Origin of the sequence: Sulfuracidifex tepidarius (assembly GCF_008326425.1) — an archaeon.
Lineage (GTDB): Archaea > Thermoproteota > Thermoprotei_A > Sulfolobales > Sulfolobaceae > Sulfuracidifex > Sulfuracidifex tepidarius.
Map to the genome: position 1 here is coordinate 461,374 of NZ_AP018929.1, position 115,343 is coordinate 576,716.

At 44.8% G+C, this 115,343-nt stretch carries 100 protein-coding genes, 5 pseudogenes and 3 CRISPR repeat arrays (1 of these 108 running past the window's edge); of the genes and pseudogenes, 60 read left to right on the top strand and 45 right to left on the bottom strand.

Features of this window, described 5'->3' with window-relative positions; all coding sequences use genetic code 11:
- Positions 1-876, top strand: the 3' portion of a protein-coding gene (locus IC007_RS02190; protein ID WP_054846446.1) for an MFS transporter. The gene continues 261 nt to the left of window position 1, outside the view; 876 of the gene's 1,137 nt are visible here — the last part of the coding sequence; its start codon lies beyond the left edge, outside the window; it ends in the stop codon at positions 874-876.
- Here IC007_RS02190 and IC007_RS02195 read toward each other — a convergent pair.
- Both IC007_RS02195 and IC007_RS02200 read right to left on the bottom strand, forming a co-directional pair.
- Positions 862-1,899 (bottom strand): lipoate--protein ligase, encoded by a 1,038-nt coding sequence (locus IC007_RS02195; protein ID WP_054846445.1) that lies wholly within the window; start codon positions 1,897-1,899, stop codon positions 862-864. The genes IC007_RS02190 and IC007_RS02195 overlap by 15 nt on opposite strands.
- Before the next feature lie 974 nt (positions 1,900-2,873).
- On the bottom strand, positions 2,874-3,869 hold the full coding sequence (locus tag IC007_RS02200) for an alcohol dehydrogenase catalytic domain-containing protein (RefSeq protein ID WP_054846444.1): 996 nt from the start codon (positions 3,867-3,869) through the stop codon (positions 2,874-2,876).
- 120 nt (positions 3,870-3,989) lie between these two features.
- On the opposite strand from IC007_RS02200, the gene IC007_RS02205 reads away from it, so the two are divergent.
- A complete protein-coding gene (locus IC007_RS02205; protein WP_232048977.1) occupies positions 3,990-4,535 on the top strand; it encodes a metallophosphoesterase family protein in 546 nt (181 codons plus the stop codon).
- 130 nt (positions 4,536-4,665) lie between these two features.
- Here the strand turns inward: IC007_RS02205 and IC007_RS13150 are convergent, their stop codons facing one another.
- The 9 genes from IC007_RS13150 to IC007_RS02240 all read right to left on the bottom strand — a co-directional run bounded on the left by IC007_RS13150 (position 4,666) and on the right by IC007_RS02240 (position 13,251).
- Complete coding sequence (locus IC007_RS13150) at positions 4,666-4,821, bottom strand: hypothetical protein (RefSeq protein ID WP_156303823.1); 156 nt, start codon at positions 4,819-4,821, stop codon at positions 4,666-4,668.
- A 459-nt stretch (positions 4,822-5,280) separates the two neighbouring features.
- Positions 5,281-6,684, bottom strand: coding sequence for an MFS transporter (locus tag IC007_RS02210; protein ID WP_054846443.1), 1,404 nt, complete (start codon positions 6,682-6,684; stop codon positions 5,281-5,283).
- 743 nt (positions 6,685-7,427) lie between these two features.
- Positions 7,428-7,955 carry a hypothetical protein gene (locus IC007_RS02215; protein WP_149528281.1) on the bottom strand — a complete coding sequence of 176 codons (528 nt, stop codon included), beginning with the start codon at positions 7,953-7,955 and terminating at the stop codon, positions 7,428-7,430.
- Positions 7,956-8,110: 155 nt separating this feature from the next.
- A complete protein-coding gene (locus tag IC007_RS02220; protein WP_162302161.1) occupies positions 8,111-9,157 on the bottom strand; it encodes a molybdopterin-dependent oxidoreductase in 1,047 nt (348 codons plus the stop codon).
- Positions 9,158-9,222: 65 nt separating this feature from the next.
- Positions 9,223-9,453, bottom strand: a complete 231-nt coding sequence (locus IC007_RS13155; protein ID WP_162205010.1) for a hypothetical protein — start codon at positions 9,451-9,453, stop codon at positions 9,223-9,225.
- A gap of 524 nt (positions 9,454-9,977) precedes the next feature.
- Complete coding sequence (locus tag IC007_RS02225) at positions 9,978-10,769, bottom strand: hypothetical protein (protein ID WP_054846441.1); 792 nt, start codon at positions 10,767-10,769, stop codon at positions 9,978-9,980.
- Positions 10,770-11,504: 735 nt separating this feature from the next.
- The gene (locus tag IC007_RS02230) at positions 11,505-11,759 is read right to left on the bottom strand and encodes a DUF973 family protein (RefSeq protein WP_306344641.1); all 255 of its coding nucleotides are present in this window, start codon (positions 11,757-11,759) and stop codon (positions 11,505-11,507) included.
- A 6-nt stretch (positions 11,760-11,765) separates the two neighbouring features.
- Entirely contained in the window at positions 11,766-12,416 is a 651-nt protein-coding gene (locus IC007_RS02235; RefSeq protein WP_084739855.1) for a DUF973 family protein, read from the bottom strand.
- Between the two features lie 307 nt (positions 12,417-12,723).
- Complete coding sequence (locus tag IC007_RS02240) at positions 12,724-13,251, bottom strand: hypothetical protein (RefSeq protein ID WP_054846438.1); 528 nt, start codon at positions 13,249-13,251, stop codon at positions 12,724-12,726.
- Between the two features lie 611 nt (positions 13,252-13,862).
- Here IC007_RS02240 and IC007_RS02245 point away from each other — a divergent pair.
- The 3 genes from IC007_RS02245 to IC007_RS02255 all read left to right on the top strand — a co-directional run bounded on the left by IC007_RS02245 (position 13,863) and on the right by IC007_RS02255 (position 15,949).
- Positions 13,863-14,555 carry a hypothetical protein gene (locus IC007_RS02245; RefSeq protein ID WP_054846437.1) on the top strand — a complete coding sequence of 231 codons (693 nt, stop codon included), beginning with the start codon at positions 13,863-13,865 and terminating at the stop codon, positions 14,553-14,555.
- A gap of 90 nt (positions 14,556-14,645) precedes the next feature.
- Complete coding sequence (locus tag IC007_RS02250; protein ID WP_054846436.1) at positions 14,646-14,963, top strand: hypothetical protein; 318 nt, start codon at positions 14,646-14,648, stop codon at positions 14,961-14,963.
- A gap of 554 nt (positions 14,964-15,517) precedes the next feature.
- A complete protein-coding gene (locus tag IC007_RS02255) occupies positions 15,518-15,949 on the top strand; it encodes a hypothetical protein (RefSeq protein ID WP_054846435.1) in 432 nt (143 codons plus the stop codon).
- A 149-nt stretch (positions 15,950-16,098) separates the two neighbouring features.
- Here IC007_RS02255 and IC007_RS13160 read toward each other — a convergent pair whose 3' ends face one another.
- A complete protein-coding gene (locus tag IC007_RS13160) occupies positions 16,099-16,242 on the bottom strand; it encodes a hypothetical protein (protein WP_156303820.1) in 144 nt (47 codons plus the stop codon).
- A 90-nt stretch (positions 16,243-16,332) separates the two neighbouring features.
- Between IC007_RS13160 and IC007_RS02260 the strand changes: the two genes are divergently transcribed.
- A complete protein-coding gene (locus IC007_RS02260; protein WP_149528282.1) occupies positions 16,333-16,683 on the top strand; it encodes a hypothetical protein in 351 nt (116 codons plus the stop codon).
- Positions 16,684-16,893: 210 nt separating this feature from the next.
- Here IC007_RS02260 and IC007_RS02265 read toward each other — a convergent pair whose 3' ends face one another.
- Positions 16,894-17,802 (bottom strand): zinc ribbon domain-containing protein, encoded by a 909-nt coding sequence (locus IC007_RS02265; protein WP_149528283.1) that lies wholly within the window; start codon positions 17,800-17,802, stop codon positions 16,894-16,896.
- Between the two features lie 688 nt (positions 17,803-18,490).
- On the opposite strand from IC007_RS02265, the gene IC007_RS02270 reads away from it, so the two are divergent.
- The 4 genes from IC007_RS02270 to IC007_RS02285 all read left to right on the top strand — a co-directional run bounded on the left by IC007_RS02270 (position 18,491) and on the right by IC007_RS02285 (position 25,346).
- Positions 18,491-19,189: a zinc ribbon domain-containing protein gene (locus IC007_RS02270; protein ID WP_149528284.1), complete on the top strand. Its 699-nt coding sequence runs from the start codon at positions 18,491-18,493 to the stop codon at positions 19,187-19,189.
- Between the two features lie 783 nt (positions 19,190-19,972).
- Complete coding sequence (locus IC007_RS02275) at positions 19,973-22,105, top strand: hypothetical protein (protein WP_149528285.1); 2,133 nt, start codon at positions 19,973-19,975, stop codon at positions 22,103-22,105.
- 515 nt (positions 22,106-22,620) lie between these two features.
- A complete protein-coding gene (locus tag IC007_RS02280) occupies positions 22,621-24,099 on the top strand; it encodes a hypothetical protein (RefSeq protein WP_149528286.1) in 1,479 nt (492 codons plus the stop codon).
- 491 nt (positions 24,100-24,590) lie between these two features.
- Positions 24,591-25,346 carry a hypothetical protein gene (locus IC007_RS02285; protein WP_054846427.1) on the top strand — a complete coding sequence of 252 codons (756 nt, stop codon included), beginning with the start codon at positions 24,591-24,593 and terminating at the stop codon, positions 25,344-25,346.
- On the opposite strand, the gene IC007_RS02290 is transcribed toward IC007_RS02285, so the two are convergent.
- A complete protein-coding gene (locus IC007_RS02290) occupies positions 25,307-25,816 on the bottom strand; it encodes a hypothetical protein (RefSeq protein WP_149528287.1) in 510 nt (169 codons plus the stop codon). The two genes, IC007_RS02285 and IC007_RS02290, sit on opposite strands and share 40 nt — an antisense overlap.
- 551 nt (positions 25,817-26,367) lie before the next feature.
- Complete coding sequence (locus tag IC007_RS02295; RefSeq protein WP_054846425.1) at positions 26,368-27,111, bottom strand: hypothetical protein; 744 nt, start codon at positions 27,109-27,111, stop codon at positions 26,368-26,370.
- A 345-nt stretch (positions 27,112-27,456) separates the two neighbouring features.
- Between IC007_RS02295 and IC007_RS02300 the strand changes: the two genes are divergently transcribed.
- Positions 27,457-29,742, top strand: coding sequence for a DUF4352 domain-containing protein (locus tag IC007_RS02300; protein ID WP_054846424.1), 2,286 nt, complete (start codon positions 27,457-27,459; stop codon positions 29,740-29,742).
- Here IC007_RS02300 and IC007_RS02305 read toward each other — a convergent pair.
- The 3 genes from IC007_RS02305 to IC007_RS02315 form a co-directional block, all read right to left on the bottom strand.
- Entirely contained in the window at positions 29,739-30,152 is a 414-nt protein-coding gene (locus tag IC007_RS02305; protein ID WP_054846423.1) for a hypothetical protein, read from the bottom strand. The two genes, IC007_RS02300 and IC007_RS02305, sit on opposite strands and share 4 nt — an antisense overlap.
- 414 nt (positions 30,153-30,566) lie before the next feature.
- Positions 30,567-31,652, bottom strand: a complete 1,086-nt coding sequence (locus IC007_RS02310; RefSeq protein WP_054846422.1) for a hypothetical protein — start codon at positions 31,650-31,652, stop codon at positions 30,567-30,569.
- 345 nt (positions 31,653-31,997) lie between these two features.
- Entirely contained in the window at positions 31,998-33,719 is a 1,722-nt protein-coding gene (locus IC007_RS02315; protein ID WP_054846421.1) for an APC family permease, read from the bottom strand.
- A gap of 256 nt (positions 33,720-33,975) precedes the next feature.
- Between IC007_RS02315 and IC007_RS02320 the strand changes: the two genes are divergently transcribed.
- From IC007_RS02320 to IC007_RS14290, 3 genes are all read left to right on the top strand, one after another.
- Positions 33,976-35,067 carry a hypothetical protein gene (locus IC007_RS02320; protein WP_054846420.1) on the top strand — a complete coding sequence of 364 codons (1,092 nt, stop codon included), beginning with the start codon at positions 33,976-33,978 and terminating at the stop codon, positions 35,065-35,067.
- Between the two features lie 906 nt (positions 35,068-35,973).
- The gene (locus tag IC007_RS02330; protein WP_149528289.1) at positions 35,974-36,447 is read left to right on the top strand and encodes a YncE family protein; all 474 of its coding nucleotides are present in this window, start codon (positions 35,974-35,976) and stop codon (positions 36,445-36,447) included.
- Positions 36,425-37,246 carry a YncE family protein gene (locus IC007_RS14290; protein ID WP_149528290.1) on the top strand — a complete coding sequence of 274 codons (822 nt, stop codon included), beginning with the start codon at positions 36,425-36,427 and terminating at the stop codon, positions 37,244-37,246. Before IC007_RS02330 ends, IC007_RS14290 begins: the two co-directional genes overlap by 23 nt.
- A gap of 18 nt (positions 37,247-37,264) precedes the next feature.
- On the opposite strand, the gene IC007_RS02340 is transcribed toward IC007_RS14290, so the two are convergent.
- The 4 genes from IC007_RS02340 to IC007_RS02355 all read right to left on the bottom strand — a co-directional run bounded on the left by IC007_RS02340 (position 37,265) and on the right by IC007_RS02355 (position 40,953).
- Complete coding sequence (locus tag IC007_RS02340) at positions 37,265-37,723, bottom strand: hypothetical protein (protein WP_149528291.1); 459 nt, start codon at positions 37,721-37,723, stop codon at positions 37,265-37,267.
- A gap of 2 nt (positions 37,724-37,725) precedes the next feature.
- Positions 37,726-39,429, bottom strand: coding sequence for a hypothetical protein (locus IC007_RS02345; RefSeq protein ID WP_054846823.1), 1,704 nt, complete (start codon positions 39,427-39,429; stop codon positions 37,726-37,728).
- A 464-nt stretch (positions 39,430-39,893) separates the two neighbouring features.
- Complete coding sequence (locus IC007_RS02350) at positions 39,894-40,430, bottom strand: TQO small subunit DoxD (RefSeq protein ID WP_370685801.1); 537 nt, start codon at positions 40,428-40,430, stop codon at positions 39,894-39,896.
- Positions 40,423-40,953: a hypothetical protein gene (locus IC007_RS02355; RefSeq protein WP_054846824.1), complete on the bottom strand. Its 531-nt coding sequence runs from the start codon at positions 40,951-40,953 to the stop codon at positions 40,423-40,425. The genes IC007_RS02350 and IC007_RS02355 overlap by 8 nt, the downstream gene beginning before the upstream one ends.
- 644 nt (positions 40,954-41,597) lie before the next feature.
- Between IC007_RS02355 and IC007_RS02360 the strand changes: the two genes are divergently transcribed.
- The 3 genes from IC007_RS02360 to IC007_RS13165 all read left to right on the top strand — a co-directional run bounded on the left by IC007_RS02360 (position 41,598) and on the right by IC007_RS13165 (position 43,938).
- Complete coding sequence (locus IC007_RS02360; protein WP_084739926.1) at positions 41,598-42,695, top strand: zinc ribbon domain-containing protein; 1,098 nt, start codon at positions 41,598-41,600, stop codon at positions 42,693-42,695.
- A gap of 883 nt (positions 42,696-43,578) precedes the next feature.
- Positions 43,579-43,764: a hypothetical protein gene (locus IC007_RS02365; protein WP_054846826.1), complete on the top strand. Its 186-nt coding sequence runs from the start codon at positions 43,579-43,581 to the stop codon at positions 43,762-43,764.
- A 30-nt stretch (positions 43,765-43,794) separates the two neighbouring features.
- Complete coding sequence (locus tag IC007_RS13165; RefSeq protein WP_156303865.1) at positions 43,795-43,938, top strand: hypothetical protein; 144 nt, start codon at positions 43,795-43,797, stop codon at positions 43,936-43,938.
- Positions 43,939-44,093: 155 nt separating this feature from the next.
- Here the strand turns inward: IC007_RS13165 and IC007_RS02370 are convergent, their stop codons facing one another.
- Positions 44,094-45,008, bottom strand: a complete 915-nt coding sequence (locus tag IC007_RS02370) for a tetratricopeptide repeat protein (protein WP_149528292.1) — start codon at positions 45,006-45,008, stop codon at positions 44,094-44,096.
- A gap of 485 nt (positions 45,009-45,493) precedes the next feature.
- On the opposite strand from IC007_RS02370, the gene IC007_RS14255 reads away from it, so the two are divergent.
- The 9 genes and pseudogenes from IC007_RS14255 to IC007_RS02405 all read left to right on the top strand — a co-directional run bounded on the left by IC007_RS14255 (position 45,494) and on the right by IC007_RS02405 (position 57,821).
- Entirely contained in the window at positions 45,494-45,742 is a 249-nt protein-coding gene (locus IC007_RS14255) for a hypothetical protein (protein ID WP_442267888.1), read from the top strand.
- Positions 45,743-45,916: 174 nt separating this feature from the next.
- Positions 45,917-46,123 carry a hypothetical protein gene (locus IC007_RS14260; RefSeq protein ID WP_442267889.1) on the top strand — a complete coding sequence of 69 codons (207 nt, stop codon included), beginning with the start codon at positions 45,917-45,919 and terminating at the stop codon, positions 46,121-46,123.
- Positions 46,124-46,161: 38 nt separating this feature from the next.
- Positions 46,162-46,574: pseudogene (locus IC007_RS14265) on the top strand (zinc ribbon domain-containing protein).
- 352 nt (positions 46,575-46,926) lie between these two features.
- Positions 46,927-48,390: a sugar porter family MFS transporter gene (locus IC007_RS02380; RefSeq protein WP_054846860.1), complete on the top strand. Its 1,464-nt coding sequence runs from the start codon at positions 46,927-46,929 to the stop codon at positions 48,388-48,390.
- Positions 48,391-48,980: 590 nt separating this feature from the next.
- Positions 48,981-49,760, top strand: a complete 780-nt coding sequence (locus tag IC007_RS02385) for a zinc ribbon domain-containing protein (protein ID WP_054846859.1) — start codon at positions 48,981-48,983, stop codon at positions 49,758-49,760.
- Between the two features lie 1,052 nt (positions 49,761-50,812).
- A complete protein-coding gene (locus IC007_RS02390; RefSeq protein ID WP_054846858.1) occupies positions 50,813-51,214 on the top strand; it encodes a hypothetical protein in 402 nt (133 codons plus the stop codon).
- Positions 51,190-51,498: a hypothetical protein gene (locus IC007_RS02395; RefSeq protein ID WP_149528294.1), complete on the top strand. Its 309-nt coding sequence runs from the start codon at positions 51,190-51,192 to the stop codon at positions 51,496-51,498. Before IC007_RS02390 ends, IC007_RS02395 begins: the two co-directional genes overlap by 25 nt.
- Positions 51,499-51,504: 6 nt before the next feature.
- On the top strand, positions 51,505-52,509 hold the full coding sequence (locus IC007_RS02400; protein WP_054846856.1) for a protein kinase domain-containing protein: 1,005 nt from the start codon (positions 51,505-51,507) through the stop codon (positions 52,507-52,509).
- Between the two features lie 1,293 nt (positions 52,510-53,802).
- Positions 53,803-57,115: a CRISPR direct-repeat array (repeat unit 30 nt; unit sequence GTTTCAAACCCTCTAAGGATCACTACAAAC).
- 211 nt (positions 57,116-57,326) lie between these two features.
- Entirely contained in the window at positions 57,327-57,821 is a 495-nt protein-coding gene (locus tag IC007_RS02405) for a CRISPR-associated protein Cas4 (RefSeq protein ID WP_054846923.1), read from the top strand.
- Between the two features lie 355 nt (positions 57,822-58,176).
- Here the strand turns inward: IC007_RS02405 and IC007_RS13170 are convergent, their stop codons facing one another.
- Positions 58,177-58,338, bottom strand: coding sequence for a hypothetical protein (locus IC007_RS13170; protein WP_162302163.1), 162 nt, complete (start codon positions 58,336-58,338; stop codon positions 58,177-58,179).
- 839 nt (positions 58,339-59,177) lie between these two features.
- On the opposite strand from IC007_RS13170, the gene cas1b reads away from it, so the two are divergent.
- The 7 genes from cas1b (at position 59,178) to cas3 (ending at position 70,063) form a co-directional block, all read left to right on the top strand.
- Entirely contained in the window at positions 59,178-60,128 is a 951-nt protein-coding gene (gene cas1b, locus IC007_RS02410) for a type I-B CRISPR-associated endonuclease Cas1b (protein WP_197736431.1), read from the top strand.
- 1,128 nt (positions 60,129-61,256) lie between these two features.
- Positions 61,257-63,035, top strand: coding sequence for a TM1802 family CRISPR-associated protein (locus IC007_RS02415; RefSeq protein ID WP_054846066.1), 1,779 nt, complete (start codon positions 61,257-61,259; stop codon positions 63,033-63,035).
- The gene (gene cas7b, locus IC007_RS02420) at positions 63,028-63,903 is read left to right on the top strand and encodes a type I-B CRISPR-associated protein Cas7/Csh2 (protein ID WP_149528296.1); all 876 of its coding nucleotides are present in this window, start codon (positions 63,028-63,030) and stop codon (positions 63,901-63,903) included. Before IC007_RS02415 ends, cas7b begins: the two co-directional genes overlap by 8 nt.
- Positions 63,903-64,589, top strand: a complete 687-nt coding sequence (gene cas5, locus IC007_RS02425) for a CRISPR-associated protein Cas5 (protein WP_149528297.1) — start codon at positions 63,903-63,905, stop codon at positions 64,587-64,589. Before cas7b ends, cas5 begins: the two co-directional genes overlap by 1 nt.
- Positions 64,590-64,743: 154 nt before the next feature.
- Positions 64,744-65,004, top strand: coding sequence for a CRISPR-associated endonuclease Cas2 (gene cas2 / locus IC007_RS02430; RefSeq protein ID WP_149528298.1), 261 nt, complete (start codon positions 64,744-64,746; stop codon positions 65,002-65,004).
- Positions 65,005-65,508: 504 nt separating this feature from the next.
- A complete protein-coding gene (locus IC007_RS02435; protein WP_149528299.1) occupies positions 65,509-67,413 on the top strand; it encodes a protein kinase domain-containing protein in 1,905 nt (634 codons plus the stop codon).
- Positions 67,414-67,921: 508 nt separating this feature from the next.
- Positions 67,922-70,063 (top strand): CRISPR-associated helicase Cas3', encoded by a 2,142-nt coding sequence (gene cas3, locus IC007_RS02440; protein ID WP_149528300.1) that lies wholly within the window; start codon positions 67,922-67,924, stop codon positions 70,061-70,063.
- Between the two features lie 232 nt (positions 70,064-70,295).
- Here the strand turns inward: cas3 and IC007_RS02445 are convergent.
- Together IC007_RS02445 and IC007_RS02450 are read right to left on the bottom strand one after the other, a co-directional pair.
- Positions 70,296-70,640 (bottom strand): annotated as a pseudogene (locus tag IC007_RS02445) (PIN domain-containing protein); the annotation flags it as partial.
- Between the two features lie 54 nt (positions 70,641-70,694).
- On the bottom strand, positions 70,695-70,862 hold the full coding sequence (locus IC007_RS02450) for a hypothetical protein (protein ID WP_054846058.1): 168 nt from the start codon (positions 70,860-70,862) through the stop codon (positions 70,695-70,697).
- 192 nt (positions 70,863-71,054) lie between these two features.
- Between IC007_RS02450 and IC007_RS02455 the strand changes: the two genes are divergently transcribed.
- Together IC007_RS02455 and IC007_RS02460 are read left to right on the top strand one after the other, a co-directional pair.
- Positions 71,055-71,234 (top strand): hypothetical protein, encoded by a 180-nt coding sequence (locus IC007_RS02455; protein WP_149528301.1) that lies wholly within the window; start codon positions 71,055-71,057, stop codon positions 71,232-71,234.
- A gap of 198 nt (positions 71,235-71,432) precedes the next feature.
- A complete protein-coding gene (locus IC007_RS02460; RefSeq protein WP_054846057.1) occupies positions 71,433-72,365 on the top strand; it encodes a hypothetical protein in 933 nt (310 codons plus the stop codon).
- Between the two features lie 372 nt (positions 72,366-72,737).
- Here IC007_RS02460 and IC007_RS02465 read toward each other — a convergent pair whose 3' ends face one another.
- The 4 genes from IC007_RS02465 to IC007_RS02480 all read right to left on the bottom strand — a co-directional run bounded on the left by IC007_RS02465 (position 72,738) and on the right by IC007_RS02480 (position 75,944).
- Positions 72,738-73,457 carry an AIM24 family protein gene (locus IC007_RS02465; protein ID WP_149528302.1) on the bottom strand — a complete coding sequence of 240 codons (720 nt, stop codon included), beginning with the start codon at positions 73,455-73,457 and terminating at the stop codon, positions 72,738-72,740.
- 4 nt (positions 73,458-73,461) lie between these two features.
- Positions 73,462-73,755: a double zinc ribbon domain-containing protein gene (locus IC007_RS02470; protein ID WP_084739780.1), complete on the bottom strand. Its 294-nt coding sequence runs from the start codon at positions 73,753-73,755 to the stop codon at positions 73,462-73,464.
- Between the two features lie 320 nt (positions 73,756-74,075).
- A complete protein-coding gene (locus tag IC007_RS02475; RefSeq protein WP_232048980.1) occupies positions 74,076-75,137 on the bottom strand; it encodes a zinc-binding dehydrogenase in 1,062 nt (353 codons plus the stop codon).
- 75 nt (positions 75,138-75,212) lie between these two features.
- Positions 75,213-75,944 carry an HAD family hydrolase gene (locus IC007_RS02480; protein WP_054846055.1) on the bottom strand — a complete coding sequence of 244 codons (732 nt, stop codon included), beginning with the start codon at positions 75,942-75,944 and terminating at the stop codon, positions 75,213-75,215.
- A gap of 523 nt (positions 75,945-76,467) precedes the next feature.
- Between IC007_RS02480 and IC007_RS02485 the strand changes: the two genes are divergently transcribed.
- Entirely contained in the window at positions 76,468-77,934 is a 1,467-nt protein-coding gene (locus IC007_RS02485; protein WP_162302164.1) for an MFS transporter, read from the top strand.
- A gap of 335 nt (positions 77,935-78,269) precedes the next feature.
- On the opposite strand, the gene IC007_RS14015 is transcribed toward IC007_RS02485, so the two are convergent.
- Positions 78,270-78,398, bottom strand: a complete 129-nt coding sequence (locus IC007_RS14015) for a hypothetical protein (protein WP_256202599.1) — start codon at positions 78,396-78,398, stop codon at positions 78,270-78,272.
- 548 nt (positions 78,399-78,946) lie between these two features.
- On the opposite strand from IC007_RS14015, the gene IC007_RS02490 reads away from it, so the two are divergent.
- The 5 genes from IC007_RS02490 to IC007_RS02510 all read left to right on the top strand — a co-directional run bounded on the left by IC007_RS02490 (position 78,947) and on the right by IC007_RS02510 (position 86,958).
- Positions 78,947-79,957 carry an SLAC1 family transporter gene (locus IC007_RS02490; RefSeq protein WP_149528304.1) on the top strand — a complete coding sequence of 337 codons (1,011 nt, stop codon included), beginning with the start codon at positions 78,947-78,949 and terminating at the stop codon, positions 79,955-79,957.
- A 246-nt stretch (positions 79,958-80,203) separates the two neighbouring features.
- Positions 80,204-80,713 (top strand): LapA family protein, encoded by a 510-nt coding sequence (locus IC007_RS02495; protein WP_054846052.1) that lies wholly within the window; start codon positions 80,204-80,206, stop codon positions 80,711-80,713.
- Between the two features lie 235 nt (positions 80,714-80,948).
- A complete protein-coding gene (locus IC007_RS02500) occupies positions 80,949-82,733 on the top strand; it encodes a glycoside hydrolase family 15 protein (protein ID WP_232048981.1) in 1,785 nt (594 codons plus the stop codon).
- A 352-nt stretch (positions 82,734-83,085) separates the two neighbouring features.
- Entirely contained in the window at positions 83,086-83,760 is a 675-nt protein-coding gene (locus tag IC007_RS02505) for a DNA/RNA nuclease SfsA (RefSeq protein WP_054846051.1), read from the top strand.
- 1,387 nt (positions 83,761-85,147) lie between these two features.
- A CRISPR array of direct repeats spans positions 85,148-86,007; the repeat unit is 25 nt; unit sequence GTTGAACCCATAAAGGGATTGAAAG.
- Positions 86,008-86,361: 354 nt separating this feature from the next.
- Positions 86,362-86,958 carry a hypothetical protein gene (locus tag IC007_RS02510; protein ID WP_149528306.1) on the top strand — a complete coding sequence of 199 codons (597 nt, stop codon included), beginning with the start codon at positions 86,362-86,364 and terminating at the stop codon, positions 86,956-86,958.
- 977 nt (positions 86,959-87,935) lie between these two features.
- Here the strand turns inward: IC007_RS02510 and IC007_RS13175 are convergent.
- Positions 87,936-88,076, bottom strand: coding sequence for a hypothetical protein (locus tag IC007_RS13175; protein ID WP_156303773.1), 141 nt, complete (start codon positions 88,074-88,076; stop codon positions 87,936-87,938).
- Positions 88,077-88,436: 360 nt separating this feature from the next.
- Between IC007_RS13175 and IC007_RS02515 the strand changes: the two genes are divergently transcribed.
- Positions 88,437-89,096, top strand: a complete 660-nt coding sequence (locus IC007_RS02515) for an HAD family hydrolase (RefSeq protein ID WP_054846049.1) — start codon at positions 88,437-88,439, stop codon at positions 89,094-89,096.
- 457 nt (positions 89,097-89,553) lie between these two features.
- Here IC007_RS02515 and IC007_RS02520 read toward each other — a convergent pair whose 3' ends face one another.
- From IC007_RS02520 to IC007_RS02530, 3 genes and pseudogenes are all read right to left on the bottom strand, one after another.
- A complete protein-coding gene (locus IC007_RS02520; protein ID WP_054846048.1) occupies positions 89,554-89,940 on the bottom strand; it encodes a type II toxin-antitoxin system VapC family toxin in 387 nt (128 codons plus the stop codon).
- Positions 89,937-90,179 (bottom strand): hypothetical protein, encoded by a 243-nt coding sequence (locus IC007_RS02525; protein ID WP_054846047.1) that lies wholly within the window; start codon positions 90,177-90,179, stop codon positions 89,937-89,939. Before IC007_RS02525 ends, IC007_RS02520 begins: the two co-directional genes overlap by 4 nt.
- A gap of 97 nt (positions 90,180-90,276) precedes the next feature.
- Positions 90,277-91,182 (bottom strand): annotated as a pseudogene (locus IC007_RS02530) (IS1 family transposase).
- A gap of 71 nt (positions 91,183-91,253) precedes the next feature.
- Between IC007_RS02530 and IC007_RS13180 the strand changes: the two are divergent.
- From IC007_RS13180 to IC007_RS02545, 4 genes are all read left to right on the top strand, one after another.
- On the top strand, positions 91,254-91,403 hold the full coding sequence (locus tag IC007_RS13180; RefSeq protein WP_156303772.1) for a hypothetical protein: 150 nt from the start codon (positions 91,254-91,256) through the stop codon (positions 91,401-91,403).
- Between the two features lie 185 nt (positions 91,404-91,588).
- A complete protein-coding gene (locus tag IC007_RS02535) occupies positions 91,589-91,777 on the top strand; it encodes a hypothetical protein (RefSeq protein WP_149528307.1) in 189 nt (62 codons plus the stop codon).
- Positions 91,778-91,811: 34 nt separating this feature from the next.
- On the top strand, positions 91,812-92,009 hold the full coding sequence (locus IC007_RS02540; protein ID WP_054846045.1) for a hypothetical protein: 198 nt from the start codon (positions 91,812-91,814) through the stop codon (positions 92,007-92,009).
- 406 nt (positions 92,010-92,415) lie between these two features.
- Positions 92,416-93,429 carry a thermopsin gene (locus tag IC007_RS02545; protein WP_054846044.1) on the top strand — a complete coding sequence of 338 codons (1,014 nt, stop codon included), beginning with the start codon at positions 92,416-92,418 and terminating at the stop codon, positions 93,427-93,429.
- 837 nt (positions 93,430-94,266) lie between these two features.
- Here IC007_RS02545 and IC007_RS02550 read toward each other — a convergent pair.
- Both IC007_RS02550 and IC007_RS13185 read right to left on the bottom strand, forming a co-directional pair.
- A complete protein-coding gene (locus IC007_RS02550; RefSeq protein WP_054846043.1) occupies positions 94,267-95,877 on the bottom strand; it encodes a thiamine pyrophosphate-requiring protein in 1,611 nt (536 codons plus the stop codon).
- 95 nt (positions 95,878-95,972) lie between these two features.
- Complete coding sequence (locus IC007_RS13185) at positions 95,973-96,113, bottom strand: hypothetical protein (protein WP_156303771.1); 141 nt, start codon at positions 96,111-96,113, stop codon at positions 95,973-95,975.
- Between the two features lie 110 nt (positions 96,114-96,223).
- Here IC007_RS13185 and IC007_RS02555 point away from each other — a divergent pair, with 110 nt between their 5' ends.
- A complete protein-coding gene (locus tag IC007_RS02555) occupies positions 96,224-96,811 on the top strand; it encodes a hypothetical protein (protein ID WP_054846042.1) in 588 nt (195 codons plus the stop codon).
- A gap of 256 nt (positions 96,812-97,067) precedes the next feature.
- Here IC007_RS02555 and IC007_RS13190 read toward each other — a convergent pair whose 3' ends face one another.
- The gene (locus IC007_RS13190) at positions 97,068-97,232 is read right to left on the bottom strand and encodes a hypothetical protein (protein WP_156303770.1); all 165 of its coding nucleotides are present in this window, start codon (positions 97,230-97,232) and stop codon (positions 97,068-97,070) included.
- 313 nt (positions 97,233-97,545) lie between these two features.
- A CRISPR array of direct repeats spans positions 97,546-99,292; the repeat unit is 25 nt; unit sequence CTTTCAATCCCTTTATGGGTTCAAC.
- 955 nt (positions 99,293-100,247) lie between these two features.
- Here IC007_RS13190 and IC007_RS02560 point away from each other — a divergent pair.
- The 7 genes and pseudogenes from IC007_RS02560 to IC007_RS02590 all read left to right on the top strand — a co-directional run.
- Positions 100,248-100,613, top strand: a pseudogene (locus IC007_RS02560) (MFS transporter); the annotation flags it as partial.
- Between the two features lie 9 nt (positions 100,614-100,622).
- The gene (locus IC007_RS02565; protein ID WP_054846038.1) at positions 100,623-101,135 is read left to right on the top strand and encodes an MFS transporter; all 513 of its coding nucleotides are present in this window, start codon (positions 100,623-100,625) and stop codon (positions 101,133-101,135) included.
- Positions 101,136-101,527: 392 nt separating this feature from the next.
- A complete protein-coding gene (locus IC007_RS02570) occupies positions 101,528-101,896 on the top strand; it encodes a HEPN domain-containing protein (RefSeq protein WP_054846037.1) in 369 nt (122 codons plus the stop codon).
- A gap of 31 nt (positions 101,897-101,927) precedes the next feature.
- Positions 101,928-102,221: a nucleotidyltransferase domain-containing protein gene (locus IC007_RS02575; RefSeq protein WP_232049038.1), complete on the top strand. Its 294-nt coding sequence runs from the start codon at positions 101,928-101,930 to the stop codon at positions 102,219-102,221.
- Between the two features lie 701 nt (positions 102,222-102,922).
- A complete protein-coding gene (locus IC007_RS02580) occupies positions 102,923-103,165 on the top strand; it encodes a hypothetical protein (protein WP_054846070.1) in 243 nt (80 codons plus the stop codon).
- Positions 103,155-103,547, top strand: a complete 393-nt coding sequence (locus IC007_RS02585; RefSeq protein ID WP_054846035.1) for a type II toxin-antitoxin system VapC family toxin — start codon at positions 103,155-103,157, stop codon at positions 103,545-103,547. Before IC007_RS02580 ends, IC007_RS02585 begins: the two co-directional genes overlap by 11 nt.
- A 94-nt stretch (positions 103,548-103,641) precedes the next feature.
- Positions 103,642-103,833: a hypothetical protein gene (locus IC007_RS02590; protein ID WP_149528309.1), complete on the top strand. Its 192-nt coding sequence runs from the start codon at positions 103,642-103,644 to the stop codon at positions 103,831-103,833.
- Positions 103,834-104,135: 302 nt separating this feature from the next.
- Here IC007_RS02590 and IC007_RS02595 read toward each other — a convergent pair whose 3' ends face one another.
- Positions 104,136-104,549, bottom strand: a complete 414-nt coding sequence (locus IC007_RS02595; RefSeq protein WP_054846034.1) for a PIN domain-containing protein — start codon at positions 104,547-104,549, stop codon at positions 104,136-104,138.
- Positions 104,521-104,769, bottom strand: coding sequence for a hypothetical protein (locus IC007_RS02600; protein ID WP_054846033.1), 249 nt, complete (start codon positions 104,767-104,769; stop codon positions 104,521-104,523). The genes IC007_RS02595 and IC007_RS02600 overlap by 29 nt, the downstream gene beginning before the upstream one ends.
- Before the next feature lie 97 nt (positions 104,770-104,866).
- Between IC007_RS02600 and IC007_RS13645 the strand changes: the two are divergent.
- From IC007_RS13645 to IC007_RS02610, 3 genes and pseudogenes are all read left to right on the top strand, one after another.
- A pseudogene (locus IC007_RS13645) lies at positions 104,867-104,986 on the top strand (IS5/IS1182 family transposase); the annotation flags it as partial.
- Positions 104,987-105,580: 594 nt separating this feature from the next.
- Positions 105,581-105,814, top strand: coding sequence for an AbrB/MazE/SpoVT family DNA-binding domain-containing protein (locus IC007_RS02605; RefSeq protein WP_054846032.1), 234 nt, complete (start codon positions 105,581-105,583; stop codon positions 105,812-105,814).
- Positions 105,795-106,172, top strand: coding sequence for a type II toxin-antitoxin system VapC family toxin (locus IC007_RS02610; protein WP_232048982.1), 378 nt, complete (start codon positions 105,795-105,797; stop codon positions 106,170-106,172). The genes IC007_RS02605 and IC007_RS02610 overlap by 20 nt, the downstream gene beginning before the upstream one ends.
- A gap of 458 nt (positions 106,173-106,630) precedes the next feature.
- Here IC007_RS02610 and IC007_RS14020 read toward each other — a convergent pair whose 3' ends face one another.
- Positions 106,631-106,753, bottom strand: coding sequence for a hypothetical protein (locus IC007_RS14020; protein ID WP_269472355.1), 123 nt, complete (start codon positions 106,751-106,753; stop codon positions 106,631-106,633).
- Positions 106,754-107,038: 285 nt separating this feature from the next.
- Here IC007_RS14020 and IC007_RS02615 point away from each other — a divergent pair, with 285 nt between their 5' ends.
- A complete protein-coding gene (locus IC007_RS02615) occupies positions 107,039-107,218 on the top strand; it encodes a hypothetical protein (protein ID WP_054846030.1) in 180 nt (59 codons plus the stop codon).
- A 562-nt stretch (positions 107,219-107,780) separates the two neighbouring features.
- Here the strand turns inward: IC007_RS02615 and IC007_RS02620 are convergent.
- Positions 107,781-108,092 carry a type II toxin-antitoxin system VapC family toxin gene (locus IC007_RS02620; protein WP_256202595.1) on the bottom strand — a complete coding sequence of 104 codons (312 nt, stop codon included), beginning with the start codon at positions 108,090-108,092 and terminating at the stop codon, positions 107,781-107,783.
- Between the two features lie 1,095 nt (positions 108,093-109,187).
- Positions 109,188-109,331, bottom strand: coding sequence for a hypothetical protein (locus IC007_RS13205; protein ID WP_156303766.1), 144 nt, complete (start codon positions 109,329-109,331; stop codon positions 109,188-109,190).
- A 70-nt stretch (positions 109,332-109,401) separates the two neighbouring features.
- Between IC007_RS13205 and IC007_RS02625 the strand changes: the two genes are divergently transcribed.
- A complete protein-coding gene (locus IC007_RS02625) occupies positions 109,402-111,288 on the top strand; it encodes a thermopsin family protease (RefSeq protein WP_084739771.1) in 1,887 nt (628 codons plus the stop codon).
- 1,700 nt (positions 111,289-112,988) lie between these two features.
- Here IC007_RS02625 and IC007_RS02630 read toward each other — a convergent pair.
- Together IC007_RS02630 and IC007_RS02635 are read right to left on the bottom strand one after the other, a co-directional pair.
- Positions 112,989-113,288 carry a hypothetical protein gene (locus tag IC007_RS02630; protein ID WP_232048984.1) on the bottom strand — a complete coding sequence of 100 codons (300 nt, stop codon included), beginning with the start codon at positions 113,286-113,288 and terminating at the stop codon, positions 112,989-112,991.
- 1 nt (position 113,289) lies between these two features.
- Positions 113,290-113,922 carry a sulfocyanin-like copper-binding protein gene (locus IC007_RS02635; RefSeq protein ID WP_149528310.1) on the bottom strand — a complete coding sequence of 211 codons (633 nt, stop codon included), beginning with the start codon at positions 113,920-113,922 and terminating at the stop codon, positions 113,290-113,292.
- Between the two features lie 143 nt (positions 113,923-114,065).
- Here IC007_RS02635 and IC007_RS02640 point away from each other — a divergent pair, with 143 nt between their 5' ends.
- Positions 114,066-114,953 (top strand): coiled-coil domain-containing protein, encoded by an 888-nt coding sequence (locus IC007_RS02640; RefSeq protein ID WP_054846024.1) that lies wholly within the window; start codon positions 114,066-114,068, stop codon positions 114,951-114,953.
- The last annotated feature ends 390 nt before the right edge of the window (positions 114,954-115,343 follow it).

A 115,343-nucleotide genomic window follows, 5' to 3' on the forward strand; every position in this document is an offset into this window, starting at 1 on the left:
ACTTCTTTCATTCCTCCATTTAAGGTAATAGGCATGGCTTCAATGGTTCTCTTTGTACTGATTAGAATAGGTATTGGGGTCTTCACTGGAGGGGAGTACGCCAACGGTTACGTGTTCGTGGAGGAATGGAGTAAGGAAAAGGGAATAGCTGGAGCTTTCGTCCAAAGCGGTTTCGGCTTCGGCTCACTAATGGCCACGTTACTGATCGTAATATTCTCTTCTATTCATGGATTTTATACTTATACATGGAAATATTTATTCTACATTGGGGGTTCTCTCGCTGTTATTGCTATGTGGATAAGGTTAGGGATAGGTGAAACTCCTACCTTTAAGAGGATTCAAAGCGATGGGAGACAAGTGGGGGGTATACTCACGGCTATGAGGCAGAGGGTTATTTTGAGACTGCTTTTCTGGTTTTTAGGGATGATGGCTCTAGCCTTATCTTTTTTCCAATTCGTCCCCTTGATCCTAGGACCTGAGGGGAGAATATATTACGTGCTAGCAATGATGTTTACTCTTCCCTCACTTCTGGTCCTGGGTAAATTTCATAGCAAGAAATTGTTATCAATGTGGGGTGTAGCGGTAGCTGTTTCTTCAATTCCGCTTTTCTATGCGATGTCGAGCTTTTACGCGGTAGCTATTGCAGTAGGAATAATAACACAAGCACCTTGGGGTGCAATGCCTTCGCTGGTGACAAGTTATTTCAAGCCTTGTATAAGGTCCACGTCAGTGGGACTTTCAGTGTCCCTTGGTATGGCGCTGAGTATATGGTACACGCTGGCGGTCTCACTCTCACATATGCCCCTATGGCTATCATCTTCTGTATTCCTCACTGTAGGCGGTTTACTTATGACGATATCTTCATTGTTGCTGTAGATATTTCTTATTTATGTCATCAAAAACCGAGATTAGTTCTTCTTTAGTGAAACCAAATATTTCCCCCCTTAAAAACTCGTTTATGACCCACCTGACTTCGTCCATGGTCTTGCCCTTTAGTGCCTCTTCTAACACGTTGATCGCGTTCCTTGGGTTGACAAAGTAGTCCCCAGAAATTATAGCGTCGTCTATCCTCCCATCCACAATTCTGACCGTTACGCTCACCAACTTCCTGAACTTCTTCTCCTCGTTACAGAGGAACACCTTCGACGTAACTTTGAAACACCTGTCAACATGAGATAGGTAGTTTTGAGAATCTGGTTCTGGTTCAGAAACTTCGTCCCAATAGCTCAAGTCCTCCTCTTTTAAGTCGTATACCTTCGCGTTATATTTCTCTACGAGTACCTTCGTTAACTTCTCACGGATTTCAACGGGTTTAACTTCCCTTCCTATTTCCTCGGACAGACCGGTGACCCATTCCTCCATGCTTTTAGCTATTTTGTCCCTAAATTTCTCCGATGAAATCTTAAGATACTTTGATAACACGGTAATGTCATTCTTTATTATTATGCTACCTGTAATGCATGTGATGTTATCGTAAGTTACGGAGCCATTTCCACTTATTTTCTTGCCGTTCAATAGCAAGTCCTGACCCCTAAGCTGAGGATTACCGTACTCTCTCAATGTATCAATTACTGGAGAAAGATAAATTGAATAAATTTTCTCTATCTTGCCTGGTGCTTTGTCCTTTATACCTATCCTGTACCCTTGTTGATTTCCCGTAATGATTACAGTACCTCCTCCGGTGTCCCTTCTTATGACTTCAATGCCATCTCTCTTTGCGAGCTCTAGATCAACTACTCTAGGCGTCTCTTGATGATATCCTACACTTATGAACGGAACCCTAGTAGGAGTCATCAGTGCGAAGACGTTTTCGTTCAGTTTCCCTGTTAGCATAGCTATAAGCTTGGTCGCATACACCATGTGGTAAGAATCTGCCTCAGGTAATTGCACCAGCCACATTTTAAATTAATAAATGAATACTGTCTTTAAGGTTATCTTAATCTGTCCCGCCCTGAAAGTTTCCAGAGCGGTTTAGTTTCGACCACCTCCGTTTGCGTCTCTCTGGCTAACACACAGAGATAACTCTCATGAAGGAGAGTTTCATTGACACCTCTATCTCCCTGGAAAGGTAGAAAAATACTAACTAGCTCGTGTCTCTAAATAGAATGCGGTCTTCCAGTCAAAGAAAGGCTTTTCCTTGATTTCCTATTTCTGATGTCTCTCCCCGTAAGGGTTCCCTATCAGGATGGTTCGTCTTTTTCCAACCACCAATTCGAGTTTGATGTGGTCTGAGACAAGGAACTCCCCACATGGAAAGTTGGGGCTTTCGTTTAACGAGTAACCCTCAAGGGGAAATGAAGGTGATTATCCCCTCCGCAGCCCCATTGAGCCCCCAATCTGGCTGGGAAGGGATATCGGTAGCACTAAGGAATGTTAAGAAAGAGAGATTTATTTAAAATATAAGAGGCTGTCCGTTCGCACCTCAGAGGTGCGGGGCTTTCACCTTCCTCTCTATATAATCCTTCTGATTTTCTCCCCTGAACGGTAGACCCAAAACCGTTTTAGTCGAGTATAACAATGATTCGCTAATAAATCAGTGCTACCTTATACATGGTAAATGTCCTGAAGGAGAGTGATTCTACCTAAATTTTCTTGAAATTAAGGGTTTCTTACCCATTATGAGCCTAGAGAAAAAAGAGGAGATCCCATGAATTATAATACTCTCTGCGAACAGAGTTTTGATCTGGAAAATACTCCAAAACTTTTTTAATAATATTCTAGAAATCATAATTATTATTGTAACCATGTTTATTGTAATCTTTTTATTGTAATCTTTAAGCGCACAGGCAGTGTTGGGAATCTTTTCTGTTTACGTTTTCGCTTGCGTGTATCAACTGTGGACATACGTCAAGCCTTTTCTCCCGATCTCCCTCTCACTCCACCTCTATCATAACCCTCCCGTCCCTCTCCCCTGAGCCAATGGACCTCAATGCAGACACTCCTTCCTCCAGAGGAAACTTCTTCCAGACCTTCACCTTGCAGTCCTTGCACAAGTCCAAGAGCTCCACGAAGTCCGACCTGTTCCCCCTATTGACGCCCATAATGCTCACGTGCTTCGAATAGAGCTGGTACAAGTTCACCGTTGCTTCGCTACCCAAGAGCGTCCCGAAGGTGACCACTTTACCCCTTACACCAACCACCTTCATACCCTTCTCCCAGAACGCCTTCCCCAAGGAGTTCACGACCACGTCTCCCATCCTCCCGTGGGTGAACTCACCCACTTTCTCTTCTACCTCGTCGTAGCTCACGGATAGGTCTGCCCCCATCTCTCCGAGCCAACTTTTGGTGGTCACAGCTATTACCTTTGCCCCGAACTTCTTTCCAAGCTGTACGAGGAACATCCCTGTGTTCCCCGAAGCTCCGAAGACTACCAGCGTCTGCCCGGGCTTCAGCGCAGCCTCCTTCAAGGCGTGGTACGCGGTGAGGGCTGATATGGAGAGAGAGGAGGCTAGTTCCCACCCGTAACCTTCGGGTAGCTTGTGCACGTACTTCTCGTCTATTGCGACGTACTCAGCGTAACCCCCGTTGGTGTCTATTCCCACCCTCCCTCCGTTCCTACACACAGTCTCGTACCCCGCCATACACATGTCACACGTCCCGTCATAGATCTTACCGTACACCGTGACCTTGTCTCCAGGAGTGAAGTCCCTTACCTGATCACCTACCTTTTCCACCTCGCCGGCGAACTCAGTCCCAGGTATATGGGGGATGGGTTTAACCTTCAGGCTGTTCACGGTCATGAGGTCTACTGGGTCTACTCCGGCCATCCTCACCTTCACTAGAACCTCGTGTTTCCCCAGTTGAGGGTCGTCGTAGTAAGTGTACCTTAAGTTCTCAATACCGCTCTTCTGAAAGACGAGTGCCTTCATGGAGTAAACTCACGTTTATAAATAAAGAATTTAGCGGAGTACTCTGGACTCGAAGTTCTTGAAGGAATCCTTTCGTATTTTACGAGAAAGAATTTTTAATCCACTGCTAACAACTCATCTGTGAAAATCAAGGAAGTGATTGAGGAAGGTAAAGTCCTCGTGATCTCAGACCTTCATTACCCTTACTGTGACGTCGAAGAGGTGAGGGGAGTGGTGAGGAGAGAGTCGCCCTCACTGGTGGTGATGTTAGGAGACGCTGTAGAGGACTCCAGGGGTTTCGATACCCTCAAGTCCTCCCTAGGGAAGGTTGTACATGTGAACGGGGACGAGGACGTAATCGAGGGGGATGTCGACGTCCTCTCAGTGTCGAGTAGGGGGAGGAAATTCACCCTCCTCCACGGGCATCAACTCATGAACGAGGACGGCGAGAAATTGCTAGCTAAGTTTCTCATGAAGGTGAACAGTAAAATACCTCCTCTCCTGTTCTGCCTCGGTTTCAGGGTCAAGATGGACGGTTTCCTGGTGCTGGGGCACTCCCACGCCCTCGTCACTTTCCCGTCGTTACAGTGCATGAACGCCGGCACTATGTCTAGGAAGAAGAACCTTTACAACGACAGGGGTTACGTGGTCATAGAGAAGGGTGAAGCGAGAGCTGTGAGGTTATAACAAACTCCTGAGTTAACGTTTACCGTGTGTTCGTCTCTCTGTCTCACCCCTGGGGCCTTCCCGTGAGTGTGGATAAGAGTCTTCTCGCCTATCGGACGGCTAGCCATCTGCACATGGGACCACGAGGACTCTAGGAATGGATGTAACCACATAGACACAAATCCAAGTTAAGTACCACTCCTGATACTACTAGGGACATGGAGAATAAGAGTTTCCTGCGGATCTCGCCACGAGACAGAGTTGAACCGTGGACTACGTCCCTGAACTCGTCGAGTTCGCTCCGCATAGACTCATGAACGTTGAATAGTGGAAACCCGATGAAGATATTGTGGCTGATAGAAGGAATCTACACGTTAAATAAAGCCCTCACTTCGTGCCTCTCGTCTAACATCTAGTATATATACGTAGTCTTAGATTAATACACCCTAAAATGGAGGCCAATACGCACTCCACCTATTTATCATGGAATCACGTTCTAGAACAAGACCCTAGAAACACAACCTGATCAGAACATGACTCCTAATTGTTTTCACTTTTCCGAGTGATATATACCTGGTTGAAAGGGATAAAAAAAGAATGAATAAGACGGTAAGGCTTCCTCAAACTTCAAACGTGTTGTGGCGTGTTCTTTCAAGATGTGGGGAAAATTAAACCCGGTTCGCCTAATCTAGTCTTATCTATCTGCATTCCTTAAAACTCAATGATCTACTTGAGACATTCAATCCGTCGTTTTCCCATCTCATGCCTAACTTCTGAGGTTCCACCGCTTGTTCCCTTCTTTCCTCTCCCCGGGAAGGATCTCCTCGAGCTGGTCTTGTGTGAGCCCGGCGGTCTCAGGCATGAGGAACAACGACCATATCCCCACGAAGGTTATGGCAACGCCGAGGAGCAGGAATGCACCCATGAAGCCTATATCGTGGATCACGGAGGGTAACACGAAGGTAGACGCAGCTGCCCCTATCCTTGAGAAAGTGGCTGCGAGTCCCATTGCAGTACCCCTCACTCTGGTGGGCCACAACTCAGCAAGCGTCATAGTGTAAGGACCGGGCCCGAAGTTCATGAAATAGTAATAAGTGGAGAACAACGCCATCACTGCCGGGAACGGGAAGTAACCCAACACCTCGTATACCCCGAGTCCAGCGAACATGTCAACACCCATGAGTAGGGAGCCAAGCACCACCATCCTTTTCCTGCCCTTGTCGTAGAGGTACGCTGCAGTGTAGTACCCGAACATAGCTATAACCCAGTACAGTGCTGAGGCGAGGAAAGCGTCAGCCTTAGAGGTCAGCCCCAACCCCTGAGTTATGTAAGGGGTATACAAGTTAGACCCGTAGGCAGCAACGTCAAACACGGGCCACCAGACCCAAACGAAGAGCGTCACTAGCCACATCTTTCCCGAGAAGAGATCCATAACCGTGGGCTTTCCTGCCTTTCCCGCTGAGATTTCAGCCTTCCCTCCGGCGAGCTTGCTCACCACTTCCTCGCCTTCCTTCTTTCTTCCCTCGTCCCCCATCTCCCCCTTAAGGATAGCCCACCTCGGGGACTCGAGTATCCTAGACCTCATCCCTATCACCACAAGTCCCCACACGGCCTCCGATGCCAACATTACCCTCCAAGCCATGGCACCGTGAAGGGTCACCGCTATGCCGTAAGCTGTGAGGAAACCTACGATGGAGCCTATACCCCAGAAGCTGTTCATTGACGCTAAAGCGAAACCACGCTTCTTAGCCGGCGAATACTCCGATATCATGATGGGGCTGAGAGCGTAGTCCCCGCCCACGCCTATCCCCACGAGGAGTCTGGTGATGAAAAGCTCCGTGAAATTGTTCACAGTGCCTGAGAGGAACCCAAATACCACTAGGAAGATCAAGTCGAACATGTATAGGAACCTCCTCCCTACCTTGTCAGCTATCCTACCGAAGAGGGGTGCGCCCACCGCTACTCCCACGAAAGCTGACGAAGCTAGGAGTCCCGTCTGTACGTCGTTGAGGTGCATCAGCGGGACTAAGTAGAGGAGAGCCGCCCCGATGATGAGGGTATCGTATGCATCCACGAACTGTCCCATGGACGCCGTAAACCATGCATACCACCAGTATCTGGACATGTCCCTTAGTCCAGAAGACTCGAAGTCTTTCTCTCCATTGTTCATGGTGATCCTTGGTATTTCTCTATTATCTATTAAAAAACTAACTATACTCCATTTAAGAAGGCAACCGATAGAATCAAGCAAACTTAGGGATTTAACATTCCTTGAGCGAGAACTCGTCTTTTCATCAAGTAACCATCTACACGGATTCGAAAGCCTCAATGAGAGAAATCTCCACTTCAATACGTTCCCAAGACACTAGAGGAAAGATCACGGTAAAATCTTAAAATCCTCAATGAAACCTCTCAATCGAGCTAGTTTAGACTGATCGACCCACGCCCAAGTCTATCTTTTCCCTACTCACCCTCTGTTATTTCATGTTTGAGGAGATAAAGCGCGAGTGTCATAGAACATAAAGCTTCTTTAACTCCTTCCTCACGAGATCGCTCATAATGTTAAACTCTTCCCAGTGTGTAGATCAAGAACAGTTAAAGAATTAACACGTCAGAACTGGGAAGTATTTAAGAAGACCTACCTCTGAAATCTATATAGAGAGCAGTGACGAAAGTTAAAACGTTCTCGTTGATGGGTAGTTAACTCTAACTTTTTCACCTCTTGTAACTCCCAAGCTTAATCTACACCGTAACCGAGGGAGCTTAAGTAAGGTCTTTACATTGAATCATTAGGTTAATTGTAATCTCTCAAAAACTTTCTTATGTATATTTGACTGAAATATATCAAGTTATCTCAGAGAGAATATATTGTCTTACTTGATTGTAATTTTTCGTTTATCATCTAACTTGGAACTACAGGTTAAGCTTTTTGGGACAATCGAGACTAGAAAGTATCAATGCTACACCGCAAAGCGCCCTGAGAAACTCGTACTGTACTTTCATATCGTTAGTCTCAAGGAGTCTGATATTCTCTTCTCTATCGATCACTCTCTTCACTATTTGATCTATTACATTATCGATACTATGCTCCTTTTTCAACAGTTCCATTAGAGAAGGATCAGATCTAAGCATTTCATAAATTTTCCTGGACCACATGAAACCATTCTCGTAGTAGAATCTAATCTCATAGGGTAGGACTGCATAAAAAAGCCATAAGTCGTCCCCTAACTCCTTGGTAAGAATGCTGTCTCTGATCTGGGTATAGCTTTCGTGCAAAACTTCTTCGAAGAACTCCTCTCCTAAAAGGATCTCGAAATACACATCTATTTCACCTTTAAAGGTAAGCCTTCTGTCTCTTCTTAAACACTTCCTCATGTCTTCACACGTGGAAGAGAACCCTCTCTCCTGTAGAGCCTGAAATTTATCGTGAAGGTTATCCATAACGTAATTTACCAAACTGTTTATTCTTCCTTTATTGAAATTGGTGGAATTTAGGATCTTATGTTGTTCTGAATATGAAATAAAAATGACTAAATGAATCTCCCTTATTCCTTTCTCAAGGAAAGGCCTTACATCCCTCTGAACCCAGGTTAGAATTACCTTAAATTATCCAGAGTATCGTAAGTGTCGTTTGACAGTCCTAGTCTGTGATCCAACTCCAGGATTATCCACCACAGGGGTTTGGTGTCGTAGAGAGGTTCCAACGCCTTCTGGTGCACGTCTACCCAAGACTCGAGAGTCCATCCCACCGGTAAAGGCAGTTCGTCCCTTTCTAAGTATGTAGACTCTGCAAGGACTACGTCGGCGTACTCTGTCACGTCAGAAGGCATGACGTCCACAACTACCATGAACTCCACCTGAGATAGAGCCTTCCTCACCATCTCGGAGTTCGGGTCTCTCCCGTCCAAGTTTGTCCCAACCACCATGAGAGCCCTCACCGGGTAAGGCGAGCCCGTCAATATGCTCCTGTAGACCTCCTGGAAGGAAGCGTAAGAGAGTGGGTACCTCACTCTGTCTATTCTACCTTCCATCTTCCTTTCAACGAGCGACACATTAGCTTTCTTTGAGAACACAAGCCCCCCTCTCCTGTCCAAGTTACCTAACACTGCGTTCACTATTAGTGCGGACATCCATGCGTAAGTGGAGTCCGTGGAGAATGAGGTGTGCCACCCGTCGTCTATCACTGACGCTGGACGGTTCTCCCAGAGTCCCTCCGCTACGTATTTGATGTCGTCTTCCTTGACGCCACAGATGTCCCCCACTCTTGGGTAAACTTTCTCACCTTCCTTCATGAGGTAGAGAAAAGCCGTCCTCGCCCTCCTTCCGTTCACCTCACCCTCGTATAGGAGGGAAGGAGCGTATACCCCTGTTGAAGACATGTCATCGTAAATCATGAGCGGGGCGTTGCTGCACTTCATGAGGAACTCTTCGTCATACGTACCTTTCTTTATCATGTAATATATTAGGGAGAGGAGGAAAGCAGAGTCCGACCCGGGCTTCACAGGTATCCATCTGTCAGCGTACCTCTCAGCTATAGCTGACCTCCTCGGGTCTACCACAACCACCTTCATGCCCTTCTTCCTCCCCTCGTCTATCCTCCTGACTATGTCGGGGACTATCCCCTCCAACGGGTTCCTACTCACGAAGACCACGAACTTCGAATTGGCGTAGTCCGGGTCTATGCTCTTTGGTCCTTCAGCTCCCAGAACTAACTCTGCAGCGACTGTCCTTGGTCCGGACAGGCGCTCTCATGTCCTATCAGGTTGGGAGTGCCGTAGAGGTAGGCGAACCTCTCGAGGATCTCCTTGCCGTAATCGTGAAAGGTGATTGGTAACCCCTCGGGATGACCTTCATCCTTGAGCTCTCTTAGTCTCGACGATACTTCGTCAAGTGCCTTGTCCCAGGGAGTACTTACTAACTTGTCTCCTTCCCTTATCAATGGAGACTTCAGCCTATCAGGGTGGTTAAGTAAGTAAGGCCCAGCAGCACCTCTACCGCAGATCCCAGGCTATGGGTGTCCCCTGTTAGATGAGACCCTGACCGTTCTTCCCTCTGCTACTGCTGTTATCTTGCACATGTTCTTGCACATGTAGCACCTGAGGAATCCCATAACTAACGGAGTTGTAGTGGGAAATTTATATACTTTTCACGTTTTTACTACATAAAGTTGAAGATTAGAGAAACCATAAAATGTACGGAAAAACTCTGCATGCTAAAAACACATAAATATTGTCCTAAATAGACTTCACTTCTAAACAGTGAAAAGGATGAAAATTCATGTACTTGATCTTTCTCGGAATATGATGGGAGTTAGTCATAAACAGTCTATTTATGGTGAGGTGCTCTCCAAAGTAAAAAAGAAGCGCGTGGTATATTTTTACTCATATCTCTCATGCGTTCAAAGTTTGCTATCTTATGTCATAACATTCTATCTGCGTATTTTCTGCAATCAGATCTCGCTATCTATGATGTAATACACTTTATTTTCGAAACAATGTTTGGGGGAATAGTACACTTGTTTACCAAGTCTAGAAACAGATTTCTTGAAAACGGAGTTAAGAAGATCATGTACTCACCCCTTATTTTACCGTATCCAAAAATCCCAGAAGACGAAATCTCCATGAACAAGTTTTCTAAAGACAAACCATTAAGCCCCATCAGTCTGCCCACCGACGTCAGGAAACAACTCACGTCATTTACGTAGGCGTATCCGTAATTCTTGAACGTGGGCTCCAACCACAAGACACTCGTCATTCCCCTAGCGCTATCACTGAGCTTGTTGAAGAGTGTGATAACGTCAGAGTTCCACTTGTCCGCTAGGATCTCCCAGATCACCTCATGCATCAAGGAGAACGTGTTGATTCTGGCTCCTGAAGGTAGGGTCAACTCCGCAAAAGGATAGACGTGAAGGTTGTTTATTGCATCGTTCACTTGTTGCAGGGTATACCCCGTGAGGTAGGAATAGCTGTTGGACTTCATAACGTATTCCCTCAAGTTCGTGAGCCCCTGATACACGGCTCTCTGTATCTCGTAGTTGAATCTGTTGCTGTCAACTGGAACCCAGTACCCAGAGTACTCGTTTAACGTACCGTTGTAGTTCACGTCCCAGTAATTAACGTATTCGTACCCGCTCAGGACTTGATCAAAAAACACATAGAAAGCTCTGACTGTGGAGGGTTTAAACGAGGTTAAGGCATCGGAGAGAGTGTTTTTAATACCATCCTTGATCTGTTGTATGTAAGGGTCTTGTGCCATAATTTCCTTTCATAATATAAAGGACGGTAAAGCACTATATATCTTTTCATTTCTTTTTATAGATTTTCTCAGCAGTTCCCCGGTGCTGGACTTTCAATCACGTTAGAGTTACCGTGGATCGCGTTTACGATTATCAAGGGGTAATGTTGATAGATAATTCATGAAAGTACCTTATTTTACCCTCACATGATCTTCGGTTAGACACTGTGTTTTTAGAGAGATAGTTCATGTATAGGATAAATTTGCATATATGCTTTAGTATCATATTCTTATCTTTTCTTACATTGCAAATCTACGACGTGGCTTGAACGTGATAGCGGAGCTCAAATGTCATCTAAAAACGTCCCTGGTGTATCCCTCACTCATGCGGATCGCTTCCCAGCGATAGCCCTCAGCTGTCTTAAAGCTTCTAGCCTGTGAGATTTAGTATCTTGCATGATATTCGACCTCAAGAAATACGGGATCACATTAGGGGTGATGATTTTACTGATATACATACATGAAGCATCAATTTAGTTTCAGTTAGTCATGAATTTTATCGGTAAAGGTGAAATGATTTATTATGTTCCTTGAATCAGAAAAGCACAACATTCTAGATAAATTTCAATAATAAATTTAAATTATGGTACTGTTATATATAGATGTAGTATTACTTCAACTTAATTTTCTATAATTAAAAAAGAGGGGAAAAAGGATTACAAGCAGCGACATTTCGTTACAAGAACGACCTTGAACTTACCTCGCCAATACTTTCACTGGAATTTGACTACCGTTTGAAATAGTGAGCAGTATCTGATACTGAACACCGGGGGAAAGTGATACGGATCCGAAGTTAATCAAAACGTTGTTGTTCCCAGGCACAAGTGAAGCAGGAGAAATTGAAGTTGAAGGGGCATAATACTGTGTTCCTTGTATGGTTGCTGAGGATATAGACATCGGAACGGTAGAGTAAAGTGAGAAGCTCGCTACCCCTCCAGATATTGATCCAATCCCCTGCTAGTAAGCTTGAGATGACGATACCGGTTTTCCGTAAGTTGTCTGCCCGTAAGCAGGACTCTGAGGCTGATATTGTGGAGTTCCGGGATATGATGGGTAAGGATACCCTCCCATGGAGATCGAGTTCTTTATTCCTCCAGGTCCGATGAATATAAGAATGAAACGTGTGAAACCCAGGAATATGCTTAGAATCCCGCCTACTTCTACTAATGTATTCTGGAAGTAACTCCCAACAGAATAGAAACCTATAGCCAACAGTATCGCACCAATGAAATAGATTAAGTCAGCAATCGTTATCAGAGATCCTCCTCCAACCGCTAGCCCACTTGAAGCCTGTAATACACCTACTGCGATTATGGCAACTCCTACTAGCAGTAATAAGGGAGAAATCAATATTAGCAAGGCACCCGCGGATCCAGTACTCGTCTTAACTCCCTGAGACGGAAGCGTATTGAACCCGCTCCTCATTCTCATTACCCCTAAGAAGTCTAGGACTATTCCTATTGCTACTATAACTAATATCGATATCCCGCCTGCTATCACTCCGCTTAATCCAGCTGATATGGAAGCTAAGATACTGAAATCAAGCGCTAGGACTGATATAAAGAGTAACAGAGCAGCTATTATCTCCAAGAGGCTCCCGACCTTAATTTATCAATTCCATAAACTAAATTTGATGTCATTAAATTAGATTGAACAGAATAGTATTTTAACCTTTCTATTTTGTGTTATACGAAAAACTTTTCGATTTATAAGAAGATTTTTGTTTCTAGATTCCTAAGCTATTGAGATATCCTCAAGCTCACAACTTGTTCCTCAGACAATGCAGTGAAAGTTAAGTCGGCCATAAAAGAGAAATATGGAATCTGATTTCACTTATCAAGAATGTCTTTCCTGTCTATGTATATCTCCAACTATAAGATTTAAGTAATATATTCATTTTAAAAATAAAAATTATTTATTGGTAGTTAGGGGATGTCCTGCATTCTATATCAATGATCACATTCCCTTTCTTTCCCCTGATGAAGAATCCGTTCTGGGTACCGGTATTGACAACTAGCTGATAGCCGTTCTGCATCAGTGAATTTGCTAAGGACTGATGTTCCATAGTTAAGTTGACTGGTGGCTGTGAAGCAGGTATGGGGGTTGGCATAGTAGTTGGCATTTGACCCATAGTGGGATGGGGTTGCTGTGGTTGCACTTGAGGCGGTTGCATCTGTGGCATGGGATGAGGCTGAGACATTGTCCCGGGCTGTGGTGACTGCATGGGAGAAGGCATAGAACGAGGCTGAGGTTGTGCTTGCCCTGAAAGCGAGTTCTGGACTACCGGCATTACTATCTGTTCTAAGTCGTATTCCAACCTGCCCCTGACCTTCACCTTCAAGCTACCCCAATCCTTGAACACCTCGACTTCACTGTGGTCTTCGTCCCTCCTGGCTAAGACCTTGAACCCGTTGTCCCACGGTTCGTCTCTGTGTATCTCCATACCGTTGCTCCTTAACGCGTCCAGTATATCTGAATGTAGCTAGTCTAAATTTACATTATCTGTCTGAAACTCTGCTCTATACATTATCATGTCAACCTAGATATAAAAATTGACCGTTTCTAGGTTTACGTGAGTAAATGTCAAGCCTAAAAGTAAACACGGTCAAAAAGGATGTTAATTTATTTTAAATTTTATTAAATAATAGAGAGTACAAAGTAGGCAAACTAAAAATTTCAAGGAGATGTAGCTCTTCTAAGAAGAGTTCGGACTGACGTTGTTTCAGACTATTAATGTTATTGCTCTCTTCATTCTACGTTAACGTTGCTTCATGGTATGAGAGAGATAAATAATTTAGAGAGATGACTAATTTCTTAGCTGACTTCAGGTGTCAACACTGTACGTTATTTGAATTAAATGAGATTTATCATATAGCTGTATTATATTTAAAAAATGTATTAATACATTTTTACAGTAGTAATAGTTTTTACAAGACCTCCTTGGTGGTGTTTAATTTGCACATGTAAAATAAGAAACATATTTAGAGAACTAATATCAGTTAAGGATTAAAGTGAAGAAATCTATTTAAATTACTTACGTTATTTTCATATAAGATGAACAAGGTAATAGTAATAGGAGTTATAGTAGCATTGTTGATTATATCCATTTTAGGCTTCTACTTTCTGATAATGCATCACAATAGCTCCACGACCGGTTCCTCCCAAAAGAGCTTAACCACAGACCAGGAATTTTACATAAGCGAGTCGTTGAAGACGGTCTTAGGTAATGGATTTAGCGTCGAGGAGAGCAACGGCTCCTCCTCATCGGCACAGTTGTTATTTGGCACGATAGGCGATCCCTCCTTTTTCGTTAACTATAGCTATATTTACTACATAGAGAACGGTTCTGGTTACATAAAGATATATCCTGCAGGCCCATCTAGTTACTGGGGGGCTCTACCTTATGACCTTGGTGTGATGAGGATCGTGCCCGCTAAACCTTTTTCGGCCGCAGCTCTAATGATGAACAGTCAGGACGTTTATTATACTGGAGGAAACTACACCGTCATGTTAGTTGGTACTTTCTCAAACGGTTCTTCAGAGCCAGCGGGCCTCTACAACACTCCAGATTACCCTGCGGACGGTTTCAGCGTGGGTATGTTCATCACACCGGTTCACAACTGGATTAACATGAGCACAAAATACACTTACGAGCGTGACAACGTTGGGATGAAAGGGTGGCCTGCCACACAGACGGGTGAGATATTCTACCCTTACTCCAAGACCCCTTACATTATAGTTCAATAGGAGCCCTTCTGGTATCCGCCGCTATCTAGGGATTCATGGACTACGGGTGAGTTCAACGTATGGATTGTCACGCCAAACTTTTCAGGAGGAGTGACTTACAACAACATAAAGCTCCTGGTGGGAGGCGGAGGTAACGGGTACATCCACGGGTTAAGGCGTGGAGATGAGATATTGATGCAAGTGACCTACGACGGATACAACAACACTATTTACGCTAAGGTTACAGACGTGAATACGTCCAGCGTCATCACATTGGACTTACCTTTAAACTCCACGTTCTCGGTGCCGTCTGACGGGCGTTATTGGACTGAGGTTAACGCTGGCACTGGCGCTTCGTTCTGGAACTGGGGACTCACGTTCGTGAGTGTCATGAACAACGTTTATGTAAACATAGAAAAAGTATCATGAGATCATGAGAATGAAAAGAGTTTTTTAATTATTTTTCTTTTCCTTTTATTTCCTATTTAAGATGTTATTTCCTTACTTTCTCGCAAACTAAGACGCTTCATCATATGCTGCAAATGCGTCCTTGATAGCTCTACGCTGAAGAGATGTAGTTACTTGCGATAGAGATTATTAACGTTAGCTAAGCATTTAAATTAAGTTGCATCAACACGAAGTGGTAGGTATAAAGCTGAATCCTAAGAGTTCTATTAATCCATGAGGTAGAACGCCTAATAACCCTATCAATAGCCCAAATTTGAATGCTAATTCACCTAAAAAAGTAGGTATAGCAAAAATTGCTAATCTTTGTATAACTCTGTTACCTATCAAAAATAACGAGGGTAAGCATAAATGAGCTGAATGAACACCGAGGAGATCTATCGATTCCTTACGGAAGGAGTTATCACCTTGACCACGTCAAGACGAACCTTTCTAGAAACATATTACTTATTTATAATTATGATATTTTATATTTATAATAAAAAATATATTGAACTTTAAGATCTAAAAAGAAAATCATGAACTATCAGTACGCTAGCTGTCCGCGTTGTACCTCTTCTCCAGACTTCAAGCCAGACACTGACGCAGTGTTTTATGATCCTAACGCAATAGAATCAATAATTCAGCGTTATAAGGGAACACCGATAGATCAACTGGCTGGCGTGGACGTGAAGAACATCAACGGCAAGATGACCTTGCAGGTTCTCACGGAGATGAACTACGACGGGGGAAACATGAAACTTAGAAGGGACTTCGTGATAATAGCGGGAAAGGAGGGCTTTTTCGATAGACATATACACGAACTTAAGGAAGACGTAAAGGACTTCATTGATAGTGACGTGCAGATCACCGCAGACCAAGCTATAGATCCAGGATTATTAAGCAATATAAGTCAGCAGGCTTCATGTATTTCATCAAACCTTAAGAAGTTCCAGGACGAAGCTATGTGATAGTGTCTTTACCTAAAACTTTAGGTGTTGTTTTTATAGTTTTTATGTTTCCGCTGTTTAGAACTGGGTAACAAGTTTGTGGCACGACCTTTTACGTTGAGTGAGTAAAAGACCGAAGGCCATCCAGTGGAGAGTATAAATTATCTTGTTTAATCGATTTGCAGGAAATTCATGATAATCACCGAAGGAGTTAACGCTAGAACACCTTGAAAGCTAGTAGCTCCATTACCTTTCGGTAATTTCACGATCGAGATGACTATAACTGCTGAGTATCGCCCTTGTGATAAGGCCATGAAGCCTCAGCCGTCAGGAGCTAGTTTATTCTATAGGCTGCACGTATAATGGAAAAATGATTTTCAGAGAAATAAAATCCGTGAATCGGTATGGTAGGCATGCACCCAGTATACACTGAAAAAATCCGTCGATTTAGCTACAATAGTACGAGAAGCGTGAGCTTGTCAACTTCCAGAAGTTTCATCAAGTCTCCAATTGCCTGCAGTGTGGCCTCGCTCTATTTGGTGCTAAGCTCGAAAAGGGACCTGATTAGTATTTTCGAAGTTTACGTTATAGTACTTTCATTAAGCTACAAATTCAGAGTTAACCCTTGTCCCACAGGAGTGGGCGAGTACCTGTCACTTAACGTAAACTGCCTTAGTTCTCTTGAAACGTATGAGTTCTCCCTAAGAGGCGAAGGACTCGTTGGAGTTAGAGAGACATGGTATGATCTCAGATAGTACATGACACAATCTGGTAGAAGCTTCCCCTCTTTAAAGGCGTTCTTGATGTCACCATGGTCTACGCTAGCTGGTAACACGGTATTTACACTCCTAGAGGATTTTGCAAAGATAATGAGTCTAGATCACAAGTGATGAGGAAATAGCATGAGGACTAGCTCCTAACCTATATAACTTTTTGATTAAAAAAGAAATGGGAAAAATCTTTTACTAGATGTTGGACTGAACTACGTTAGAGAACCCCTGTGCTTGAGAGAGGGATGGCGATACTCCAAGGAATATTACGGCAATACCTTGATTCTGAGAAAATGAGGCATAAACTCCTACAGAGCTATAGTCGACGTCTTGTACCCCAGCATTCGCAAGATTTGATAGAGAAAAGAAGAAATAGTAAGAATTACCGTTCTGACCAAACGCTAGTGACACTCCGTCCGTAGACGTACTAACTGGTAGAGGCCTTGTACAACTTGATATTTGTTCTTTGAGTTGATTATAATCACCAGAAATTGAATTCGGAGTAGAATTATAGTAGACTCCTACCATAACTATCGAAGTGTTTTGTCCGTCTACGGTACCATTTAGTATAGTAAAGTAAACCTTTTGAGGGTGGGCGTCATAACTGAAAGAAGAAAAAGTAGGGACAAAATACCCGCTACCAGAACCGAAAGAGGAGATGTAAGATCTATACTCGTTTAACGTACTCGCGAAATATTGGGTTAACTGTGAATACGTCATAGTGGTCTTAGTCCCGTTGGCGAAGGTCACTGAGTAAAAACCTGAGTTAAGTTCTACGGCTGTACCTGATGCCTGCAAGTCCTCCTTCCAGGATCCACCATAGTAGCTCTGTGCCATGGAGACAGGATCTCCATGTCCGTTAAAGGCTGGCAATACAACCACTAACACCAATACGATCACTATCACAGCAAGTACGGAGGCAAGTATTGCCTTAAGGGGAAACTTACCACCACGTGGAGGAGGATATGGATAAGGTGAAGGCTGAGCATTCGTGGGGTACTGTGAAGGAGGTAACTGTGGCTGGTTAAAAAGCGGAGAGCCACATCTCATACAGAAACTGGAATCTTCAGGATTAGCGTATCCACACTTAGGACAAACCTTCATTATGTTAGTCTCCTTTTGTCCATTTAAAAATATTATGCTTCAAGGTATAAAGATACAAAAGTATTTTGACTATTTTATATAAATTTTACATGATGTAACTAGACGTTGCTCATATGCTATTATATCTAAAGAGAGTAGTATAATGAGAGTAGTACAATCCGTTCGGTCAACACGTCTAAAGGAGAGGGAAAGGAGGGAGTTTTCCTAAGCCTCTGTAACACCTTAAATGCACGTACAATATCCTAATACTAACTGACATCTTGTATTGTATTTTTTGACTATAGAAAAGTTTTTTTGATAGTTAATAAACTTTATCTTAAATTGCGTGTTGGTAAACTATGAAGAATTTTAGCACCAAACGCTTTATCTTTTTAAATGGAACTATAGTTAATGTAGAAGTGCTCTTCATTTGAAATATGGCGGTAGGCACATCTCTAAAAATCACGTATACAGGAATTCTCTGGTTTTATTATTTAAATCTGAGAGAGCCTACTAGTTTACAGTCAATATCTAGACATCAGCGCATAATTCAGGGAACTTGGATAACCTTGAATCGTGCACGATTGTCTATAACTAAACTGCTGAGAAGATTTATCTTATGTTAAATTCGAAGAAAGTTTTTGGAGTAACCTCTCCTCCTCGGCTAAAGCCATTAAACTTTATTAACTATTTTGTGTAGCATTATCATATGGTAGTATATTGTGTCAGATGTGGGCATCCAAATCCAGACGATAGTAAGTATTGTATAAGTTGTGGAAATGAAATACAAAATTCTTCACAAAGTTATCAATCTAGACCTGATAACGGTACGAGCGCGCAAGCTCAGATCTCTTCGGCTTCAGGCCTCCTCCCCGAGAAGTTCGCTAATGAAAAGGTCTTAGTGATAATGCCAATCGTGGCTAACTCTGACTGGGAACCTAGATCGGTAGTGCTGACGGACAAGCACGTGATACAGGGAAAACCGTTTGAGAAGCTTAACGTGAGAGGCGTTAATACAGTTGTCATTGAAACGGCTTTAAGCCTGATAGGAGCAACTCTAGCCGGGAGCCTCGGTATGGGGATAGGAGGAGCGATAGCCAAGAAAATGATGGAGAGTAAATTCTTAGAGAAGACTAAGGGGACTAAGAAGGAGACTCTGTTGATAGTACCCAACCAGCCTTTGCCTCTCACAGTGGATCTCCTGCCTAAAAGGGCACATGAAATTGAGTATGACAAAATGAAGAAAGTTCGTATCAAGAACAAATCAAAGGACGGCTATGTTTATGTTTCGTTCGAGAAAAGCTTCTCCATTATACATGCAAATATCCCGTGTGTCACACCTGAGGATGTAGTCAATGTTCTTAATATTACTCCCCTAAAGGATAAAATAGAGATCTCGCGATTATAAGAAAACAAGTCCCCACAAATATAAAAATGAGCAGAAGGAGTGTCAGTTTCGCATGTGATTCTATGTCTGATGATAGAAAGTCATCTGTGATCTATTGTCCTTTTCCGCATACACAAAGCGTTGAGGAACTCACGTAACCTTTTCCATCATGTCAATTCATGTAATAATATTACATATAAAGTTTTATATCAGCGTATATAGCTACTTCCAAAGAGGATCCTACAAGAGTATTGGGAGGGCAGCGAGACATCAATGTGCAATTGAAAAGAGGAAGATTCATGAAGAGGGACATACTCTTACATTAGAAAGTATTAATTAAAAAACTTCAATAGTATTATTAACAGGGATTTAACCAAATACATTCAAAATAGAAGTTCCGAGGTTCATCTCAATACTCCAAAATTAAAGCTTTAGAAACGGTTATAAATAGAGATTCGTTACTTTTTCCATGTTAAATATTCGTCCTAGATGCACCTATCAGAACACTGACGATGCAGGATTCTCACCACTTTAACATGATGAAGACGTTTACTATACCTTTTCCAAATCTCTACAAGGGGATTCGGAAATGATATTTGACGCAAGAAAAGGGGAGACAGTATTCTGGATATCAAGATTACTATAAACGCAACTACAGCAACAAAGTTTGCATCTATAAAAAGGTGAATATTTGAGGTCAATTGTTTGCATAGTTATACCAGACAAAAGCTCGTAATATAAAGAAAAATTTATAAATAAAGGGTCAAAAGATATTTTATAAATATTTAGGTGAGGTTTTGGCAAATGAAAGAAATCCTGAATAGGTTTCTTACCTTGTTAGTATTTTTAGTTACTCTATTATCAGTCATGCAGTTAACTCTAACTTCAACATATGCATCATCTCAGGAACAGCCTACACAGGGAGTACAGCTAGGTTACATATATGAAAACGGGATTCAAAGTAACGTGGAGGAAGCGGTTTATGATCCATTTAACGGGTTAATTTACGTTGCAGGACTAAATCACTTGATTTATGCTTTAAATGAGAGCGATGGTACCTTCAATCGAGTAGTGGTTGCAAACTTCATTGCTCAGAACTTATCCGTAGACCCCGTTAATGGGGTAGTGTATGCCATAAATCAGAGCGGGACTTTCTTGGAAATAAACGGAACTCATGAGGTGGGGTTATTTGAAATGCCTACACCATCGAACATGGTTATAACCAAGGTTTACTGGGGGTATCTAACCAACGGGTCGATCTATGTACTGGGAACCAGTTTCAATGAATTGGAATTTGTCTTCCTGGTATATGACGGTACTGAGAACGTGTCGTGTGTTCACGCCCGGTATGGTTTCACCCCAGACGGTTTAGATCCAAGCGCTTACCCAACTTTCGTGAACGGTTACTTCGAGGTAGGTATTTCCATCAATCATTGCCCGCTAGTCCAGATACATCAAGGAAAATCAAGGGCTGTCACCACGCAGATAGGAAACGGAGGTGACGTGATAAGGTTAATCCCCGACAACACACTTGGTCTGGTTTACGTACAGGCCCAGCAGGATAATCAGTTATTTATCTATAATTCTTCCACTTTCCCTGATATCACGTCTAAAGATTACTTCACATACCTACAGCTGTCGACCTCAAGTTACGTTTATACAGGTGGAATTGTTCCACCCAATTACGTGATATCCCCCGACGGTACACTATACCTCATAACCCTAGAGCATGGTGGATTTTACATGTACGTGGTTCATAGCGATCAGCTGTTAAACTCCTTCTACCTTGGCTCCGGTTATACATGTATGGCATGGTATTTGGAATATTATAACGGAGAGGTCTATGCAATGTCGTCACATGGTCAGCTTGTCATAACTAACTCCAAGACTGTCCTTGAGAATTATACATTGCCTGATACGTCAGTGAATAATTTCCAGGTCACAAAGTGGGGTCTACTAGTCTCGGGGAACAACACTGTTAACTTTGCTTATTATGGTTACCCGGTAGAGATCCAAGCCCACGGTTTAAATTATGGCCTTCCTTTGACATTCATGGTGAACGGTACCGTGAACGGTTTGAAGGTCGGGTACGTGGAGAACACATCTAACTACTCCACAATATTAGTCCTTCCCGAAGGGAATTACACCATGACCTTTCTACCTAACGTTGGATATGTGCCGCTGCAAGGTTCGCTGACGCTACAAGTGGCTCAACAGAGTTACGTAACCGTGAACTACGTGCCTAGGAACTTCACCCTTACAGTAGAAGAGGAGGGCCTCATCCCAGACGTGAAGTGGGGCATCATAGCTAATTCCAAAACCGCTATGGCCTCCTCTGGGACAAACATTACCTTAACTCTGCCCTACGGCGATGTCCTAGTGATCCCTGAACCCGTAAATGGGTACAACTTGTCACAGACTCAGTATGAGACATTTCTGAACGGAAACGAAAGCCTAGTGGTGAGCTACGTACCCTTTGCAAGGTATAACCTCATCGTTCACGCTTCCGGGATTCCTAATGGAACGCAGTGGATCCTGAGTCTAAACTCTTCCAGCTTCAGGGGTACACTTATAGAGGACAAAAACCAAGTCAACCTCTCTCTGCTGATAGGAGTTTACGAGATGAGCGTAGTGCCTCCGCCGGGTTACAACGTCATAGGAGGCAATAGAACGTTCGTGCTGTCCCATAACTTCCAGTTGACCTTACAATTCTTCAACTCTTCCTCCCCGATCCCACCTACATCATCAAGTCCCATCCCACCTACATCATCAAGTACCGTGCCAACTTCGCATACACCTCAATCTAATAACGTCCGCCCCATTCCTCCAGAGACATCCAGCCAATCGACTGGCTTTCCGTTCATATACATTATCGTGTTGATTGCAGTAGTCTTGGGTATAGGGATTGTTATGGCATTGATATTCGGGAGACGTTGAAAAGATATACTTTTTTATTTTTTATTTATTTATTAATTAGTTAATTATTACATTTTTACTATTTCAAAACCAAACTTCTTCTTGAGTATCGTATGTATAAGACAATAAGGCAGCCGAGTCACGTTGTCCTATTTTACGCGGATGAGTTCGTGATGTGTTCGTCATGACACAACAAACGAGAGGGCATGCCTAACTCTGTCACTATTGGAGTAAATGAAGTTCACTAAAATGATTATGTAATCTACCCTCGTCTGATTTTCTATCTGGACGAAACTTCAGACTAGGTGTACCCTTCTTTCTCTTCAACAAATTTTCAACACCTTGAGCAAAGCTAAAATATTTTTAAATAAAAATTTTATAAAAAGTAATTTGAAAATAATATATACTTCAGACTTAGCATTTAACTCTTTTATTTCACGCAATAAAATGAGGTATAAACAGAATCATGAACATAGACGCCGGACTCTTGAATATGGGATAAAAAAGTTTATTAAATTGAGCATAAAGATTTGCGTATGGGAAGAGTTCTCATAGCAATAATCCTTTTAGTAGTTGTAATTGCAGGAGTAGGAGCGTTATTCTTCATTGAAAACTACAAGGATTCCTTTTACAAGCCTACAAGCTCAGGAACCCCTACTGTAGCGGTGAAGAATAGCACTACTCCTCATGGCAATGCCGTTCATCTCAACTTAACGATATCCCCCATTATTCCAATAGCAACGGTGAATCAGAACACGCTCGCCGTATTTGCTCCCCTCAGGGTCTACAACAACGGTTTCATGGTGAACGGAACTCTGGGAGAGCTGAGCGTGACCAAGAGAGAAACGGTCTCATTATATGTCACAAACGAGCCCGGAGTTAGCCTCATAACCTTCTGCATAGATAACTCCTCACTTGTTCAAAGCGTCGGAAACGGGAAATCTGTTATAGTTTACCCTGGTGTATACTGCGTCATAGAGGTCTTGAGTGTATCCCCTCAAGAATTGGGTAAACCAACTAAGGTAACTATCCAGATATCCTTTAGTAACGGCACATCGTCCCTCTATCATTTCCTTGAAGTGGTAGATCCTTCCCCTAAGCTGGGAATTTATCAAGGTTTCACCAGCCCCAGCTTCGCTTCCCTTTTCCTGGACACCACGTCCTGGCCTGTTTATATACCGCCTAATCAGCTCTCCCAGTATTACGGCGACCTCAAGAACGGTTCTTACGAGGAACCCATTCTCGACTTGTCTGCAAATTACAAGGAAGCTTGTCCTTATTCAGCCGGAATCATGTTATACAACTCTTCTTTCAATGGTACTTCTTATCAGGAGACATTCGTGGGCACCTACACCGTGTCTGGGTACAGTGGTTCCTCTGATGTGATTCCAGCAGACGGTTTCGAGATGGGAGCCTTCCTTACCCCGACTAACTACATCGACATGAACCACTCCGTGTCTTACTGGGTGAGCTACGGTGCAGATAAGCAGATAACTCCTCTATTGTTTAATGACTCCTTTGACCAGGGTGTGATGCGTTCTCTTGCCGGAATACAAGGCGTAGTCCTTCTACCTTACTCGCCCTCACCTTACATCATAGTTCAATGGGATCCCTTCTGGAAAGCTGTAAACATGACTGGGCAGTTCAACATTTGGATAGTGAACTACACGGACGGTCCACAAAACCCGCCCAACGTCGTAGTGATACCTCACACCGGTAACGGCACAGTGATTCCTTCACCTTATCAGGATTTAATCATTAAGATGAGCTACAACGCCTTGACCAAGGACTTGTATGCCCAGGTGATTGATTTGAATAACAGAGAGGTAGCAAACGTCTCGGTAAATCTCGGCTCGATCGATGAAGGAGACTACTCTTTCTTAGGCTCTACCAACAGTGTTGTGGCGAACGTCACAGTAGATCTTCCCCCGTTCGCGCGAGGTAACTATTACTCGTTCATAGGAGCAGACACGGGTCAGGGATTCGCCAACTGGGGCGTCTTATGGTTCCAGTAATTATTTTGACTAAAACACAGTAAATTAAGAAGCCTTATATGTTACATTATTTTTTATTTACCCTTTTTATGTAACATTGTGTACTTAATCTAAATACTAGCTCTAATGTTTTATTTTGAGTTATTGAAATACAATTAGGAAAAAAGAGTAATAATTCTCCTTTAAAAGAATTATTTCCGGATTAAAAAAATCGGTTTGATTCTCGATCTCGAACTGTTCTTATCTTAAAATCTATTCCCATTTTATACAAATCATACTACTTTTTTTAAACTAAAAAACGATGATTTTCCCTTTTCTTGAGAACTGTGTGTAACACAAACCAACCCCTATTGTAGACATTAACGTGGACAGTGATGAAGAACCGTCCGTGGCGAACTACTCATTAAGTCAGGCCAAAAGCACCTAACTACGTCTCATGGAGCTAAATCCAAGAATTTGGTGTCTTATGAGATTAAAAGCAATTTAATATAGCTTTTTAACAATTCTTCTCTATGTACGACGCTAAGTTAATGAAAATAGCAAGGCAGTTAGTTGAGGGGAGAACTCTTTCATTGAGGGATCCCACAGTGAGGAACTTGATCAACAGAGGAATCCTATCCTCTAAAGGGAAACCTCTCGAGGAGACAAGAATACTTCCCATCCTGAGACACACGATCTTCGTACAGGACAAAGCTACAGCCATCCTCAAAGAGAGATACGTGTTGGTCACATTTTCCGTCACCACGCGCCTGAGCTCTTCCCTAGGAGACCTCAGGTTCACAGGTAGAGTAATAAACGTGAACTCCTCCATTAAGGTAGATGGGAAGGAAATACCTCACGAAATGTCATGTTACATGTCGAAGGTTGGGGATAACAGCATGATAAACACCATGGTTCGATTTAAAGAAGTTGGAGTAAATCACTTGATAGAATTTGATTATGTGACTGAGGTCATCGGAGAAGCGAATTCGACTTACTATTCACCGAGGGATGACTACGTGATATCCATGTCAAACAAAGTATATCCTTTCGTAAAACAAGTTTACGATATGACCTTTAAGGGACTTGAAATTAAAAATTGTAAATTCATAAACGTAGAAGAGATAGGAGATAACTTCGTGCCCATAAAGTTCAGAGAAGAGAAGGACCCTGATAAGGGAAGCGTTTCCTCCAGCGGGGACAGAGTTGTGACGGAAATCAAGGGTAACGTTGGCGAAATACTTGGATCTTACTTCAATGTAACTCCTGCGCTCACGAAAACAGAATAGAAACCTGGAGTACAACTATTCCATGAAGCCTTGAAGTATTCTCCTCTCTTTATGATTAATTTGTAAGGATTGAAGAGAGGAATGGAGAAGCTCCTCCCGTAGGATGCCACAGCCACCTTCGACGGCGATACCCAATCTGGGACGTACACATCTATCTTAATCTTCATCGAAGGAGATTTTAACACGACAGCGGAGAAAAGGAGAGGGTAGGTTTGTTCCCCTAGGATAAGTTCGCCTTCCGCCTTAAAGGAGCCTCCCTGCAATGAAAATATCGGATTCCACGAGGTCCTCCTTCCCAGCACAAATGCCTTTATAGAGTCGAGTTCAAGCGAACCTTCGCCGATTACAGAGAGATTCACTTTGGTTCTGTTCTGTCTCAGGTAAACCTCATGAAAGATTGTCTTAACGTCTCCTGTAGTCACGTACCTTCCTATCCTCCTTATCACTCCGCTCTCTTCCAAGAACTTCAACCGGTCTTCTCCTAACTCCTTTTTAAGATGTGAAACTTCTTTGGATTCTGAGAGTAAATCGAAAATTTTTATGCAATTTTCCTTCATCATAGTCCTATATGCTTATCTATGCAAAGAGATAATTTAAGCATTTTATGTAACGTTTTCCTATCTGACTTACCCCAGTGAACGTCCTTGAGGACTCCGCCCTAGATTTCGCCGAGGAGACTCCTAGGTAATCTGAATTGAGGAAGACTTTGAGTCGGCACGGGACAGAGGCGTTACAATGTTCTCGCTTCGTGATATCTAGACGCTTATCCTTCAAATACTTTGAATGTCTAACTTCAGATCCATTTAAAAAAGGTTGCACATCTCGCTTAACTCTCGTGAGATGGGAAACCCCGAATCTCAGCGTAAAACTTGGCATATTCTTAATCTTATCCCTCCGTAAGACATAGGATAATCACGTCTTCCCGATGAAGATTTTCCCTTAAAAGAAATTAACTAGAAGTATAAAGAGAAACATGTCATTTCTGAAAAATCCAAATATTATAAATTATTGAGAAAACGAGCTATCCTTGCGATTGTTCCTCCTGTTGATTTGGTTTCTCCTGTTGAGGTTTTTGTTCTTGAGGTGGCTGTTGGTAGTTCTGAGGTGGATAAGGTCTCTGATATTCAGGCGGAGGGTACTGCTGACCGTAAGGTGGAGCAGGAGGTTGTCCGTACGGCTGTCCATAAGGCTGACCTAGCGGTTGCATTGGTGGAGCCATCATTACGGCCTGCACGATAGTGTTCATCAGTTGTTTCTCCCCTGCGTAGTCCTTATATATTCCGTAGGCGTCCATACCTCCTCCAACCATGGAAAGGAGTTTGCTGTGCAGGAGCATGTCCGAAATGCCCACTGTAGCACCTGCGGTCAAGAGATCGCTCATAAGGTTCGCGATCCCAGTTTCCGCCATTATAAAGCCTTGACCTTGACAGAGCCTCACTGTATACGCCTTGTTCTGGTCCGTGAGCATTCCCAACACGCTGTGGTGTTGAGCTTGTATTACAGCTAAGTTCTGCCCCACCATAGGAAACGCCTGAAAACCCTGCCCCATTAGATACATCTGTAGTTGCTGTGCTACATACTGTAGGTTAACCGGATATTGAGTAGGTATCATCTGCTGTTTTCCCCCTAAGCTAACTGACTGATCGCACATCGTCATCATGTTGTTCTGTTGTCCGTATTGTTGACTATATGGTTCCTCGTAAGGTTGTGGATAAGGTTGGCCGTATCCCTGCTCCGGATTTCCATAAGGATTAGGATTATACATAATATTGTATTAAGGATCATAGTACTAAAAAACATCCATATCAAGAGCAAATTTTAAAATTATGATGCATCTTTGTCCTCGTTTCATGATACCTCTTACTTTCATTAGTTTTACTAATTTTAGATAAAAATTTATTTACTATTATTGCCTTGTCCTATTGTGTTACATAAAAATAGGGATTTCAAGAGGAAATTCCTCATTCCAACCCGATTGGAAGAAAACCTATCTAAGTACTCCGTAAGGTTTGACCTCGCTTGGTTATGAAGGTGATACGAAAAGCCACTTGTATTTAATGTATAATTGAAAGTCAGATATATTTATAAATCTTTGCTTTGTTTTTTACATATGAATAAAACTATTACTCTTATAGCTACTGTTATAATTGTAGCTATAGCCGTTATAGGCATGGTCTTTTTCCTTCACGTCCCAAGTTCCACTGCACCAACCGCCTCGAGCACGTCCGCTTCTCATACATCGAGCTCCTCAAAGTCTTCAAGTAACGGCTTCTTGACCGTACAAGTCGAGAACGCAACTGCGCTAAGTGAAAATTACGGAGTTAGCGGTCAAGGGTTCTACGTGTTCATTCAAGTTCATAACGAACTTTCCCGCACTCTCTACTTAGAGCCCGACGAAGTGAAACTGGTGACCTCAACAGGGAGCTATTCCCCAGACTTCTTCAATGGAGCATTTCAACCCACCCTTGAAGTTCCTCCAGGGGACACCGTGAACGTGACTTACCCGTTCGTTATACCGTTCAATTCCGTCCCGGAGAAGGTAGAGCTGGTGAACAGCACGTTGAACCTTTTGACCAGTGTTTCATTCCCTTCACCAAAAGCTTATGTTTCCATGGTAAGGCTTTATTACAGCTCCAACGACTCAGAGATATCCACCGGGAACACGGGGTACTTCAAAGTGGAGAGCGGAAAGCCTTATCAAGTGAGCGTTTCGGTGTACTCGAGCCACTCCTCCTTACCAGTCCTCATAGACGAAGTTGAAGGCAGTCCGTACGTGAAACTCGATTCCCCCGTGTGTATAACTCCCCACAGTTACGGGACTCTGAACCTAACCGTGAATATACCAAACGAGAGCTACTACGGCACCATTAACTTGGTTTTCCTATCCTTGATAAACAGTTCGTCGATTAGCTTCAAAGCAACCCCAATTAACGGTGAGGCTATAGCTTTGGAGAACAACGAACAAGGCTATACTTGTCTTATATACAACGTCACTTTAACTTACAACGGAGGATCCATTTTCTATCCCAACCCTCAAGACTTCGTGCTGATTACCAACTTAGTTAGCGCTAAAGGAACTACTGCGTCCTTTGACGCTCTGCCCAACTCAGGCATGGAGAGAGGGGTGACAGTGTCCGGTCTAGTTTTCTTCAAGGTCCCTGCACACGCAACTCCGGTGAAACTGTATTACGAGGACAGCGACGGAATAAAGGTGGTCTCTGAACCCACGTCATCTCCATCAATAGCTTACTCTCTGTTGAGTGGAATAAACGCTAACGTGATAACTAGTTACACTGATGTAAGCACCAGTGTACCATTATTCTTTTCATCATCAGGGTTCACCGGGCAAAACGTTACCTTGACTTTCAGCGTTTACGACGGAAACAACGCACCGTTACCTCTCTCTAACGTCACCCTCTCTCCAGGTTTTCAGGTATTGTACCAGAACGTCACAGGTAAGATAGTCCCTCCCTTCACTACGTATGACTTTGAGGTTGTGGCTAAATACCCTGAGTTCAGCTACTACGGACCGATGAACATAACAGTTTACTCTGGGGTACCTCACTTCGTGACAATGAAAGTACTAAACTACACAATAGATTCAGCTGACGCACAAGCTGCTGGCTACAACGGAGAAAAATACTTGCTGTTCAACTTAAGTGTGACCTACAGCGGTCCTGGGAACCTCTACTTCTACCCTCAGGACATTTACTTGGTTACTAATCAAGGTGTGTTCCAAGGTGCTCAGAATTACGACAATTTGATCTTGGGATCCAACCAATTCCTGTCCTCGGAGACTATGCCCACCGGAGACGTGATATATGGTTATGTTAGCTTCTTAGTACCTTCCACAGCTCAACCGATCCAACTTGAGTATAACTCTTCTGGAGAGTTACAAGCGGTGACCAACATAAACGTGATCCCCAATACTGTAACCAGAATAGAGGGAGCCTCGCTCAACACTACCTCTTCTGCCGTGTCATGTTATTTCCCAAGTACGCCCTTCACATATAGTTCATATTTCAGTGGAGAGACAATAAACGTTTCTATGTACTTCCAAAGCAATAATTATTTCTCAATCCAGGGTTGGAAAATAAACTACCCGTTCAAGATAGTAGAACAAGGACCTACATCGGCTAAACCGTTGTCTTATGGATATGACCTGCAGACGTGGTTGGTGATAGAAATTCTTAACACAAGCTATTATGGTAGTTTGCATATTACAGCGATAGTGTCATCATCACAGACACCCGCATTTTTGAACCACTCCTCCCTCGAAATCAAGAGTAGCCTAACCATTGACCATAGCATTACCGCAAGAAACTCGTTGAATCTGAACCTCTTGCAAACCCAGAGTCTATTTCTATATTACTGCGAAAAAGATGCTACGTATTAACCTTGCAGTTCATTCTTAATTTTTTGTATTTTCTCAATTTCCTCTCCTATAAACTGTTTGATCCATTCATACCTTAATTGTGACAGAAGGTTCCTTATATCTCTTGGAGATGGATTCCCTTGTTTCCGCTCATTGAAGAGGGAGAGAGCTAGAGAAGTCATCTCCGATATACCCTCATACGCACCTTCCAGTTTACACGCTACGTCTTTCATCTCTCCCTTGGGTACAGCACAAGGCGTATTCCTCCTGTGTATACCGTGGATCATGGCCAGACATTGGAGAAGTCTTCGTTCAGCCTTGTAAGCTCTGAAGGCGGCCAGCTTCAGGTCACCTCGCTTTAATCTAACGTAAGCTACCTCAAAGTCCTTAACGCTCATCCTAGCGTATGTTTCCTCGTCTCTGATAGGCATTGCAGTATTTTATAGAGAAATACACAATAAGTCTTACCATCAATTCCTTACGTTCATGAATGCGAAGCGCAACTCAAAGTTGTAAAGAGCTGAGGTAAAAATACATGTAGTCTATCAAAAGTTCTTTATAGATGCTCAGGGCGATTCAGGGATTCGTTGTGAAATGTAACAGTTTCTAATATATGATGTTCAATTTAATTATCCCTATCACTCTACGAAATCCACTGCAAGTTTGGTTTAACTCATTTAAAAGCAATTGCGAACTTTAGGAACTTATTAAATATCACATTTTGTTAGAACAAGGTGATTGCAAATGAAACATGAATGACTAGATCCTCAAACGCATTTTGCCGAAGAAGAGTTAAAAAATAGATTATATAGAAGAAAATTTATTAAAAAAATAATTTGTTATTACTAATTAGTAACTATCATCGCGTTAGAGGGGGCTAACAAGTAAACTTCGTATACCGTAGAGGAGGTAATTGGCACCTCAGTACCAACAGGGTAATACGTTGACGTCTGGAAAGGTTCACTCTCATTATAAGTGATACCGGGACCAGCAGAGCCTATTGAAATGTACCAAGTGCCACCTAGGTCTTGAAGCGAAATTTTATACAAGACTACTGATAGGTAACCGTTAGTTATAGCGTCACGAATTTGCGTATATCTATACATGTTATTGAACTCGTAATCGTAATAATCCGATCCATTTAGGTGATTATAATCGGAGTTCTCTACCGGATAAGAACTGTTCCAGAATAGCTGTACCCCGTCGTTTTCGTTCTGAGCATAGAAATACTCATAATAGTAATGATATACATTAGTTCCGTAGCCTCCTGAAGTGTAAAGAAGAATACCGAAGGGCGATGGCGCTGGTTCCCCGTCTTTAAAGAAATACATGGCAACACAAAAAGTGATGTTTTCGGGGAAAGTATAAATCATGGTAACGTTAGAGAAACCTTGGTAATAGGTGCCGTTTATGACCTGCGATACTAACTGAACCCCAGAGGTATCGTGAAAGGCAAGAGACGATGCTTCTTCAATCACGTATGGCATCTTCAGACTTATAGCATGGGTTATCCCCACCTCAGTGTTCTGGAGATGGCTGGGATCCAAGTTTAGGGAACAGCTACTTACGTTGTACTCCTCCCCATTATTGGTAACAACTATGAACCATCCATTGTAACCTTGTGCTAACGATGACACTGGAACTGGTGTGGACGCGATAGTCAAGTCCTCCCTTTTCACGTTGCCATTAGGGAAAATTACGTAGTTTATTGTAAGAGTCTTCCCTGATGACGAGACCAGCTCTGGTTGTCCTTGGGACGAGTAGATCTCCTCTATAGGGCTGAATTCAAGGGAGTTGGAGATGGAACTACGCTGACTTAAGTAAAGGCTAGATTCTTCTCTCTCAATAAACATAAGTAAGCTGAGGCTACCTACCAGTATAATTATCATGATTAGCCCGCCGAGTATTCCCGATATTGCCTTACGTTTCATGTGAAAAAATTAAAAGTAAAAAGATACACGCGTCAGTGAAAGTGAACTGGCCCGTCATTGCTGGTCTCTACTACGCGATGGAGATCTCCTCCTTCTCAGACAACTTCCCCCTTCACCGGTAGCGGAGGCTCTAGGAACGGTATCGTTTCGTGATGCCAACACAAGAGAGTTACAGAGAGTTTGCTATCCAGAAGCTAGCTCTCTAGTCCAAAGTACGACCTTAGCCTTTCAACTGAGATCTAAGAATTATTCACTTTTTTATAAAAACATTTATATAAGGGCTCCCTCACCTCAGGAGGGGTCTCCTACCCCTTAACCCCCGTAAAGTTAAATTCCCTCAATTAGTTATGTCATCTCTTGCGTGCCTTGTTCTAACTCTCCTCTGAATACATGAACATCCCTCAGAGACGACCTTGTTGCGACGAAATGAACTGCTAACATGACCAGCGAAACTAGGATCACGTCATAAGGAAAGACCATCACTTGTAAAACCCCAAAAGGCCCAAAGTACGACATTAACAGGATAGTTACCATCATGAAGATAAGCCAGTAGCTAGCCCTCTTCTCCTCTTTCTCGAACTTTGAAAACCTCACTGAGGTCAAAGCAATGGCCACCAGGAACAGGAGGTAAACTCCAAAGTAGAGCATCTGATACCCTGTGACGGTCAAGTAGTAAGCACCAAGCAGAGTCCCAGTCAAGGGTATGGAAGCTAACCAGATTGACCTTGGAAAAAGGGAGAAAGCTATCATACCTGAGAACATGGCAACACCTATATAAAACAGAATGGAGAACCCTGACCAATATATCAAGAGTCCCGCCATCACAGTAGAAAGAGGAGCAATCAGTTTCCACGGCTTGAGGGAAAAAGGTCTTCTCATCTCTGGTAATTTCTCCCTGAACACTTGTAGGTCTATTCCACCCATAACATAAGTGAGGACTGTGGCAGATGTAGACACGTCAACTATGGAGTACCAAGAAGGTATAGGAAGGAGGAAGATAGCTGACGAGATAACTGTAGCTATCAGGGCCAAAGTTGGGATCCCCTTGCTGTTTACCCGTGAGAAATTTTCGGGGATGTATCCATTAAGTGATGACGCATAGAACGTTCTTGTGGTAGTGCCAGTATAAATGATTCCTGTCCCAGCGGGGGAGAAAATCGCGTCGAAGGTTAGCAAGGAGACCCATATGTAAGTCAAGATAGATCCCTCATAGAACGCTGAAATGATGGGTGAATCGCTCATGGGCGAACTAAGCAATCCTCCCCAATCTCCTACGGGCAGACCGGCAACGTTCCAGTTCAGTGCCCCTATGAAGGCTAACTGGAGAAGGGAGAAAATCCCCATAGACACCATGAGGGAAGAGATAAGCGCGAACGGTATGTCCCTCTGAGGGTTCCTCCCCTCGCCTCCGTACTCTATGGCTTGTCTGAAACCTAGATAAGAGAAGATTATCCCTGAGGATGGTATAGCAAAGAGGATCGCGTTTAATCCTTGGGGACCTGCTACCTCCTTAGGGATGAACGTGGAGAAGTTGCCTTGGTTAAATTCGAACAACAGGAGAACCGAGGTCAGCGTGGGTATTAGCAACTTCCACCACCCTAGACCATGGCTTACTCTACCTAGGAACTTCACACCGGCATAATTCACCAGGAAGAAAATTGCTAGCAATACATAGGTCAAGACTATACCTAAGGGGGTGAGCCCTCCACTGTAAAGTGACGGAAAGTAATGGGAGAGGTATGTGGTCGTAGCTACCGCCTCTATCGCTACTGTTGATATGGCAGAAATCAAGTAAATCCAAGACATAACAAAGCCCACGATCTTTCCGTGAGTGACGTGGGGATACCTCACTATACCTCCAGACATGGGCATTGAAGAGGAAATCTCGGCATAGGAGAGCGCTATCACCATCATCATTACACCTCCCAGTATCCACGCTACTACCGACGCAGGGCCAGCGTATGCTGCAGCAGCGAGTGGTGCGAAGAGCCACCCTGACCCTATTATCCCTCCAAGCGAAAGGTAAGTTAGCTCCCAACGGTTCAAAGTTTTTCTAAGACCGACCATCGGAATTTAAACAAGATGTACTTTTCTTAAAAAACTGAAATCCGATAGTAGTTTAAACTCAGTCCCTCTTACGATATGCTATATCGTCATTAGAATATGCTACATGTTATCTGTTGTTTAAACTCGAACCCTAGAGTTTATAAGGTCCAAGACACCGAGGGAAGAGGCCTTTCCTCCTTTTTGTTATTGCCAAAAAGCTGATAACCTTATGTTGAAACTTAGTGAAACTTATTAACAGACCGTACTAAATAGTCCAATGGAGTTAAGTAAGGACAACTCCGACATAGCAGTTCTCATCGTGGTGATCCTTTCTCTTATAGCTTCCTATAAGGTTGCAGAGGAGTTCCCTGTAACCATGTTATTGATCTCGTTGATAGGTATGGCCAGGAAGAAGTGGGTTTCCGCAGCTGTAGTCCTCTCCTCCTTGGGCTTTCTGGAATTTCACTCAATGACGTCAATACAGTTCGTCGTTATCTCGCTTGCTACCTCAATTTCCCTCGTCATGGAAGTTTCATATTCCCTCTGGTTGACCCTAGGGGTATCCTTAGTTATCTTGAAGGTTCCCCCGGCTTTCCAGCTAATCACTCTCATAGCCCTTCTGATTACCATGAGATACTTCAATTTAGAAGTCAGGGGATTCATAGTCTCTGGTATCTCGCTGTTGGTAGCTGAGGCGTTGATGAACCTCTCCGGGGTCATGGATGTATCTTACTTCGACTTATTGACTGGGGTGATAGGCGTAGCTTCCGAGAACGTTAGGTTGCCCAAGTGGTCGCCTTATTTGTTGCCACTGGTACCGGCCCTCATGTTCGCTACTTACGGTATTCCAGACGGAGTTTACTGGGCTGACTCAGAATCTTTCCTCTTCAAGTATAATCCTTTCTCAATGTGGATCCCTGGATCGTTCTATTACCCCAGAGTTAACGACTTCGCGTTATGTTTCCTACTGGATAAGCCTTACTACGTGTTCGTATTCGTCATGGTCTACCTTTCAGGAATCCTCTCATATCACGCGTTCAGATCCTTAGGACTAAAGTATTCCTTGCCCATATACTTGGTGTACTCCGTTCTTTTTCCATTCAACTCTCCTTATATCATGATACCTTATGTCGTGTCTCCTATCCTGCTTATCCTAGGAGTTGATAACACGCGGTTCTTAATTTCTCTGAACATGAAAGATAGTCCCAAGGTTAACGTACGAAGAATAGAAAGACATTTTATTAAGTATTGTATAAATTTTCTAAAATTAGTAAAGATATTAATATTAGATTTTTGTAAAGAAGTTAATAGTAAAGTTTTTAAATTATGGTGTAATAAGGGAGTGTGTCCAACTATTTTGTTAAATTAGTATTTACTAAAATAAGTGAATAAAACTTTCCTAACCTAACGTGGGATTTTTTGTTAAAAAATCTTGGTAATAGTATTTTTATTAAATCAAGAGTTATTAAATAACATCGGATTTGATGTTGATCTATAAATAAGTTTCAAATAATTTAAATTGTTGGACACACGCTAATAAGGAGTGACAAATGGAGATGTTTTAAATGATAAATATTAAAAATATAATTTCAGTTATATTGATTTTAATTTCTTTAATTTCTATAAATTCTTTTATTCAAGTTCTTATAGGAACCAGTAACGGAATAAGTGGGCAACCCTCTCAAAACATAGGCTACGTAAAATACACTCTCGACCTATGGAATAACTCACTATTGTATGGTAACACTAGTGGAAAGGAGCCCAATTTTCCAAGTCATTTTATTTACGTTTCTACTGGATATATTTATATTTTAACTTGCGATTCTGTTGACATATTAGTGAACTCACCCCGCCCTTACGGACGGGGCATCCCCACCTCACGATGGAGATTTCCTGCTTCTCAGAGGAACCTCGATCCCCCTTCACCCACAGCGGAGGTTCCATCGAACGGAACCGTTCTGTGATGCACCGTGTGGAAGAGGGGTTACGGAGGGTTCCTCTCCACAAGCGTAAGTTCCCCCAGTCCCGAGGGTACTGACCCAGCTCTTACAGCCAAGGTCTAAGGAAATTTTGACATACAAATATAAAACCGTTTCTATAAGGGGGCTATCCATCCCCTCCCTGACGGAAGGGGACTTTCGCCCCCTTAACCCCCGCAAAGTTAAATGCTAGTACTAACCAATATGCAGACGAATTTATAGCCGGTAACTTAGGAGTTTACGATCCCTCTAACGGATACGTTTACGTTGTAAGTCATCTTTCCAATTCGATATCCGTGATAAACGGCACAAGACTTATTGCAAATATAACTGCAGAATGCGATAGTGGTCCCGTGATTTACGATCCTGCAAACAAATATATTTATGCTTTTGGCTACAGAGAAGCTCCCGGTCCTAATGGATATGCTTATATTATAAATGGTACAAATATAATTGAAAACATCATCCTACCATATTATTTAGGTTGCGTAGTCTATGACCCATCAAACGGTTTCCTATACGGAACAAACCCCGGTTCATATTACATATCAGTAATAGCAAGCAGTTCTTTAATAGCAAGTGTTACGGTAGGTTACAGGCCCATTGGTATTACTTATGACCCTATAAATAATTACATATATGCTGTTAGTGAATGCACGAACAGCGTCTCAGTAATTCAAGATACATCAGTTGTAGCTAAACTGAACGTTGGGACATTCCCTCAACAAATATTGTACAATCCGTCCAATGACTTATGTTTATGTCGCTAATTTTTATTCGAACAGTGTAACAGTAATTAATAGAACTGAAGACATTTCAACGACATATATAGTAAATAGACCCGATGCAATAGTACACGATCCGGTAAACAACTACGTGTATGTAGCGGACTACTCCTATGATTGTGTACTGGTAATTAACCACACTCACATCATTTATAAAATAACTGTAGGTTATCACCCCGATGCAATAGCGTACGATCCGAAAAATAACTATATATACGTTGCTAACGTTGGTTCTAATACTGTATCCGTAATAAACTGCACAAGCGTCATAGCTAATATAACCGTAAGGCATGCTCCAGTGGCAATAGTTTATGAGCCGCCTGACGGCTATATATACGTTGCGAACTCTGGTTGTAATGTCATATCAGTAATAAATTGTACGAAAGTGATATGGAACATAACCTGCGCCTATTTGCCGGCTTCCTTCACGTATGATCCTTCTGACGGTTCTATATACGTTGGTTCTTACTGTGCATGCGTTTTCAGGGTTTGCAATACAGTTATAACGGCAAAGATATATATGGGTGGGCGTCATATATCGGTTTTCTACAATCCATCTAACGGTTATGTCTACGCTGGTAATGGATTTTATATTGGCCTTATCAACTGCTCTACTAGGATAGCAGATATCGGATGGTTATCGTGTCCGTTAGGCATGGCCTATAATCCGGTTAACGGTTACGTGTACGTTACCAACTACTGTTCTAACATGTTATCAGTAATCGATAATACAATACTAATTGGATCAATAGTCGAAATAGAGTTGAATTTGACATTTTTTTAAAAAAATAAAGAGATGGAATCATGTGGAAGTCCTATAGCTAAAGAACGCTCCAATGACACTTGGTATCAATAACAACTGAAAATAGCCATTGAGAAAAGATAAAGGAAAGGCCAAGGAACTGATAGCCCACGTATATCTTGACAGCCCTGTGGATATAGAAGCTAGTATTAAGTAAATCGCAGTCACGGAGAGATATGATGCCAAGAGGAAGATAACGTTTGGATAAAGGAGAAATAGTACTTGGAATATCACGTAAGCTAGGGCCATGAAAGTGACCTCAAACCTCCTGAGAGAAATTAGAATAGCAACCAAAATCGCTGTGAATACCAAACTTGAAAAGGTGAAGTTGTAGTATGTGTAGAGGAAAAATGAGGGGGTGTATAGGGACGTAGTTGTAAGGAACGAAGATACATCTAGGTAGAAATACTTTACTAGGAAGAAAGTGATATAAAGAAGGGAGAAAAGACGTATACTCACGGTCATTCACCGTAGAAGTTGGTGTAATTCATGAGGAAGCCGAAGTTAGGTTCTGGTAAATAGGCGGAATAATTCTCATAGCTGAGGTAAACAGTTCCGCTGCCGTTAACTCTCATAGTCATTACGTCGGTTTCTGAATAGGTCTGTACGCTTGCGGGGAGATGTATTGAGAGATAGTCAAGAACCGCCGTAGCAATCAAGTTAACCGCAAGTCCTCCTAGACCTTCGGTAGAAAGCGATAAAGCTACACTGACCGCTATTCCCAAGATGTCAGTTGGAACCTCATCGGGGTTGCTGACGTGGACGTAAACGTCAGTTAAATGGGCTTCCCATGAATTTCCTGAAACTGCTATGTCGTTACCGTTATAGCAACTGTAATAGTTTATGTTGCTGTCGCTCCATTTCACCTCGGCGTAAGGGGAGAAAGCGGGTCCGTTACGTATTCCAGGGATAGGAACACGATAAATTCCCTCGATTTGGTACAGCATCGTAGGTGTACCGTTCCCTGAGATGAGAGAAGTTTCTGTACCGTTAGGCGCGTGATACTCCACGCATGTGTAAGAAGTGGTCTCCTCTACAGCACTCCCTACGTCCTGCTGTGATGGGTTTGCATACAACACCTCAGTAACAGTGACGTTACCTTCGTCTTCAATGATGGGAAATCCCGCTTGATGTGTCCTTGAGGCCGGAGCCGACACAGTAAAGATGCAGTATTGAACCACTGCAACAGTCGCGTTGTAGTAACTGTACATGGTGGGGCAAAAGAGCTTATCTAGGGAGGAAGAGTACCTTGTGATGTATCCGTCCCAGTTAACGTTTGCGGAGTATGAGGTGCCTATGTTTGGACCGCCGTAGCTCGAGGAGTTGCTCACAGCCTCCCATTCAACGTCACCTTGTAATATCGAGCTTAAGTCAATCGTCTCGTAATCGTCGTGATTTACCACGTTATTGGAAAGGCTCAACCAGTCCATGGGTACCTCAACGTTGTGGATTACGATACCTTTGTATTCGGGTTTATATTCATAGATTGGCGCATAACCGTAAGAGTAACAAGGAGCACTCCCGTTGAAAGAGGTAACGTTAATCACGTATTTGTCCAGTTTCCCTGAACCTCCGCCGCACCCAGGACAGTAGACGTGGGGGGTCGCGTCTACCTTCTCGTCCAGCTCCTCCTCTAATGAGTGGAGGTAAGCGTAGTTCACATTCACCTCTCTTGGGATCACATTGATAGTGCTCACTACCTCCATGGGGTAGTCTCGGAGTACCCACTGCGGGTTATATTCTACCTCCTCAGCGGAGTAGTACACGTGCCCTGACTTAACGTATGATGCTATTACCAGGAGAGAAGTATTCACGTCCTTACCCTTCCAAGGAGTAATGTATGGTGATACCTCGCTGAAGGGGATTGAGAGCTCGTCTGTTCTCTGGGTCTCCAGTTGCACAACCTTGTTTGGTAGGTTCACGAAAACGGAAATGATGGTTGGCTCCTGGTTACCTGACACGTAAGTCTTCACCAGGAAGGAAGGGTCTCCCACCCTGTTGAGGAAATACTCAACTTCCCCGTTGTCGGTGTGGTAGAAACCAACCAGGATGGGCGTAAAGAGAAAGTATATCACAGCTAGGAAAGATGAAGCCACAGTCATGGCTAGGATTACGTACCTTGTTAGTCTCTTCCACTTAGAGGACATCCTTTCACTCGTCTTCATTTACCTCACCTGAATAAAAAACTTTCAGACTTCTTAACCGATGTTCTTGTAAAAATACTTTTTTATTTGTTTTATACCTCCCTTTCTGATACATTTTTAGGTCATTCAAAAGGTTGGATTTGTTAGATTTTTTTTGCGGTATTGAATCTAGAAAGTTTTCATACTACACGTTCTAATTTTCCTAGAAAAGATAAACTGTTTAAGTTATATCCATTTTATTTTTAGATGTTTTTCTCCAAAATCATTAACAGAAAGCTATAGTAACCTCTAATTGTATTTATAATCTCTTATTTCTTTATAGTGAAATTTTATAAATTAAAAGAATAACTGATGTCTTTAATGATCACCTAATTTAATAAAAAGATAATAAAGTAATTCTAAGACAATCATTGTTGTATAGTACTGTTGAAGCGACCTCCACGCTGGCTATTTAAGGAATCTTGTTCTCCCGTTGAAAACATGTCTCATATGCCATTCGCGTATAGAAAAACCACCACCGAAAGGTATATCACAGAACCTACGGTAAACCATATCTTAGTCGACCACAACGGGGAACCAGGAGCTAGGGAATCTACCGAGAACTTCCTTGCACCGTTCACCAAGAAATACAAGTCTATCCCCAAGAGAAGCAGATTTATCCCGTATTCTGTGGCTCCAGTCCATGCAGCTGATAGGAAATATATTAGGTTCGTATAGAAGGCACACGTAGAAGCAAGCTTGGTGAGCATCCCTGCCATAAGAAGCACTCCGAAGGAAATCTCTCCTATCATCACAAGCTCCCCAGTTAGCACTGGGTTAGGAAACGCTACAGCATAAAGGAAGTCCTTTATTGGTGAGCCTTGTGCGAAGTACTGGATGGTGAACCCAATGTACTTAGTCGATGCAGGGTTCAAGAATCCAGGGTTAAGTAGTTTGTCCACCACTCCCGCAACTAACCAGATCGATCCTGCTATGACCCTGAACATCACGTCCCAATACGAACTCTGTCTAGCCTCAACCACTCACCATCACCTCATATCTCTCTGCTAGCCTCCTAGATATCTTCATCACGTAGTAAGCTGATACCCCCAAGATGAGGAGTCCAGTAAACACGGTGGAACCTAACATGATGGCTTGTATTATACCTCCAGTCCACGCACCAAGCACGAAGGTGCCGTACTTCCACGCTACTCCTTTGGTTAGTGGTAATGCTCCTGACGCTAAATAAAGCAGGGAGTTCATCGTAGTGGGGGTCAAGCAACATATCCCTGCCACTGTACCTAAAGAAGGCACAGACGCTGTAAGGAAACCTCCCGCAGTAGACGTCGCGGAAAGCCTGAATGACTTGGGTACCGGAAAACTGTAGAGATTAGCAGACACGTAAATCAGTGAGATGACGTAGTACGAGAGGATGAGGGAAAGGGTCAGGACCACGTCAACTGCAACGCCAAGCAACATGATGAAAGGCTCCATCACGAGCGAAATTCCAGAAAAGGTGAACACTGAGAACCCAGCCCCTTGATATGTAGTTAATGTCAAGTTCACGAAATAGGAGTCTACGTTAAGCCCAGACCTTCACATTAACGGAATTAAATATCAAGGACTCGTATCAGAACCTCATGTAGACTTTTTGATATAAACTTTATTATTTTAATCATAACTTATAGAAAGTGTTAGAGAACTCTGATCGAAACAGTTGATTTAGAAAGGATAAATATAAAATATTCAAAGATTTTATATTTTAAGATCTTAACTCTAAATTTAGTTACTTTTAATAATTTATAATACAAGATTAAATAAGCCTCCCTTCAATATAATGATACCTCATGCGTTACCTAGAGCAACATATGATGAGCTAAAAGCTTATCCGCACCGAGCACCTCATAGGTTAATTGAGAAACATTAACTCCTTTAAATCGTGATATCTCAAGTACATTAAAGGAAAGCCTGTTGTTTCTGGGGAAAACAGAACTCATTCATAATGATTAAATTAATTAATTTACACTAGATATAAATATATCTTCATTTACTTATCTAACACGGTAGATGTTATTCGGACCATCTTTCTCTACGGATTGCAAAAGTATTTTATGAATTATTTCCTCCCTATTATTTTTCATTTAGTATTACCGTCAATAGTAGCCGGTTCTATAGAAAAGTTTAAATCTTAAAATTTTACATCATAAAACATGACTAAGTTTTGTCCAAAATGTGGTACTCCAAATCCAGATGAAGCACAGTTTTGTAGCAAATGTGGAGCACCTCTACCCAACCTGACCTTACCCGCATCTCCACCCGCTCCTATGGGAGGAATGCCTCCATCTTATCCACCCCAATATCCTGCAACTTCTTTCAATATGACTAAATTAAATGATTACAACAAACGCTATTTCAGCTTGGTCGGAGGTATATTGACCGGCTTAGCGTTCATCATTTTCGCTATCACATTTGTCCTCCTCTTAGCGTATCCCTTTACGATCAGCGGGGGTACGGGCAATTTAGCTGGCTTCTACGGTGTCATGATAGGCACATTCGCCATGTATCTCGTCTTAGGAATATTCGTGTTTCTAATTGGAATAAAGAGGTCAATAACACCTTCCTTGACGTTCATAACGGGTTTGCTGGTGTTTCTTTACTTCATTCTTTTCGGAGTCGGGATGTTTCTATTACAGTCAGAGAGTGATGGGCTATTTCAAACTAACTCCAATGGAGTGGAGTTAGTTCTGGGCAGCGTTTTCATTCTGATCACCCTGATATTAGGGAGGTCTTTCTCTCCAATAAATAAGATATTGGCCTATTCTTTCATGCTAGTGGGCGTTATCCTTGCATATGCGGGTGTAGGAGGATTAACTAACTCCTATGTCTCCAGCACGAGCTCTGTGTACGTCATACAGCCCTCAGCTATTTTCTTCATCTCCAGCTTAGCTATAGTGTCTGGAATAATTCTACCTATTGCTTTGATGATAGATGTATTCATGAGCAAGTTCCCCATGGGGAAGACGATATTTTCTATAATGCTAGATGTAATATTATTAATTTTTAGTATAGGTCAGATAATATTGGGTTCTACTATAATATCTGCAGGGATTCCCTCTACAACTGGTTTGCCCGGAATCATTTCCGCTTCACTATATATGTCATATACTGCAGGAGTTTTAGACCTAATTGCAGGTATATTCGTGCTATTATCGTCAGTACTGTTGATGGTTAATAACATCGTAACCATTTCAAAACAAGCTGGAAGACCTTCTGGATACTATTCCCCTCCACCACCACCAAGATATTAGTTTTTTCCTTCCTCTTTTCCCGGCTAACTTTTCGAATCTAATAGAACCTGAAAGTTTCAAAACTTTTTTCACACTTCAAGAGCTCAGTTCTACAGCCAGTTACTTTTCATACTTTACAATACAAGGCTAAAGATTGAACGTTATGTAACCCACATTAGAAAAATGCTAAATTTGAAATCAAATAGTTAGTCTGGTTCAGACTAATCCAAGATGCTTTTCTAGGAAATACTAAAATTGCAAGAAAAATATTTATAAATCTAGAGATTCCTTTTTTATCAAATAGTAAAGATTTGTCCTAGATGCGACCAGAACTCTGATGATACGTCTTTCTGCGTGAGGAGCGGAAACTACTTATGGTCATTTCAACCCGTGAACAACCAGACCCCTCCACCTCCATCACAACCTCAACCTCCTCAAGGATATCCCTATCAAAGACCATCCTCTTAAGAAACCCTTCAAGCTACATATGAAGGTGATAATAGGGTCTGTTGTAGCTGGATCGCAATAATTGTGGTGTTAGTCGTTGTGGTTCCTATTTTCACTGCCCCTCCTACCACATTACGGCATCTAGCCTGTCATCAGTTTACGGTGGTTCATGGACTGTGAACCCTCATAGTTTTACATCAGTGTCTTCTAATTCTATTACGTTCTCCTATTTCAACGGCGCCTCGAATGTCATTCCTCTAACACCCTTCAATGATAGCTTAAGTTTTAATGGAAATTCTTATATTTATGAAAGTAATAGAATACGGATTTATCTTATTGTCTTTAATAATATTGCTGGAGCAACTATAACTGAGGAAGTGACCAATGTTGTCGTAAACTCGACATCTTTCACGGTGCATAACTCCTCCATTTAGAGGATGTACGCGACTCTTCTTCCGTGATCACGGTACCGGTCGAGGTTTACACAAACTCCAGCGGAGGCCTTGTGACTGACGTCGCAGTGCCAAGGGACGGAATAGTGAGTTTTAACGTTTCCTCTCTGGTAGGCGAAAAATTCACCATCGTCTTCAAGTATCCTTCTGGTGATGTAAACAAGACTTTCGTAGTAACGGTTCTCCAGTGAGTTTATTCCTGAGCCCCTCATAAAGAGGCTATGCCTCCTAGTTTACCTAACAATGTGACTTCAAGTGCCACGTCTTCCACTGGACAAACTGTGACGAGTTCAACGCCCACTAACCCTACAGCTAAAAGCTACAATACCGCGACGACCGCGGGGGTAACATCACGTTATCTCTGACTTTGCTGGTCATCCCCGTGGTAATCGTCGTCCAGGTTCTCCTGTACCGCTTCCCTAAGGACCTTGTGTCGAAGACGATGCCTTGACTTTCCTTTACGCCATAACAAGAAAAACGCGATGACCTCTTCCACGGCTTAGAGGTTATAAAGATAAAGTCAAGAGTTGCTCTCCTCGTCTATCTCACGCAGTCTCTCCTTTATTACAAGTTTGTTGAAACTCCTTGCGGACTTCCACAACAGTGCCCATAGTATCGCGTAGATTAAAAGGAGGGGTATCTCTAATTCGTAATGGGAACTAAAGGAATAGAGCCACGTAATCATGGGAGTTACAAGCGGAAAGAATATTAATAGAAAGACCACTAGAAATAAAAAGAACGTGATCAATACCCTCTCATTCCTCTCAAACCTCCTCGCCGACTTTTCCTTCATCATGAGGAGCCTCAAACGGCTTTGAAAGTTGAGGTCTCTCGGGTTCAAGTTTATCATGACCTTGTACTCCTCTATCGCCCTGTCTATGAGTCCTTGTTTTTCAAGGTACTCAGCTCTCTTGAGGTGGTAATGAAGGTTCCCCGGGTCTAGGTTCGTGGCATTCACGTACTCCGTTAAGGCGTTTAAGATTTCGCGCTTTGATGAACCGTGAGAGTACATTTCAGCTAGAGTGAAGTGGAACAACGCGTTCTCGCGTTCAAGGTTCACGGCCGTCCTACACTCCGAAATAGCTTCTTTCTTGAATTTTTTAAAATCCATGAGGTAAAAGATCACCGCCTTCACATAGTGAGGGTAGGCGTTCTGCGGATCCAAGTTGATGGCCTCGTCGCATTCCCTCAATGCATCAGTGTACGCTTCCTCCATAGCCAACGCGAAGGCTTTCACGTAATGAGGATATGCCTTCTCTGTTTCGAACGTCATGACTTCGTCACATTCCTGAATCAGTAAGTTCAGGTTTACACTAACTTTCTCACCGTAAGCTAGACCCGTGTGGAACTCTTGTAGGATCTCGTTTATCCTACGTGCTATCTCGTTATCCTCTTCAACGAGAGGTGGTGGTTCTAATTTAATGAAAGGCGACACAATAAAATGATAAAACAATCTAATATTTAGCTCTTCAGGGTCAGAAGAGTCAAGGGACTCGAGAGTTTTGTATCATAATAGCTCACGGAGTCGACCTTGTCCTCTATCCGACCCTCTTGTCTGGCTCACGGAGTCGACCGATGTGTTCCTGATAGACCCCGTGGAAAACCCGCGGAGAACAAGGGAGTAGAAGTAGGACTGAACGCGTTCACACTCGCAGTTTTTATCTTCATAGGGGGTTCAAAGGGGGGCGGAAGTCCCCTTCCGTCAGGGAGGGGATGGATGGCCCCCTCATATTTAAATATCGGCCCTTCAAAAATCTCCTAATGCCTGACGTAGGATTCAGGTTTCGAGCTTACACAAATTCTCAAACGTTGAGGGCGTTAAAGGCCCAGTTGAGGGTGGCGTGTGAGGTGTAAAACACCCTGCGTTGGGCAGACTCCTATTTCTATCAAAGAGATGGGAAAGGTCTGAACCAAACCCAGTTGAGGCAACTCGCCTTAGACCTGAGGAAGCAGGACGGGGAGTATCAACAAATGCACTCTCATGCTCAGAACGTTGCGGATCGCTTCTACGAGGCTAGGGAGAGGTTCTTCAATGGATTAGCGCGTTTCCCCAAGGAGAAGCCCCACAAGTACTCTTCCCTGGTCTATCAGAGCGGATGGAAGGTGCTGAGCGTGAAGATAATCAGGAAGAATAGTAAAGAAGCGAGGGCCACCCCAAGGAGTTGGTGAAGTTGAGCCTCTCCCACGTGGGAGTCTTCAAGGTCCTCGTGCACAGGGACTCCCCCTCGATAAGGTAAAGAGGGTAATCGTGAAGTTGACCCCTCCGAGAGGGTCTACATCTCCTTCGCGGTAGATTACGAGTTCCCCAAGCTGCCTAAAGTCAACAAGATCACGGCACTGGACGTGGGCATCGAGACCCTCATCATGACGTCCCATGGGGAGTACTTCCCCAACGTGAAGCCTTACGAGAATGCCTTGTGGAAGGTGAGACACCTACACCGAATCCTGTCCGGGAAGCAGTTCCTCTCCAAGAACTGGTTCAAGGCGAAGGTCAAGTTAGCCGAGGCATACGAACACCTCAGGAACCTGAGGAAAGACACATCTACATGAGGTTAGGTAAACACTTCGCAAGGAACTACGCCCTCGTGATGGAGGACATACAAGTCAAGGAGCTCGTGGACAAGTCCCTACGAAGGATGAGGCTCCACGACGTCGCCTTCCACGAGCTTAAGAACACCTTGAAGTACCAGATGGAGAAGCACGGTAAGGCACTCCTCCTTGTGGACCCACCCTACACGTCCAAAACCTGCGCCAAATGCGGTTACGTGAGGGAAGACCTAACCTTGACAGAGTGTTCTCCTGTCCACGATGCGGTTGGGTGACTGACCGTGATTACAACGCCTCCCTGAACATCTTACGTAGATCGGGGTCGGTGCGACCCTTAGATGTGGAGTTCCACCCTCTACCGGTATCGGTACTGGCAAGGTGGAGCCGTGAATCAGGAAGCCCCGTCCGTAAGGGCGGGGTGAGTTCACATAAAAACTGTTTATATAAAACATGAAGGACTCAGCTCATTATTTTTTAAAATGTTTCTGTGCAGGAGTGAGTAATTGTATTCTAATTGACATCAAGTGATCCCCTCAACATTATAGGTATTTCCTATCATCATGAAATATGTCCAAATATATCCTGACCTATCGATAATCTTATCTCGTGAAAGAATTGAAAGGTATGAGAAGAGAGCGTGTTTCCCTTAAGGGGTGAGGGATTGGAAAACTGAACCTTGGATATTTCTTTTTATTTCACTCATGAAATGAAACTTTTTGAATGTACAGTTGCTGTATCTGGATCTTTTTAAATAAAATGAAGTCTTGTAGAGAGGTTTATATAATATAAGTGACGTATTTTTTCCCATGAGTGAAGAAGAACTTCTAAAGAAAATGGATTCGAACGTTGCGAACCGTGTTTACTGGTCTTTAACGCTCCTGGCTACCATTGGTGGTTTCCTTTTCGGTTATGATACTGCAGACATAGGTACTGCACTCGACCTAATCCCGTACCACTTGTCTGCCTTCGCCTTAGGCTACTTAGTGGCGGGAGCCTCACTGGGAGCTGCAATAGGTGCCATCCTGGCCGGTCCCCTCACCGATAGGTACGGCAGGAAATCAATACTGATAGTCGACGCGTTAATTTACGCTATAGGTGCCGTAGTGTCAGCGTTGACTGTGAACGCCGATGTCCTCCTAGTTGCCAGGACTTTCATCGGGTTAGCAGTAGGAGCAGACTCAGCCATAGCTACAGCTTACATAGCTGAGTACGCCCCTAAGGGAAAGAGGGGATCTCTCGAGATGTTGCAGGAATGGATGATAACCTTCGCTCAGACCGTCTCCTACATCATAGGCTTCGCCATCCTCTTCATGGCACCGTCCCTGGCATTCAACTACGACTGGAGGATCATCTTGGGATTAGCTGCGATCCCCGCAGTGGTGGGACTGGTCTTCAGGACTAGGATGCCTGAGTCCCCAAGATGGCTCATGGTGAAGGGCAAGACTGAGAGGTTAAGACAAACTCTGTCTTACCTTAGGATAAACGTTAGTGAAGACGAAGTAGAGAGGATATCCCGTGAGGTGAGGAATGAGGAGAACAGGCCCAAGTTCTCCCCCGGTGTGAAGAGGGCTTTCGTGGTCGCAGGGCTCTGGATGATGTTCCAGCAGATAACCGGGATTAACATCCCGTTCTATTACGGTCCTAAGATATTCGCGCCTATGTTCGGTAGCGGCAGCGGGTTGAGCTCCGTAACAGACGGTATACTCGCTACCCTCATCATCTCAGCCACACAGACTTTGATAGTTCTAGCAGCGATCAAGTACGTGGACAGCATAGGTAGAAGGGGGTTAGGAAAAGTGGGTTACTTAGGCATGGCATTGTTCATGGCGATCGGAGGAGTATCGGCTTTGCTCCTCAAAGGGACTGCGGAAGTCGCTGGGCTCATAGTTTCATTCATTGGATTCATGATATTCTTTGGTCTCGGCGTGGGTGGGATAGGATGGACCATCCAAGGCGAGTACTTCCCTACTCATGTTAGGGGAACCATGGCTTCACTTCTGGCTTTCATAAACTGGATGTCTAACTTCGCGCTGATTGAGGTCTTCCCCGCATGGTACCACACAGTAGGTCTAGGAGAAGTGATGTTCACCTTCGCTGGGCTGTCGTTCTTAGCTTGGGTGATTTTCCTGTTCCTCTTACCTGAGACCAAGGGCATGAGCGTGGAAGAGATCAACAGCATGTTCGAGAGCATGAGCAGGAAGGAAGAGAAGGAGAACTATGCGACGTCAGACCTCAATAAAGGAGAAGGGAAAGGCGAGAGAAATCAATAGCTCTTTTTCTTGAGATAAAAAGATAATTGTTTTTCAGTTAATTTTATGAGACTGAACACCGACGCGTAGCAAGAGCCTGAGAGATTCCTATGTCCTTACCTTTACGAGGATAGAGACAGAGACTTATCGCAGATCTTGGAGTTGTTTTTATTCCTCACATCAAAGACTCACGCAGGTTATGATGAAAGAGACCCAATCTCCCTTGTATAGAGGACAGCCTCGTATTTATAATTTCGAGTGTGTGTTACGACGTTGTGATACTATTGTCAAATTTATTTAAATACATTGACATGATTCATATATGTAAGTTCGACGTGTGGAAGAGATCTAACTCTCTCACATTGCAACCCTAGTGCCTTTTACTCATTTGAATGTCCTAAGTTTCTCTTGTCCTACATAGATGGTCGGTTCGTCCCTCATGGCTTGTGAAATTCCGCCGTCTACGTTCATTATGCTATAGTAAGGTGGAATCTTGAGGGAGAAACGCGTCGTGAAGCCGGATGTTTTATGCTGATCTGTATCATCAAATTAAGGAAAATTGGTATCGTAAGCGAAATATTTATAAATCTAGAGATTCCTTTTTTTATCAAATGGTAAAGATCTGTCCTAGATGCGGTTATCAGAACACTGATGACGCATCCTTCTGCATGAGGTGTGGAAACGACTTAAGGTCAGTTCAACCCGTCAACTACCAGATCCCTCCACCACCTCCACAGCCTCAGAGTGGATACCCCCTAGGTCAATATCCGCCCAAACCGCCTTTCAAGTTCCCCATGAAGGCTATAATCGGTGCAGTTATAGCTGTGGTGGCGATTGTCGTAGTTTTAGTTGTTGTAGTTCCCATTCTCACAGCTCCCGGGTATCCCATCACCACCTCAAGCCTATCCTCAGTGTACGGTGGTTCATGGACTGTAGACAATTCTCATAGTTTTCAGGTAACGTTCTCCTCCAGTTCTATGACGATCTCCTATTTCAACGGAACCACGAAAACTCTTCCGCTAACCAGCTTTAATGATAGTTTCATATTTAACGGAAACAGTTATATTTATAATGGAAATATGTCTACTCAGTACTTCGTTCTCTTCAACAGTTCTTCAGGGTCTGTACACGAAGAAGTAGAGAAGATAGTCGTAGGTTCCCCTCTTTACAAGGCTATAGCGTCAAACTTCTCGAGCATAAGTACTTGGTTCAGCTTCAACGGGTTCTCCAACATCAAACAGAATGGGAACGTTTACTATTCCTACTACAACTTCTTCTTTAGCAGTTCAGGTGAGGAAATGATATTCGACAGGTCTAACGGAGTTACAGTTTTTCTAGCAACAAATGACATTAACTCAAATATAGCGGCTAAGTTTGCATCAATGGTCTAAGAGATTTATTTTTTAAAAAATAGAAAGAGAGAAAAACACTTTTCTCCTCAAACTCTCCCTGGTGGGAGTTCCATTCCTTCCTTTATTCTTTCTCTACTCCGTTGTATACCTCCGCTGAGAGGGACTTATCTAGTCCTCTAAGTGAGGTAAATTAAAACTATTTACACACGAAAGTCGAATATATAAAAGGAGACTTGGATGAAAAGAGAACGCGTTAACTTTTATAGAACACGGAAAAACCTTATGACATTTTCTAAAACCTGTTGACTCGCATCCTTCACGGAGATATAGAACATCAAGTGGGAATCCACGTATCAACGAAGAGAGGTTGAGAAACTGAGAGCGATAAAAAGGGTTTTCTCTTCTCATCTCAGCTCTCTCAATGATATTCGCGATGGAGGAGTTTCCTAAGATTGCTTGAGATGAGGCAAGGTTCTGGAGGTCTCCTGGATGTCACTCGTTAAGGTTATGTCACCTCGGTTTACCCGGCAATCTCCTTCCTTTGTCACGTTTTAGAGAGTGAAGAGGACCATTTCTCTCGTCGCTCATCGATGTGGACGAGAACCTCAGGCCAGACCGATACACGAACATAATTTGGCAGCTGACGAAAAAATCATATCATTTTTCCTCCATGAAGTCTTTTTACTCAGTTTACGATCTCTCATCTCGCTCGGATATCCCGGACTAAAGGTCCTTATACCCACAAAGATGAGAGAGGGTAACGTTATCACGAAAGCGTAGACCAAAAGAAGGAAAACCATTTTCCCCGTCACCAACGTCTCCCCCATCAGGCGACAGTTACACCGTAACCACGCCTGACACGGACCCACATGTATCCTCACACCTAGGTAGGAATAATGTCTCACCCACAGCACTATAAATCCTAAACAAGTCCCGCTCAAGGAGCGACGTGAACAAGGGAGGGAAAACCGTTTTTCCTCTCTCCACATCTTGGATCTCCTACTCAGACGTTATAGAAATAATAGAAATAAAGGACTAAAGAAAAAAGAAAAATGGAAATGCATAAAAATGAGAGATGATTACAATTTCATGTGGACAAGTATCTCTTTGCAGTTGGGATGACCCCTTTCTTACTGCTCTTCTTCTACTCCCTGGGTACGAGGGAGGTATTGGAGCCAATAGTCATCTCATTGGCTTTGACAGGCTTCCTCTACACCCACACAAGGAAAGGGAAGTACAGGAGAAGTTATCTCTTCATAGTATTAGCTTTCTTCGCTCCTTTTCTCGACATTTACTCCCTCGGTGACCTGGGTTTCGTGGTGATCCTGTGGGCTATCGGCAGTTTAGGGGTGTGGGCTTTCTGTGAAAGTTCGCCCGACGACGATAACGACGGAAGCTCAGCCATAGCTTTAGGAATAATCGTCAACGTGGTAGCCCTACTCATAGGTCTCGCAAACCCACCCCTCAGGTGTCAGAGGCGGACGAGTTCCTGATAGACCCTTTCATGGTGTTATCGGCTTACTTAGCCAGGGATGACAAGGAGGACTGTCTGCCAAATTCTGTGTACCGTGTGTCAGCCTCCCCCACGAAACCGAGTTTGCATCCTAACGCCCACATCTACGTGTATGGACTGCCCGCTGGAGCTAAGGCAGTACTCTACGTTAACGGAAACCGTTACGAAACCGACTATCACCTAACGCTTTACGGCTCTTCCTTCGTGTGGACAGCCTTCGAAGTCCACTTCGGCGGAAAAGTCTGCGTTCCCGATCAGGGATGAGGGAAGATGAAAAGCGGGGACGTGGTTAGCGTAAATTACCGGGAGAAGACTACCCAACCAACTCGACCTCATGTAGCCCTGCCGTCTTCATGGGTCGGAGGGAAGATCTCAGTCTACTCTATCAAATCAGTAATAGGCGAAGGGGGTAACGGATACGTCCTCTTGGGCAAGTACAACGGGAAGAAATACGCCATTAAGGTACTCAAGGTGAGGGAAGGACAGGGGACGGTATCTGTCACGTCATACTTCTCCGGTCTCTCCAAGGAGGCCGCGAACCTCATCGATTTATCCGAGTGGAGGGGTATGGTAAAGATTTACGCCGTGAGTGTGGACAACGTTATAGACGAGATAATGAGGAGTAACGACTCTCTTTACCTCAGCGACCCTCCTAGGCTGATCATGGAATACATGGAGGGCGGAATTTTAGAGGGGGCGATCCTTAACGATACTCTCTTCTACTCTAACAAGTGGAATGACGCAGTGACACGTGTGGCGTCCCAAGTGGCTAACGCCTTACAATACGTCCACTCTCAAGGCTACGTACATCTGGACGTGAAACCGAATAACGTGTTCCTGCTCTCACCAGTGAGGACTGCAGAGGAAATGGAGAAGGTTGAGGTCAAGCTAGGTGACTTGGGTAGCGCTACGCGAATAGGAAAGGACGTCGGACAGCTGACCTTAGAGTATGCAACTCCCGAACAGATTGTAGAGACGGCTTCCCCCAAGATGGACGTCTTCTCCTTGGGTATGACGATTTACGTCTCCCTCACTAGGAGGGTCGACAGACCCGACACGGAACACATGAGGAAGGCCTTCTCTCTTGCGTCGAAGGGTATGATGAAGGAAGCAAGGAGAGAGGTGGATGAAGCTAAGAGGTGTCTCTCGTCCTGGGAAGTCGGGAATGGCGGGGTAGGGCTTCTAAGGGACCCTATGTTGAAAAGGATGTTGAGCCCAAACCCCTGGGATAGACCTTCCATGAAGGAGGTAACGGAATGGTTATCAAATCTATGATGTGGTTTCACAGTAAATCCGGGAAACCTTCACACAACTTGGAAATGAAATTCTATCAAGGGGATTTGCATTTAAATTCAGATTATATCTGAAAAATTCAACTTCTCACATGAGAGATTCCTTAAAGACGAGTCCAATTTTGAGCCTGAGCTAAAAGAAAAGATAGGGATCACTTTCATAAAGTGTATTTAATGTCAAGTAGATTATCTGCGAGGCGGTCGAAGCCACTTGGTCCCTCGTGTACTCAAGTCGCATGTGCTCTCCACATGATCGGGATTACATGTAACTTCCTCGATCTTTAGACCTTCAAAGACCGGGTTTTCTTACGGAGGTCTTCCTGTTTGTTGGGTTCGAGCTCATACACTTATATCAGAAGTCTTCACACGCAAAGTCTCTTCTCCTTCTCACATGAAGCAGTGTCTCATGAAAGTTTTAATTTTAATCCAATGATTGTGACGTCATTGACCAAAATTTAGGTGAGCTCGTAGTAGGTTAACAGTACATTCAAAGCGTTAGCTCTCGCGGAGTTTCTAAGGGACGACTCTTAGATCAAAAGTCAAAACTCTCAGTCGCTCTGGCTTCCACGTGCTTACTTTCCAGAGGCCTAAGCTGTATTTCACATGTCAGGTTTTCCCCTCTTTTAATTATTGACTTGATCTACACTGTAACTTCCCGTCTTTGTAAAGTCAAGGAAAACCAATGGTATCACTTATACTTCATCAAGCGTTAGGGCAAGAAACGTTCAGTCTCGACGTCAAAGCTCACCGCGCTACATCACGTTACATGTTAGACCATTATCTACCTTGGATATGAGCGTCTTTGTAGCCAACATTGAGGTCTCTGGTAGTGTAGATCTGAAACGTAGACCTTGTCTTTTAAGGCCTGACTGAGTATAAATACAGTGTAATAATACATTTATTAAGATATAAATCTGATAAACTTTATATCTTCTGAACTTTCACCCTTTCACATCCGTGACTTCCCTGGGTTACTTAGAGACATGAGGACTTTTACAGCCGCGGAAGGGAGCCTAACTGCACACAGATCATAACAGTAATCCGTCTCAGCAGTTTACCTATTCATTTTCAAATCATTACATTTAACAAGTTTAAAAATAAAAGTCCTTATTTAATAAAAACTAATATTATCAAATATTTTAACCTATTAACACAACATTATCAGTACGTCATTAGTAGATATAGTTCAAATGCCAAGCTACCCGAACAGGAGAGGGAAACCAAGATGAGACAACTGTTGGGCTAGGAGGAGATAAAGAATGAGAGTTGTCACATTGTTTCAAACCCTCTAAGGATCACTACAAACGTTAGTCTTCTTTCAATTTTACACATTTTTACGAAGTGGTTTCAAACCCTCTAAGGATCACTACAAACCTATGGCTAGTGGAAACTTCTGAGCGTCTGAGTTGAGGTTTCAAACCCTCTAAGGATCACTACAAACTCCTTTGTGAAGGCGGGGTTGAACTTGTGTTCAGGGAGTTTCAAACCCTCTAAGGATCACTACAAACATCATTCGTAGACTGAATAGACTGACAGGATTTTAGGTTTCAAACCCTCTAAGGATCACTACAAACTCCTAACGAAGGCATGGCTTTGGCTTTCACGTATGAGTTTCAAACCCTCTAAGGATCACTACAAACAGATAGTACACCTCCTATACTTAACACACCGTCCGAGTTTCAAACCCTCTAAGGATCACTACAAACGATGTATCATGATAACCCTTATCCCGCTTTACACGGGTTTCAAACCCTCTAAGGATCACTACAAACGCAGGTGAGGAAAAATGACTTTCTTAGACCCTGATATGTTTCAAACCCTCTAAGGATCACTACAAACTGGATTGTGAAAGAAGATGTTCTTCATACATAGGGCTAGTTTCAAACCCTCTAAGGATCACTACAAACCTTTTGAAACTACCCAAATGATGAATCCTGTATTGGTGTTTCAAACCCTCTAAGGATCACTACAAACTTCTTAGGAAAACTCATGAAAAAGCTCAGCCTACATAGTTTCAAACCCTCTAAGGATCACTACAAACACAAGGGCACTTCCTAGAGAGGATAGTATGCTCATAGTTTCAAACCCTCTAAGGATCACTACAAACCGGTTTTGTCTAGTGTGTATTCCATATTGAACGACTAGTTTCAAACCCTCTAAGGATCACTACAAACTTAACCAAGGAAGATCACTTTCTATGTTTACCCAAAGGTTTCAAACCCTCTAAGGATCACTACAAACGACTAGGACTTTGAGGTGCACTCATCTCAATAAAAGTTTCAAACCCTCTAAGGATCACTACAAACCATGAATGTACATGAAACACTGGCGTCCTCATGATGTTTCAAACCCTCTAAGGATCACTACAAACATTTATCAGGACATAGGGAAGTCATTCGCCCTGTCCTGTTTCAAACCCTCTAAGGATCACTACAAACTTGTCTTAACGATGAGGAATCCTTATCACCTACTTTTAGTTTCAAACCCTCTAAGGATCACTACAAACTAAGTAGAACATTGTATCTTGAGGTGTTACTAGCTCGGGTTTCAAACCCTCTAAGGATCACTACAAACAGAAAGAAGGGGTATTCATAGAGCCGAGACCGTTGTTTCAAACCCTCTAAGGATCACTACAAACTCGCAGGGCTAGTAGCTTACATGCTTAGTCCTGATTAGTTTCAAACCCTCTAAGGATCACTACAAACCATTCTTCATATTTCGGTTGAACTTTGCCCTCTTTGTTTCAAACCCTCTAAGGATCACTACAAACTCATCACAGGAGGAGGTGCATGCTCATGCTCACCTGTAGTTTCAAACCCTCTAAGGATCACTACAAACCCTGCAGGAAGTCGAAGCCAAAGATAGGGGACTCCTGGTTTCAAACCCTCTAAGGATCACTACAAACAGCATACCATTCTATGTTCTGATTGTTATGTGAAAGGTTTCAAACCCTCTAAGGATCACTACAAACCAGTTTTCGAACTCACCTTTTCACCTTGTGATGAACAGGTTTCAAACCCTCTAAGGATCACTACAAACTTAACCGGAGGGTTCGTGTCCGCAGTCGGACACGAATGTTTCAAACCCTCTAAGGATCACTACAAACCCCGTAACAGCTTATCCTTCTTCTGGTACTAGTACTACGTTTCAAACCCTCTAAGGATCACTACAAACAAGATAAACTCGATGAAATGGAAGATATGGAATTAATGTTTCAAACCCTCTAAGGATCACTACAAACCAGGAACTGTAGATACTAACATCACCAACTCCATCATGTTTCAAACCCTCTAAGGATCACTACAAACCAGTTTTCGAACTCACCTTTTCACCTTGTGATGAACAGGTTTCAAACCCTCTAAGGATCACTACAAACTTAACCGGAGGGTTCGTGTCCGCAGTCGGACACGAATGTTTCAAACCCTCTAAGGATCACTACAAACCCCGTAACAGCTTATCCTTCTTCTGGTACTAGTACTACGTTTCAAACCCTCTAAGGATCACTACAAACAAGATAAACTCGATGAAATGGAAGATATGGAATTAATGTTTCAAACCCTCTAAGGATCACTACAAACCAGGAACTGTAGATACTAACATCACCAACTCCATCATGTTTCAAACCCTCTAAGGATCACTACAAACTAATCAGCTTTGCTACTGAATTGCCGAGCGGTGGGGGTTTCAAACCCTCTAAGGATCACTACAAACATTTATCAGGACATAGGGAAGTCATTCGCCCTGTCCTGTTTCAAACCCTCTAAGGATCACTACAAACTTGTCTTAACGATGAGGAATCCTTATCACCTACTTTTAGTTTCAAACCCTCTAAGGATCACTACAAACTAAGTAGAACATTGTATCTTGAGGTGTTACTAGCTCGGGTTTCAAACCCTCTAAGGATCACTACAAACAGAAAGAAGGGGTATTCATAGAGCCGAGACCGTTGTTTCAAACCCTCTAAGGATCACTACAAACTCGCAGGGCTAGTAGCTTACATGCTTAGTCCTGATTAGTTTCAAACCCTCTAAGGATCACTACAAACCTATATACTCTTTTCTATCCACCTGTTTAGGGTTACTGTTTCAAACCCTCTAAGGATCACTACAAACAATTTTGAAAAACGTCTTCTGTATGTCTGTGTACCAGGTTTCAAACCCTCTAAGGATCACTACAAACAGGTGTCTAAAGTCCCGATACCGCTAGGCATGACATAGTTTCAAACCCTCTAAGGATCACTACAAACGGAATCGGCTTAGCTGTAGGAGCAGGGGCATACTACTAGTTTCAAACCCTCTAAGGATCACTACAAACCCACTCATTCCAATTACTGTATATTTGTACTCTTGTTGTTTCAAACCCTCTAAGGATCACTACAAACTAGGAGATGTGTTAGGAGATGTAGCAGACGGGCTAAGAGTTTCAAACCCTCTAAGGATCACTACAAACAAGAGAGAGAGACAATCCTCTCTTTTGTCTTGTCATTGTGTTTCAAACCCTCTAAGGATCACTACAAACATCTTTAACATAGATACCAGCCTCGGTAAACATATCGTTTGGTTTCAAACCCTCTAAGGATCACTACAAACCCTGCTTAATTCTATGTAAAAACTCCCTAAAAAACGTTACTCTGAATTCGGCAGTGAAGTCGCACCATCAACTTCCCTTTCACTGCCGAGGGAGTTTTACGTGAAAAATAATATGTTTTGAAAAACATATTTCGTTCTCCCTTTCACTGCCGAATTTTTGACTTCCTTCTACTATCTGAAAATTTTTAAACACAGAAATCAACTATTCTTTATGTCGATTTACCTGAGACCGGACGTTGTGATCACGGGTACCTTGATCTGGTACTCAAAGGTTTGCCCCCGTGAAGTCTGGTACATGGCTAGACACGTCACTCCATTCGAGGGACATTCGAAGTTAGAGAAGGGCAGAGCGATACATCAGATATATGGAGACGAACTACCGATCTCCCTAGATGGAATGAAGATAGACGCGTTTAGGAAGGAGGACAGGACTGTAGTTGAGATCAAGTCATCCTCGAGACATGTGGAGTCAGCAATGGCACAAACTAACTATTACCTCTACAGACTGAAGGAAGTGGGACTCGAGTGCGAAGGAGAAGTCTACGTCCCAAAAAAGGACGAGAGGATCAGGGTGACCCTCGACGAGGAGAAGGTTAAAAAAGACATGGAGGAGGTTAGGAGGATAGTAGAGTCCGGCTCTCCCCCTCCCAGGGTCAGGATCAAGTTCTGCAGGAGGTGTGCTTATAAGGACTTGTGCTGGGGGTAAACGTGTACATGATCAGAGAGAACTCATTTAGATAGGGCGATTTTCCTTCTGTGTCCAGACTGGTGTGATCTATGAAATAGTTCAAACGTTATTAACTCACTACTCTTTTGCTTTGTGTGTCTCTTGAATATATTTCAGCAGAAAGATACAGCAAAAATAAATCTTGTCAGAGTAGTACGCCTTACCTCCGTAGGACTTGTCCACCTCCTTGCCCTCCCCTCGTCCCTTCACTGTGTTCACTGCTGATTCCACCTAGTTGGTCGTGACCTCAGCGCTCACCACCTTGAACTCGTCCTCCTCCACCATGACCTTGAGGAAGTGGGAGTCTCCCTCCTCTCCTTCCCCTTACTACCACCTACTGTCCCCCCGTCGTAGTGCCCACCACCGTACCGTCAGCTACCACCTCGAGCTCGTCGCTCGCCTCGGGGAAGTCCACGTCTATGTCCCTCACCCTCCCCCATATGGTGAAGTAGTCCAAACTCGTGGGGATCACGTTCATTTCGGCGAGGGCGCTCAACACCCCCTATATGGCCTTGTAAGAAGAGGTGTAAGAAAGCCAGGAAGTCAGTGAACTCTGGGTGCTTTGTAGCTCTCCCTCGCGTACCCGTCATCTCCTGGAGCAACTCCCACCACTGTTCGAAGACGTAAAAGGAAACGTCACCTAGTACCTCGTCACCACGTCCTCATCGTACTTGCTCCAGTCTTGGTGTGCTTCCTCTTCTTTTTCTTTTCCATGAGTAATACCCAGCATATTCACTCAAAAACTTTTGTATAATTCTGGAGAGACCCACAAAGGACTACTCTTTTCAGTAATTTGAAAACGTTTCAGATCCTTTGACATTGAATCTAAAAATACACTAAATACTAAATAGAGAGGATATTTAAAATAACTTTTCACATAAGTCGTGATAAGAACTGAAGCGGTGCATGAGGCATTCTTGAGCTGTTCTGCGAATTACTTAAAACCCTGAACGTCATAAATGTAAGTTCTTTAGTTATCATATTTCTCAATCGTCAAATTAAAGGAAGTCCTACTTTTGGGCACTGACCTCTTAACGAGGATCTTTCGAATTGTTGTCAAGTAAAGAGATTTTTAGCCTCGATCCAAGGGTATGAGCTCCCCAGCTCCGAACCATTTGTTAAGCTAACGAAGTTCCCATGCGTGTCGTTACATGAATTGAACAGCCCGCAATTCCTTTTCCCTCTAGGCTTTTGAACATAGTGTGAAAAATACAAGCCTTAACGCTCAAGGGCAAAGTACCCTCCACTTAACGAAGAAATTTAGCGATACAAGAAGAGTACGAGGAAAAAGGTGAGAGAGAAAGGATTTAAATTATTAAGCTACATTAAATGCTAATGAAAAGGCTCTTCATCGTAGCTAACGGTACGCTGAAGAGGAAGAGTAACACGCTTGCCCTCGAGACCAAGGAAGGCACTAAGTACGTCCCCATCACTACCGTGGGGTCAGTTTACGTCTTCGGCGAAGTGAGGATGAACAAGAGGTTGCTCCAGTTCCTCAGCAAGAACCACGTCCCAGTCCACTTCTTCGGCAAACATTACCTAGGCTCGTTCTATCCGAGGTTGTTCAACGCGTCCGGCTTCATGGTCCTGAAGCAGGTCGAGGCTTACATGGACCCCAGGAGGAGGGGGGCCATCGCCAGGAAGTTCGTAGAGGGCGCGATCAAGAACATGGCAACGGTTCTCAGGGAGAACAGGCTCTCCGACGATGCCCTCAAGTTGAGGGAGTACATCTCCATGCTCACGGACGACGTGGACTCCACCATGGGGGTAGAGGGGAACGCGAGGAGCTTCTACTTCTCCTGCTTGGACAAAGTCCTCCCTCAAGGTTTCCGGCTGGAGAAGAGGACCAGGAGGCCTCCTGAGAACATGGGGAACTCGCTCATGAGCCTCATGAACACCTTACTATACACTGCAGTCCTCGACGAGGTATACCAGACCCACCTAGACCCGAGGGTGGGTTTCCTCCACTCCACGAACTTCAGGAGGTTCTCCCTCAACTTGGACGTAGCGGAGGTGTTCAGGCCAGTGATAGTGGACAGGCTCATGATATCCATGACTAAGAGGAGGGAGTTGACCGAGGACGACTTCGAGGACATGACCGCTGGGCTCAAGCTAACGCAGGATGGCCTGAAGAAGGTGTTGAGCGCCGTGGACAAGAGGCTCTCCTCCACGGTGAAGGTGGGGAAAAGGAAGATGAGCTACTCCCGGGTGATCAGGACCGAGCTCTACAAGTTGGAGAGACACCTCTCAGGGGACGTAGAGTACTCCCCGTTCCTGATCAGGTGAAAGGACACCTTGTACCGCAGATGTCTAACGAGGCCTTGACCTACACGCCCCTTGTGAATAGAAGCGAGTTTAGCTCTAACCATGACCTCCTCCCCTATCCCTCCAAGACTACCGCACAGCTGTAGAGGGTTCCTCGATAGGAGCTGGGGAGTTCAAGCATGGAAAGAATAGATCAGCTCTCTCCTCTTCTTCCATATGGCTGACCCATGACAGAAAGAGGGTTAGCTAACAGCCCCTGCACGGTCTCCCTGGAATAACTAGGATGGGAGAAGAATTAGTTTTAAGGAGAATTAGATTTATTACTCCTTTGATTAGTTCGTCCATCGTACTCATACTATGAAGATATTAATTTACACTTCTACATTATATAATACCTGCGTATATGATATCTATAACACCTATTGCGTGCGCAAAGACTATACCCAAGGTATAAGGAGGAAAAAAGCATATAGATAATTACATTATGTGGTACATAAATACTCGGCTCGCTCAAGGCGATTCATGTCTACTTTGGGAATTCAGCTTATTTATCGAAACTCAATGAGTTTAATTGAAAGATCTCGTATGGACTGACGAGGGTTCACGCTTGACAGTTCCCTTTATCTGATCTATTTCTGCCATAATTACAATTCGCAATGGAGACCCGAATTACCCCTCAAGGCCAATTTGGACGTTTCTCCCGTTCATATTGTACTAAGCCCTTCAGACGCTAAACTCAGCAGTTCCTAATCAAATCCTGGATGAAGTGTCCCAAGAGGGATTCCTAGCGGACCCGATAAGGGAGTGAAACAGCACAAGACCACCATCTCTCTATATGTCGTCTCCATGATCTCCCGCTGAGAGCAAGTAAAATGTTTCCTGTCTTTATTTCCACACACTCCCTCGCCTCTCTACTCCCTCTAACAGTTGAGGCTTCCCGACGAGCTCCTCTTTACTCCATTGAAGGCGGACTGTCAGGCACTGCATCCAAAGGCAACACTCGGGTTACTCATGCTTCATTTTCCCAACCTTTTTTCTATATAAGCGTTGATTAGAAGAATCAAAATTCTTTTAAGTTCGTCATCATGAAAACAAGAGGTCGAGAGTACTTCAAAATAAATATAAATCTGCCTTGCCTATTTAATTCACATGTTTTCATCTCTCAAGAGGCTTGGAGAACTCAGGAATTCTGAGGTCACTCTCCCCATTCAGGAGATAAAGTTGAGCGGGAAGGGCCCTTTCACCTTCAGGGCCGTGGTCTTTGACAGTGACAGGAAGGAAGTCAGGTTCGAGGACTATGAGATGACCCCCAGCACTGTTTACGAGTGGAACTACATAGGCAACGCAAAGGCTAACAAGCCAATGGATAGGCTCACCACTCCCACACTCAAGTACATACTCGGTTTCGACGAAAAAGGAGAAGTACAGAGGGAGAATAAGCAGGTCTTGAAGGCAGCTCAGGGGATACCAGTGGTGGGGGATATACTGAGAGAAGTGAGCGAGTGGTACTCCCCAGAGAAGTGGAAGGACAAGGTAGGGAAGGACATGTTCGACGCCGACCTTTACAGTGTCGTGGTAGTCAAGGACGGGAAGCGCATAGAGCTGGCTAAACTCAAGGAGTACCAGGACTACCTCCGCGGGTCAGATGACGGAGACGAGGGAGAGGGGGGAGGGAAAAAGAAGGTCCAAGTCCCGTGCCAGTTGTGCGGGAGACCCACCAGCATGGACAACCCCGACTACCCAGGTGGCACTCTCCTTAAAATGTACATAACAGACAAGAAAGGTTTCGTGTCGGGCGTCACGGACTCTCCCGACGCCAGGATGAGGACTCACGTCGTGTGCAACGATTGCAAGAACCTCATGGAGATAGGGCAGAGGTACGTAATGGACAGCATGAGAGCTAACGTGGGGAAGCTCTCAGTCTACGTTGTTCCATCACTCTCCCCCAAGGCCCCAACCACCCTGCTAGACAGGATAAAGGTGGAGGGGAGAGGATGGATAGTCTCGTTCATGGACATCCAGAAAGTTCAAGAGGAGATAAAGGACGAGGCTGAGATCGGTGACTGGGTCTACAGCGTCACCCTAGTATGGGCTGCAGTACAGCAGTCGAAGTTCGCAGTCTCCAAGGTGATGTATGACGTGACAGTCCCCAGGCTACTGGAGATCAAGAGGACGTCCAAGAGAGTCGATAGAGGTTTGGGCATCAAAGACCTCACAGGGAAGGAACTTGACGTGGTCGCCCTCTACTCCATCTCACCAGTGAAGGAGTCCTCCCGCGGTGCCATGGCTACTCCTTTCCTCGACGTGATGTCGTCCCTTATGGAGGGTTACCCCATAGACGAGAACTACGTTTACTCCTCTTTCCTCCAAGAGCTGAAGTGCATAAGGACCAACACATGTCAGAACTTTTTCTCCAAGGAGCTCTCCCTCGAGAAGGGGACCATGCTAGCTACTGGATTTATAAAGATGTTCCAAGTACTTAATATCATGGGTTCAAGTCAAATGGTTGACACAACCTCAGTAGAAAACCCCATCGACTACGCCAAGAGGTTGGGGCTCTCTAAAGGACACACCGGCCTCTTCCTCCTCGGCGTGGTAACTGCGAGCGTAGGGTTAGCTCAATACAAGAAGGGAGACAAGAAGAAGGCAATCCTGGACAGGATAGACTTCGAGGGCATGGACCTCTCAGACGTAAAGACCTACATGTCAAGGCTAGTTGAGTCCCTCAGGGACTACAACATCCTCAGCTACAATGAGGCGCTGGTGGGCGAGGCCACTTCCATGATAAATGAGGACACGTCCTCGCTCTCGTCTCCACAGGAGAACGTGTTCTGGATCCTGTCCGGATACTCGTGGCAGACCCTGAAAATGATAAAGAAGGGAGAGATAAAGGAAGACGAGGAGAAGGGAGGTGAACAAGATGAGTGACTTGAAGAACAACTCCGAGATACTCTTCATTTACGAGGCTAAGCTCACCAACCCCAATGGCGACCCTGACGACGAGAACCGCCCGAGGATGGACCCCAAGACGAAGAGGAACTTGGTCAGCGACGTCAGGCTCAAGAGGTACTTCAGGGACTACGTGATATCCAAGGAAGGGGAAGACAGCGTGTGGGTGACCAAGATTGAAGGGAGGAACGTTGACGCCACCGAGAGGCTCTCTAAACTGGGGAAGCCCGAGGACGTGCTGAAGAAGTGTATAGACGCGAGGCTCTTCGGGGCTACCATCCCAGTGAAGGGACAGAAAGGGGGGAGGGGAGAGTCCACGTCCTACACCGGCCCGGTCCAGTTTACCTGGGGCTATTCACTCCACCGCGTGGACATGGTGGACTCCCGTTCCATCACTTCCCTCTTCTCGGGTAGGGACACAGGGTACGGTAACATAGGGAAGGACTACAGGGTTTACTACTCCATGATAGCCTTCCACGGCGCTGTTAGCGCGAAGAGGGCCGAGGTGACAAACGCGAGTGAGGAGGACTTGAAGAAGTTAGACGATTACTTGTGGAATTCCCTGGTGACGGAGACAGTGACAAGGAGCAAGATCGGGCAGAGGCCCCTTCTCTACCTCAGAGTTGAGTATTCCTCTCCCGAGGCGATGAAGGGAGACCTGAGGCGTTTCGTGTCCGTCAAGGAAAAGGGAGAGAGCGTCAGGGACTTCTCCGACCTCGAGGTAGACCTCACACCGCTCCTCAACTTGGTAAAGGGCAATGACGTAGTGAGGGTACACGTGAAGTGCTCCGAGGAGTTCACCAAGTTCTGCGAGGAAGTGAAAAAGACGGGAAAAGGTAGTCAGTGATGAAGGCTCTCTCCTTTCGCCTCATGGGAGCCATGGCCCACTTCAGGAAGGTGTTCTCAAACTCCACCTCACTGTCCTACTACTTCCCTCCTAGGACGACACTCATGGGCGTCGTGGCTGCCGCCATGGGCAAGGACAGGGACTCTTATTACGAGGAGCTCAACCAGTTCGAGTATTCCCTGACCCCACTGACTGGACTGAGGAAGATCATGCTGGGCGAGACTTACTTGGACACTGATGAGGTGAGCGTCAAGTCACTGAGGAGGCTCAAGCAGGGAGTCCCCACAGGGAGGGAGTTCGTCCTCCCCTCCAACGCGCCTTTCCTTGGTTATCGCGTCACCGTGTACCCGTTCCACGAGGTGATGGAGAAGAGCCTGAGGTCACCGGTGTACCCCCTCTCCCTCGGGACTGCCAACATGTTAGCGTGGGTCGAGGACGTCAAAGTGGAGGAGTGTGAAGAGATCCAGGAGGTAGACGGGGAGGTCATGTCCGTGACCCAGTTGAAGCCTGAAGTAACGAAGGATATGAGGGTCGCAATAGAGGAGATGGTGCCCAGGGAGTTCGACGCGGAGAGACACACGGGGGAGTTGCCGACCTATTTCGTGGAGCTGAACGCAAAGCCCTTGACGGTGAAGGGAAAGGGAAGGGGATTACGCTGCGGAGGGGAGAACTACTTGTTCCTGTAACGTGTTACCTTTTTCCCTGTCCTTTCTAAGGTGTCTCAGGTACAAGGACCCTCTCCTGTGATCGTTCCACTCCTGTTTCTTTATCACCAGTAGAAAATAATTCCTTACTACAAATAAAGTTAATAATGACAAATCCTCATTTATAACATAAGCCATGCTTTACGTGATTCTAGTTTACGACATAGACGAGACTAGGGTCGCCAAGGTTCTGAAGATATGCAGGAAATACCTCACTTGGGTTCAGAGGTCTGTCTTTGAAGGGGAGATAACTGAAGGGAACCTCGAGCTCCTCCTGAACGAGCTCAGGAAGACTGTGAGGGATAAAGACAACATTATGATATATCGTACTTCCACAAAGAAGAACTTCAAGGTAGAGGTAATAGGGGAGTCCATGAAGGACGACTTCATCCTTTGAACTACCGTGAACTTTCTTCCTCCCCTATCAGGGCACGACTAGGTGCCAATAGGACAAGCGTGCTGAGCTATTCGAACTCAACACCTTCATTTTGACGCGTGTCCTAAAAGAGCCTCAAGAGATGTGAATGGGTCAAGACTCATTTTAAGAAAACCGGTCATCATGAAAGCTAAACCCGTCATATGGTCTAACCGTTCAGATCCCTGTCACTAGTTTGCTAAATGCTGAAATTTAATTCTCCCTTTTTTTAAAAAAAGAAAATATAGGCACTAACTTACCTGCTCACGCTATAAAGGACAAGATGAGGTTGCTATAGCCCTTTAGAGCTCGTGATCACGAGTTCAGCGTTAAGCCTTTAGGTTTAGAAGTATTTATTTTTTATACTCTTTTTTCCAAAAAATACTCGGTCGAGGTGGTCATGTAAGTCCTAGAAAGAGGAGTAAAACTTACCACGATTGTTTAGGCTATCTATAAATATCTCCGTGTATTTCATAATATCAAGAAATGGCGTCAGTTAAACCAGACGTTTTCAAAGCGAAGAGGCTCTACTGCTCGGGGTACTACTCCGACGCCTATTCTGCTATCAAGTCAGCGTTGTCTCTCTTTCCAGTAAGCGATGAGGCCTCCGCCCCGGGGGCTAAGTACGTCTACGCTGACATCCTCCGCTGGAAGGGGATACTTGAGATCAAGGTAGGCATGTTAGACCAAGCGATAAACACGCTTGAAGACGTCATCCAGACACTGGGCTATGAGCCACACGAAGTCACTTATTACCAGTCACTCGCTAGGTACTACTACTCCTACTTCGTTTTCAACAAGAAGAAAGTCCTGGTCCCTGCCCTCAGGGACCTGAAGTACGTGGTCAACTCGGTCACGCAGAAGTGCACGTTCATGACGCTACTGGCCTTGGTACATGCGGAGTTGGACGAGCTATACGACGCTGAACTCGTCATAAAGGGGGGAAACATGACGACTAAGATAGCTGAGTCCCACGTGTACCTCAAGAAGGGAGACCTATTGCGGGCACACAAGACGATAGACCAGCTCCTAATGTACGAGAAGGACAACGTGGACGCGCTCTTGGAGAAGTCACTCATACTGATGGCGAAGGGGTCTTACAAGGACTCGTTAGACTTGTTGGAGGAAGCGTTGAGACTGGAGCCTAGCAACGTGTTGGCCTCTCTCTTCAAGGCTGAGGTACTAGAGGTCATCAAGAGACAAAAGGACGCCCTCTCCATCTACAAGAGCCTTGACAACTTGTTGAACAGCCCCGTAGTCAAGTCCAGGATAGCGGGGATAACGCTTTACAACCCACCTCCTCCCCCTGTCCTGCCCTTTCAGGCACAGAGCGCACCCCCGTGGTATTCCAGCTCGCCCGCTCCCCACGTACAGACGTCGAACACTCAAAAGACTCAGGCGACACAAGCCACAAGTAATCCCCTAGTGCACTCGAAGCTCCTAACCCCCACGTCGAACTTCACGTGGGACCCGAAGGTCTGGGTGGGGAGGAAATTCTCCGTCTACAAGATAGAATCAGTCTTGGGGGAGGGAGGGAACGGGTACGTGCTGAAGGCTAGGGCTTTCGGCGGGGTTGAGGCAGCAGTGAAGGTCCTCAAGGTGTACCCAGGTATATCGGAGGACTACTTCTCCACCCTGGTGAACGAGGCGAGTAACTTGTCCTCGCTGTCCAAGAGGCCTAACGTGGTCGAGATTTACGCGGTGAACGTGGACAAGCTCGTCTTGAGGGAAATAATCTCCGGGAACACTTCCCTCTACGAGAGGGACCCTCCCAGGATAATCATGGAGTTCATGAGGGGAGGGACACTCGGTGAACTTGTAATGCAGGACATGTTCTTCTACTCCTCAAAGTGGAGTTCCTCCGTGTACAAGGCTATCTCTACCACAGCCGAGGCCTTGCACCAGATGCACGCTTCCGGGTTCGTCCACATGGACGTGAAACCGCAGAACGTGTTCCTCACCGAGAAACCCAAGGATCCGAGCGAGTTGGGGAGCGTCGAGTTCAAGTTGGGTGACCTGGGGAGCGCGGTCAGAGTTACGAGCAAGATCACCCAGTTCACACCTGAGTACGCACCCCCTGAGGTCTACGTCGACGCTGCCAGGCCTTTCCTGGACGTGTTCTCCCTAGGGGTGACCATGTACGTGCTGCTCACAAGGAAGATAGACAGACCGGACTTGCAGGAGATGGACGACGCCTTCAACTGTTTCCAGAAGAACGACATGAAGTGCGTGAAGGAGAAGGTGAAAGAGGCACAGGACAAGTTGAGGGGGTGGGACCCCAGTGTCCCCGCGGAGGTGAAACAGCTGTTGAAGAGGATGGTAGACCCAGAGCCCTTGAAGAGACCTACCTCGTTGCAAGTATACGAAGAGCTCAGGAGAATTAAGACGTGATAGAGACGAGGAATGGAGAGGGGAGGGAGAAGAGAGGAAAGAGGGGATACGGAGCAGGTGAAGGGAGAGGTGTGAGTGGAGATGTGGGGTGAAGGTCTTCCATATCAGCATTCACATCAGGTCTTTCACGGGCAAGTACATACTTTAACTTTACCCTTACAGGGTTTGGACAATCAGAGAGTGTGACCTGCAAAGTAGACCCGAAGAGATGCTTATGTATTCGTTCTCGGAGCGAGAAGTCTCTCTCCCCAGCACCATCTCGGAAGCACCCTTCAATCTTCCACACGGTGGAACTGGTTTCGTACCATAGCTGTCGCTTTTTATTCCCCGTCTCTATATAACTTTCCGTCTAAGACAATCCTCAGTTCTAGATGAACTTCTTTTTTTTAAAAAAATATTTAATTTAGAACAAAACGTGAGCCAGAGGACTTAACGATAAGGAAATCGAAGCGTCTCTCAAGGCAGGCAACATCACAATCTATTTTAATCACGAGAAGTCTTTCCACACATGGAGTTTAAATCCCACCCGGACAAAATGCTCCTCACCCACCTGAGGGAGGTGGGGGATAACGCGGAGAGTCTCGCACCCCCTAACCTGAAGGTAGCGGCCTACATAGCGGGCTCACACCACGATCTGGGGAAGTACACTAAGTTCTTCCAGTCCCACCTAAACGGTGGGAAATCTAAGTGCTCAGACCACGCGGGTATATCTTCACTTTATGCGTTCAACACAGCTAGGAGACAGGGACTGGGAGACCTGCTCTCCTTCTTCGTCATGGACGCGGTGAAGTCCCACCACGGGAAGCTCAGGGGGGTGGACAGCATGAGGAGGTGGCTCTCCACCTTGAAGGACTCTCTTGAGGAAGGAGATGAGGCCTGCCTCCCCCTCCAACAGGAGGAAGTAGAGAGGAACGCAGGGGAGACCTCAGCCCTGAAGTACTCTCCCACCCTCCACATGGACCTCGGTGACACGGTGAAAGAGGCGTGGAAGGTGACACATCGGCTTCTCGACTCCCGTCACCCCTGGGGGGAATACTTCCTCGGTGCTCTCCTCTTCTCCTGCCTGATAGACGCCGACAAGCACAGCGCTTCGGGGAACGAGTTCTCCTCCTTCTCTCCCATGTCTGTGGAGGAAGTGTTCAAGTTCCACGACTCACTCACCTCGGATAACCCAATGAAGGAGAGGAGGGAAATCCTCTACAACGCTGTAAAGTCGTGGGAAAGGAAGGGGAGGATAGCGGGAATAATCTCTCCCACGGGGACGGGGAAGACTATCTCCGGGATCCTCACGGCAGTGAAAGAGGAGAGGAGGGTAGTGTACAGCCTCCCCTTCATCAGCATCGTGGAGCAGAATTTCGACGTAGCCAACGCGATCTTCCCTGACAAGGTACTGAAGTTCCACCACATGTCCTTCCCTGACTCCTCGGAAGACGAGTACATGAGTGCAGAGGACAAGTTACTCATGGCCGAGTCGTGGGACTACCCCATGGTGGTGACGACTTTCGAGGGACTCCTCGCTACCCTCCTCTCCAACAGGAACGTGAACCTAAAGAGGTTGCACAGCTTGTACGGGTCTGTGGTCATCCTCGACGAGGTGCAGGCGATCCCCGCCGATAAGTGGGCTCTGGTGAGGGAAGTGCTGGAGGAGGCCTCTAACTCGTTGGACGTACACTTCATCCTCATGACGGCTACCATGCCCGCACTGCTGAGGCCTGACGAGGTCTTAGACCCGTTGAAGGGGATGGAGCCCAACCGTGTGGAGGTGGAGTTCGAGGACAGGGAGGTCACACCCGAAGAGATAGGGAGGGAGGTCTTAGACCACGCCGACAAGAGCGTCATGGTTGAGCTCAACACGATAGCCTCAGCAGAGAGGGTGGCTGACTACCTGAAAGGAAAGGTGGAGGTGGAGTTCCTCTCCACCCACGTGACCCCTTGGGACAGGAAGAGGAGGATAGAGGAGATGAAGGAGAGGCTAAACAGGGGAGACCCGTTCGTCCTCGTCACCACCCAAGTGGTAGAAGCTGGGGTAGACGTAGACTTCCCCGTGGTGTTCAGGGACCTCGGCCCCCTCGACTCGGTGATACAAGCCGCGGGGAGGTGTAATAGGAACTCCAGACTGGAGAAGGGAAAGGTCTTCGTCAGGAGGGTGAGGAGAGAGGGGAAGGCCACGGACTTTAACTTGGTATATGGTAAGTTCACGGAGGAAGTCACACTGAGAGTCATGAAGGGGAACTTCTGCGAGAAGGATTTCAGGGAAATGCTCGACACTTACTACAGGGAGCTAGAGAGGGTGAGGAACTTGAAGGACCAGTCCCTAGAGGTGGAGGAGAAAGCGAGGCTCCTTTCCTACGACGAGATAAAGTTCTCCCTCATAAAGGAGGAGCCCAAGTACACCGTCATGGTCTTGGAGAGCGACGAAGCTGTGAGGAGGCTGGACAACCTGAGGAAAGCACTCAACATCAAGGGTTACGAGAGGAGGGTTGAAGTCAAGAAATGGAGGGCATTGAGCGAGGAGTTCATGGTCAAGGTCTGGGAGAAGCCTAACCTCGAGGAAGACAAGAGGCTGGAGGTCTTCATCTCGGGGAAAGAGATGTATGACGAGGTCAAAGGGTTCTCGGTGAAGGAGAGGGAGGAGACGTTGCTGTGGTGAGGCCCCTTTTCCTCTCCTCGTCTCTTGCTTTTCCCTCCTCTGTCTCCATTTCCTCTCTCGTCACGGCCTTTCCATAAAGACCTCCTTATGATTATCGAAATTTATCTGTCCAATACTTGTTAGGTGCTCTGATTTCATTGTAAGTGTGGGTACATAAATCTGATTTCGTCCTGGATACAAGTTTTTAGTTATAAAACAGACTAACTCTTTTTTATGCCCCGTTTAGGACATTTCACAATTCTTTCAAACCGTACTTTTCCAACCTTTGGAAATGTCTCTTATTGTTAGTCTTTAAGCCGAGTCCGTTAGCGATGCACATGGAGGCGATGAGCAGGTCCGGGTCTTCCATTATCTCTTCACTCTTTCTCAGGTCCGCGTAAACTCTCGAAGCGACTTTTAAGGACTCGTTATCTATGCATATCACCCTGAGGTTCGTCTCGATCCACGTCTTGAACTCTTCTACATTTTTCCTTACAAACGCTATACCCCTCAAGAACTCATAGAGGTTCATGCAAGTGGTGTAATAACCAGTAATGTACTTGGGGTCTCTCTTAAAAGAGTCTATAATAACGTCTGTGTCTAAGCAAACTCCCTTGTCCTCTAATTCCTCCTATCCTCCCAGACAAGCTTTTCAAGACCTCGCCTCCTCTTCTGTCAACTTAGGTGGTTCTTCCGGCTTGAACACTTCCCGGAAAAACTCGTCCCAGGTAAGAGATTTGTCTAAAACTTTATCTCCATCTCTCTCTTCCTTTTCCAGCAACTCCTTTACCTCCTTACTGACACTGACTGTGGACTTCACGTGTAATCATGTAACTATACAATTATATTAAAGGTTTACTCTCTTATCGTTGTGGATCTCTCTCCATTTTTACAGAAGTTCACACCAGGCATGTTGAGTATTACCAGGGGAAAGGCAGGAACTAGGTAGGAAGCGTACATGAGAACGCGGTAACTGGCGTGTCTTCGTGTTCTCCTCCTATGTGCTTACACTGTGGAGCTGTTAAGGGAGGAGAGCAGAAACAAAGAAGTGCTACAAGGACTACGGAGTTCAATGCATTTATCGCCTTCCTTCATGCCTTACAGGGGAGTTGATGGAGTGTACTCATCTCTATTGAGAGAGCCTACATCACTCCAACTAGCCTCGACTACTCCACCTTCAGGAAGAGAGTGAAAGAGATGGATACCTATTTCCCTGAGGCGAACGAGAGGGAATGTTGTTCTCACACAATCATCTCATTCGAGAATATGACGTAAAAGTGTTGGTATATGTCAGGATCTCTCCTTCTAGGGTGATGGACCTCGAAATAAGTCAACAAGCTCTTAACGATTAGGGTTTAACAATTTATGTGGGGGAGACGTTAATACTCTCATGAAGGAAATTGAGCCTTGGGGTGTCAACGTGCCTTTCCTATTGCTGGGTTTAGCGTATTGGTGTGCGGGAGGAGTTTCCCTGTTTGAGGGTCTAGCGTTCCATCCCCTCTTCATGATGATAGGGACTTACTCGATCTACTTCGGGATGTTCCAGAGGCTCTTCTTCCCTGCGAGGAACTACTTGCCTCTTCACCTCGCTTCCCTGGTACTTCTAGCAGTCCCAGTGTATCCCCTCCAAGCCTTCGCTTCCGTCTCCTTGGTAGGAGTGGAGGTCTGGGGGGTGAAGGACATTAGGTCTTACGGGACTAGGTTCCCCGTGAACTGGTTAGTCCTTTCCTCTCCCGTGGCCTCTGTGGTAGCGTGGTTACTCTACCCCTTGGACGTGTGGGTGCTGGTTGTTCCGCTCCTCCTTTACCTGCTCGGGGTCAACGTGGGGGTGTTCTCAGCGACCCTGGGGCTCAAACCGAAGTTCGGGTGGAGGCAGTTCCCGGTCCTCGACATGGTCGTGTTGACTGGCGTCCTCCCGAGCCTTTTCCCTGCACTCGTGGTAGCGTACACGGTCTGGCTCTTCCTCGGGACAAGGAGGTTCAAGTTCAACCTCACCGCTCTCCTGTCCCTCCTTACCCCTGTGGTTGCGTCGATCTCTTCCCTGTCCCTGGGTGAGGAGATCCACGCCTTCGCCCTTGGTATGATGGCTCCCTTCTTCTTCAGTTGCATCACTTATTCCACCTCCAGATATAACTACGGGAGGACGGTGCCTGTCCCAGTCCTCCTCCTCTCGTCGTACCTGCTGAGGAGTTTCGACTTGTGGTTTTCCTCCCTCCTCTTCATCCTATCTACTCTCTACTTCATCTACATGACGAAGGACAACTTCACCCTCACCACGGTCAGGTCGGGGATGGCATCAAAGTATGTGAGACCCCCTCATTGAGATGCTGTCTAGACGCGCGTCACGGGGTAGTGGGAGGCTTGTATCCCTCAAGTCCTCAGTGACCTTGAATGATGGAACACTTAATCCCTCACGTGTTAAGTCTAAGCTTCATATTGAAATTTAGGTTCATCTGTTCTGCTTTGTGGAACGCTTCAATTTTTATTAAAGTTGACGTAAAACTTACTTTTAATACAAGTTCTTATCTTGAATTTAATAAAAAGCCAACGGACTTAACACCTAAAGGAATTGAAGAGACCAACAAAGCACATCTATCCTTTATTTTTAAAAATAAAGAAAGAGAGTTTCACCACGTTTACCTTCGTGCTGAAGTCAATGGACACTGTTATCAAAAGGGAGGTTTGAGTCAACTCCTCAGAACCCTATCTGGAACCCTCCCAAGTTCACGCTTGGTCCTCCTCCCTGAGCAGCTGGGAAGTATCTGGCTAACTTACCCACCAGCTGCCCTAGGGACACGTTGTGTACCCACACTCTCCCTGGGCCTACAGCCTTCACGAAGAATATGCCTTCCTTCTCTATCTCCCCTAGGATCATGGTCCTCAGGTTCCCCAGCCTAGTTATGGTGACCTGCATGTTTTCGTCGAAAGCGAGGAGGTGCTCCGCCTCGACCTCGATCTCCTCTCCGGGTCCAAGTACATAAGAGCTGACCCCTCCCAAGGCGTGTACGAACACATTACCGTTCCCCTTGAAGTTCGCCAGAAATATCCCTTCCCCTCCCAGTATCCCTGCCCCTAGCGGGGCGAGGGAAGCCGAGTACTGGACACCGCTCTCGGCGAAGAGGAAGGAGTTGCTCTCCACCTTTATCCCGTTCCCCTGCAGGGGTATCTGTATCACCCTCCCTGGGAGGAAGGAGGATAACTCTACCATCCCCGGCCCCGTGAGCTCCGTGATGAAGAACCTGCTCCCGGTTATTTCCCTTTCTAGCGACTTGAGGAGCCCTCCCTGAGCCTTGAACGCTATGGATACGGACGGGCTCTTCGCCACCACGTGGCCTCCCTCAGCGTAAATGACCTCTCCTGGTTGCAAGTAAGCCCTGATGTGTTGCATGTCGTATCCTAAAATCCTGTACTCCATGGTCTCACCAGAAGTGTCTCTTCTTTATCTCCTTACCGCAACTGGGACAGTACTGTGTGCCTTTAGGTATTTGTGCCCCGCAGTGGGGACAGGTCTCGGTCTGGTAAGAGTTCGCCTGCTGGTACTGAGGGTATGGAGGTTGCTGGTACTGAGAAGGCTGAGGTTGTTGCGTCTGGTACGAGTAGCTGTTCAACACGGCGTTGTAAACGTCCTGATACGTCGAGATATCTGCACCACATACCTCGCAGTAATTCAGGCCTTGTTGAAGCCTAGCTCCACACATCGGACATTTATCCATAGTACAGAATTAAGTTCCACATATATAAGGATTTTCTATCATATAGAAGAAAAATTCTGCTATTAGTAGATCTAGTCTATCTGGAATTTCCATCTCGGTCTCCTCTAGACTTCTATCAAGTGAAGGTTCGAGTAAAGGGAAAGGAGATTAGATAGAAAAAAGGTAGTCTGCTCGTTTGTCTTATAAATAAGGGACATGTAAATTCCTTTTCTTCTCAGCTGACGTCTTGTATAGTTCAAATTTAAAACTCTATCTAACGAAAACAGAGCGTTGATTTATCGATAGTTTAACTCCGTATCCTTTTCACTTGAAGTCTTCTCTCAATTCCCCAGCACCATCGCCTTTATGACTTTCCTCTCCTTGACGTCCTGTAACAGTTTCCTGAACTCCCTCAGATGGTACCTCTGTGTGACTATCTTAGTCACGTCGACCTTCCTCCTCCTTATCAGATATAAGGCCCTCCTGGTGTCCCTATCGTCGGCTGAGTTGCTCAACACTATCGACACTTCCCTGTTGAACAGTTCAGCTAAGTCGTAGTCCAATTTAGTCCCCTTGTACGGTGCAGCGAAGAGGAGGACTTTCCCTCCCCTCCTCACGGACTTCAACCCTGTGGTGATCGCTGAAGGAGAGCCGGAGGCGACGATCACGAGGTCCGCCCCTTTTCCGTCGTTGATCTCCCTTACCACCCTGGGGACGTGCTCGTCACTTGGTATCACGTGGTTCGCTCCCAACCTCTTGGCGTAGTCCAGCCTGAACCCCCTGGAGTTGCTCACTATCACGTCTGCACCCATTGCCTTCACGGTCATGAGGTGGAGTAACCCAATCGGGCCTGCTCCTATAATCAAGACAGTGTAGCCCGGTTCAATGTTAACCCTGCTGAGCCCTCTCACCACAGTGGAGAGTGGCTCAATCAAAGCGCCCTCCTCGTATGAGACGTCGTAGGGTAACCTTATCACACCTCCCTTCCTGACGTTCCACTCAGGGACGATGAAGTACTCAGAAAAACCCCCGGGGTAGATGTTTGTAGACCTGTAATGGGGGCACATGGTCTCGCTCCCCTTCACGCAGTACTCGCAGTCGTAACACGGTGTGTGGACGTGGGGGAAGACACGGTCCCCTTCCCTGAACTCCCTAGAGCGCGACTCCACCACGACCCCGGAGACCTCGTGTCCAAGGTAAGGGGTAGTGGTGTACTGCCCGCATATCTTCTCCACGTCGGTACCACAGAGGCCTACAGCCTTCATTTTCACCAGGATCTCTCCCTCCTTGGGTCGGGGGACCTCACTGTAAACTTCCCTGAGCTTTCCACCCTCCAGCACGTAAGAGAGCATCTTGTTCTTCTCCTCTTCTCCCATCCTATCAATGAAGTTCTCGATCGCCATGTTGAACACTAATACATGGTATTCCCGGTTTATATTCGCATATGAAAACAACTTTCTCTTTTTAATTGTGCACTATTAAAAAGAATTAGCTTTCTCCAATAGCCTCCCCTCCTGGATCAGGTTCAGGAGTTCCAGGACGCCGTAGCCGGGGCCCTTGCTCATGACTAGGTCCGCCATCTCCTTTATTTCAGGCAGAGCGTTGCCCACTGCTACCTTTACGTCTACGTTCTGGAAGAGAGTGACGTCGTTCTGGGCGTCCCCTACCCCGACCCTGATGCCGTGGAAGTCGATCACCCTCATGAGTTCCCTTATCCCCCTCCCTTTGTCTATGTCTGAAGCCATCACCATTGCGTCGTCTGTGTTCCACTCGACCTTTCCCCTGCCTTGACTCACTTCCTCCACTATACCCTCTAGTTCTTCCCTCCTGTCTAGGGTGTTATCTGCGAAGATGATCGTCTCTCCCAAAGCGTGCTCTATCCCCGCTTCATCGAACCTGCGGGAGACCTCCTCCATGTCCTTGACCCACTTGTCGCTTACCATAATTATCTCTTTTCCTTTCCACAAGATGATTGACCCGTTCTCCAGTATCCAACCCGTGGGCCTGAGCCCGTTGCTGAGCTCGAAGACGCTTTTCCTCTTCACGCCCCTCACGTTCTTCCTCTCCCTCCCGGTCACGACGAAGAAGAGGTTGTCCTCGCTGTACTTGTTAATCTCCTTTACCACGTCCGCGGGGATCACGAACCCTTCCTCTTCGGGCGCGAGCGTCCTGTCGAAGTCCGATAGTACCACGAATTGTTTCTCTACCATATACATGATTACTCGAGATGTATTATAAATGTTACTGAATGACTAACAATTTTTATTTTGATATGTATATAATACAGTACAAAGGCAAGGTAAGTTTTATTAAAGGTGATGTTACAATATGTAATACGATGTAATACGCATACTAACGATAGGTTGTACGCACACATAAGTAACGAGGAAGTTACGTTGTTAATACTAGATAAGAATGTTGAAAATGAAAAGAGAAAGCACACAAAGAATAGAGAACAAAGAGAGTGTGTGTATACGTAATACCATGTACAATTCCGATGACCGAAAAATGACACTAACACCCCTAAGAATACCTGAGTGTTAATGTTTTTCCACTGACAATTACGTGTCCATCATTATATTTACTCACATCTATATTTATTTATCATCTAAAATTTGTTTAAAAATAGATTTCTAGTTTTTGTTAGATCTCAATTGAATGTATTCTAAGGTTTATAACCTAAAAAACATAAAGATTTTTATATTATGGTTTCAAAGGTTTGTACGAGTAAAAATGGCAGATATAAAATACGACGTTATGGACAACGCTAGGGTGGCCTCTTTCCACAAGAGGCTTACAGTCCTGGCCGCATTGGGGCCCTTCACCGATGCCTTCAACGAGTTCGGTGCCTCAGTGTCTCTGGTCGCAGTAGGACCGCTTTTCCATCTCAGCGCATTGATGCTCTCCATAGTGGTAGCAGGGTACTGGGTCGGCGTTGCAGGAGGTGCTATAGTGGGAGGTCTGCTCTCCGACAAGCTGGGCAGAAAACAGCTGTTCGTCTACGACACTATAGGGATGGCGATCTTCGCCCTGCTCAGTGCAGCTTCAGTAGACGGGATATCGTTCTTCGTCTTCAGGTTCCTCCTGGGTGCGTTCATAGGGATCGATTACGCCGCTGCCGTACCTCTAGTATCGGAGTACGCTCCCGCTGACACAAGAGGTAGATTGCTTTCCCTGGAGAAAGTGTTCTTCATGCTGGGGACAATAGCTACTGTGGGGATAGGTCTAGCTTTCACTGCTCTCGTCGGTACTGTATTGGCGTGGAGGTTCGACTTCATAATCGCTGCAATACCCCCAATAGTGCTGTTCGTGTTAAGGAGGAAGATGCCAGAGAGCTTGAGGTGGGCAGTTGAAAGGGGAGACAAGACAAAAGTAGAGCGCGTAGTAGAAGGGCTGAAGAAGTGCGGTCTCGCACCTGAAATAAACATGGACAGCGTCACTCCAAAGGGATACTCAGTAGTACAGAGCGTCAAGACTTTCTTCGGCAAGAACTACAGGAGGCAAGTCGCATACATATTCTGGATAGGCGCAGGGTATGCCCTCATAATCAACTTGGTATCTGTATACTCCAGCAAGTTCCTCCAAGACTTGGGAGCTTCATCCACCGAATCATTGATAGGGACCCTTACCATAGACATCCTAGGGACTTTCGGAGTGATCCTCACAGTGTTCGCTGCGGACAAGATAGGGAGGAGGATGCTAGGGACACTTGGCTTCGGGTTGACCGCGATACCCGCAGGAGTATTGCTAGTGGCCTACGTGAACCACTTCCTCAGCATACCGCTGGTGATAGGGATGTTCTCGTTGTTCTTCTTCATTAACGTGGGACTAGTAGGGACATTGCAGTACGTGCCTGCAGCGGAGGTGTTCCCGACTTCGCTCAGGGGACTATCTGTAGGATGGGAGAAGCTCTTCGAGTTCGGGCTAGCGCTACCAGCATTATCGCTCTACGCTGTACTGGGGACTGAGGACACCCTACTGTACGAGACCGTCATGGCAGTAATAGCTGGAGTCATTTACTATCTGTTGTCGCTAGAGACCAAACAGATGACCCTAGAGGAGATACAGGATAGGTACGTGGGAGGAGGGATATCCTATGCTAACAACCCGAACGCTCCCAAACCAGAGAACTTCAACAGGAATCTAGGAAGGTTCAACGACTCAGACAATTCCGAGAACAATTCCGAGAATAAGCCGTAAAGTAAAGAGATAGTAAAGAGAACGAAACTTTTTCTTTTTCAAAAGATTTATTAATACTATTTTTTATTTTATTTCCTTTAAGGATCGCTGAGATTTTTGGTATTGACTACAGTCTTAGTCCTCGTTTATTATCCTGTCTGAATTAGCGTTGTGGGTTATACTCCAAAATGTTATCAGCCTCCACGTGAAGCTTTATTTTAAATTAACGTTTAATTAGATCTCAACGTTACAATCGGCTTAACGTCTGAAGGTACACAGACCAGCCCGGTCGTAATACGGGGCGAAACCAGGGAAGTAAGGTATCAAGCGAATTATTAGATCCTCCCTCCATCTCTTCAAAGAGTGTCTTTTTCCTTACTTCCTTCGTCGTTGTCCCGGCGTTGATCAAGCGACCCAAGTGTGCCACTCCAATGGGGAACTGTTTCTCTCCTCTTTCTCGTCTCGAACCCTTGAACACCTTTCATGCTTATCAGATAATTCCTTTTTTGTTTTTATCAGTAGCTATTTCTTTCTATAACAACGGAATACTTTACATTTTATAACTATCTTCTTTAGTTATTCTAAAGGTTAAAAAACGGTAATGACTTTCTCGTTTTTATAACCCCTTTTTTCACAAGTATGAACAGAAAGTAGGAGATAACTTTAAATTAGATGTTTCTATAGGGTCGAAAAAGGAACTATATCTTTCGAGTATCACGACTCCTATTTTCCTCAAATGTTACTACATTTCTAACTTTTTATTTAAACATTCTCACGATAACGTGCTGTTTCTAATTATTTTTTATAATTTATGGTTAGTTCCTAATCAGGTTTCTAATATTTCTAGGAAAAGCTTTTAAAGTATTTTATGAGCTTGAGGAAGCCCCCGGACTGAGACCTTTCGCTGACAGGGAGTTCAGTTCTCAGGTTTCACGCGATGTCTAACTATCGAAATTATTTTTATTTTAATAAAATTAATAAATTGACTAATGCAAGACAACGTTAAATTAAAGTTTTAGATATCTAAATAACCATGAGGGTCACCACAGAGTGGTTTCCAATAGTATTAGGAACGATGGTCCTGTCGCTTACCTCTTGGATAGACTATACGGTGTTTAACGTCAGCGTAGCTTACGACATAGGGAAGGGGATATACTTCGTGGCGTTAGCGCTCCTCTTCGTGTTATTGTTACTTTGGCTATCAGGCTACTCTGACCCGAAGAACTTGAAGGAGGACCTGTCATCTGTGCAGAGGATCTCCTTCACCGCTTTCCTGGCAGTGTTAATGTTCGTTTCAGGATTCTTCTACACCGTCTATATCTCCTCGTCTCCTACTTCCATCACGTGGCTCAGCTACCTCTTCTTCCTGGGTTTCTCCCTCGCCTTGGTGGTGAACGTGATCACGTGGGTTAAGATCTATCTGAGCGAGGGTGTGACCCTAGGTTACGGGTTGCTTGTCCCATCTATAGCGTTGTCAGCGGACGTAGTCCTCGGTGCACCGATCCTGCCTCCCTTCTCTTATGTCCTGAAGGACGTCACGTTAATATACGCAGTCATGCTCTTTTCCTTGGGGATAACAACGCTGCAGTTCGTCTTCCTAGGCAGTGCTTCCCTGATGTCCCACATCCAGGGGAACAGAGCGTTCCCCACAGTCATGATACCCTTAGGGGCTGCGAGCATAATAGGCATAAACGTACTCTCATTCCCCGCGTATAATTACCTGGGCTTCGTGGACGTCCCCACTAAGGTAGCCATTGGGATAGGGATATCCCTCTTCGGGTTCGAGGTCTGGAACCTGGTGTTGGGCTTCATCATAGCCCTGAGGAGGGTGAGGGATCCCCCGTCGCTCATGTCATGGGCATACGTCTTCCCGGTGGGTATATCAATGTTCTCTGCATTCATGCTTTACCAGGAGACCGGATTCCCGTTCTTCTCGTGGTTCATAGCAGCGCTCAACTTAGGGGTAGTGGGACTTTACTCCTTCTCCGTCATGAACACGGTGAGGCTCGTGAGGAGGGGGCTAAAGAGCTCACAGAGAAGGTAGAGCCAGATCCCCGTGATAAGTTATCTCAAGGAGATATGATCTCCGAGGCTTAATTAATATCTTTTCCTCTTCCCACTAGATCTGAAAAAGAAAAGCAGAAGAGCAGATAGTACCGTTGAAGACATTATTTTTCCCTTTTTTAACACACTTTACGATCTCTCTATATATTTGTATTATCTTTACAGAGGATAGACTATTTGTAGAAGTGCGAAAAGTGTTTTATATGAAGGAGAGAGAGTAGAGTTCATGAATAAATGGGTCGTTGTGTCTATAGTTGGTGTAGTGATCCTAGTCATAGGGATAGGCTTAGCTATTTACGGAGCGGATTCGTTTGGCGGGGCAGTGAGTTCCTCGTTAAATGACCTCAAGATCAAGCCCTTCACTACCCTGACCCCAGGGGGAGAAGAGCAGATAAGTGTGCCTGCGAACAGTTACGATCTCCTGCTTTACAACTCCACCATGCCTTTACAACTCAAGGACGTGAACGTGACATACGCAGCAGGGATATACGAGGCAGCTATCGCGACTAAGAGCGCACCCGTCAACTATTACTTGGTGAACAACAACTCTGTACCGGTAGAGGTGAAATACGTCTTAACACCGGTGGACTTAACTCAACTAGAGATGGCTAGTGTTGGGATTTTGCTCCTCTTCGCAGGCTTCATAATTGCCATCGCAGGGGGCGTGATAGCCATCATCTCCCGCTTCAGGAAGAAGAGGAGCACAGATTTCGGTCAACCCCCCACCGTGCCTTGAAGCTGGAGTCGACAGACACCGAGACGGACTTTTCATTTTACGGATCCATGAGCGAAGATGAGATAACTGCTAACCGTGATTACCCTACAATATCAAGGAATTGCGGGAATAGTTTCTGTATGCATCACACATGAACCGCACTTTCACTTCCTCTTCGGGTAGGTGAAGACGTCCCCTCTCTCAGCGGATTTATTATCCAACTCTCCTTACATTACATGTGAAACCCTTACCTTGTTTGAACAACGAGTTCACGGGAGCTCTCCTCAAGGGGACAGACGTCGTGTGGTTACCCTTACCTAAGTACGATTCACCCTCACTTTTCTCCTCCATCTTGGACGAGGAGAAAGGGGGCCACTTCCTGATAGAGGGAGAGGTCGAGTCGCAGAAGTACGTAGTACCGAACGTGGTCAAGACGGTACTGAAGGATAAGACCGAGGTCACCGACTTGTTACTCTACGGAGATCACGGGATGGTCAGGAAGGTACACGGAGGGAAGGCTAGGGTAGTGCTCTCACCCTCCTTCAACTACGGCAGGGCCCCGGGGAAGGTGGAGAAGGTCTCCGACAAGGTATACAAGATCTTCGGCGAAGGGCACGACTTCTTGGAAGTACACTTCCTGTTCGACAAGGTATCTCACGACGGGAACACGTGGGAAGTCGAGGGCGACGGTTACGTCTACCTAGGCTACTTCAGCGACGAGAGGTTCGGGGTCTTCGGCAAGAACGTAAGCTTCAACGTGGAGAGGGGGTTCGAGAGGACTGTGGAGTACTGGAAGAACGCCATGAGGAGGGAGAGGAACAGGGGGAAGGTAGCTGACATTGAGGTAAGCGGTTACACCGGAGACCAACTCCTGGAGGCATACGAGAACTCCGTCGGGATCCTCCTGGGGCTCATGTACAACCCCACCGGGGCTGTAGTGGGAGCGCCCACCACTTCCCTCCCCGAGGTAGTGGGAGGTCCCAGGAACTGGGACGCCCGCTTCGCGTGGGTCAGGGACTCATCCACCGTGGCCGAGGCTTTGACGCTCTCAGGGTACGCGCAGGAGGCGAGGAGGATAATCGAGTTCCTGTCGAGGATGGTCTCCTTCGTGTCGAAGCCCTTCATGTATTCCCTTTACGCTGTGGACGGATCCCTCCCGGGGAGGGAAGAGGAAGTGAGCTGGCTTTCCGGTTACATGGGTTCCCGCCCGGTGAGGATAGGGAACGACTCTCCCTCACTTGTACAGCTCGACTTGGAGGGTACGTTCCTCCACGCTTTCTACAAGTACTATGAGGCAACCGGTGACGAGAACTACGTGAAGTCCCACGTCGACGTGATAGAGTACATCGCCGACTGGGTGTCCGACAACTGGAAAGGGGAGGACGCGGGCATGTGGGAAGAGAGGGGGGAGAGGGCCCAGAACGTACACTCCAAGGTTATGGCTTGGGTAGCGCTCGAGAGGGCGGGGAAGCTCATGAAGGCAATAGACAGGGACAACCCGTGGAAGGAAGCGAGGAAGGAGGTGAAGGACTGGGTCATGGAGAACGGTGTCGTGAACGGGAAGTTCGTGAAGGTAGTCGGGAGAGAGGAAGTGGACTCCTCCCTCCTCACGCTCCCGCTCTACGGCTTCTTGGACGTGAACAACGAGACCTTCCAAGCCACATTGAAGGAGATAGAGAGGAAGCTGAACTACAGGGGGTTGTTGAAGAGGTACGAGAGGGACTTCCTGGGGGAGTGCGTGCTCCCGTCCACGCTCTCTTCCCTCTGGTTAGCGAGGGTCTACACTAGGATGGGGAAGCTGGAAGAGGCGAAAGCGATAGTGAAGGCTGTGTTGGACGCGGGGAAAGGTTTCTACTTGGTAGGGGAGAGGATAGACGTGGACAGGATGGAGTTCACCGGGAACTACCCGCACGCGTTCTCTCAGGCGAACCTTATCATGGCCATAGAGGAAATCGCCGAGGCTGAGAGCAAGAGGAAAGAGACGGAGAGAGAGAAAGAGGAAGGAGAAGGAGAGGAAGGAGAAGGAGAGGAAGGAAAGTAAGGAGAGAAAGAAACAGGGGAGGAATAGGAAAAGACCTTCGGAGAGAGAAGGAGATATAGAGGGGAAAAATGGAGAGAGAGAAAGCGAAAGACAGATAGAGAAGTGAGGGAAAGGAAGGAAAAGAAGAGGAAGGAGAGAGAGGTAAAAGAGGAAAACTACGTAAGGTGGAAAGGAGATAGAGTATAAGGGAACAGAGAGGAGTCATCTCTCGCAAGACAGAGGCAAAAGGCTTAGAAGAAAGGAAGGCTTTGAGGCGATAGGGAACTTGCAGGAAAAAGGGAAAAACGCCTTGAGAAAAAAGGACACCGTCACACCTCACTCTTTCCTAAAAATATCGCTACAGTGAAGGGCCGTGGGCCGTGACTCGTGGAAAGAGGTAGTAGACCTCCCGGTCGGTACGGTAGTGTACACGTTTCCCGAGTTGGAGGAAGACGTGGTAGAGAGGAGGGAGAACCGGTTCCTAGTCCTCATGCGGTCGGGGAGGAAGTGCCACCTCCACGACTCCGGTAGGCTTGAAGAGCTCATATACCCTGGGAACAGAGTCCTGGTGAGGAGGAAGGAGACTGGGAAGACCCGTTGCCAAATAGAGGCCTCATGGGCAGGGGAGTGGGTCGTGACGGACTCCAGCATCCACAGCGAGATAGCGAAGAAGTTCCTCCGCGGGCTCAAGCCGGAGTACAAGTTCGGGGACAGCAGGCTAGACTTCGGCAGTCCCCACACGCTGGTAGAGGTAAAGGGGGTCACGCTGGTGAGGGACGGAGTTGCCCTGTTCCCGGACGCACCCACGGAGAGGGGGAGGAGACACGTGGAGGAGCTCGTGAAGGGAGTAAGGGAGGGACGCCTTTCTTTCCTCCTCTTCCTGGTCATGAGGAGGGCTTTCTGTTTCTCGCCCAACGAGAGCGACCGGGGATTCGCCACCGCTTTCTCTTCAGCGGTCAAGGAGGGAGTGAACGTGTTGGTGAAGCTCTTCTCCATGAGGGGGAGACACGTGGTCTACGGCGGGGAAATAGGCCTTTGCAGGGAGTAATGCGAAGGGAGGACGCGATAGTGTAATTTTCTGGTTATCAACTCTAAGGAGCGTCAGAGGTGGGACCTGCAAAAAGTATCTTATAAAACCAGCTTATCTTACGCTTTACATGTCGGGTGGTCATGAAACGAAATATTATTATTCAGAACATCCAGGACGCTAGCTTCATCAGTTAAGGTTCACATGACACAAGGCAGTAGCATATAATTCCTTATAAAACCTAGGTGTAGGAACGGGGCGCCCTCGCCATGTCTTCATACATGACGGGTGTATACGGTGTATAGACACCACATGAACGGTCGTCTTGGAGAGGACCTAGAGTGTAGAGGCCAGCTAAAACGAGCCTGCGTGTAAAGACGGGGGTCACTTTTGTAGAGGGGGCCCTTCTATGACCGAAGTTTATGAGACTCCGGTCCCATGGAGGTGAGGATTCCTCGCCCGCGTCAAACGAATAGCTGAGAGAGACCTGAGTACGGTCCGTGACATAAAGTGGGCCTCAACAAGTCAACGTCAATATCTGTCTTGTATCACATTTCGTGAGTCTCTCAGCAGGGCTGAAAGGGCTCACATGGTTTTCACTGTCGTATGCATTATAGGAAAAACGTGGGACAGCGTGCGACTCTCATGACCTCCTCTCGGTACTCGACCCCGACTCTCTTTTAGTTATCCATAATGCGAGCTCTTCAGTGACGTTCAGGTGATGGGTCTACCCGTCTAATAGTGCTTGCCGTACGTCACGTCTTAGGGTGTACCTAGGCGAACGTAAACGTGTCTTACCAGCAAAAAAGACGGCATTTACATTTCGGATGTACGTGGAGTTCGGGACCTCGACTTTTGACACATAAGGGTCCATACGTCATGCATCTAAGGAGTGATTTAGCGTGTTGTAAGGAGTGGGCCTAAGAGGTCAACGCTGAGTATTTCCTTGTCATTTCAGCGCACGAAGTACAATTGGAGTGTTCCATGCGGAATTTAATGGACTTCTATATATATGTATATACTATGCAATTTAATTTAGTTTCTGACTATATTTTTTTATATATAGAATATATCTCTTTTAGATTTTTTTATAAGAATTTCAAAAAAGAACTAAATTCCATCTCTAAAAACGAACCGTTCTGATTATTCTATATAACCTATTTTCTCGAGTTTCTTACAGAGTTAATAAATGATGGAGTTCGAGTCTCCTTGCGACCAAAACGAAATCATTTCAAGAGTTTTACATTTATAAATAGGTGAGTGTCTTTCAACTAGTGAAAAACATCATGCGACCAGCGTAGGACGTCTTGAGGGGAGGGGGAAAGGTCGGATGGAGAGTGGACGGAGGAGACGTAAAGTTTATAGGGGGGAAAGGAGAAATTATTGGTAGAAGTAAATAAAACATTCAGTTGAACCCATAAAGGGATTGAAAGACCTAGACAAGAGCTTAGCCGTCATATATGCACTCGTCTCGTTGAACCCATAAAGGGATTGAAAGTGATGAGTGCAATTTCAAAAATGAGTAGAGAGGAGTAGGTTGAACCCATAAAGGGATTGAAAGATAACAACGAAGTACCCAGACTTTTCAATATATTATTTAGGTTGAACCCATAAAGGGATTGAAAGTAATGAAACTAATAACTGGAAGAGTAGGTTCTGGAAAAACCGTTGAACCCATAAAGGGATTGAAAGTGTAATACCCCGTTTTTGAATGACGTCTCTACTTCCGCTAGTTGAACCCATAAAGGGATTGAAAGCTACTTTGTGCCATACGATAAGTTCATGTCATTAGGTTGAACCCATAAAGGGATTGAAAGGATAAGTCTTACTATAACAGAGGTTTTCCACATACGTATGTTGAACCCATAAAGGGATTGAAAGCCACTACTATCGGATCAAATAATAAAAAAGGATCCGAAATGTGTTGAACCCATAAAGGGATTGAAAGAGTTTGTATAACTGCTGTCTGTATATTTCTTCACTAGTTGAACCCATAAAGGGATTGAAAGATGGGTATGCTCAATTGGGCTTCAACATCGAAGAGCCTTGGTTGAACCCAGAAAGGGATTGAAAGTGCTCATGGGCGGGGAGGTTTGCGAGAAAATTGATGAAAACGTTGAACCCATAAAGGGTTTGAAAGGAATAGTGTAAATTATAAACGCTACTGTATCGCTCCCTGTTGAACCCTCAAAGGGTTTGAAAGAAACGGAGTTCTTCGAGGCTTTGGCTAGAGTTGGTTTAGGGTTAAACTCTCAAAGAGATTGAAAGTAAAACATGTTTATTCCAACTTGTATCTGATTTCCCCTCTCCGTTTAACCTAGAAATGAGAAAGTCTGTTTCCGACTGGTTGTGAGCTTAACGTGGTTTGAATGGTTTAACTTGGAAGTGGATTGAGAACGGTTCTTAGAAAGATCTTAGGATGTTAGAATACCGTATGCTCAGTCTTTATAAAATTCTAATCAAAAAATTATTATAGTGTTTGCCATGCCTAAATCCATAAAAAATTTTTATATTTCTGGTATATTTATTCTGTTATCTACAACTCTTTCTCAAGAAACCGAAGTGAGAAGAGAAGAGTCCACTACTCACCCTGATGAAAGTCCGAGGTGGAGGCGATAACTCATGTACCTTGGAAACCCCTGTCCGCCAGGTTACATCAAGGTCGATATAGCTTACCCACCTTACTATGTCTGTTTCCCGATCTCTCAGGGGAATAGAGTGCGAGGGACCTCTCCCGTACAGCCACAAGCGAACCGGTGCATGGAGGTCAATTCCCCTGTAACGGTTATCTATGATCACTCGACGGGAATACCGGTTGTCGCGTACGCTTTCACCGTGGGCTTGAACGGCTTCGTGATAAGGAAGCCCAACCCAGCTAAGAAGTCTAGACGTTTAGGTAAACCACTGAGTGACCCTATCGAGATAATATCTGACCTCCTCCTCGAAAAGCACATGGAGGACGCTGAGGGACAGAAAGTGCGTTACTCACTCGTGAAGAAGGTCTTCAACCCTCTCTGCAAAACGTCTTATGTGATAATCAAAAGCAAGCTGACCTCCAGGGGAGGGTCGACTCCCATAGCGATAGGAGGGTCCCACTACCAGATCAGCCAGTACATAGCTTGGCTAGCGGTTCATGGGAGTTCCTCCAGCTCGTATCACGAACATGACGTCAACGTGACCTTCATAACCTCAGAGGACGAAGTGGAGGGGCTCATATGACTTGAGGGGCCTTTCCAATGCCTCTTTCGAGGGGGAAACGCTTTACTTCCCCTCTTTTTTTGTTAGACTTTAACTAGCTCCCCGACTCCATGTGTGCCGACTTAAAATGTAGTCTCATGTGCTCTGTGGAACGCTTCAATTTTTATCAAAGTTGACGTAAAACTTACTTTTAATAGAAGTTCTGATTTTAAATATATAATAAAAAGCTAGGGGCTTGACACCTAAAGGAATTGAAGGGGCGAACAAAGCAAGTCTCATGCGTTAATAATCGGAGTGATCTACAAACTACTGCCTTCGGATTTTTAAACACAGATTGAAAGGGTAGTCCTAACTCTATGCATTGAAGAGCAAAACACTTCGTCAGGTCTAAAGGCAACGTGACCTCGTCCAGGATTGACGTCCAAGGTTTGTCATACCTCTTCACACCGCGCCGAGCCTCTCACCCTCCTATGGGGCACATGGCCTCTTAGTCAACGTCAAGGCCAGAAGGCAGGGTAGACCTTGGAGTAGAGCTCCTTCCTGAGGGCGGTACAAGGCCATTCTGCTGTGCCCTTGTCAGGGGAACAGGGAGTGAGCTGATGGGGACTTGGAGGCGTGGAAATGTTTGAGATTACACGAGTAGTACCTTATCACAGGTGTTGGCCTTGACTTCCATCGGGAGTTGATCTCCTTAATCGAGACACAGAGGCAGACTTGTAGGAAGCGGAGGGATGGCAAGTAGCCTCCGGGTACTCCATGCCTTGGCCCGTTGTCAAAGCCCTCTACAGTGCTATCACCCGGTCTCGACAGCACTGCGTGGCACACCTCAAGCCTGACGAGGGAGAAGTTAGATCACTCCCCACCAGAAAAAGGTAAAGACATACACGATAAGTTCGACGTATTCAACTACCTTGTCGTTTCCAAGGGGTCTGGAGCAGGGTCAACTCCAGCCCAGCGGAGTCGTTCAACTCGAAAGGAACAAATCCGAAATTTTTCATTCAGCTCAGCACCCTGTAGATCTCTCCACTGTCGCCGTAGAACGTAACGGGTGGAACTCCTGCTACATTATCTTGTATCAATATTACATTATGGCTTATTCCTCCCTCTCTACCTCGACTTGAAGTAAATTGCTTCTTCATAGAACTTAAGCAATTAACTGACCGCTCTCGTATGGGCTGGGTAGGGGTTCACGCTTGGCAATTTCCTTTGTTTGGTCTATTTTTCCATAATTACAATTCACAATAGAAACCTGAATCACCCGAGTGTTTCCCTAACTTGGTAATTTCTACACCTTATCGCGTATCCCTCAATATCTTGTCGTCGGCCGTATGGACCCTCCTTTCAGCTAAACCATATGGTTCAGGATCGGAGTGATCCAAAGGACTTAACATGTGATGAAGTAGAAACGGAATACACTCAAAACGAACCGAAAGGTATTATTAAACATGTACATGTGTACACGTAAATAATCATATAACACAGAGGAGACCTCATCTCTTATGAAGTACAACTCTGTGTTGGTCGACCTGGGGAACACGTTGGTGGGGTTCAAGCCCCCTTTCTACGAGAAGGTCTACCACGTCATGAGGGACAACGGTTACGACGTTGACTTGAGGAGTGTATTCAGGGCCTACGCCAAGGCAATGGGGGAGGTGAACTACCCCAACGATGAGGGCTTTGAGACCGTGGACCCGAGGGACTTCCTCTTTTTCCTGGGAGTGTACCCGACCCAACGTCTGATTAAGGAGCTCAACGAGGCAGACATAAGGGACGGAGAGGCTTTCCTCTATGACGACGCGATAGATTTCCTCGAGGGAGTGAGGGCCCACGGGTACAAGTTAGCCCTAGTGAGCAACGCGTCCCCTGGAGTTAAGGGGATCCTGCACAAGTTCGACTTGGAGAAGTACTTCGACGCCTTAGCACTCTCCTTCGAGGTGAGGGCAGTGAAGCCTAACCCCAAGATATTCGGCTTCGCGTTGAAGAGGACGGGTTACCCTGCTGTCCACGTCGGGGATATATATGAGATAGACTGGGTAGGAGCTAAGAGGAGTTACGTCGACCCAGTGCTGCTGGACAGGTACGATTTCTATCTCAAGATTAGGGACAAGGCCAGGGACCTGAAGGAGGCATTGAGGAAGATAGAGGAATCGAAAGATTGATGAAGGACTCTCCACGTCCCGTGAAGGACACGGTCAATTTGCTCTCAGCTCTTTAAATAGGCCTCTCCCTTTTTTTTCCTCCTACTTGCTTTGTAGATCTCCTTAATTTTTATCAAAGTTGACGTAAAACTTACTTTTAATACAGCATCTAATTTCGAGCATATATAATAGAACCAACGAACTTAGCACCTAAAGGAATCGAAGAGACGAACAAAACGCCTACTAGTTAGCTCTGATATTTTAATATCTCGCAAAAGAGAAAGTGCAATGCTCTTCGCGTTGAAAAAGAAGGTAAGATCAGAAGGGCTAAGGCGTCTTCCCCGGCGACGTGGAAAACTTAGTTGAACTAGAACCGATCTCCACAATTAAGCCTTCAATGGCCTTAAGAGGGATTCGAGTCGGTTCACGGGAATTGCTGCCTAAATATCTTCATCTTGTAGTATCACGAAATAAATATTTATTTTAATTTACTTTTTGCTTCAATTATCTCCTTATCAAGGCTTAATATCTCACTTTCTAGTAATATACTCGCAGATAAGTGTAGGAGATCTAACGTCTTAAGTTTTACCTTATTAGACACCTTTAGTGCAAGGTCTATGACTTTATCAAAATCGACTTCCTCAATCTCACATTTACATTTGTTAAGCGTATAATTAACTAAAGCCTCTAACTCTTCATCAGATAGCTTCACTCTCCTAGAAGAAACTGAATATAATTCTGCTAATACTAATTTACTAACTATTCTTTCTCTGTCTCTAGGATAAACCTTTATAGCCATATCGTGATTTGGGTCTTTCTCGTTGACTAACGCTAATGCGACACTCGTGTCTATATAATACCTCATTCCCTGTCACTTATAACGTCATTAGATGTGGGTAATTCAAAAGGTAAACCTTCCTTTAACCATTTATCTGTCAGTTCTTTAACTCTCTTTTTCCTCTCTATCTCTTCCTTAGCCTTATTAATACCGTATGAGATAAGAAAATTAAATGCCTCGTTCTTAGATCTAGCCAAACCAACTTCTACCATCTGCTCTGCAAGTTCATAATACTCGTCTTTTACCTTTATTGTTACTATCTTCATACTATCATATTACCTTGGTAAGATATAACATTTACTACAGTAACAATGACAGGGAGTGTCCTCATGTATTCACCTTATTCTGAATGTGTCTGTAAAATTACACGAGGGTATCTCTGATATACTGCGCTACCCTGAGGTGTGCTCGGTTCAGGGGAGTCTCCTCGTGTGAGGACAGATGGGGTGCAAGACGTTCAACAAGGCTAGGCTGTAGTCCGCCGTCCCCCTGCTCCTGTTTACTGTCTTCGCGTCCCTTGCGAGTCTGGACAAGTGGGACTCGAGTAGGAGTTGTAGCTCTCCGTGGTGTGGGTGTACTTCTTCCCGACGACGTGATGGTCTAGGACTTGGTATATCTGGTAGGAGTCGGTGAAGTGCACCTCACCCCTGGGGAGCGCCACGGGAAGCGGAAAGTAGCGTAGTCCCTCTCTCCTGCGACGGAGAAGGGGACCCCATCTACCAGAGCGTTCCGCATCCAGAGGTTCTCTCGTCTAGGTCCACACCTCGCGCGGACGTAAGTCCAGCTCTCGTCCAAACGACACGTGTAGCCTTGAACCCCTTGAGTTGTCCTGCAGGGCTGACAAGTCGACGTATGCCCTCAGGCCTACCCTCCTCACGTAGCTGTAGACGGTCGTCAAAGGTATCCCTTCCACCTTGGAGATACCTCTCAGGCCCGTCTGTCCAAGTACTCCCTCAAGACCCTCTCCCTCTGCTCACTGCTCGTTCTGTGGCTCGCATTCCCGTAGAAAATCCTCCCGCACACTTTGTACTTGTACTCTACCCTCCCTCTGGAGGGACAGTCCCTCACCACTCTGTCACTGTTGGAGGAAGGACACCTAGGCCTAGCTTCCTTCCTCCTGACTCCCAGCCTCCTGACGTAGTACAGCGTGGAAGGCAGTACCTCTAGCTCCGTGACTTGGACTCCCAATAGTTGACCCGAGACCGCGAATGCGACCTCGTTCAACGTGTGCTTCCTCGGCCAGTTTAAAACTAGAAAGCGAAAGTACAACTTGTGCGAGGGCTCCGAAGTCCGTGCATCACCCAATGAAAGGACCTCGCTAGCCTATCGCTGGACTAATCATGAAGTCCAAATCGCTTTACCTTACCCTTAAGGCGGAGTGTGGAGGAGACGAGCAGCGCGTAAAGAAGAGACTACAGACACCTCCCAGGATAAAGGAGATACGGCAGAAGTCCCTGGGTTTCGAAAAGGTAGTGAGAGAGTGTGTGTGAGGCTCGTCAGTAAAGACCTCGGGATAGGGAAGGTGTTCGACACGTAGAAGAGGGTCAAGGGGTTCTCGGGGAAGAACAGGAACATAGACATTGTCTTCCTTCGCGGAGACAAGGTCTACATAGGAGACATCAAGTTAAGCAACGAGGAGAAACCCAGGGAGGAGTCCATAGAGAACGTGGACGATGTGGTCGGGGCAAAGAAACAGGAAATAGGAGGAAAGAAGTATCAAGTCGGCGGCGTCTTCATAGTTACCAACAGGGAGGTCAACTACTTCCCCGGGGTAGTCATCAAGGTTGAAGACCAACTCGTGGAGGAGGCCGTGTCGTCGGGAAGGTACACGGAGCAGGTAAAGGACATAATCAAGTCAAAATGACGTCAAAACTTTTTTTAAATGAAACACTTGTATCGTGAGAGAAAAAGAAAATAAGAAAGAAAGGGGAAGGAAAAACGTAAAAAAGAGGCAACTATTGAAACTGATAAAGTCCTTAAGAGAAGGATTGGAAATCATAAGAGACCTAAATACGCTATATCTAACAGGACATGAAAAACTAATTATATGTATCATCATAATGACAGCTCTAGTAACGCTAAACCTTATTGAGTAGAGTTTCAATTAAACTTCATTCAATTTCAATTAAACGTTAACATCATAAATGTGAAGAACCTGAATGTAAAACTGTACAGACCCTCACTTATTTCTAATAATATTTTTTTACAGTTTTTTGTTATTAATAATTGACTACCTACATTTCTCTTTCAAAACAAAAGATGCTAAATCTCCTAAAGTTTCGAAATGACTCAATATTGTATCAAAACAAAGAATTAGAAGAAACGATAACGTTGTGAGAGAACTCCAGACTCTCGAACTCCCAAACAAGAAAGGTAACATCACGGTGAAGGTATTCTCCTAAAACTGTTTAATATTTCCCTGATAATTCTAACACAAACCTGTAAAGTATATATTGAACTTAAGGAAATCTTTTTAAGAAATGAAACACACCAAACTCTGCCATGACGAAAGGTCTTTCAAGCCTGAGATTGATCGGTTCAGTGGTGCTCATGACGTTTTTCCTCGTCTCCTTATCGAGCGTCTCCTTAGTTCAGGGACAAGGCCATGAGGTAATCAGTACACACGCTCAATTCCACCATCCTCACATATTCCCCCCTCACCGAGGACACGGAAAGAGGAAGGATCAAACGGTGAACGTGTACTCCTCCTATTCATCGGAGCCAGCCCCCATGGGTCTAGCCGATTACGGGATCGGGCCTAACGGTCCATACTCCAGATACGCTTCCGAGGTAATAGGAGTTGTGAACGCAAGCAATGTACAAGTATATGCTTCAGGTAACGACTGCTTCTCCATTCAACTAAACGCAGTCTTAACTTACAACTATCAGGGACAGACATACGCGCTCTGGGCCCAAGACGTTGCATCAATAAATTCCAATAATCTGGAGTTCATAGACAACGTATGGAACATGTCCTCGCCTAACGCAGGCGTGTCTGTGACCGGGAACGGTCAGGTCTCATCCACGGGAGGCATCTCTTTCTATTACTATTGTGATACCAACACTCCGGGGAGCCCAACCCAGTTCTCATATCCTCTTAACTTAGAGATGATGATGACCCTTTCGTCAGATAGCCAGGGGCCGGAGGTGTGTTTCTGGTACAATGAGGGACAGGGATGGGTAAAGTACGACACCGTACAAGTTAGCGCTCCGTCGGCAGTTCCATACTTCACTATTGACGGGTATAACTACACCGGGTCGGGCAATTTCTATGACCTAGAACTGGACTTAGTGGGACCTGGAGGAGGGTCATGTGCATACGTAGAGTCGGCTCAGGTAGCTTTCCAGTTGTACTACGTGAACTCCACCGGAACTCATGAGATAGGGAACGCATACAACTTCGGTTCGGACACGGGAGAGACGTCTAACAACGTGGTAGACCAAGGGTACCAGAACGGTTATCTGTACGCCGAACTCACGGCCGGACAAGGGTACCTCGGTTGTATCTGGAACTGAAAGGGTAGACAAAGAAAAACACTCCTGAAGACAAAACGGCTCTCTTTGCTTTTAGGGGAGCCTTGTATGTTACGAATATTTATCTTGTTTTTCACAAGATAATAACCGCTACTATTTATCATGTGTTCAATAGAAAACCAGAGATACGGTGTGAAGACACGTTGTGAAATGCTTAGATTTCATTAGATCTTAGGTCCGCCTAACCACGTCTAATTCTAAATTAAACTTCTAGTTAAAAAGAAAGTTCGACGTGAGCTTTGACAGTAATTGGAGTCTTTCACAAAGAAGTGTGAAGAAAAAATAAAACAGAATATTTTTATTCATTTATTAATTTAATAATAAGAGAATTCTTGAAATAGATTTTCTAAATAAAGTTAGGTGAAGTTCTGTCCTCCTCATTCACGAACCAGGTGATGGTTGCGAATCATGTCAGAGTTACAACCCAGCGCAGTACTTACAACATTAAGTTGAAGTGAGGAAGACTCCATTCATTGATAACATCCTTCACGTGAAAAAGGTATGGCCGTAATCTTAAAGAGGAGATGTGTACTGGAAACTTACCTACTCTCCCGCCATAGGAGAGACTTGTCGTTCGTTTGGTCGCGGAAGGCAAAGCGACTGAAGGGGAAAAATTGTTGAGGAAAAATGATGCTAAAAGAGAGAGGGAAAAGGGGAAAAGCGAGAGATTACGAGGATTAGTATGGACTTATTTTTCATATGTGGATGAGAGAGAGTGCGTGGATTCTACAGATATATATATACACATATATATACACAATCCTCATTTAATATTCCTTCTCTCTGCAATAGAGCACTTTGTTCTTCTCGACCACTACCCTAGTATATCTCGTCCTCAGGGTCCCTCTTCTCCGTGACCACTTGGAGTACTCCCAGCCTACTCCCCTTCAGCTCGCTGAACGCTTCCTCAAGCTCCCATGGGGACTCAACAAGCTTGTAGTACCCACCGTACGCCTTCACCCCTTCCCCGCTGTTGTACCTCCTCATCTCAGCACCGGGGAACTCACCCCTCTCCTTGGCGACGCTCTCCTGGAACACGTCGTCCAGTGCCTCCTCCGACGCCAACCACCCACCGTTGTCGTATATCACTACCTTGCAGTCTGTCTCGTAAGTCCTCACCGCGTAGTAGAAAGCTTCCGGGACCCCGAAGATGAAAGACCCGTCACCCACGGTAGCAACGGTTGCCTTCACCGTAGCCAAGGAGTAACCGAAGGAAGCCCCCATAGTCCACCCAAGATGGCCGAAGGTGATGTCGCCGAAGTATTGCCCCCAGGAGAAGTTGCCGAAGTGGAAGTTGAAGGGGTACTCGTTGAACACGGTCAGCCCCATCCTCCCCACATACCAGGAGAGCAAGTCAGGCTTCACCTTTTTCTCCTTGGCAAGTGCCTTCGCCCTCTCCTCTTTCTTCCTCTCCTGTTCCCCCCTCATCTCCATTACCTTAGCCCTCCACTCCTCCTTCCTCGATACGAGGGGGGTCACCCTGTCGAAGAAGTCCTTCGGGTTGGACATGACGCACAAGTCACACGGGAAGTCGTAGAAGGATATCCTGGAGTACCCCGGGTCCACGTCTACCTTAATCACCTTCCCCCCGACCTTCACCTTCTTAGGGGGCCACGGCACCTCGGTCTCCACGGCGATCACGAGATCTGCTGAGGACAAGTCGAACTGGTCCAGCCCCATGTCCCCAGCGTAGTTAACGGTCTCCCCCACGTAGTTGACCACCGGGACCCCCACGGTATCGGCGAAGTACTTCATGGAGTCGAACCACTCCTTCCTCCTCCCGGCCCTCCACGTCACTATCACGGGGTTCTCGCTCTCCTCTATCATCTTAGCTGCCTTCCTCAAGTCCTCTTCCCTCGGACCAGGCTCATAGGGAGACATGTTGACCTTTCTCCACTTGCCTTCCTCCACGGTCACCTCCCTCGGGAAGACCAGGTAGACCGGCCCCCTGGGCTCGCTTTCGGACAAGTGGACTGCCCTCGCCAAGGCCCCGGCTATCTGTTCGGCCCTCCTCACCTCGAAGTCCCACTTCACTACCTGCCTCACCAGACCTCCTTGGTCCGTGAACTCCTGTGCCCACTGTGACCTGAGCGACCTGCTTGCGGGGTGGCCTTCCTCAGTGTAGGGAGACCTCCCCGCGACCACCAGGAGGGGTTGTCTAGCGTAAAACGCGTTTGCTATTATCCCTAATGCGTTAGCTGTCCCGGGTGTCGTGTGGACAGCCACCACACCGAGCTTTCCGGCCATGGAGTAACCCATCGCCGCGGAGGCTGCAGTGATCTCGTGAGGGACGACCACGAAGTCAGGGGCGCCCTCCTTCATCCTCACCTTCTCCTCTATGAACCCGGGGTAATCAGTCCCAGACACTATGAACAGCCTGTCGACTCCCATTTCCTTTAGCCCCTTGAGGACTACCCCCGCTCCTAACATTTACCCATCCCCCGTCCCAAACCTATCACCTCTAATTATCTTTTATTGCACAACTTTATAAAGTAAACTAAAGAAATCAACCTAGTTGCTTCAGATTAATTGTTTTTAAAGTCTAGTACGGCGGGAGGAGACACTTTTTTGTTTTCTCTTCTCTCGTTTTCTTTATCTTCTCTCCTCCTCTCCCCCTCCTTTCCCGCTATACCAGCTGAGAAAACCGTGACACCTTTTGAGCTCACTATAGACCCATGCCTGCTTTGGCTTCAAGGTACGACAAAGTGTGATAGAGTAGAAACAAAAAATATTTTTAAATATTTCCAAATTCTATTTCCCCATAAGTGAATTTAGAATGAGTAGAGGAGTCTTAACTGTAATCGTAGTTGTAATCGTGATTATAGAGGCAGGGCTGGTCCTTTATGAAAGGGGTGTCCTTACGCCCCCCCCGCGTTCTACCCAGTCCATGCCTGAAACCGGCACGTCGAAAGGGTCTCCTATCACGTTCACCTCTACGTACACGACCTACACTTATGAGACCAACTTAACCGTCGTGAAGCTCTACGACTACGGCCTTGATTGGGCGTTCATCATCCCGGAGAACAAGACCATCTATCCTATAACCAACGTCTCGTGGTTTGACATAGGGAACCAAGGCTTCTTCTACAACCACGGCACATTCACCGAAGTGGAACCGTCTTACATAATCGTCACCGGACCTAATGGGGTCCATGTACGGTTCAATTTCATCTACGAGAACGGTCATATAGTGAGGGTTCAAGAAAATAATTATGCCAATCCAAATAACGATTACGCCAGTGTGTTCGTACAACCGAACGCCAGTGCCGACTTCGTGAAAGGGCAATATTACAACGCGGTCATCAGCCTCTACATCGGAGGTTCAGGAGATTTTGAAGCAGAGTACTGGGGGCTCCACGCATGATGAATTTGGTTAGCGTTTCTTTTTTCTCCTGGACTGAAATGACGGGTATGGAGGGCTCTCCGTCCCTGTCCGCCGTTAGGCGTGTCGCTTAATTCAGGGCTCTTATGAGGCTATGTAACAGTTTAGTAGTATTCTTGCGGTCAGCAGCATTCCCGCGATCTAATGTTTTATTCTATATTGCCATAAAAAATTTCGTCCGTTTTATAATGAGGAGGTTTTTCTCCAAGCTTCACTCAACCCCTACCCTACTGCTAGACTATTCCAGTAGCAACCAGACCCTCTCGTTTGGCTCACTGTTCACCCTTGACTTCCAGTCCCCCTTCAACTCCTTAATCAACTGGACAGAAAGGTATAACGAGATAGACGAGACGATTATTATTAGAACTACCCCTATCACGTCCTGAAGTGGTAGAGTTGCCATGAAATATTCTCTGTTCAACGACTTTTAAGCTCGTCTGGGCGCTGTCCTCGGAAAACGTACTTGTCTCTCTGGGTTACATCCACGTCAGTATCCCCGGCAAGCCATTAACGGGGAACAGAGGTATTTAGGGTAAATATTTCCTAAATAGAGTCTTGCCTGACAGCAGAGAACCTTTACGTTTCAGAACGACTTACCTATCAGCACCTATTAAGATGGAACTGGCTAAGGTCGCGTTCCTGAAAACGAGACAGCCTCACCTCTTTCTAGGTTCAACTAGTCTTTTTAATAAAATCAGTAACGTTACTCCAAATTTTTTTCAATCCTTTTCTGGGTTCAACATGACGTATGTATCAACGAGACAGACGACCCAGAGTTCTTTCAATCCCTTTCTGGGTTCAACCTGGAAGTGACCCTCGAGGGAAGAGGGCTTGGCATCACAAGCTTTCAATCCCTTTCTGGGTTCAACAATTTCCTTTCGTATGACAAGCATGGCACTCTCGAAATACTTTCAATCCCTTTCTGGGTTCAACATACAAGCACGATACAAGGGTATACTGTGTGGTAAGAATCTTTCAATCCCTTTATGGGTTCAACATAATTACCCAAGTCAAGGCTGACATGGATTCAAAGGTACCTTTCAATCCCTTTCTGGGTTCAACATGAAAAAGAATTGCAAGATGCTATTAACGAATTAGCGACTTTCAATCCCTTTCTGGGTTCAACAAGCCGTCAAACAACTAGCGACTTCAAGACCTGTAATTATCTTTCAATCCCTTTATGGGTTCAACAAAGAAACATGCGGGATACATGGAATGAGGGGAGTATACTTTCAATCCCTTTATGGGTTCAACACGAAGCGTTATTTGGAGGTTTAGGACGAGAGATAACTTTCAATCCCTTTATGGGTTCAACAGGAGTTGCAGATCCTGAGGTATGTTGACGCTGTAGTTTTGCTTTCAATCCCTTTATGGGTTCAACGTATTTAAACAACTTGGTTTAGGTGTTTTCTCTTTCCTATCTTTCAATCCCTTTATGGGTTCAACAGGTATCGTGTCGGTTTTCTCTTTCATTTTGGGTAAACATCTTTCAATCCCTTTATGGGTTCAACTACGCTAGAGTATTTGAGCTTTCCGGTTAAAGCTTCCTTTCAATCCCTTTATGGGTTCAACGAAAATAAGGGTAGAAACTAGAGGTAATGAGACTAAACCTTTCAATCCCTTTATGGGTTCAACCTTTAATGATGGTTCTAAATTATAACGATAAACTGGACTTTCAATCCCTTTATGGGTTCAACAGAAATGCAGTGTTCAACTTGAACTAGATATGTCACTTTCAATCCCTTTATGGGTTCAACAGCGTCTCCTCTAGCCCCTAAAATGACTAGAGACCTTTCCTTTCAATCCCTTTATGGGTTCAACCTACTAGGATATCGGATAAAGGGTTTATGATGATAGAGCAACCTTTCAATCCCTTTATGGGTTCAACATATTTGTTACATAATTCGATATAGATTCAAGTAATGTATCTTTCAATCCCTTTATGGGTTCAACCTTATTAGTTAACGGCACTGTGAAGGATAGTACATCTCTTTCAATCCCTTTATGGGTTCAACGTGGCAAATATTATCTTTTCATCGTCACTTTTTAAGAAACTTTCAATCCCTTTATGGGTTCAACTGGTTTTATCATGTCACTCACCTATGCCTATTACCTTTCAATCCCTTTATGGGTTCAACTTTTTCATCGTGAACATGGTGATGGCGTGTCCACGGTGTTCTTTCAATCCCTTTATGGGTTCAACAGCGAACATGACGCCAGGGGAGGAAGTAAAGATAATAGACTTTCAATCCCTTTATGGGTTCAACTTATTGACTTCGTTAAGCGTTTCCTTATATTTATTGACTCTTTCAATCCCTTTATGGGTTCAACACACGGCAATAATCCCCTTGCAAGAAGGGGATAAATACACTTTCAATCCCTTTATGGGTTCAACCATATGTAATACTAACTTGTTAATAACAATGGAATTTATATATCTTTCAATCCCTTTATGGGTTCAACTGAATGTTTTATTTACTTCTACAATTATCTTCTCCTTTCCCCCCTATAAACTTTACGTCTCCTCCGTCCACTCTCCATCCGACCTTTCCCCCTCCCCTCAAGACGTCCTACGCCGGTCGCATGATGTTTTTCACTAATTGAAAGACATCCACCTATTTATAAATGTAAAACTCACGAAATGATTTCGTTTTGGTCGCAAGGAGACTCGAACTTCCTCGTTTATTAATTCTATGAATAAACCGGATCTGAAAGTTCAGGAAAAGGAAAAAATTCATTCGAGATTTCAGTCATGGGAATTTCCTCTTTTCTATATTCATTTTATATAATAAAGTTCTAGCAATATTTTTAAATAGTATACTATGTTAATCTTAACTCTTTTTCCTATACTTTCATAAAATAATAGTTCACTCTCGTAACGCTCTTCTCAAAGAATTGGTCATAGGAGAACACCTAACACGTAATATTGAGCGGACTTCTTAAACGATTAAGGACCGAAGAAAGGGAACACGTCAGGCTCATTCTCTTCCTCAGTCTTTAAGGGAAGGGAGTGAGGTAGCCCAGAAAGCAGCGAGGGTTGACGAAAACACACTGGGTGGTAGGGACGTTTCTCCTCCTCGACGCGTACAGCGGGACATGACCCCTACTCTCGGGAACTTGGTTTCACCAGCTATTGAGAATAATGATCTGTTTAACTCTAAATTAATATTTATAATAATATATATACATAAAGTGATTCTAACAGTAATTTACAATAATTAGAGTTTCACAGTCTCTGACCCGCGAAAGACCTTTAAATATGGACGGGGAAAAGTCCTCATGAAGTACTTGGGGCTAAGCTGGACAGCAACGTTCCTACAGTTAGCCCTGAGGCTCAGCTGGGGGGTAGTAGCTGTAGCGTCCGCTTACTCTCTCCACATGAACTCCGTGGAGATAGGTACGGTCCTCTCTCTCCTATGTCGGGTACGTGGTCGCCTCAGTCCCGTGGGGCATGCTCATAGACAGGATAGGCCCCAACAAAGTGATCACACTCTCCGCGACGGCGTCAGGGATAGCCCTGCTAGGGGTACTGGTAGCCAACAACGTCGTCCAACTTTGCGCGGTCTACCTGATTGAGGGACTCCTCGCTGCGGGGCTCTTCCCTTCTTCAGTGAAGATAGTCTCCTCTCTGAACGGGCCCATGACTCCCTACTTGGCTGTGCTGGAGAGCGCAGCGCCCGTGGTCCTCCTAGTGATATCGACATCAGGGTTGGTACTCTCTAACTGGAGGGAGTTCTACGTGTTGCTTACCCTGGGACTGTTGGCCACTGCTATCTCATCATAGCTCTTGAAGGTGGAGGTGAGGAGGGGAGGGAAGGGTAAGAACGTCTTCAACAGGACCATGGCTAAGGTCTCTGCAATAAGTGGAGGAGAGATGTGGGGTACGTGGGGCACGTCCTCTTGGCTTTTCCCCTTCCTGGTGTTGTACGACTGGGTCCCAGAGGGGGAGTCTGAGGTGCTCTTCGTGTTATACGCCATCGGTCAGGTAGCGTCTGTTTTTATCAACAGGCTGTCCTTGAGGAGGGACGTCACCACGGTCAGGGTATCCTTGGTGACCTTCGTGGTGTCCCTGACTCTCGTGTCCTTCCTCAGGTACTTCCCCTTGCTGTACGCGGTGAGCCCGATCCTCGGGGTCTCATCTTTCCTCTACAGGCCACCTACGGACTCCATAATAGTGAGGATGAACAGGGAGAACGCCGGGACGTCGATGGGCCTAGCTAACGCGGTCTCTCAGGTGGGCTCCATGATAGCTCCCCTCGTGGTGGGGCCATCATATCTCTCGGGGATCCCGAATTGGCTATCCTAAGCCTATCCCTTGGACCGATGGTATCCCTCGCGCTCATTTCCACCTTCAAGGACGAGGAGTGATGGGAAACGTGACAGGGAAAGTATGAAACGGGAGTAGGGAGAAGACCTCCATTGCAGTAGACCAAAAATTATCGTGACGAAATAAATTTACGTTGTCATTAACTATCATGAAATTATATAGAAAAAATCTTGAAATCTAGTGTAAACTCGGGGGAACGGGAGGAGGGCGAGCAGGTGTGACTCCTCAAGACGTCCTTGAGCAAGACGTAAAGATCAAGCGGAAGGCTCAGCTGACCGAAGACAAGAACGCGGAAGACGAATTCGGTGGACGCGGAGAGGCCACCTTTAAGGCCACACAAAGCCTTAATTGCCCGTCATCCATCTCCTATTATGGAGTTCCTGAAGAACAACGCTTTGGACTTCTTTGACCTGGGCAAGCGTTTGCTGACCGAGGGGAAGTACAACTTGTCTCTCTTCTCGCTGGAGCAGGCACTGCAGCTGGGGTTGAAGTACTCCCTTGTGTCTACCACGGGTTCCTTTCCTAAGACCCACGACGTAGTGGACTTGCTGAGGAGAGTCTCGGAGCTCACTGGGAACAAGAGGCTTGAGGAGACCCTGACTTCGGAGATCTCCACCCTTGACTTGCTGAAACAAGCATACATAGCCTCGAGGTACTTCCCCTCGAGTTACGACAGGGGAGCCGTGGAGAGGGCCCTGAGGGTAGTAGAGGTGGTCTTCACTGAGCTGGGAATATCTTAAAAGGAAATGGGAGGAGAGGAGGAGTTACTTGGTGAACGCCAGGCATTACGTGGGCCTAATCAAGGAGGTCTGTGTCGAGAAAGTGGACCCTCAATGTAGGGTCATCCTCTTCGGATCGGTCGCAAGGGGAGACTTCAGGGACGACAGCGACGTCGACGTCTTGGTCATAACTGACAAGGCCAAGACGTCTTGGGACAAGGTGGACGTCCAGGTCACGATAGAGAGGGAGTTGGGCTTGGGCGACCCGTTCGAGTTCCACGTGGTGACCAGGGAGGAGTATGAGGGCTGGTACAAGAAGTTCATAGACCTGTGGGAGGAGTTCTAGGCGTCAACGTCAATGAGGTCTCATCCTTCATCGCATCGCAGGTCCCGGTCACCACGCGTGGGGACAAAGTCTTCCTGTACGCGGTTAAAGTTGCACTATCGGGGTAACTTCCCCGAAATGAGGGACAAAGGTGCTCTGGGAGAGGACAGGAGAGGACAATGGGGTCTCACCTCGCCCATACCGAAGTAAGGTAAAAGGAGGAGCTCCAACTGTCGTCTAGACCTGATCCTGAGTGAACATCTTGCGTGTCCTAAGGGTCGCGGGGACAGAGGTGTGCACAAGACCCCTGCTTAAACACGTTTTGGTGAGCTATCATTTAGCTTATACCCCAATAGATTGAAAGAAGAAGGGAAAATAGAAAGGAAAGGACTACACTGTGAAAACTTAACGTTGATCCCTTAAGCGTTAATAATCCCCCGTTACCTTCCGCGCCCGAGGGAATTCCCTGTCAAATCAAGAACTTGATACTTAATCAGGCTGTACACTTGGATGACCCGCAATGCTGACCTGTTTGTGTAGACAGAGCCTGAAATTAGGACCTAACCAAGGGAGGCAGAAATATTTATTGAATAACTTCATCTTATGTTGCGTAGTAGTCCAGCTGTGAGTTCGAGTACATTATTTATTTGAGATAATGTGAAGAGACGCACTAACTATGCACAAAAGAAAAGTTTATATTTATGGGTTGTTAGATGGGTAACATGGATAACGAATTTATAATAACAATAGATGATAGAGGCAGAATTACTATACCTAAAGAAGTGAGAGGCTTAATTAGAAGCAAGAAATTCAAGTTGAAGATAGATGGTTCTAAAATTATTTTGGATCCCATTGTGATAGATATTAATAAATATTATGGCATATTTAGGAAAGATTTAGGAGATATAGATATAGATAACCTGCTGAAGGATGAGTTAGCTGAGGTACTATTGAATGATGAATAAGGGAAAATATTTCGACATAAATGTTTTTGTATATTATCTAACTGGCGATAAAGTATATGGTGAAAGCGCAAAGAAGTGGCTTAGCGTTACTGGAGATAAGTACACTTCCGTTATAACTCCTTTTTTGCTAATTATAGTGTTAAGTAAAATACTTCAAAAATCAATAAGAGACGACAGTTTCGTCAGACTAGTGATTAAGGCCCTTGAGTCTTTAGGGGTAGAATATTTAGATCTCCCTGATTGGAGTAAAATTATTGAAAATGTTAAAAAATACAATATAGATGTTGAAGATTCTATTCATGTTACAACAGCATTAGAGAACAAATTAGAGATTATATCAAATGATAAAGAATTGAAGGAGAAAGTTAATGCAGAATTTTAATAAATACTCTTTTTGATAAGGTTATATTTAAAAAATAAAGAAATATTCTAATATATTCGTCTTATTCAGTAGATTATAGCGAGGTAATACTAAGTTGTTAATAGTATCATTACTTCGTGAACTACCTCGCCCTCACGGACGTGGCTTCATTGCCGTACCTTGTCCCAAGAGGGTAGATGGCGGAGCTCCACAAGCTCTAAGGATGGCTCTCATCCCTATCTATCCTGCTCCAGTTCTCCTGGTGCCCACGAAGGGCCTTCGGATAGGGCTGAGGCGTACTTCGTGAACCATCGCTTCAACCGGTCTCGGTGACGCTTACCCCGTCGATCACTGTCATTGGTAGACTGACTACGAACCGACATTTAAAAGGGGGTTATCCATCCCCACCTCAGAGGGGCTAGGTTTCCCCTTGAACACCCATTCTTATAAGGGTCTAAAATGAGGGGTAAAGAGAATTAGAAATAAGTCAAGGTTTGAATCGCAGAAATTTATAGAAGGGAAGTATAAGATAGAAGCGGAAAAGAGAATCTTGAAATAATACTTTATAATCTAAAAATATCTAAGGATGTTATTTAATTGAATATTTATTTAATGTATTTCATTGACAAAAGTCACGTTTAGTTCCACCTTAAACGGCTCAATCTCTTTCTCCCTCCTAAATAAAACTGGTAGACCAGATATCTTAGCTGTCGCAACACTGCTCGCGTCAGCCAAAGATATGGGATATTTGCATTTTATTTTATAGACTTCTCCCCTTATACTGGAAAATGGGAATATTGTAAAATATCCTGATGTTTTGAGCATATTTTCAACCTCTTCAGCTCTCTTTTCGTTACTTTTCTTACAAACTACATACTTTATCTCCTCAACGTTTAATTCGTTTATTATTACTTCGTCCAAGTTATCTTCTATGTAATTTTCTACTTTTTTGCCTTCATCACTTCCTGACAGCATGTCAATAGTTACTCCAGAATCAAATACCATCCTCTTTTTCGTGTTCAATTTCCTTCGTCTTCTCTTCCTCAAGTTCCTCTACAGAAAGGTTAGGCAAGGTTCCTACTAGACTTCTTAAGACCTCTGGGTTCTTCCTTCTACATAGAGAAAGTAAGAACTCTATTACGTCGTTAAAGTCTACTTTCTCCCCTCTCTCTATCTGCAGCTCACCCATAATCTTAATCAACTCCCTTTTTACTTCCTTTGATACCCTTATTGTTTCTGACATTACTTTGTTATAAAGTATATATGGTTTACTAACTCATCTGCGTTGTAAGTCGCTTCAGAATTATACAAAAATTTTAAGCAATTATAAAGTATTACCTATGGGAAAGAAGTACACTAGGGATTGGAGTGCGACGAGGACGTGGTGACTGTATACAAGTTTAACGTTCCCCTTCTACATCTTCGAACACTGGATGGACCAATTAGCAGAAGGAAACAGATATATGTTAAAACAATTTTAAAAAATTCAACTACCAGGATTCCTACATCTCTTCCTACCTTGAAGGGGTCTGTCCAACAATTTCATCCACCTTAGTAAGAGATTCTATCAGTGAAGGATGTCTTCACCCACCTTAATATTGAAATTACTGGTGTTTTGAGGGAAGTGCTTGTACGCTATCGAGCCTCAGTTTTAGGCCTAACGTTTGCCTTACAAGTCCCTCTCCTCGGATGCCTTGTGTTCATGTGCTTCTAGAAAGGTGACGAGGAAAAATTTTGACATACACATTCACATTTTGTACAGGGACTAGGACAAGAAGATAACTCAGGAGGATTAAGGCGGTTCAAGTTTCTTTTGCGAGTATATTTTACGAATAAAGTAAACTGCTGAACGTAAACCTCTACCTCGCCTACGCTTCAACGTTAAATTAAATTTGTTACGTCACTTTAAATAAACTGGATTCGTGATTGGCCGTAAACGGTCCGGATTTTCAATATCCCTTTAAGAACACAATCATAGATAAATATAAGAGGTATTGTTAAACTTATCGTCACGTAAAGTTAAACTTAAATGTCATAGTGTGGAATATGTCTCTATGTATAGGTTAAAAGTTCATAAAAAGGGGATTACGGTAATACCCAAAGAGATTAGAGATAAGTTCAACATAAAAGAGGGTGACGAGGTAAACGTTATAGTCGACGATAAAGGTATTTATATATTTCCTATGCAGACTATTGAAAAATATTTCGGAAGCGATAAAGGTGCTATAGATGCTCTAAAAATTTTAGAGGAAGAGAGGAGAAAAGAACGTGAGAAAAGTAATGCTTGACGCATCGGCAATTATGCTATATTTCTATGGGAATGAGAAACTGAAGGAGATAATAGAAAATAGTGAAGTTTACGTTAATTCTGTAAATCTCACAGAGTTCCTTTATGCTTACGCCAGAGCTAAAGGATGGAAAGAAGGACTATTCAAATACAGTATCATAAGAAACTCCTTTAAACTGATTGATGTAAATAAAGATGATATAATTACTACTTCTGCTAAGTTGAAAATTAGGTATAACCTTTCTCTGGGGGACTCTTTCCTTTTAGCATCAGCTAAACATATTAAAGGAGTTGCAGTAACTAGCGACCATGAGCTCAAGGACGTAAAAGAGGTAAAAGTTCTAGTAGTTTCTTTGTGAATTTATCAAGCTTATAAACTCGATCTAACCGTTAAATACGATTTTAATGGGTAAAGGGCGGAAGGCTTGTGAGAGGAAGATATCCCTTCATTACTCCCTTCTCAGATATTTTTTGGTGACGTTAATTACGTTCTTCCCTAGCCATGGTAAGGCGGTGCTGAGGTACGATAGCGTCACCTCCTTGTCTACACATAAAGTTAAGCGGGGTCCCTAGCGTTGGTGTTATCTAGAGAGAACTGTCTAGACGATGAGAACTAAAACCCGCTGGGATTCTCCCGGGGAAGAGGTCCCCAGTCCTAACACTCTCATGAACTACTTGTTAAAGGGCAGAGCTTTCAATTTGCAGATATACCTAGCGAATAGTGGAGAGTCGGAGACGAAGGGCTTAAGCTCCACACTGAAGGTCGTCCTAACTCTTTAAAATCAGAGAAGCATCATCGTTTACTGTCTACGTCTAATCACGTGTTGGGCATGAGGGACAGATCAGACAAAGTAAAGTCTTTCTTCACGCCGAGCACTGGGGATTTGAGCAAGTACGACGATAACGTAGTCATAATGTAGTTCTCATGTTTTCCTTCCACATATTTACACTGACGGGAGTTACTGCAGGAGAACAGGGACGATAAAAAGTGTTACAAGGACGAAGGAGTTCAACACTTTCCTTGCCTTCCTCCATGCCTTCTTACAGGGTAGTGAAGAGTCTTCGTTGCCCTTAAGCTGAGGTCACCCCGCTAGCGACTACTCCACAGTCAGGATGAGGATTAAGAACATGGGTATTCGCTTCCCGGAAACTGAGGACGAGGTTGAGATGATCGCAGACTAGACCGGGATCAGCACCTTCAGTGGTGGGCAATACGTGGTCGCAGGTGGAAGGAGATATACTCACGCTTCCTCAAGGCGGAAGTAATAGGAGAGAGGTTGAGTTGGAGGTAGTGAAGACAGAGGTGACCTCCAACGAGGTGAAGTCTGCAGTCAACGCAGTGAAGGAACTCCAACACAAGGGTAAACACGTGACGAATTCACGGCGACAAGACATACGACGTTAATGAGGTCTACAGATGGAGTGGATGTGAACCCCTCCTAGGAGTAACTCCTCCCGTAGAGGTGAACCCACACGGCTGGCTGTCTGTGAGTTCAGGACGTTTATGACAGCCAGAGAGAAAGGGATACATCTAGGTGTTCCGTGGTGTCTCTCTTCTCCGTGAAACCTTCGGGAACCCGTGAGAGCCAAGTCCTTCCCCTGTCAGACTAAGCAGGCTATACTCAGTCAGGCTATAAGCTTGGATGACCCATAACGCTGACTTGGTTGTGTAGACAGAGCCTGAAATCAGGACCTAACCAAGCGAAGCAGAAATATTTATTGAATACACACCCATTTATACTGTATTATTCATTTGAAATAATGTGAAGATATACACTAAGCCATCTTCACCTTAACCCATTAAACCTTGGAAACTTATCAAGGAAGACCTTACTCCGTGACAGTCCTGGCCGCGCTGTCCATGCGTCCTCGTATTCCTAAACAACATACCGAAGATCCTAACTTTTTAATATCATTCTACTATTATCCCTTAATAATGACTGATTTCATATTTAGGGAGGAAAAAGTCATCCAGTGATCATAACTAGATTGAGGTCATGAAGCTCCTCCCTTATCCTTAAGAAGTCAGTGTCCTTAGTAACAATGGTTAAACCTCTATTCATTGCTTGCGCTGAAAGTAACACATCAAAAGACCCTACATTCTTTCCCTTATCCCTGAGCCTTTTATAAATCCTTGATCCCATCATGGAATCCTTCTTGCTTACATTTAGAACTTTAAATGCCGATAGAAAGTCCATAACCTTCCTCTCCTCTATCCTTCCAATTAACACTTCAAAGACACTAACGGAGCTAATATAAAACTCCCCCTGACTTATCAATGACTTGATGGGATTAAGGAGACTCTCAGCTATCTTCCGTCATAGTCGTCGAAAAGGAGTCGATATCGCAGTAATCTTACACGGTAAGTAGGAAACTATATTCCACGTATATAGTAAACCCGTTATAAGTCATCTCCATACCCCTCATGTGTAGCGTGCTCGTGGTGATTTTCGTAGGTTAACTTCATCCTCACATCACATCAGCTTGAAATAGAGCAAAAGTGAGGAACTTCCTATCCCTTAGTTAAGAATACCTTCATTCATGTTAGGAATCTCCGGTCTCAGGGCAAGCTCAATTCATCTCAGAGATAATCATTGTCTCATCCTCCACACTGGTTGAGAGTTACGGCTCCATCTCAAGTAGGCTTTTCGCACAACCTCGATTCCTTAAACAAGCTGTTACTTTTCATCCACTTTGCTTCCATTCTACACCAAGTCACCTCCTTATTACCTTTTTTTGTTGACGTTTTTCTTGGAGAAGGAAACGAGTATTTTAAGCGGTAATTAATCAACCAGTATACTTGTAGGTTTACCAGTACACTTCATCCCCACTGGATGAAGATCAGTCGCAGTTTCAAGTAATTGTTCAAAATTTATTCCTATAAAATCTTCACTCACATGATATAGCCCGCGAGCAGAAAGTTTCAGGGGTATTCCCCATGATCGTAATACGGCAACAGTATAAAATATACAAAAAATTTTTATAAATTGTCTAGAGAAATACATCTAGCAAGAGATTAAATGTAGCATAATAAATAGTGATAATTTAAATAACACGAAGTCTTTATGATCATTATAGTTTTAAAGACTATCATAACAGGGAAATGGAAAATCACTTGCCTCCTTGCAGTGTATCCCTACTCTCCTTCTCTCCTTTAGGTTCCTCAGGGCGGACCGGTGACCTTAGTATCTCACGGAATTAAGGGAAAAAACGTAATGGACAGGACGAGAGAAGGGAAAAAGTGTACGTAATGGTTCGACAAACCTCGAATCTATCTTGACGTGGTAGGTGAGGAGTCCACTCATTTCAGTTTTGACGTTAGAGGCGGGTGTTAGACAGGGTGACCAATACTTTTCGTATGATTTCTGGTCTTGCTAAACTAGGTCATGGTCACCAGCGAGTGGTGAGGAGTACCTGCGAGTTGCCCTTAGATTCATAGAGTTTATATAGTATATGAAGGTCACGACGAGGTAAGCTTCCAGATACTTGAAGCGAGGGCTTTTATGTCTCTGCTTCATGGGCCTTTCCTTGCATGATTTTAGCGGTATAGAGTATAAGTTTATAAATGTCTTATCTTCTATATAAGCAATGTCATGTAGCATAAAATTAAACAAATTATTTTTACTTTCCTTGATGTTGGTCTCCGTTATCCCGATTTTTTCTCATCTAGACTACGCTCAGGTACAGACTTCAAATGACCCGTATGAGTACGCTCTGCCTCAAGGGGGCTTCGAGTATATAGAGGTACAAACGAACCAGACCAGCGCAGTGGTCTATGCGTCCTTGTCTAACGTTTCGGTAACCGTCGACTTGATGACCCAGAACCAATTTATGCTGTTCAATACTACTGGGAGTCAACACTACCTTTATCAACAGAACTCGAGCGTTGTTCTAAACGCTGCACTGTTGAACAGCGGAGTATATTACCTTGTAATTTACTCTCCTTATCAGCCCGTCGGCTTCAATTTGACGTCCCAAGTTATCCCTCTATCTTTGGTGAACTCCACCCAGTTCGCCGAGGAGGAAGTCCAGGTCCCAGCACATGGTTATACTTCTATTTTATTACACCTTTCAACAGAGGGGTCCCCATTCAGCCTGTTGCTGGAGGGACTGAGTAACCAGTCCGTTTCCTTCTCGTTGTGGAACGGTTCCACAGTTTTTAATTCTACACCAGTAACGGCAACTCTGAACTTCACATCTCTCACGTTTGGATACACGCTTCACCTCTCTCCCGGTGTTTACTACCTCAACATAACCAACCCTCACTCCTCAACCGCCACTGCGTTCTTCTATTACAAGATCACTCCAAGTTATGTGAACCCTTACCTCACAGATTTGACAAGGGTCCCGGGACAGCTCCCCATGGGGATTGCGTCTTACGGAGTCGTTAATAGTTCCCGAATTACCACTTATGCATTGAATTTCTCCGAGGTAGCAGGCTATTTTAATTTTTCTTCATTATCCGCTTATAACCCTAATGGATCCTCCTTTAACGTAAGTGATTACTCTTCATCGCTTCAGCTGAACGCAGTTTTATACGATAATGGTTCAGTTTATTGGCCTCAAGACGTTCTGATGTTCATTACAAATTACTCTGTGGTGGTTCTGCATGATAATGTCTTCAACATGACTACAGATAACGCTACCCTTACTAATTCCTCTATAACGTCTCCTGAAGGTTTCGTTACAGGGACAGGTCATAACGCATATTACGGTAATTACAAGAATCCAATAGCTTTAAGCTACAAGTTCCCGTTCGCAGGATATTTGCTAATGAAGGTAGTAAACCGTAATTCAGGTCCAGTTGTTAGCTTCGGTCTTCTGGTTTTCGAAAACGGCTCTCCCGTGAGGGAAATGTTCTGGTTCGACAACGTCTCAATCCGCGCTCCAAGTGATGCATCATTCGTCGTAAACGGGACGGAGTACACCCCAGCGGGAATCTTCTATCCATTGGGTTCATTCTATGACGCTGAGCTCGTGCTGGGAGGTGGAGCAAACGGGGAAAACACTAACTTCACTGCCTTAAAAGGAGAGCTAGGGCTGTTCTACGTAAAAGGAGGTAACTTGGTAGCATTCCCGTCGTACTATACATTCGGAGCAGACACGGCGGAGAGCACGAGTAACGTTCATGTGACCGACAACGGGGTAGTGTACGTAAGCGAGGGAAAACTGAACCCGTCTCCGTTATCCTCGATAAACGTTGACGACTATCCACCCCTTTCTTACAATCCACCCGCACCGGTTAAAGAACCAAACACGTCATCCGCAACGTCCACCATCAGTCAATCCTCCGTTGAGCCAACAAGTTCTACACAGCCTGCAGTTGGGACAGCAAGCTCTACTCTAAGCTCCTCTCAGAGCACATCTCAATCAGGCTCCAGTTCCTTAACGGATCTGGGTGCAATAGTGGGAGTCTCCTTAGTTGTGACAGTGATCTTGGGAGTTATCATAGAAAGGAGACGAAAGAGGTCGTGATGCGACAAGTAGACCTAGGTAAAAAGATCAACCCTTTTTTATAGATCGAAACCCTTCTTTTATAGAAGTTGAGAGAAAATAATAATGATAATGATAATAAAAACAATTTAGTCTTGTCAAATGCGGAGCAACATAGCGTTTGAGCTAGGTGTGAAGGATATCCTCGATCAGAGCTTAGATTCCCTTTGAGGCTTACCTCAAGATGTTTCTAGCGGGAAGTTACCCACTTCTCCCTCCCAAGACACTCGCATCTCTGCACAATCCACGACTGTTGCAAGTCGTGCTACTCGTGGTCATCACGACACTTCATTAGGAAATAGAGAGAAAGTCTCTAGGTCTCAATGGCAAAGCTCCTACTATAATGCGTCTAAGTAAAGAGACAAAAAACAATCTAACGCCCAGTGTCTAAAGACGCCGGATCTCATGTTCCCCGCTCGCCTCTAACTTGGGAACAGTATGTGTGGACATCTCTTGCGACTGCCAAAACACGGTCTCACGTTTCCATGCAGTCGCCGAAAACTCACCCGAAAGGTCACTTTTCCCTTCCCTTTTTAGAACCTCTTAGCTCAAGGTCTGAAAATCCTCCTTATTTTAGGGTAAAGTAGATCGTAAAACTGTTCAGGGTGTTAAAAATAATCCTCCTTATACGTGCGTATAATGATTTGTATCGCTCTTCTGCACACAGAGTTTAGGCTTCATACACTAAATCGACGCAGACTATCAGGGAAGATAGAGAGACTGATGAAAACGAAGCCCAAGATAACATGAGATATAGAGAAGGAGAAATGAGAATGGTTTCCAACCCTTTGATATCATGTTCTGCAGTTGTGGAGAAGGAGAAAGCTTCAACCATTACACAGCACTTAACTTTCCTCAATCGTAGAGAAGGAAAGGAATGAGGGCTAAGGAACAGGAGAAGGAGAAATTTCTCTCTATATGAAGATTCGCCTCTTTTTCCTCTCTTTTTTTCAGTTTTTATTCCTTACGATCTCTTTCACACGCGGGATAGCTCAAAACAGGGAAAAACCCTGGGAATACCTCAGGCGCGTATTACTTTCAAATTCTGAAGAGATCACGAAGACCCCCTGTTCCTGTGGAGTTAACGTGGTGTTAGGGGTCTCCCTCACTCGGGTAATATTTGGTATAGTTAACTAGCAGTTAACTAGACAAAATAAGGGGTTAAAATCTCAAGGTGTAAAACCAAGGGAAAACCTTATAGTTACGAAATTTACGTATGGGCAAGGAGTTTGACTTGTTCCAGTGGAAGGCTCAATAAGAGTATGAAAAAACGAGTATAAAAGGATTTCTCTCCTTTTTTAGTTAAGATAAGGGAGGTTACTAGAGATTGAAGAAAAAATGAGTGGAAATCCAATTCTACTCCATGAAAAGAGTTACAAAGACGTCAATTCGAAGAGAGCAGAGTCTAGAAACCCTTCCATTTAAGGTTCATGAAAAGAAATAAAGAAGACAATAAAATGAAGAAATAAAGTAAAACATTGAAGGATTAAAATTTAATAAATGAAAAGAAATAGCTGATTCTTTCAGCAACTTGTACATGTCAGTGTAAAAAAGTTAATATCCTTTGTAATTGGGTCAGCTCATGGTTATCAGGAGAATTGTCTTATGGATCGCAAAAATCTAGTTCGTCATTTAAACGTCAAAATTAAGAGTTATGTAGGAGAGGTATCAATTTCTCTTAGTTAATGCGAAAATTCCAGCCAGAAGAAGGATGACGAATGATATTCCGAAGAAAACCCAAAGAACGCTGGGAGGGATAGGAATGCTGCAATCAGAAGCAATATTCCCCCTGCCTCTCTATTGTCTATTAATGAACCCACAATTCCTAAGACTAGAGCCGGAATCCCGATGAACATGGGGAAGAAGGTCATGTAGCCGAAGCCACCCATCATAGTCATCATTCCGTTGAAGAAGGGATGAATAAAGAAGGTTAGAATCAAGAGAAGCGATACCACCAATCCCAGAATCTGATAATTCTCCATTTCATTCACCTACAACGATTTCACTGTCCATCCCATTCTCTGCGTGTCCAGGAAATGTACAAATGTACCAGAATTCACCCTGATTTAGAGTGAAAGTGTATTGATATTGATGAGCTTGTTCGGTGCTATAGTCAGCTGGGGGTAAATATTGCATCATAGTATCCATTTTCCCTCCTCCCATCATCTGCATTCCCCCCATCATTACGTTATACTGATAAGGCGGGGGTTGGGAGGTCACAACAAAGTTGTGATAATCTCCTGCGTCAAGATTGATCACCTTCACGTGGATTTGAGCGTTGCTAGGCATGATAAGTGTAGGATTAACCAACCCGTAGATTACGAATACGTTACCGCTTGCATTCATCCCAGTTAGGTTCTCAGCCCTCTTATGTCCCATGGTAAGGACTACAAGGTCAATTTGATGGGAGGTGAACACGATTGAGTCATTCTTGGAAAATACGTGGGCGTATGAAGGAGGAGATCTCATGAGTGAGATTGCCTGATCGATGTGAACTAAAGTGCCGTAGGTGGAACCTGGGGAATAATAGTTGCCTTCGTGTTGGAAGAAGATATAACTTGCGCCTAAGGCTCCTAGCACTATAGCAATTACCATGATAATGAAAACCGGTTTCATAAAGGTAATACTGCGGTTCGAGATTAATATGCTTATAATTTATTTTTCCCCAAACGCTAACACGGATAGTCCCTTTTCACGTTGTTAAGTTTTATGTTTTTAGTCTCATAATTTTTTATTAAGCTAAGGTTAGATATTAAGCTATGAGTGGAGAGAGGGTAATTGACGAGATCCTTAAGAATCCAGAGCTTATATCAGCCTTAGCACATAAGGTTTACGATAAACTGAAGGATGAAATCGTAATAAAGAAATTAGAGGAAAACAGTAGCGCTATTAAAGCACTTGAAGAAACCGTCAAGTCTCTTCAAGAAACCGTTAATAAACATACCGAGGCAATAGAGTCGTTACAAGAGGCAGTTAAGAAGCAAGGAGAAGCTATTGCCTCATTACAAGAAACCGTCAAGTCTCTTCAAGAAACCGTTAATAAACATACCGAGGCAATAGAGTCGTTACAAGAGGCAGTTAAGAAGCAAGGAGAAGCTATTGCCTCATTACAAGAGGCAGTTAAGAAGCAAGGAGAAGCTATTGCCTCATTACAAGAGGCAGTTAAGAAGCAAGGAGAAGCTATTGCCTCATTACAAGAGGCAGTTAAGAAGCATTCTAAAGCCCTTCTTAGGCTAATGAAGGAACAAAAGAAGCTATCCGTGGAAATAGGTAGTTTTACTTCCAGGGCAGGAAAAGGATTAGAGAAAACTATACTTAACATTTACAAGAAGGCTTTGAAGCTCCACCATGTTGATATTAGCAAAATTAGACATGGTAATGTAGTTGATGAGATGGGCTTAATTGAGAAAGGCAAATCATTTGAAATAGACTTTTACGAGACTAACGACCACGTCTACATATTTGAGGTTAAGAATTTCGCTGATGAAGGAGTTATAGAACAGATTCTCATTAGGAGGAAGCTATTGGAAGCTAAATTCATGAAGCCAGTGAAGGCCTTTGTTGTGGCAAATTACGTAGAAAGGGAAATTAAGAACATACTAGAGAAAGAGGGAGTTGAAATAATTTACTCATATGAAGTGAAATAAAGGTTTTAGATATTATATTTGGAACACTCTTTTCTTGCATAACTGACACGATATAACATTTAATTGAAAGTATTTGAAAACCTTGAAAGACCAGACTTTGCTCTCCCTTTACCTCAATTTGTATAGACAATAGGAGAGGAAGAAAGATATGATATAAATAAAAAATATATAATAAAAGGAGATGTGTTTATATATCTTAACTAACATTGAGCCCATAAGATGTTGTCGTTTTTTCCTCGGTTAAACCTTGAAGAAAACACTAATTGAGTCAAGGCCTACAACACTCTTTTCAACTTTCCTTAATAATTTCATTTCTATATCAGCCCTCTAGCGTAGCATCTATTCTCAAGAATTCTCTTCAGCGCTAAAACATCAATCTTTGCCTTTTCA

What these genes read in the sequence shown, in the direction of transcription:
- IC007_RS02195 (WP_054846445.1), bottom strand. Translation starts at nt 1,899, where the DNA reads ATGTGGCTGGTGCAATTACCTGAGGCAGATTCTTACCACATGGTGTAT.
- IC007_RS02200 (WP_054846444.1), bottom strand. Translation starts at nt 3,869, where the DNA reads ATGAAGGCACTCGTCTTTCAGAAGAGCGGTATTGAGAACTTAAGGTAC.
- IC007_RS13150 (WP_156303823.1), bottom strand. Translation starts at nt 4,821, where the DNA reads ATGCGGAGCGAACTCGACGAGTTCAGGGACGTAGTCCACGGTTCAACT.
- IC007_RS02210 (WP_054846443.1), bottom strand. Translation starts at nt 6,684, where the DNA reads ATGAACAATGGAGAGAAAGACTTCGAGTCTTCTGGACTAAGGGACATG.
- IC007_RS02215 (WP_149528281.1), bottom strand. Translation starts at nt 7,955, where the DNA reads ATGGATAACCTTCACGATAAATTTCAGGCTCTACAGGAGAGAGGGTTC.
- IC007_RS02225 (WP_054846441.1), bottom strand. Translation starts at nt 10,769, where the DNA reads ATGGCACAAGACCCTTACATACAACAGATCAAGGATGGTATTAAAAAC.
- IC007_RS02240 (WP_054846438.1), bottom strand. Translation starts at nt 13,251, where the DNA reads ATGGAGATACACAGAGACGAACCGTGGGACAACGGGTTCAAGGTCTTA.
- IC007_RS02245 (WP_054846437.1), top strand. Translation starts at nt 13,863, where the DNA reads ATGAACAAGGTAATAGTAATAGGAGTTATAGTAGCATTGTTGATTATA.
- IC007_RS02255 (WP_054846435.1), top strand. Translation starts at nt 15,518, where the DNA reads ATGAACTATCAGTACGCTAGCTGTCCGCGTTGTACCTCTTCTCCAGAC.
- IC007_RS13160 (WP_156303820.1), bottom strand. Translation starts at nt 16,242, where the DNA reads ATGGCCTTATCACAAGGGCGATACTCAGCAGTTATAGTCATCTCGATC.
- IC007_RS02260 (WP_149528282.1), top strand. Translation starts at nt 16,333, where the DNA reads ATGGTAGGCATGCACCCAGTATACACTGAAAAAATCCGTCGATTTAGC.
- IC007_RS02265 (WP_149528283.1), bottom strand. Translation starts at nt 17,802, where the DNA reads ATGAAGGTTTGTCCTAAGTGTGGATACGCTAATCCTGAAGATTCCAGT.
- IC007_RS02270 (WP_149528284.1), top strand. Translation starts at nt 18,491, where the DNA reads ATGGTAGTATATTGTGTCAGATGTGGGCATCCAAATCCAGACGATAGT.
- IC007_RS02275 (WP_149528285.1), top strand. Translation starts at nt 19,973, where the DNA reads ATGAAAGAAATCCTGAATAGGTTTCTTACCTTGTTAGTATTTTTAGTT.
- IC007_RS02280 (WP_149528286.1), top strand. Translation starts at nt 22,621, where the DNA reads ATGGGAAGAGTTCTCATAGCAATAATCCTTTTAGTAGTTGTAATTGCA.
- IC007_RS02285 (WP_054846427.1), top strand. Translation starts at nt 24,591, where the DNA reads ATGTACGACGCTAAGTTAATGAAAATAGCAAGGCAGTTAGTTGAGGGG.
- IC007_RS02295 (WP_054846425.1), bottom strand. Translation starts at nt 27,111, where the DNA reads ATGTATAATCCTAATCCTTATGGAAATCCGGAGCAGGGATACGGCCAA.
- IC007_RS02300 (WP_054846424.1), top strand. Translation starts at nt 27,457, where the DNA reads ATGAATAAAACTATTACTCTTATAGCTACTGTTATAATTGTAGCTATA.
- IC007_RS02305 (WP_054846423.1), bottom strand. Translation starts at nt 30,152, where the DNA reads ATGCCTATCAGAGACGAGGAAACATACGCTAGGATGAGCGTTAAGGAC.
- IC007_RS02310 (WP_054846422.1), bottom strand. Translation starts at nt 31,652, where the DNA reads ATGAAACGTAAGGCAATATCGGGAATACTCGGCGGGCTAATCATGATA.
- IC007_RS02315 (WP_054846421.1), bottom strand. Translation starts at nt 33,719, where the DNA reads ATGGTCGGTCTTAGAAAAACTTTGAACCGTTGGGAGCTAACTTACCTT.
- IC007_RS02320 (WP_054846420.1), top strand. Translation starts at nt 33,976, where the DNA reads ATGGAGTTAAGTAAGGACAACTCCGACATAGCAGTTCTCATCGTGGTG.
- IC007_RS14290 (WP_149528290.1), top strand. Translation starts at nt 36,425, where the DNA reads ATGACTTATGTTTATGTCGCTAATTTTTATTCGAACAGTGTAACAGTA.
- IC007_RS02345 (WP_054846823.1), bottom strand. Translation starts at nt 39,429, where the DNA reads ATGAAGACGAGTGAAAGGATGTCCTCTAAGTGGAAGAGACTAACAAGG.
- IC007_RS02360 (WP_084739926.1), top strand. Translation starts at nt 41,598, where the DNA reads ATGACTAAGTTTTGTCCAAAATGTGGTACTCCAAATCCAGATGAAGCA.
- IC007_RS13165 (WP_156303865.1), top strand. Translation starts at nt 43,795, where the DNA reads ATGCCTCCTAGTTTACCTAACAATGTGACTTCAAGTGCCACGTCTTCC.
- IC007_RS02380 (WP_054846860.1), top strand. Translation starts at nt 46,927, where the DNA reads ATGAGTGAAGAAGAACTTCTAAAGAAAATGGATTCGAACGTTGCGAAC.
- IC007_RS02385 (WP_054846859.1), top strand. Translation starts at nt 48,981, where the DNA reads ATGGTAAAGATCTGTCCTAGATGCGGTTATCAGAACACTGATGACGCA.
- IC007_RS02400 (WP_054846856.1), top strand. Translation starts at nt 51,505, where the DNA reads ATGAAAAGCGGGGACGTGGTTAGCGTAAATTACCGGGAGAAGACTACC.
- IC007_RS02405 (WP_054846923.1), top strand. Translation starts at nt 57,327, where the DNA reads ATGTCGATTTACCTGAGACCGGACGTTGTGATCACGGGTACCTTGATC.
- cas1b (WP_197736431.1), top strand. Translation starts at nt 59,178, where the DNA reads ATGAAAAGGCTCTTCATCGTAGCTAACGGTACGCTGAAGAGGAAGAGT.
- IC007_RS02415 (WP_054846066.1), top strand. Translation starts at nt 61,257, where the DNA reads ATGTTTTCATCTCTCAAGAGGCTTGGAGAACTCAGGAATTCTGAGGTC.
- cas7b (WP_149528296.1), top strand. Translation starts at nt 63,028, where the DNA reads ATGAGTGACTTGAAGAACAACTCCGAGATACTCTTCATTTACGAGGCT.
- cas5 (WP_149528297.1), top strand. Translation starts at nt 63,903, where the DNA reads ATGAAGGCTCTCTCCTTTCGCCTCATGGGAGCCATGGCCCACTTCAGG.
- cas2 (WP_149528298.1), top strand. Translation starts at nt 64,744, where the DNA reads ATGCTTTACGTGATTCTAGTTTACGACATAGACGAGACTAGGGTCGCC.
- IC007_RS02435 (WP_149528299.1), top strand. Translation starts at nt 65,509, where the DNA reads ATGGCGTCAGTTAAACCAGACGTTTTCAAAGCGAAGAGGCTCTACTGC.
- cas3 (WP_149528300.1), top strand. Translation starts at nt 67,922, where the DNA reads ATGGAGTTTAAATCCCACCCGGACAAAATGCTCCTCACCCACCTGAGG.
- IC007_RS02460 (WP_054846057.1), top strand. Translation starts at nt 71,433, where the DNA reads ATGAAGGAAATTGAGCCTTGGGGTGTCAACGTGCCTTTCCTATTGCTG.
- IC007_RS02465 (WP_149528302.1), bottom strand. Translation starts at nt 73,457, where the DNA reads ATGGAGTACAGGATTTTAGGATACGACATGCAACACATCAGGGCTTAC.
- IC007_RS02470 (WP_084739780.1), bottom strand. Translation starts at nt 73,755, where the DNA reads ATGGATAAATGTCCGATGTGTGGAGCTAGGCTTCAACAAGGCCTGAAT.
- IC007_RS02475 (WP_232048980.1), bottom strand. Translation starts at nt 75,137, where the DNA reads ATGGCGATCGAGAACTTCATTGATAGGATGGGAGAAGAGGAGAAGAAC.
- IC007_RS02480 (WP_054846055.1), bottom strand. Translation starts at nt 75,944, where the DNA reads ATGGTAGAGAAACAATTCGTGGTACTATCGGACTTCGACAGGACGCTC.
- IC007_RS02485 (WP_162302164.1), top strand. Translation starts at nt 76,468, where the DNA reads ATGGCAGATATAAAATACGACGTTATGGACAACGCTAGGGTGGCCTCT.
- IC007_RS14015 (WP_256202599.1), bottom strand. Translation starts at nt 78,398, where the DNA reads ATGAAAGGTGTTCAAGGGTTCGAGACGAGAAAGAGGAGAGAAACAGTT.
- IC007_RS02490 (WP_149528304.1), top strand. Translation starts at nt 78,947, where the DNA reads ATGAGGGTCACCACAGAGTGGTTTCCAATAGTATTAGGAACGATGGTC.
- IC007_RS02495 (WP_054846052.1), top strand. Translation starts at nt 80,204, where the DNA reads ATGAATAAATGGGTCGTTGTGTCTATAGTTGGTGTAGTGATCCTAGTC.
- IC007_RS02510 (WP_149528306.1), top strand. Translation starts at nt 86,362, where the DNA reads ATGTACCTTGGAAACCCCTGTCCGCCAGGTTACATCAAGGTCGATATA.
- IC007_RS13175 (WP_156303773.1), bottom strand. Translation starts at nt 88,076, where the DNA reads ATGAAGAAGCAATTTACTTCAAGTCGAGGTAGAGAGGGAGGAATAAGC.
- IC007_RS02515 (WP_054846049.1), top strand. Translation starts at nt 88,437, where the DNA reads ATGAAGTACAACTCTGTGTTGGTCGACCTGGGGAACACGTTGGTGGGG.
- IC007_RS02520 (WP_054846048.1), bottom strand. Translation starts at nt 89,940, where the DNA reads ATGAGGTATTATATAGACACGAGTGTCGCATTAGCGTTAGTCAACGAG.
- IC007_RS02525 (WP_054846047.1), bottom strand. Translation starts at nt 90,179, where the DNA reads ATGAAGATAGTAACAATAAAGGTAAAAGACGAGTATTATGAACTTGCA.
- IC007_RS13180 (WP_156303772.1), top strand. Translation starts at nt 91,254, where the DNA reads ATGAAGTCCAAATCGCTTTACCTTACCCTTAAGGCGGAGTGTGGAGGA.
- IC007_RS02545 (WP_054846044.1), top strand. Translation starts at nt 92,416, where the DNA reads ATGACGAAAGGTCTTTCAAGCCTGAGATTGATCGGTTCAGTGGTGCTC.
- IC007_RS02550 (WP_054846043.1), bottom strand. Translation starts at nt 95,877, where the DNA reads ATGTTAGGAGCGGGGGTAGTCCTCAAGGGGCTAAAGGAAATGGGAGTC.
- IC007_RS02555 (WP_054846042.1), top strand. Translation starts at nt 96,224, where the DNA reads ATGAGTAGAGGAGTCTTAACTGTAATCGTAGTTGTAATCGTGATTATA.
- IC007_RS13190 (WP_156303770.1), bottom strand. Translation starts at nt 97,232, where the DNA reads ATGGCAACTCTACCACTTCAGGACGTGATAGGGGTAGTTCTAATAATA.
- IC007_RS02570 (WP_054846037.1), top strand. Translation starts at nt 101,528, where the DNA reads ATGGAGTTCCTGAAGAACAACGCTTTGGACTTCTTTGACCTGGGCAAG.
- IC007_RS02580 (WP_054846070.1), top strand. Translation starts at nt 102,923, where the DNA reads ATGGATAACGAATTTATAATAACAATAGATGATAGAGGCAGAATTACT.
- IC007_RS02585 (WP_054846035.1), top strand. Translation starts at nt 103,155, where the DNA reads ATGATGAATAAGGGAAAATATTTCGACATAAATGTTTTTGTATATTAT.
- IC007_RS02600 (WP_054846033.1), bottom strand. Translation starts at nt 104,769, where the DNA reads ATGTCAGAAACAATAAGGGTATCAAAGGAAGTAAAAAGGGAGTTGATT.
- IC007_RS02605 (WP_054846032.1), top strand. Translation starts at nt 105,581, where the DNA reads ATGTATAGGTTAAAAGTTCATAAAAAGGGGATTACGGTAATACCCAAA.
- IC007_RS13205 (WP_156303766.1), bottom strand. Translation starts at nt 109,331, where the DNA reads ATGAAGCAGAGACATAAAAGCCCTCGCTTCAAGTATCTGGAAGCTTAC.
- IC007_RS02625 (WP_084739771.1), top strand. Translation starts at nt 109,402, where the DNA reads ATGTCATGTAGCATAAAATTAAACAAATTATTTTTACTTTCCTTGATG.
- IC007_RS02630 (WP_232048984.1), bottom strand. Translation starts at nt 113,288, where the DNA reads ATGGAGAATTATCAGATTCTGGGATTGGTGGTATCGCTTCTCTTGATT.
- IC007_RS02635 (WP_149528310.1), bottom strand. Translation starts at nt 113,922, where the DNA reads ATGAAACCGGTTTTCATTATCATGGTAATTGCTATAGTGCTAGGAGCC.
- IC007_RS02640 (WP_054846024.1), top strand. Translation starts at nt 114,066, where the DNA reads ATGAGTGGAGAGAGGGTAATTGACGAGATCCTTAAGAATCCAGAGCTT.